Source organism: Dyadobacter sp. HNCC25DJ183 (assembly GCF_056895175.1).
The window spans coordinates 461,371-576,713 of record NZ_JBXHAP010000002.1 but is presented as its reverse complement, the minus strand read 5'-3'; the positions used below and the strand labels follow the sequence as shown (position 1 = coordinate 576,713).

Sequence of the window (115,343 nt, the reverse complement as noted above, 5' to 3'; positions counted from 1 at the left end):
TCAGAAACCCGCCTGCCAACACAGCGCCTTCTACCTTGGCGATAGCAGGTTTGAGCAGCTCTTCAAATGCATCGCCCAGGCGCGCCTCGCCGCGGATCTTAGGTAATGTGTCATTTTTCAGATCGGCTGAGGGGTCGTGAAATGCATTCAGATCTGCGCCGGCGCAAAAAACCTTTCCTACTGCCTGAACAACCACGCATCTTACTTCCGGCTCATAATGCGCATAAGCAAGCGCATAAATGATCTCCTCCGCCATTGTCGGCGTGAAAGCGTTTCTCTTCTCAGGCCTGTTTAGCGTAATGGTAAAAATATGTCCGGTCAATGTAGCTGTGATGTACATAAACCGGACATTCTGGAAAGACCGTGTATCTTCTTCGGAGTAGAATTGCATTGCCGGACGTATTAGGTTAACCCCGGCAATTATAGCGATTTATTGGATCAGAACGCCTTCAAGCATTTTTATATACTGCGTGATACCCTCTCCGATCTCATGAATGTAAATGAACTCGTCGGCGCTGTGCGACCTGGCAGAGTGACCGGGGCCCATTTTAAGCGACGGACAGTCCAACAGAGCCTGGTCGGAAGTAGTAGGCGAACCATAGGTTTCCCGCCCTAGCTTCAAGCCTTCAAATACAATCGGATGATCAATAGGAATACTGGATGGACGCAACCGGATAGAACGCGGCACTACCTCAGACTGGATGTTTTGCTGGATTTCATCAATTATTTCCTCCAAAGTGTACTGATCTGTTACCCGCACATCCACTGTAAATACACAGGTATCAGGTACCACATTATGCTGCGTGCCTGCATTTATAATTGTCACTGACATTTTAATCGGACCGAGTGTTGGAGAAACCTTTGGGAATTGGTATCTGGTAATCCACTCTATATCCTTCAATGCTTTATAAATCGCATTATCACCCTCCTCCCGCGCTGCGTGACCTGACTTACCTTTTGCAGTGCAATCGAGAACCAGCAATCCTTTCTCTGCAACAGCCAGATGCATTTCAGTAGGTTCACCCACAATTGCAAACGAAATTTCCGGCAGCAGCGGCACTACAATCTCCAATCCTTCCTTCCCTGAAATTTCCTCCTCGGCAGTAGCAGCGATTATGATGTTATAAGCAAGGTTCTCACGATTATAAAAATAGCAAAACGACGCAATCAGGGAGACCAGACAACCACCGGCATCATTACTCCCCAACCCGAAAAGCTTATCGTCTTCCTCTATTGCCTGGAAAGGATCAAGTGTCCACGATTTGTTTGGCTTAACTGTATCGTGATGTGAGTTTAAGAGGATAGTAGGTTTATTCTGGTCAAAATGAAGGTTTTTTGCCCAGATATTATTTTTCAGCCTTTCAAATGGAATTCCCTTTTTATGAAAAAACTCTTCCAGCAAAAGTGCGGTACCCGCTTCCTCCCTGCTGAAAGAAGGTGTTTCAATCAAGCTTTTCAGAAGCGCGATTGCCTCGCTGGTCAATACCTGTATTCGTTCCGCCGTTTTTACCATCTTACCTGTCCATCCCCTTTAACAATCCATTTTTCTGTTACCAGCTTCTCCAATGCAAAGGGCCCCCGCGCGTGCAACTTCTGAGTGGATATACCAATCTCCGCGCCTAGCGCAAACACGCCCCCATCAGTGAAACGCGTGGACGCATTCGCATATACAGCCGCTGCGTCTACTTCTCTTAAAAACCTGTTTATAGCGTTTTCATCTTTCGAGATGATCGCTTCTGAGTGGCGCGACGAATGTGCACGAATATGATCCAATGCGGCATCCAGTCCATTTACCACCTTTACAGAACATTTATAATCCAGAAACTCGCGTCCAAAATCATCTTCTTTCGCCTTTTGCAAATAAGGATAATTGATTTCATCAAAAATTGAAAACGAAGTTTCGTCTGCAAATACCTCTACATTCCATTTGATAAACTCTTCCCTGAGTTTCGGCAGGAAGGCCTGAGCTACTTCCTGATCTACCAGAATAGTATCCAGCGAGTTGCAAACCGATGGGCGTGAAACCTTCGCATTGACTACAATGCTGGCAGCTTTATCCAGATCACCTGTTTTTTCAACATAAGTATGACAAACTCCGGCACCAGTCTCAATCGTAGGTACCAAAGAATTTTCTCTCACAAACTTGATCAGGCTTTCTGAGCCGCGCGGGATAATGATATCTACAAAACGTGTTGCAGTAAGCAGCTCGCTGACAAACTTCCGGTCAGTCGGCAGCAACAATACAGCCGCAGGATCAATGCCGAATTCAGCCAAGCTTTCGTGGATCAATCCTACCAGGAACAAATTCGAATAATGCGCCTCTTTACCACCTTTTAAAACACAGGCATTTCCGGAACGCAGACAAAGCGCCGCTACATCCAGCGTAACATTGGGGCGTGACTCGTAAATTACCCCGACCACACCCAGCGGAACTGCAATTTTCTGTAATAATAACCCCTGCTCAATGGTACGTTCCAGCAAAACAGCTCCGGCCGGATCAGGCAACACTGCTACATCACGCATACTTTGTGCCAGATCCTGAATGCGCTTTTCGGTCAGGAGCAATCTGTCCTTTTTCGGGTCAGCATCGTCCATAACTGCAAGATCCTTCTGGTTTTCAGCAATAATCTGCGGCGCATTTTCAACAACTCTTGCTGCAAGATCAAGCAGCATTTCTGACTTGCGCGCTGCATCCAGGTTACGCACCTGCGCTGATGCTTTTTGTGTTTCCTGTAATAGGGGTAAAATCGATTCCATTAAAGCAGTACGATATCATTGGCGTGAGCCACTTCAAAATTCATTGTTTTTAAATTATCCCTGATGGCGGCGGATGTTTCTCTCGCACGCGCCACCGCGATCATTTCTCCGGAAGGTGAGTAAATCTCAATGATCTCGCCGGATTCAAAATCTCCACTAACCTCCACTACGCCCACCGCAAGCAGACTTTTTCTTCTTAATAGTGCTTTTGAAGCTCCATCATCGATCTGCAGCCTGCCCGAAACAAGCCCGCCGCTGCCTAGCCACCGGTTTCTGGCCGAAAGGGTACTTTTGCCCGGCGTGATCAGGGTACCTGCATTTCCCTTTAATGCTTCCAGCAACTCGTCTTTTTTGTTCATTCCAAATATAACCACCCTGATCGCCATGCGTGCAGCGAGCTTGGCAAAGGTCAGCTTGGAGGCCATTCCGCCCAGACCAAGGAATGATTTATCTGTTTTTACAAACTTGAATACCTCATTTACATTGGCTACATCACGAATAATCTTCCCCTCCTCATCGAGCAAACCGCCAACAGACGTACAAAACATGAGTGACTGAGCTCCGAAACCGACTGCCAGCAAAGTGGCCAGCTCGTCATTGTCAGAAAATTTGAGTTCGCGGTCACTTACCACGTCATTTTCATTAACAATGGGGATGATATTGTTTTCCCAGAGCTCCTCGAACGTTTCTTTCAGCTGCAAAAACTTGTCGCGGTTTGCAAAATGCTGACGCTCACACAAGCTTTGAGCTATAAATATCTGATTTGGGGCAAAATAGCTTGCATACAAACCGACAAGCAGCGGATTACCGACAGAGGCGGCCGCTTTGCGCTGCGTCATCGTGCCTTTGTAGTTCTGAATATAGGCTTTCCCCGCTCCTACTGCTCCCGAAGAAACAATGATAATGCGGTACGCTGAATGGATCTCGGAAACCTGCCGTGCTATTTCAGAAATTTTGCCTGTATCCGGCTCTCCTGACGCAAGCGTGATCGACGCGGTTCCAAATTTGATAACAAGTATTGGTTTCGACACTTCTGGATTCAAAAAACAGCATCAATCCAATGTGAATGATGCCAGGTAAAGGATTTTGACCAAAATTAAATTATTTCTGAGGAAATGGCGCATTTAGTTTAGCTGCACTCCCGGCGTGAACGGGACACCATTGAACCGGACTTTCACTTTCAACGCTTTATGCAGCAGATCGAGGTATTCCTCTCGCGGGATCTCAATCGCCCCGTAACGAAGCACATTATCGTTGATGAACTGCGTGTCAAGCAACACGAATTTGTTGTGTTTCAAAATCTGGATCAGGTAGTGAAATGCCACTTTGGATGCATTGCTCTCTACCGTAAACATCGATTCTCCGAAAAATACACCATTGATCGAGACGCCATAAAGTCCCCCTACAAGCCTGTTTTCACGATAAGCTTCCACACTATGCGCGTAGCCGAAACGGTGCAGTTCGGTATAGCTGGCGATGATATCCTCTGAGATCCAGGTACCCGGTTCCTTTACCCTGGGTGCAGAGCATCCCCGCATTACTCCTTCGAAGTCTGTATTTACCCTGATCTCAAAATAATTCCTGTTCAATACAGGTCGGAGAGACCGGGAAGGTTTGTAGGTGTCGATCGGGATAATGGCCCTGGGGTTGGGCGAATACCAATAAATTGTCCCATCAGCTTCGGCCATTGGAAATATTCCGTTGATGTAACCGTTTAGAATATCGTCCGGGTTTAGAGCTGACATGAAGAGGTACTTGGGCTACTGTAATTGAAAACTTTCATTGAAACCGAACCATAAAAATATATCTTCTGTTTCTTTGGTGTGATAATTTTTTTTTCAAAATTTGCACCTTCTTAGACTCGCTTGAAAGTCAATGAATAACAACGGCACATATACTGTCCTTCATACTACGCCTTTCCGATTCAGGTCCCCGCGGACCGCATAATTATCTTTTACCTACGTGGTAAAATCTTTTACCCCCATTTTTCTTACAAGTTCTAAACGTCCCATCGTTTTAATCTGGGTGTAGTAATTATTGTTTTCGAATTTTTGTCAGAATCGCCATCAATGAAAAATACCGAAGTAGTGGGCAGTAAGTTCATCGTTCAGACTGCCAATGAAAATCACCTCAGTTTCGCCGAAGTAATTTGTGCTGAAATGGAGGAAAGCGCTAAAAAGCGTGGTACCGGTATAGCCAAACGTTCTCCGGTGTACATCATGGAAAAGATGGTGGAAGGTAAAGCGATTATCGCTACTACTGATACGGGCGAATGGGTTGGATTTTGTTATATAGAAACCTGGGAGCACGGAAAGTTTGTAGCTAACTCGGGATTGATCGTACACCCTGATTTCCGCAACAGCGGTATGGCAAAAGCGATCAAGATGAAAGCTTTCGAGCTGTCCCGTAAGAAGTATCCCGACGCCAAAATCATTGGTATAACGACCAGTTTGCCTGTAATGAAAATCAACTCGGACCTGGGTTACGAACCGGTTACATTCAGCGAGCTGCCTGCCGATGATGCATTCTGGAAAGGATGTGCGAGCTGCGTGAACTACGATGTACTTACGCGTACCGGCAGAAAACACTGCCTCTGCACCGGAATGATGTACGATCCGGTTGAAAAAGAGCCTGCTGCTCCCGTGAACAATGGCGTAGTGGTTGAAGAAAAGCATTCCTGGGATTTTCTGAAAGAGTCGAGTCTCTACGAGCGCTGGATGCGCATTAAGCAGCGCATTTTGCTGCGAAGGGAAGAACGTGCTAAAAAGAAAAACGCCGGGGCTGTGCTCGTACATTAGAGTAGCACATTCATTTACAGATTTTATATATCTTTTAAATACCTCGCCCGGCAGCTTTAACAAGCCCGATGCGAGGTATTTTTTTGTTTACTTTGTACCTCTATTCAAGAATCCAGTCAGATTAAGTTCAATATAATGTCACAACCGAAAGTAGTATTAGCATTCAGCGGAGGATTAGATACCTCTTTTTGTGTAAAGTATTTAGCCGAAGACAAAGGCTACGAGGTCCATTCAGTATTGGTGGATACCGGTGGTTTTTCGGACGAAGAACTCAAAACCATTGAGGCAAATGCCTATTCCCTGGGTGTGAAAAAGCACGCGACCATTTCGAAAACCAGTGAGTATTATAATGATTGCATTAAGTACCTCATTTACGGTAACGTTCTGAAAAACAATACCTATCCGCTTTCTGTAAGTGCAGAGCGTGTATTTCAGGCGGTAGCAGTAGCGGAATATGCCAAGGAAATCGGTGCCAATGCGATTGCACACGGAAGTACAGGCGCAGGAAATGATCAGGTTCGTTTCGATATGGCTTTCAGGATTATTATTCCTGACGCAGAAATCATCACGCCGATCCGCGATCTGAAACTTTCGCGTGAAGCTGAAATTGAATATCTGACTAATAAAGGAGTGGGCCGCGAGTGGGCAAAAGCTGCTTATAGTATTAATAAAGGACTTTGGGGAACTTCGGTAGGCGGAAAAGAAACGCTTACTTCTGAAAAATACCTCCCAGAGTCCGCCTGGCCAACCCAAATTTCAAAAACAGAACCTGAGAGCATTACGCTTGAATTTGTAAAGGGAGAATTAAAGGGGGTCGCCGGCGAAAGTTTTGAAAATCCGGTGGAGGCGATTCAGAAGCTTGCAGCAATTGCGCAGTCTTTTGGCATTGGTCGTGATATTCACGTAGGTGACACGATTATCGGTATCAAAGGCCGCGTTGGCTTTGAAGCTGCGGCGCCATTGATCATTATCAAAGCCCACCATACTTTGGAAAAACACGTGCTGAGCGAGCAGCAGCTGTACTGGAAAGAACAATTGTCTAACTGGTACGGAAGCTTGCTGCATAAAGGACAGTTTGTAGAGCCGGTTATGCGGAATATCGAGACTTTCCTGACAGATACGCAATCTCACGTTACCGGCAAAGTGCACGTTTACCTGGCACCTTACCGCTTCCATGTGGAAGGTATTGAATCTCCATTCGACTTAATGTCATCAAAATTCGGCAGCTATGGTGAAATGAACAATGCATGGACCGGCGACGACGTACGCGGCTTCTCGAAAGTAGCCTCGAACCAGGTGATGATTTATCAGAAGGTTAGTGAGTCGACTGAGTAGCTGTTTTGAGTTCCTAAGTTTAGAGTTCATGAGTTTAGAGTTCATGAGTTTAGAGTTTATGAGTCAAGAATCTATGAGTTTGGTTTTTTAAAATTCGTGATTGATACACATGCAGAACTATCAGGAGCTTAAAGTTTGGCAGAAGGCACATAAAATGGTCTTGGATATTTATAAGATCACTGATGGGTTTCCTAAAACTGAAACCTTCGGGCTCGTCTCACAAATTAGAAGATCAGGAATTTCTGTAGCAGCGAATTTGGCTGAGGGTTGTGGTAAGAATAAGACACCTGACATTGCCAACTATTTTCAGATGTCACTTGGATCGTTGCACGAGACAGAATATTACATGCTTTTATCCAAAGATTTGCAATACATAACTTTTCAAACTTTCGAAGAAAAGAACAGTGATTTAAAAGAAATTAAAGCAATGATAGTCTCTTTGATCAAAACGGTCAGATCAGCTAGAAACACAATATCATGAATTCAGATACTCATAAACTCATAAACTCCGAACTTGTAAACTCCATCAATATCGGAATAATAGGCGCGGCGGGCTACACAGGCGGGGAACTGATTCGAATTTTAGTCAACCACCCGAATGTGAATATCGCCTTCGCGCATAGTAAAAGCCAGGCAGGAAAACCGGTACATGCTACGCATACGGATTTGCTGGGAGATACAGACCTGGTATTTTCAGGTGAGGATACGCAGGAACTTTTGAATCAGCCGGAGCTGAATGCCATTTTTCTTTGTTCGGGCCACGGTGAATCGAAGAAATTCCTGGATGCACATGCTCTGTCAGAAACACTGAAAGTGATCGACCTGAGCACCGATTTCCGAAACGAGTCAGAAGGGTTTGTCTACGGTCTACCGGAACTTCAGAGAGGCGCTATAATTGGTGCAAACAGAATTGCAAACCCCGGTTGTTTTGCCACCAGCATTGAACTGGCTATTTTACCACTGGCCAGTGCAGGCTTGATAAAAGATGCAGTGCATGTGAGCGCAATAACCGGCAGCACCGGTGCAGGCCAGGCTTTGAGCGCGACTACGCATTTTACGTGGAGAAACAACAATATGTCTATCTACAAAGCTTTTACGCACCAGCATTTGACCGAAATAAAAATGAGTATCGGCAAGTTGCAGGCGGGCTTTTCGGAAGCTGTCAACTTTGTTCCTTACCGCGGTGATTTTACAAGAGGTATCATGGCAAATGTATATACGCCTTTTGACGGGAGTCTCGAAGAAGCAAATGCGATTTACAAAAGCTATTACGAATCACATCCGTTTACGCACGTCAGCGATGTACCGATAGATTTGAAACAGGTTGTTAATACAAACAAATGCCTTGTCCACCTGGAAGTACACGACGGACAATTGCTGATTTCGAGCATCATTGATAACCTGACCAAAGGTGCGTCCGGACAAGCAGTCCAGAATATGAACATTGCTTTCGGCTTACCTGAAAAAGCGGGATTGAAATTGAAAGCGCCGGCATTTTAGCGCATTTTCTTATTTTTGTAATGGATCAGACGCTTTTATAAGAGCTAGCCTTATGAACGATTTACTTCAAACATTTGATCAGTTGAATGAGCCGCATCGAAGGCTGTTACTCGCTTATGCGGACATACTTTTGATTCAGCAGAAAGTGCGTAAACACGACAGTGACCTATCTGAATGGAAGAAGAAAATCAAGAGTGTGTCTACGTGGAGCGACGATGACATTGCTGTGATTACAGAAAACTCTAAAAGTGTCAACAATTGGAAAATTCCGGAATGGTAATCGACACTTTCATATTCATCGAATTTCTCAGGAAATCTGATAAGTCAAAGACCATTTTGGCGTCGTTACCAAACGACGCTTCTTTATTTGTATCTGCTGTAACTGTTTACGAGTTGATGATGGGAGCTACAAACGATGACAAGAAAAATGACGTCAGAATTCTCCTTGACGGAATTCCCGTTTTACCGTTTAATGAAGAAGTTTCTGTAAATGCCGCCGAAATCTATCACAACCTTCGAAGGCGAAACTTAATGATAGAATTCCGGGATATATTTATAGCAGCTTCTGCCATTACCTTTCATTTGCCTGTTAAAACGTTAAACCAAGGGCATTTTCAGCGAATTGAAAACCTGATACTTGCCTGATCATACTAATCCAGAATGTCACATTTATTTGATGTTTACCCTATTTACGATATAGAGCCTGTAAAGGCGGCGGGGAGTTATTTATGGGATTCGAACGGTACAAAGTACCTGGATCTTTACGGCGGACACGCGGTGATTTCAGTCGGTCACTGCCACCCCGAATATGTTGAAAAGCTTACTACGCAACTGGGTGCAATCAGTTTCTATTCCAATTCTGTAAAAATCTCATTGCAGGAAGAGCTGGCAGAGAAGCTGGGTGAATTGTCCGGCTATCCCGACTACAAACTCTTTCTCTGCAACTCAGGCGCCGAGGCCAATGAGAATGCATTGAAACTTGCGTCTTTTCACAATGGAAGGACGAAAGTGATCTCTTTTACCAAATCATTCCACGGCCGCACAGCCGGAGCAGTGGCCGCTACCGACAACCCTTCGATCGTAGCACCGATCAACTACAAAGAACACGTTACCTTTCTGCCTTTCAACGATGTTCAGGCAGCGAGTGAGGGAATCACGGAAGAAGTTTGCGCCGTAATCGTGGAAGGGATCCAGGGGGTCGGGGGTATCAACGTATGTACTGACGAATTCCTCCAGACACTCAGACGCAAATGCGACGAAACCGGTGCAGTGCTGATTGTCGACAGCGTACAATGCGGGTACGGAAGAACCGGCAAGTTCTTTTCACACCAATTCAGCGGCATTGATCCCGATATCATTTCGATGGCCAAAGGAATGGGCAACGGATTTCCAATCGGAGGTATTCTGATCTCTCCAAAGTTCAAGGCGAGCTATGGACTGCTGGGTACCACATTCGGCGGAAACCACCTGGCGTGCGCAGCCGGGGTTGCTGTGCTCGATATAATGAAAAAAGAAAACCTGATCGAAAACGCAGCTGAAATCGGAGCGTACCTTTTTGAAGGAATCAAGGAAATCGGAGGTTATAAAGAATTAAGAGGACGTGGATTAATGATCGGAATAGAATATGATTTCCCTGTAAAAGACCTGCGCAACAAGCTGCTCTTTGAACATAAGATGTTTACCGGAGTGGCAGGCGCAAATACAATCCGCCTGCTACCTTCGCTTGCATTGGGCAAAGAGGAAGCAGATCTTTTCCTTGAAGCTTTAAAGAAAGAAGTCGCTGTTACAAGCATTTAATATAATCTATCCAAAACCGGCCTTGCCGCAGTATCTAATTTTGTCAGAATACTAAACTGAATGAACCACTTCCTTTCCATTAACGACGTCACAGATCTCAGCCAGCTGATTAGCAGCGGCATTTCCGCCAAACGGAATCCATTCGGGGATATTGAATTGGGGAAAAACAAAACAATCGGATTGTTGTTTTTCAATTCCAGTCTCAGGACAAGGATAAGTACCCAGAAAGCGGCTCAAAATCTTGGCCTGAACGTGATTACCATGAATGTGGGACAAGATGGATGGGGCCTCGAAATGGAGGAGGGTGTGATCATGAATGGAGACAAAGCCGAGCACGTGAAAGAAGCGGCTGCCGTTATCGGAAGTTATTGCGACATTATCGGGATCCGCTCATTCGCAGGTTTGCAGGATCGGGAAAAGGATTACTCGGAGCAGGTGTTCCAGCAGTTTAAGAAATATGCAGAGGTTCCGATCGTGAATCTGGAATCAGCGACACGCCACCCTTTGCAGTCGCTCGCAGATTGCATTACAATCGAAGAATTTAAGATCAAGCAGCGCCCGAAAGTAGTGCTAACCTGGCTTCCCCATTTCAAGGCATTGCCGCAGGCTGTGGCCAATTCTTTTTGTGAATGGATGAATCCGATGGATGTAGAGCTCGTAATCACACACCCGGAAGGTTATGATCTGGCACCCGAATTTGTTGGAAAAGGTCAGGTGATCTACGACCAGAATAAGGCACTGGAAGGTGCAGATTTCGTTTACGGAAAAAACTGGTCGTCTTACCAGCACTACGGACAGGTACTTACCGACGATCCTTCGTGGATGATCACCGAAGCAAAAATGGCGCTGACAGATAATGGTAAGTTCATGCATTGCCTTCCATTGCGCAGGAATATGAAGGTAGCCGATGAGGTACTCGACGGGCCAAGATCTCTCGTAATCGAAGAAGCTGCAAACCGTGAATGGTCGGCGCAGGCTGTACTACGGGAGATTTTACTCGGGATGCAGTGATTAAAACAGAAAACACGAACTTTTAAAACTCCGGAATCATTTTAAACAGATAGTCCGGACTTTGATAAAAACAATAATGCATACTGACACTTTGGCCCAGCCAATTCCTTCTAGTAATAATAAGACCATTGGCAAAACTGGTGTTTTGATCGTCAATCTCGGCACGCCAGACAGCCCGTCGGTGCCGGATGTACGCAAGTACCTCCGCGAATTCCTGATGGATGAGCGGGTCATTGATATTCCTTATATAAACAGGTGGTTTCTGATCAACCTGATCATCGCGCCATTCAGAGCACCTAAATCAGCCAAAGTTTATAAACAACTGTGGCGGCCCGATGGATCTCCATTGAAAATATACGGTTATTCCGTTAAAGAGAAGTTGCAAACTGCATTGGGCAGCGATTACGTGGTGGAGCTGGCAATGCGCTATCAAAGCCCGAGCATTGAAGGTGCATTGAAAAACCTGCGTGAACAGTGCCTTTCTGAAATTATAGTAGTTCCATTTTTCCCACAATACGCTTCTGCGTCGACTGGCTCGGTTTATAAAGAAGTAATGCGTGTAGTGCAGGATTGGGAGGTTTTGCCGGAAATACGTTTTATTAACCGTTTCCTGGATCATCCCAAGTTCATTCAGGCATTTGCCGATTTAGGTAAAAAATACATGGCACAGCGAAACTATGATCATTTCGTATTCAGCTACCACGGTTTACCTGAGCGCCAGATTACCAAAGGCGATGTAACCAACAGCTTTTGCCAGTTTGGCAGCTGCTGCGATAAGCTTGACCATAGAAATCAGCATTGCTACCGGGCGCAGAGTTTTGAAACAACCAGGCTACTTGTAAAAGCAATGGGAATACCGGAAGGAAAATATACGACCTGCTTCCAGTCCCGACTTGGCAAAACGCCCTGGATCAAGCCTTACACAGATGAAGTGATCCCGGAACTAACCAAAAAAGGGGTAAAGAACGTACTTGCATTCTCTCCTTCTTTCGTGGCCGATTGTTTGGAAACAACCATTGAGGTAGGCGAAGAGTACAAAGAGTTGTTTGAGAAAGAAGGCGGACAGCATTGGCAATTGGTTGAAAGTCTCAACGACAGCGATAGCTGGATTGAGACGCTCGAAGACTTAATTACCAATAAAAGAAGTTAATCAGAGGCTTACAGCCTCTTTTTTGTATAGATCCGCCAGTGTATTGACCGCATAATCGATTTCCGCTTCGGTGTTGTATTTGCCGAATGAAAAACGAACATTGGCGCGATCGGGATCGATCTGAAGTTCATTCAATACATGTGAACCAATGTCTGTCCCGCTTGAACATGCGCTGCCGCCTGAAACTGCAATCCCGGCAATATCCAGATTAAACAGCAACATATCGCTGATATCGGAGGGTGGCAAGCTTACACTCAGTACAGTGTACAAGCTGTTACCAAGATCAGCAGAGTTTCCATTGAACGATACGCCATCGATTTTACTTCTCAGGTTCTCGATCATTCTTGATTTCAAACCTTCAATATGCTGACGGTGCGCGTCCATATCGCGATAAGCAATTTCCAATGCTTTCGCCAGACCTACAATACCGTAAATGTTCTCGGTACCGCCGCGCATATTACGCTCCTGTGCGCCTCCGTGGACAAACGGTGCGATTTTAATGCCCGGACGTACATACAAAAACCCTACTCCTTTCGGACCATTGAATTTATGCGCCGCACCGACAATGAAGTTGGCTTTTAATTTTTGTAGATCATGCGGGAAGTGACCCATTGTTTGTACGGTGTCACTGTGGAAAACTGCATTGTATTTCTCGCAGATATCTCCTGTTGCTTCCAGATCCAGTAAGTTCCCGATCTCATTGTTGCCGTGCATTAATGAAACAAGCGAACGGCTGTTGGTAGCGAGCAGCGTTTCCAGATGTTCCAGATCCACTTCGCCTTTTTCATTCAGATTGACATAGCTCAGCTTGATCGTGCCAGCTTTGCTCAGGTGTTCGAGGGTATGTAAAACAGCATGGTGCTCGATCCGGGAAGTAACCGCGTGTTTCAGGCCCAGTGTTTCTATGCTGCCGCGGATCGCTGTATTATCCGCTTCTGTTCCGCCGGAAGTAAAAAATATTTCAGCCGGAGCTGCATTCAGGATACCCGCTATGCTTTTTCGTGCACGCTCTATTGATGAGCGAACAGCTCTTCCGTATGAATGAATGGAAGAGGGGTTACCAAACTGCTCCGTCATTAATGGAAGCATCACTTCCAATACTTCCGGGTCAAGCTGGGTAGTAGCGGCGTTATCCAGATAAGCTTTCATATTACTCTTGTTATTACTTCTGACTCATTGTTTCGGCTCGGAAATAATTTCCTTGATATCCGAAATGATCTTGTTTGCCAGGTTAATCGCCGTAGTCTGCGTTTCCGACTCGGAATAGATCCTGATTATGGGTTCGGTGTTTGACTTTCTTAAATGAACCCATTCTTTATTGAATTCGATCCGTACGCCGTCAATTGTGTTAAGCGGCTGCTTGGAATAGCGGTTCTGAATGCGGCTTAGAATATTATCAACATCAATGTCCGCCGTCAACTCAATCTTATTTTTTGAAATATAGTAATTCGGGTAAGACCTGCGCAGCACTGATGCAGTTTTGCCGAATTTGGCCAAATGCGTCAGGAACAGGGCGATACCAACCAGCGCGTCGCGACCGTAGTGGCTCTCCGGATAAATCACCCCTCCATTTCCTTCCCCACCGATGATCGCATGGTTGGCTTTCATCATATTGACCACATTCACTTCTCCTACTGCAGAAGCAAAATATTCGCCGCCAGCTTTGACAGTCACGTCGCGCAATGCAGCTGTGGAGGATAAATTGGAAACGGTGTTACCGGGTGTATTTTTCAACACATAATCAGCGACAGCTACCAGGGTATATTCTTCGCCGAACGGAGTGCCGTCTTCGCACATGAGCGCCAGCCTGTCCACATCCGGGTCAACTACTATTCCCAGGTTGTATGCACCATCGTTGAGCTCTTTGCTGATTTCACGCAAATGTTCCGGCAGCGGCTCGGGATTATGGGCAAAGTTGCCCGTCGGCTCGCAGTTGAGTTTTTTGATGTTCTTGGGATCAACTCCCAGCGCTTCCAAAAGCATCGGAACAACGATCCCGCCGGTAGAGTTAACCGCATCCACCACGATCTTGAAATTCGCATTCCTGATCGCTTCCACATCTACCAATGACAATGCAAGTACCTGATCAATATGCTTTTGCAGATAAGTATCGTCTGACTCGTAGCTGCCCAGCTTTTTCACATCGACAAATGCAAAATCTTCCTGCTCGGCAATGCGCAAAACCTCTGCTCCTTCCGCTTCGGATATAAATTCTCCGTCGTGGTTCAACAGCTTCAATGCATTCCATTGAATGGGATTATGGCTGGCTGTCAGAATGATTCCACCTGCCGCATTTTCATTGGTAACAGCAATCTCGACAGTTGGCGTAGTAGAAAGGCCCAGGTCCACAACATGAAGACCTACTCCCTGCAATGTACCTGCCACAAGCCGACTAACCATTTCACCGGAAAGTCGCGCATCCCTGCCAATAATAACTTTTGAATTCTGTGGATCCGATCGCCTCAGCCAGGTTCCGTATGCAGCTGCAAATTTCACTACATCAATCGGAGTCAGTGCCTCCCCGGATTTTCCACCCACAATACCTCTGATTCCGGAGATAGATTTAATTAACGTCACGTTCTGGTGTATCTCTTTTGTTTGCTGTAAAAATACTAAATTTCCCTCTCAGCCCTTAGATTTTTCTACAACTAATAGCGTGTCTGAGTTTCCGGATGCTGACGTATACCCGTAAAAATCGCTTCCATTTGCGTCAGTTCTTTGCCACTTCTCCCATTTTTGTAAAGACCGGATCCATCCATTGCAGCGGCAGCTTTTGTACCGAATTGCTTAGCAATGCACTCCATTGTTTGCCCACATAATCCAGATCGTCCTTCTCAAAACGATGCTCAACAATCTCAAAAGAGTCTTTTGTATACATTACCACATCAATGGGATAATCCACGTCATTGGAGCTGACCCGCGTTGAATCAAAAGATAGGAACCCGATTTTTAATGCATCGTGCATGCTCGAATCGAATTTCAGGCTACGGTACAACAGTGGCTTTCCATAACCCGAATTTCCGATAATAATAAAAGGAGAACCGTCGCCCACTTCCACCCAATTGCCTTCGGGATACAGGAGAAAAAGTTTATGCTCGGAGTCATTTTCGAGCTGGCCGCCGATAATGGCGAAGAGATTAAAAGATAACCCGGCCGCATTCAGAGCCGACCGGTCCTCGTCCGCAACGCGCCTGACCTGCTCCCCCAATGCATTTACCGCCTTGTAGAGCTTGTTGAACGAAGAGTCACGTTCTTCCAGCACTTCCTTGAAATAGGTGATCGCTTTGTCACGGACAGACCGAAGGCCCGATGTCATCACGAATATCGAATGCTTGCTGGATTGGTAAACGGAAACTTTCTTGTTGGTGGAAACCTCCGTTCCGGATGTAAGGCGCGTATCAGCAATGGCGACCAGGCCGGATGCTACTTTGATACCAAGGCAATATGTCATGTCTTTGCGGCTCTCTCTGATAAAAAGTGGGTCGCTAAGTTATGAAAGTTTTGCACTCAGTTCATCCACTGGGTTTTAAATTGACCGAAGCTCTGGCCCATCGTTTGGCTTTGTGACTGACTTTGTGACTGCCCCTTATCCAGTCCGAAATACATATCAAAAATAGCGCTGTCGATCTCGTTATTTTTGGTCTGAAATGTATCCAGGTACTCGTGCAGGCCGGTTTTGAAAATCTCCTCCACATCTGTGAATTCCAGCTCTGCGCGGATTTTACTTAATGCACGCTCAGCGGGATTGGTGTGGCCTCTTTCCGGAATGGAGCCCGCAATCGCATAAAGCGAAAGCTCCGCCTGGCGCACGCAGTAGGCGATAGACCGGGGAAATAGCTTATCAAGGATCAGAAAAGCTACAATGTTCATGGAAGTAAGCGCACGGTGCGTCTGACGGTACATATTGTAAGCACTTACCGATTTCAGCACCGCAGTCCAGAGCATCAGGTCGAGTGTGGAACCCGAAGTTCCGGAGTCCTGCTGCAGGGTAAAGTACTTCACATCAAGAAACCGCGAGCATTTGTCGCCGCGCTCAATGTGACGACCAAGGCGCCCAAAATGCCAGGCCTCATTCCGCGTAATGGAAGTATCCACCACGCCGTGGAACAGCTGGCAGCTTTTGCGGATATCCGTGAAATAGGATTGCATATGGTCCATATTCCGAAAATGGTCCGGCGATGTTTCACGAATAGACAGGTAAAATGTATTGATACTCTCCCACATTTCCTTTGATATCGTCTCGCGGATCGTACGTGCATTCTCGCGGGCTTCGTACAGACAGCTGATAATGGAGTTGGGATTGCGCTTGTCGAAAGTCATGAAGTGGATTACATCCTCTTTCGTAGGCTTATCGTAGTATTTATAAAAAAGGTAATGGTCGGCAGTTGCGATCAGGAGCGGCTCCCATTGTTCATCTACATCGGGCGGCAAATCCAGGGCGAGATTGAAGTTAACTCCTACAAAGCGTGCATAATTTTCAACCCGCTCCATATAACGGTTCATCCAGTAAATTGAATTCGCAACTCGGCTTAGCATAAATGGTAAGTATTGTCTCTAAAATTGATAATCAGAATATTCGTTAAGCAGTTCTACCAAAATACCTAATAAAATTTTGCATATACAAGATTATGCGAAAAGTAATAAAGTATCACGAAAGATTCTCATTTTGTAAAAATGCAAGCACTGACTTGGAATATTCCCGAAACATTTAAATTTTGTAAAATATCATATCATAACCTAAAACCGGAGTAAACGTGTCGAAAAAAGAACAGTTAACTGCTGCAATCCAGAAATCATACCAGACTGACAAACCTGTTATCCACCTGGGCTCTGCCATTCTGGACGGTGAGATCATCAGTGAGGCCAAGGTAAGTCTCCCGCTGCGTATGATGAACCGCCACGGGCTGGTCGCAGGAGCTACCGGATCCGGTAAAACACGCACATTACAGGTCTTCGCCGAACAGCTCTCAGCAGCAGGCGTACCCGTTTTTATGTCAGATATCAAAGGTGATCTTTCAGGAATAGCCCAGCCGGGAAAGTCCAATGCAGCACTTGAAGAACGTTCGCAAGTCCTTGGCAATGTGTTTACACCAAAAGGTTATCCGGTTGAACTATATTCCCTGAGCGGTAAAAAAGGCGCACAAATGCGAGCTACCATTCTCGAATTCGGGCCAATTTTATTATCCAAAATATTCGAACTGAACGATACGCAATCCGGCGTGCTGGCTATCCTTTTCAAATATGCCGACGACAAGGATCTCCCAATGGTCGATCTGAATGATTTAAAGAAAGTCCTCAATTATTTATCGGAAGGGCCGGGTGCCGCGGAGATCAAAGGTGACTATGGAAGCATTTCCAGCTCTACTGCCGGCACTATTCTCCGTAAGATCGTTGCACTGGAGCAGCAGGGCGTTGGCAGTATTTTTGGTGAAAGATCATTCGATATCAGCGACCTCATTGATCGCGTAGACGGACAGGGAATTATCAGCCTGCTTAATATCTCCGACGTGCAGGATAAGCCGGCATTGTTCTCCACATTCATGCTGAGCCTTTTGGCTGAACTTTACCAGAAGCTGCCCGAAGCAGGAGACCTCGACAAACCGAAGCTCGTGTTTTTCCTCGATGAAGCGCATTTACTGTTCAAAGATGCACCAAAGGCATTTCTCGACCAGATAGAGCAGGTGATCAGGCTGATACGCTCCAAAGGCGTGGGTGTATTCTTTTGTACGCAAATGGCGCAGGATGTTCCGGTTTCGGTATTATCTCAGCTTGGTAATCGTGTTCAGCACGTGTTGCGAGCATTCACGCCGCAGGATGCAGATGCATTGAAACAAACCGTAAAAACATATCCCAAGTCAAGCTTTTACGAGATTGACCAGGTACTTACAACGCTTGGGATCGGACAGGCATTGATCACGGTTTTGAATGAAAAAGGTATCCCGACCGAGGTAGCTGCAACGCACCTGCTTCCGCCCACTTCGGTAATGGGACCAATGGTACAGGCGGATTACGACCAGCACGTGCAGCAATCCAGTCTTTACCAGAAATACAAAGATCCTTTGGATCCGGAAAGTGCTTATGAAATGCTGACAAAGCGGATGGAAGCACACGCCAAAGCAGAAGAAGAGACCAAACAGGAAGTAACCGAGGTCAAAAAACAGAAGGAGGAAAAAGGAATGCTTTCCGAAGCACTGAATTCTCCTTTGGCAAAGCAAATCGGCCGGGAGGTTGTCAGAGGCGTTTTTGGAATGTTATTTGGTAAAACGACTCGGTCACGTACCACGAAGAAAAGCGGCGGATTTTTCGGGTTCTAAATTACTTTTTGACTTTCCAGCCCACCACGCAACGATGCCCGGCTAGTTGATCCATATTATTCTGGACATCTAGCCGGGTTTTTGCATTATCCAATGCATCCCGGTAAATCCCGCGAAGCTCTTTACGCTTGATTGCTTCCAGAAAGCGCCGTGCATCTTCTTCATTTTCCAAAAGCAGCTCGGGAACGGGAGTTGGTTTATCATCCTCCCCTTTGGCCACCATCGTCACATACGAGGTATTGGTGTGCCTGACCGTACGGTTCCTCACATTCTCAGCAATGACGCGTATACCGATCACCAGCGAAGTCCGTCCCACGTAATTGACAGATGCGTGCAGCGACACAAGATCGCCAACTTCGACGGGCTGCAAAAAGTCAACTCCGTCCACGGACACTGTCACACAATAGGTACCTGCATGCCGGGATGCGCACGCGTACGCCACTTTGTCGATGAGCGATAATAGGATCCCGCCGTGGATCTTACCACCAAAGTTGGCATAAGCCGGGATCATCAATTCTGTCAGAGTGGTTTGTGAAAATCTCACCGAGCGCGGTTCCATATATAATCTGCTTATTTCAAAAATATCGTTTTTCCAGTCTTAGCAGCTTCTTCGGCTGTTTCAAGAATCTCAACCACTGTCACATTCACTGGCAATCCGTACATATCATTTTGTTCCAATGTAAGTTTACCGGTTACTACATCTGCCAGCACAGAAAACGGGTCTGTAAAAGGAGCTGGGCGCGGATCGAGCTTGATTGTTTCTTCCGGCGTCTTTTCCTGTAAACGCTGCCGCACTACCGTCGGATTTACAGCCACTGCATAGCCTTTATTTCCAAAAACTTCCATGTCTTTGCGCGCAAACGACCAGTTCCACGAACCCTGAATAATGCATTGCGCCTTGGGATATTGCAGAATAATGGAGGCTTCATCGTCAACATTCTTGTAAATCTCGGGCTTGTTCTGGTGAGTTACGGCGGTAACCGAAACAGGTCGCTGGCCTTTCAGGAGCCAGGTCATCAGATTGGCGCCATAGCAGCCGAAGTCCACCAATGCCCCCGCGCCGTTTTTCGCAGGATCGGTAAGTATCTCTAAAAACTCTTTGCTTACACCGATTTCTTTCGGCCCCTGGTGCCCGTCGTTAACCATTACTTTCCTGATCTCGCCCAGCTTGCCTTGTTCCACCAGCTCTTTCACATATTGATTGCTTGCATACCAGGAAGTTTCAAAATTGGTCAGCACCTGAATGTTGTTCTTCTCTGCGAGCCGCTGGATTTCTTTGGCGTCGGCAAATGTAGTAGCCAGGGGTTTTTCAACCATCACGTGGATCTTCCTCGGCGCACAGGCTTTGACAACCATAATATGCTCACTGATTGCCCCGAATGCAGATACTGCCTGTGGCTTTGTTTCATCCAGCATTTTGTTGAGGTCGGAGTAGAAGAGCTTCTTATCGAGTTTATATCGCTCAGAAAACTCCTTCACCAGCTCCGGATTTGTTTCATAAATGCCGACCAGCTCAATATCGGTTTTATTAGCTCTGTTGAAAACCCAGCCCACGTGTCCGTGTGTAAGTCCGGCTACCGCCAGCTTCACCGGCGATTGTGCAATTGTTTGTACGCTGATCATACCTAAAATCAACAGGAGAAATGCTTTCATAGTCAAGGTGTTTAAGACATTTTATCAATAATATCTTTAATTACTTCCTGCAAATAGGCTCCATTGTATGGACCGTACCAGCTCATTGTTTTGGTTTCATACAAATCCCTATCGAAGTACTTATCGTGGGTAATATAGCCAATATAACCGCCATTAAAGCTGGTAACAAGCAGGTTAAGCCCCTTTGACTTCGCATATGCATCCAATTCCGCGACCAGCTCACCCGAAAAATCGCAGGGCATTCCCACCATCAGCATATTGCCGACGCGCAGTGCTTTTACAAAAACCGGATACTCACCAAATGCTTTCTTAAAAGCCCAGGATCTTAAAACCAAACCCATTGTTAACCGCGGACTAGGATCACGGAGTGGCAAAGGGAGGGTTAACGAGCGGATCACATTTTCTTTGCTGGGTTCCTTCGAAGTAGCTGGTGATAACAATGCATTCTGTACACCAAACGCCTGATTTTTAACCTCATCAAAATCATCGGTTCCTTTCTCGATCGGAGCCATACTGCCTACTGCGCCTGCCATATACATGGCGAAGTTATATCTTCCGTTTTCCAGCGAGTCAACCAACATACCGGGATAGTCGCGGGAAAGGATGATCGTTTTGGAATTTAAAACCGTGGAATGCGCGCCAAAAGAGCTCAGAATAGCTTTTTTGCCTGTTTTGGTCACAAACGCCGCTGAGCGGATTTCAGGATCCACCCCGCCTTCCTCCCCTACCAGGCGATTTCTGATATCCAGTGTGTCCACAGATTCGAGGTAAGTCAGTGCAACGGGTTCCACATTGGCTTTTGCTTGCGTAATGGCGGTATAAAATGCGTCTGCAAGCCGGTCCACAATAGCGGGATCGTATTTTCCGGAGAAAAACAAGGAAGAAACGCCGGTACCCCAGCCGCCTACACTGTTATGAGTATGCGTAGCCCCGAAGTAAACCTGATCAAATGGAATCTCTTTTTCTGTCAGCCTGGCTTGCAGGATTTTAGTGACCGTCGGCGGAATGATAAGCAGGTCAGCGGAGACGATCGCCGCTTTTGTTTTTCCATTATCAATTACAATGGCGCGTACATATACGGAGTCGTGAACAGCAGTGTATAAACGGCCTTTTCTGTTACCATAGCCGGCAGTCGGTGTGGGAGAAGCGGGCGTAATATTGACTTTCGCCCAGCCTGCCTTCAATTCGCCGGGAGAATCCGGTTTGATGGGTTCAACCTTCCCTATTATTTCCTTCCATTGCCTGTAATAAGGCATTTCCTTGTAGGGCGTTTTGTCCATTGTCGTGACAAGCACCGCCAGGATCAATATCAAAATCAAAACGATTGAACCGATGATCCGCAGCAGAATCCTAAGAAATCTCATGGAAGGGCATTTTTGAAGATTTAAACCGACCAAATATAAAAGGAAAACACCCCTCTGATATCCTCATACAACAAAAAACCCGTCAGCTGAGCCGGCGGGATGTATGCTGTAACTGCGAATTAGATCAGGATTGCTTAACCAGCTGAATATTCGCGATGAGTTTTACGTCTTCACCAATCACAAGTCCGCCGGAATCGGTCAGCTGCATGTAATTCAGACCAAATTCCTGTCTGCTCAACCTGCCTTCGACTTCGAACCCGATTCTAATATTTCCATCGGCATCTCTTTCGGAGCCGCCGTATTCTGCGTCCAGCTCAATGGGTTTGGTGATACCTTTTAGGGTAAGCAGACCGGAAAGCTTGTAGTTGTCACCTTTGACTTTATGAAAATAATTGGATTGAAAAGTAATGTGCGGGAATTGCTCAGCGTCAAAGAAATCTGCTGACCTTAAATGCTTGTCGCGGGCTTCTATATTGGTATCAATACTGCTTACATCGAGAGAGAAGTGGATTTCTGCATCTTCGAAATTGCTAAGGTCGGAAGTAGCGCCGCCTTCGAAGTTATTGAATGAGCCTGTAATCGTTGAAATAACGAGGTGTTTGATTTTGAACTGAACCTCAGAATGTGCGGGGTCTACGATCCATTTTGTAACTGCCATAGGTAATGAAAATTTAAATACTACATACTGCGACGAACACCAAAAATAGCATTCCAGCTAAGAAACGTGTATTAACATGTTTTAATTCAGAACGCATATAGAGTTTACAAGAAGATAAACGGCACGTGATTTATACATCATACCTTATCATTATATTTACTAAACATAAATCCGCGCCACATGAAAATGCAGGGAAGAAGCGTATTCACGTACGATGTATACGCTCCCACTACCGTGACCACGATGCTCCGGCCTCGTCGTCAGGAAGGTCAATCTATTATCCAGGAAGGCTTTAATATCGAACCCGCGGTACCTTTTTCAGAATACATTGATATTTACGGCAATCCTTGCCAAAGAACCATTCTGCCTGTCGGCCGCGTAGTAATCACTACCGAAGTACAGGCTCAGGTAAATGCCACGAAACCAATCCCCAGTCCGCCTCCCGGCTACGTGCTTGTAGGCGACCTGCCTGATGATGTGATGCATTATATCCTGCCAAGCAGGTATTGTCAGTCGGACTTACATGAAATCAACATGCTGGCGATGGAAATTGCCGGCAACCGGACACCGGGATATGAGCAGGTAGAGGCGATCCGGACGTGGATTCATAATAACATTACTTACCAGTACGGTGTGACAGATGCGAGTACAACAGCGCTGGATCTGGCCCGCAATCGTATAGGGGTGTGCCGTGACTTTACGCACCTGGCCATCGCCCTTTGCAGAAACCTTTGCATTCCTACAAGAATGACAGTAGGGTATCTCGACAGGCTCAAAGTAATGGACCTGCATGCGTGGTTTGAGGTATTTATAGGGGGAGAATGGTATACGTTTGACGCTGTTCAGGAGAAAACCGAAGGCTATCGCATTGAAATTGCCCACGGTCGCGACGCCGCGGATGTAGCGATGGTTACCCAGTACGGCAATGCGACATTACAGTCACTGCACGTAGAAGCACATTTGATAGAATAGAAGGAGGAAAGGGAGGAACGGGAAGAAAGGGAGGAAGATTTTTCCCTTCCTCCATCCTCCCCTTCCTCCTTCCTCCCTTTTTAAATAACTCCCAAGTCGACCCCTACCTTTGTGAAAGCTGCTACGGCTTTTTCTAGGTGTTCCTGCTCGTGACCGGCGGATATTTGTACGCGGATCCTTGCTTTCCCTTGCGGAACAACGGGGTAGAAAAAGCCGATCACGTAAATTCCTTCTTCTAATAACCTGGCAGCAAATTCCTGCGCAAGCTTGGCGTCGTAAAGCATGATAGGAACAATCGGATGCTCGCCGGGTAGAATATCGAAGCCCGCTTCCGTCATCGCCTTGCGGAAATAAGCGGTGTTTTTTTCCAGTTTATCACGCAGCGCAGTTGAAGACGAGAGTAGGTCAAGTACCTTAATGGACGCGCCGACAATAGATGGCGCAAGCGTATTTGAAAAAAGATAGGGTCTTGAACGCTGGCGCAGGATTTCAACGATTTCCTTTTTGGCCGCCGTAAAACCGCCCGAGGCGCCGCCCAATGCTTTGCCGTAAGTGCCCGTAATGATATCAATGCGCCCCATTACATTCCTGAACTCGTGAGAGCCGCGGCCTGTTTTTCCCATGAATCCGGTAGCGTGACATTCGTCTATCATGACCATTGCGCCATATTGTTCTGCCAGGTCACAGATCTTATCAAGCTGCGCGATGGTTCCGTCCATTGAAAACACTCCGTCAGTTACGATCAGGATTCTTCTGCTTCCTGCCGCATCCTTTAACTGTGCTTCCAGGTCTGAAATGTCGTTGTGTTTGTAGCGGAAGCGTTTTGCCTTGCACAAACGGATACCGTCGATCAGTGAGGCGTGATTAAGTTCATCGGAAATAATCGCGTCCTGCTCGTTCAGCAAAGGTTCAAACAAACCACCATTTGCATCGAATGCAGCTGCGTACAATATGCAATCTTCCGTCCCCAGGAATTCGGCTGTTTTTCTTTCCAGTTCCTTATGAATGTCCTGGGTACCGCAGATAAAACGTACCGACGACATTCCAAAACCGTGCGTTTTGATCGCCTCTATCCCCGCCTGAATCACCTCCGGATGTGACGATAGTCCGAGATAGTTATTTGCACAAAAGTTAAGCACATCTTTCCCGTCGGTAGTGGCAATATTTGCTGCCTGCGGCGTAGTGATAACTCTCTCCTTTTTATATAAGCCCGCATCTTTGATAGCGTCAAGCTCTTTTTCCAGTTCTGCCTGAATTGATCCGTACATGGTTTAATTTTGAATGAGTGAATGAGTGAATGTGTGAATGTGTGAGTTAGTGAATGATCTGTTTGACCCAATGACCAGACAACTCACCTGATCATCAATTTACTTACCTAGTGCTTTACCGGCTTGTATTTGATAGTCAATTCTTTGATCATCTCCTCTGTCATCTTGTCGAGGTTGTAAGATGCGCGCCAGCCCCAGTCTTTTCTGGCCTGGGTATCGTCAATTTCCTGTGGCCACGATTCTGCGATTTGCTGGCGGAAGTCGGGCTTATAAGTAATCCTGAAATCGGGAATGAACTTGCTGATACTGGCTGCGATCTCTCTTGGAGAAAAGCTGGTTCCCGCCAGGTTATATCCTGTTCTGACAGTGATTTTCTCAGCCGGCGCTTCCATCAGCCGCACTGTTGCGTCCATTGCATCGGTGATATAGATCATCGGGAGTGTTGTATCTTCCCTCAAAAAGCATTCAAACAACTCTCCCTTTACTGCTTTGTGGTAAATGTCGACCGCATAATCCGTGGTACCTCCGCCTGGCATGGATTGGTAGCCGATAATGCCCGGATAACGGATTGAGCGGATATCCAGCCCGTATCTTTTAAAATAGTAATTCGACCAGTTTTCCCCAGCGGCCTTGCTGATCCCGTAAACGGTGCCCGGATCCAGGTAAGACCATTGTTCTGCCCGCACATCAACCTGGTCGCCGAAGACCGCGATCGAGCTCGGATAGAATATTTTCTGAACGTCATTTTCTCTTGCAACTTCCAGCACATTGAAGTAAGTCTGCATGTTAATGTGCCAGGTTTTCAAAGGTTCCTGCTCGCCTTTCGCAGAGAGGATCGCGGCCAGATGATAAATCTGGGTAACCTTATGTTTTTTCACAATCGCCGCAAGCGCATTTGCGTCTGTCGCGTCGAGCAGCTCAAAAATGCCTTTTTCCAATTCCGGTTTGCGAAGGTCGGAGGCTACAACGTGATTGATCCCATAGATCTCCCGCAGGTACTCCACCAAAACAGAACCGATCTGACCATTTGCCCCGATTACCAAAACATTTTCTGACTTCATAGGGATTCTTGTTTAAAGCATAAATCACTTGCAATTTGCCGTTTAAGAAATTTATTTTCAACAAACAGCACATTCAGCAGGAAACTTTACCGTACAATGATTATTTTTTGGTAAAAATCACTTTTTAGCTGCCACAGCTTACCTTGCAGCAGCAAATATTATTGCACCATGGAACAGTTGGACAAAATCGATACCAAAATCCTCCGCATTCTTCAAAAAGATGCAAAAAAAACGACCAAGGAAATCGCTACGATGCTAAATCTGACGATATCCCCGGTCTACGAGCGGATCAGGCGGCTGGAAAGTCTTGGCTACATCAAACACTATGTGGCTATCCTCGACAAAAAGCTGATCAACCGCCACGTTACCACCATTTGTCAGGTGTCAATGCGGTACCATAATGAAGCTTTTATCGAGAAGTTTGAGCAGGAAATCCAGAACCTGGATGAAGTACAGGAATGTTACCACATGGCGGGGCAAGTGGATTTTTTACTTAAAATCAATGTATCCAGTCTCGACGAATACCACGATTTCGTCAAATACAAGCTATCCAAAATCGACAATATCGGCGTGCTGAACAGCACTTTCGTACTGAAAGAGATCAAGCATACCTCTGAATTTTATATCTGACCTGATCAGAAATTTCTTTTGTTGACCTCGAAAGAAAACTGCTTGCTACCTGCCACGCCAGCTGGTGTAATTCCTTGGATCACAACCTGGTACTTACCTGTTTGGTCGGAGGTGTAAAATTCAAGCGCCGCTTTTCCGCTTTTGTCGGTCACTACATTCGGTGCCCAGTGGAGCAGGTTGCGAAAATCGGGAATGCGGCTGTTTGCGCTGGCTGCATCGTATTTGGGAGCATAAAACTCGCGTTGCGCCTGCACGCCTTCGTAAGGCAGAACTAGCACTTTCGGATCCAGCTCAAACCCGCCCAGATCATTCCCGTAAGTCGTAAAGGTTACAATTCCGGTAAATGTCAGCGGCCCCAGGAAGTACCGTGAGTTCAGTACTTCTATTTTTTTCACCTTCAATGGGTCAAATTCAATGATCTTGTCCGCGTCAAACACGGGAATTCCGTCCACCAGGATCAGGGGATCGGTATCATAGTAAGTGTTTGGCAAAAGCTTGTCTATCATCCTGAAATGATACTCTTTCTGTCTTCTTCTCACCAATACTCCTTTTACATATTCCCGCAAAACCTCTTCCATTGTTGGAAAGCGGGTGAAATCATCGAGGAAATACTTCTCATCGGGAACACCAAAGAATGCGACCGAATCAGTTAATGTAGCTTTCTTCTGCGTATAAACCCGGGGCAGATAGGAGTTGCCGGTTTGCATATTGATCGTGCGTGTCAGTAACTGGTTTTCCAGGGTTTTGTCAAAAAAGAAACCGGGCAGCGCATTACCGGAAAACTGCTTGGAAAACGGACTCGCGATCTCGAACTTATAAGTTGAATCCATTGCGAGATTGGTTTGTACCGTGATCTCCTTCGGTCCTTCAAAGCGGCGCACTTCAAAGGTTACCTTTCCATTCTGATCACTTTGCGCAACATATAACCTCGCCGGAACGTCGAGCGCGGCCAGGAATGCATCTTTTCCTTTGGCCGGAGTTCCGTCTTCCCTGCTCACAATGCGACCCGTAATGAAGTGGCCGTCGTATTCAGGCACATTTTCATATTTGGGCGGCTGGTTACCGAATACATTCTCCCACTTCAACCTGCGCCAGCCGTGCGTAAGCATTAAATTATCGAGCTGCTGATCGGTATCCCTGTTAACATTGCTGAAATAATAACCGGGTGATTCAATAGTTCCTTTTAAATCGGAATTGAGCCAGAGGTAACTTGCGATATCCTGCTGAGGATCGGCGTGAATGGAATCTTCGAGGTAAATAGCCACTGACAGGTTTGTCATCTGATCAGCCGCCGCAGCTACATTCGCGGTAAGGTTCAGCGCGACTTTTTCGCGGGTGATAAATGTTTTAGCCAAATTTGCTTCCAGGTCGAGCTTACTCTGGGGCCGCTTGAAATACAGCCGCTCACAAACCGGCTTCACTTTCTCATTGAAAATCGTGATATGCGAAATCCCTTCGCCCAACTTGGTTTTATCAACCAGGAAAAACGTCCTGTTTCTTATCAGCGGCTTTTTCTCGATCACCGGATTTACCTGCCGGGTGTGCGCAAGCATGTAAACGTATACGGGCTCGTCGGTGTTCAGCTTTGCAGTTACGGACACTTTGAGCCACTGGTCCGTCGAATCCTTTACCTGCATTACAAAGCCCTGTCCCTCAACTGCGGGAAGGGCATACTCTGCTCGGGTGCCTTTTGAATCGGTAACGTAAGCCTTGTAAGTCTCGCTTTCCCTGGGGGTAAATGTAAAACTGCCTATTCCATTAATTGACGGCGTAAATTTCTGAATGGTATCATTCTGCGCATTGACAATAGCTCCATTAAACCGGATTCCCTTTCCATCGGCCGCGACTGCACGGAATGCGATTTTACTTTCCAGCCCCTGAACCAGCCGTCCGCCTTCCGGGAAGAATTGTACATCGTACTTGCTTTCACCTTTCACGGTACGGTCGGGCTCGAACCTGACAAATGGATTGACAATGGACACTGTACTTTCAAAAAACTGATCTGCACCAAAATTCTTCATCCAGTTGGTATAGCAGCGCACTTTGTAATTTCCGCTGATAATCGCAGCGGGCAGTATCACTGCTCCATTCCCCTTCCCTTCCCGCATGGAGAATTTGGTTTGCACGACCGGGTTGTTATCCAGATCCAAAATTTCCAGATAACCTACTTTGCTCAGATCAAGGAACCGGTGTGTGGCGCCATTGAGCAGGTACGCTTTGAACCAGAGGGTCTCTCCTACCAGATAAAAAGGCCTGTCCAAATGCACATACAGCTTTTCCTGCACAGCGCGCCCTGTATATAAATCAAAGCGCTGCTTCATAGAAGTAACCATGGGATCTTCCTGCGCGCTGGCAACGAGCGGAAATGCGATCAGCAAAAAGATATGAATAAAGAACCTCGCGAGTTTACACATGAGTTGCGCTGTATTAATAGCTACCAAAAAGTTGGTTTTGTAGTTGTTCCGCCTTGTGTCCTGCAATCAATGCAGCTGGCCGGCGCGCCCAGTATGTACTCTGCCCGTTCTCCTCCGAAAGACATTAACAGCGCGGCTGTCTCCAGCGCACATTGCCTGTCACTGTTTGGTCGGCAGACAATATCAAAGGTATCGGGAGGCATACAACGCGGAAAATTGCCCAGGTGAGGCGCAATGGTAAGCCGCTTTGTTTGTTCCGTAGCTGCGCTGAAATAGCCAAATACCAGGTCTTTGGAATCTTTTACATTATGGATGTTACCGGTAACCTGTGAAGGTTGAGGATCAAACAGGCTTCCTGTCCCCTGGGTTGTTTTGGAAAGACTTGTCCAATACTCAAATGCTTCCCGGGAAAGCGCATACTGCCGCACCAGCACACTGTATCTGATGTAAAGCTTGTTGGTTGATACCGGGACTTTGAACAGCGGAAGATCCTTGATTATATCACTGCTCAGCTTGATCGTAGATCCCAGGAGGATACTTCCCGATCGCATACTTCCCCAGCATTGATTAATATCCTTACTCCGGGTCACAATCTTTTTATCAACAACTTCAAGATAGGAATAGTAAGCAGACCTGTATTCCCAGGTTTCTTCAAACTTCCATCTGTAGAAATGCGTGTTGTTATTGGGATCGTGGGTATTTACGTAAAAAATCATAGCATCCTGTCCCGCATCAAAGCGGCTGGCCAGGCTGTCAATCGGGGGTGTCTTGGTGACCTCCACGTATTCGGACAAATACTCTTTTCCAAATAAGTTGATCCGCAGCCTGTATTTCGTATTCTCATTGTATTGCTGAGGCGGAAGAAGGTACAATCCCCTGCCGGCTTCTGTGAAGTTGTAGCTCTCACCCGTCTCCGATTCCGCGGTAATAATGGCGCCTTCAACGCTCAGATTGACTGTTGGCTCACTTACATTCTGCGTCTGCCGCAGCTCAATCCGGCTTGTATCCTGTCCTACATTCAGGAAACCGTCTACTACGAGGTACTTTTCAACAGAGTTGACTTCGGGCGGTGAAAAAGGCTCAACGCAACTGTCCAGAATAAGCAGCAGCGCAAAAAAGCCAAGTTTAAATAACCAGTATCGCATATATGTTGTTTTCTTAAAATCTGAAATTGTATGTAACCGTGGGAATTGGCTGGCCAAATATGGAAAGCTGGTATCCATTTACCCTTCCGCCAACTGTCTGAAAATACACCGAGGTCGGGTTCTTCCTGCCCAGCAAGTTGTAAACCGCCAGTGTCCAGGAACTGTGCGCCAGCTTTTTGATCCTGTGATTTCCTTCAATATTCATTGACACGTCGGTTCGGTAGTAATCCGGAATGCGGAACTGGTTGCGGTCTGCATAGTAAACCCGCTGTGCGCCGTCGATCAGGTACTTGCCGATTGGCGGGGTATAAGGCCGGCCGGTGCTGTAAGTAAAGTTGAATGAAACACTGAACCTGTGTGAGAAGCGGTAATTGGAGATTAGCGTAAAATCGTGCGGCTTATCGTAATTGCTCGGGTAGAAGTTACCGTCATTCGGCGCATCCGGCGACTCGCGGTCAATTGCCCGCAACAATGTCCGGGCATAAGTGTAGCCCAGCCAGCCATTCAGCTTACCTGTCATTTTCTTGATCATGAATTCGACACCATAAGCTTTTGCTTTCGTATTGAGCACGGCGGCTTCGATATTATGGTTCATGATCAGCGAATCGCCGCCTTTGTAATCCAGGAAATTCTGGATGTTTTTGTAATAACCTTCCAGGGATACCTCTATTTTGTTGCCCCTGAAATTGCGGTAAAGTCCGACTGAGATCTGGTCCCCGATCTGCGGCTTGATATAGGGGTCGCTCAGCTTCCAGATATCCGTTGGCGAAACGGTCATTGTATTGGTAAGCAAATGAATGTACTGCCGCAGCGTGTTGTAGCTTACTTTGAGGGACAGGTTGTCAAAAACGCTGTAGCGGACGGAAGCACGGTACTCAGGTCCGCAGTAAGTCTTGATATTTTCACCCGACTTATACTGTCTTACACCATTCTGATAAATGTATTCGATCGGAAGGCCGGCCACATAGGTGTTTACATTTCTTGGGCCCAGGTATTGAAAAAGTGAAAAACGGATACCTGCCGAAATGGAAAGGCGCGGACTAACCTCGAATTTGTCTTCCAGGTACAATGCACTTTCAACAGCCTGCTCGGCTTCCAGCTCATCAGGCACGATCAGCGACTCGGCAGTAGCGGGCTTGAACGAGCCCGGATGCAACTTATAATAAATGCTGCTGAGCCCGAATTCAAGGGTATGCCGTGGATTAAGATTATAGCTGAAGTCCGCCTTAAAGTTGGATTGATTAATGTCAAATTTCAGATCAAATGCATTCAGCGGCAATCCTTTTGCATTCATTGCGTACTGGTACTTGCTGTGCGAAGCTGTAAATACACTATATAGCTTCGAATTGAATGTGTGCTTCCATTTCAACGAAGCCAGCTGGTTTTGATAAGTATACAAGGTATCCCCAAACAACCTGAACCGGTCATCGCTTGTGTAGCCCGTCAGGAACAAGCTGTTTTTCTCATTGATCTCGTGACTGACGTGCAGGTTGATATCGTAAAATGACGCCGAGCTTTTGTTATAATTCTCATTATCCAGCGCCTTGATCACCCAATTGGAGTAAGTAGAGCGCCCGCCCAGTAAAAACGACGTTTTGTCTTTTACGATCGGCCCTTCCAATGTAAGCCGGCCGGTTACCAGCCCGATCCCGCCTGAGGCTACGAATTTCTTTTTGTTACCATCACGACTATTGATATCCAGAACAGATGACAACCGCCCGCCGAACCTGGCCGGAATGGTACTTTTATACAGTTCTACATCTTTCAGTACATCCGGATTGAATGCAGAGAAAAAGCCGAAAAGGTGGGACGGATTATAGATAACGGCATCGTTATACTGGATCAGGTTCTGGTCTGTGGAGCCACCGCGTACATTCAACCCCGTACTATTCTCCCCTACCGACTTAATGCCCGGTAATGTGAGTATCGTGCGGAGTAAATCTGTTTCCCCGAAAACCGTCGGTACCTGTTTGAGGTTTTTAATAGTGAGCTTCACAGTCCCCATTTGCGTACCTACCACGTTCCTGTCCATTCCGGCTTTTACCGAAACTTCTTTCAGTGCTACCACACTTTCACGCATTTCGATATCCAGCTTACCATCTGAATAAAGCATTACCTGGCGCCGCGTTTCCCGCATTCCGGTGCTTCTGATCCTGACTACCTGCTTGCCGCGCGGGATAGTTAATGCATAAAAGCCGAGCGCGTCGGTTGTAACGCCAATGGAAGGGGAAGCAATAAAAACAGCCGCGCCGATGACAGGCTCGCCCGTTACTGCATTTCTTACATACCCCGTAATGGTGGAATTGCCTGGCGTAATGCGATGTTTTCGGATACCAATTTCGTGCAGCTTGCTTTCAGCGGTAGAAAGCAGCTTTTCCTTCGCATCGTCGCCCGGACCGGCGTAGGAAATGGAATCATTATCGCTGCCTTTATCAGGTTCAAATAATCCGGGTGTAAGCTGGGTAATGATCCGCGGCCCCTGGGTAATGTATATCCGTCTTTGCGCGTCAATCGCATATTCGAATTCCGATCCCCTGAAAACCTGATCAAGCACTTCACGGATTGTGAGGTTATTTACATTCAGGTCGAGCGTAAGGCTGTCGAACTTGCTGGGATCGTAATAAAAGTAGTATCCCGTTTGCGCTTCGACGACCTGCACGAATTCACCAAACCGGGCGGAGTCCAGCTTAACGGTGATTTTCTTATCGGCTACACTTTGCGCCCGGGTAACACTTGGAAAGAACGATAGACTGATGAGGAAAATAAGTGGTAAAAGTTTCTTCATGGCTTGGCTAATTCATCGTGAACGGCGACCATCTTGGCAATGGCCAGATCTTTTTGCTTCCGGAACTTGATATGCCCGTCCCTCAGCACCTTGCGTAATTCCTTTTTGTGCTCAGGGAACAGGTTCAATACCGATTTCTTTGTCTGCGTACTGTGGTACTTTCCATCTTTCAGAACAAAAAAGAAGTTCTTCTGCGGGTATAGGGATATTACTTTTTTGTCCACGATTTTTTCCTGCCGCTGTTTCGCCCGTCGAGCGATCGTGCGGGACTTACCATCGTAAATCACGTCATAAAAACCGGTACGCATTTGCGGTCCGATATCCTTCCCTGCTTCGAGGCGAACAAAACTGTGATCGTTCAGCAAAAAGAAGTCAACTTTTTCGGATTGCAGCAACAGGTGATCTCCATTGAAATGCTTGATGACCAGCTCGTCTTTGAAAATGTCGTAAAGCATCGGAATGCTGTCAAACTGCTGATTATCATAGCGAATAACACCTTTCATCCATTTTCTCGTATCAAAAAACTGGTGTTCCTCATTCCTCGGATCGTAGAGGTAATACTGTCGGCCGTTATACAGGTTTTGCGTGAAGGCGGTGGCTTCTTTATAAACAGATATGGGATGGGATGCGGGATCTGTCGCAGTGTTTACTTGGGCGATCTGGCCAAAGGAATTACCGGCAATGCACAGGAAGAAGAGAAAGGAATAGGTAAAGTTCGACATGCACGAAATTTTTTATAATAATACTATAAAAACCTGTGTAATTGCTGCGGTTCGAAAGGTATCTACTTCAAAGATGTTATCGGAAGTTACATACTTCACTGAAGCAGAATTTATTTATTCTCCGGCGTTTAGCTACTTACCAGGCCTATTTCCATAGAAAACTAAGTCAGCTTGCTAACCGTTTTTCGGGAATGTCCTAACTTTGGTCTTATCTGAATCCACACATTCTTCCAATTTAAAAACACTTTATGAAAATCTTAATTACCGGAGGAGCAGGCTTTGTCGGATCGTCGCTGGCCATTTCTTTGAAAATGAATTATCCGCATTACGAGGTATTTGCGCTCGATAACCTGAAACGCCGGGGATCAGAACTGAATATCAGCCGCTTGAAAAAGCATGGAGTAGAATTCGTCCATGGGGATATACGTAATAAGGAAGACTTCGACGCCATTCCGGCAGTGGATACGGTGATAGAAGCCTCTGCCGAACCTTCGGTACTGGCGGGACTCGACGGAACACCCGATTACCTGATCAACACCAATCTGGTGGGCACTGTGAATTGCCTCAACTATGCATTGAAGCACAAAGCGGGTTTTATTTTCCTTTCTACCAGCCGGGTATATCCGATTAAAACCATTGAAACACTGAATTTCGTTGAGGAAGAAACGAGATTTGCATTGTCTGACGAGCAGCCGGTTCCCGGGGTATCATCAAAAGGTATTGCCGAAGATTTCCCGCTAAATGGCGCGCGTTCTTTGTACGGGACCACAAAGCTGGCTTCCGAGCTGATTATTCAGGAATACAACGAGTTTTATAACCTCAAAACGGTGATCAATCGCTGTGGTGTAATTACTGGTCCGTGGCAAATGGGCAAAGTTGATCAGGGCGTAATGGTGTTGTGGATTGCCAAACATTATTTTGACCAGCAGCTGGGTTACTTCGGCTACGGCGGCACAGGCAAGCAGATCCGCGATATGCTGCACGTGGCTGATTTGTACAGGCTGATCGACTGGCAATTACACAATCTGGATAAGGTAAACGGAGAAATCCTGAATGCAGGCGGCGGCCTGGAGAGCAGCGCCTCGTTACAGGAACTGACGAAAGTTTGCCAGGAAGTGACCGGCAAAACGATCCCGATCAAAGTAGTACCTGAAAACCGCACTGCCGATATCCGGTTGTATGTTACCGACAACACAAAAGTAACCGCATTAACCGGCTGGAAACCGGAAATCGGTATCCGCCAGATCGTAGAGGAAATTGCTACCTGGCTAAAAGAAAACGAAGCCGATTTAGCTCCGATTTTAAAATAAGGAGAAAAGGGAAGATGGAGGAAAGGGAGGAAGTCGTTTCTTCCCTCCTCCGTCCTCGCCTTTCTCCATCCTCCCACTATTCACTCATTCAATCATTGAAACTAATTGAATGTCCCCGCGATGCCTGGCAAGGGTATCATCCATTCATTCCGACGCAGCAAAAGGTTGAGTACCTCAATCAGTTGTTGAAAGTAGGATTCGATACGATTGATTTTGGCAGCTTTGTTTCCGCGAAAGCTATGCCGCAGGTAAGCGATACTGCGCTTCTGCTAGATCAGCTTGATACCGCTTCTTCCAGGTCAAAACTGCTTGCGATCGTTGCAAATGAAAGGGGCGCGGCGGAAGCCTGCGGTTTCAAACAGATCGGCTACCTCGGTTTTCCATTCTCCATTTCCGAAACTTTCCAGCGTCGCAATACCAATGCGACCATTGCCGATTCTGTAGAAAGGGTCCGCAACATCTGCGAGCTCGCATCCAGAAATGAGAAAGAAGTGGTGATATATATTTCAATGGGCTTCGGAAATCCGTACGGAGATCCCTGGGAGCCCGGAATTGTTATGGAATGGATCAGTAAGCTGTCAAATCTTGGGGTAAGTATCTTTTCATTATCAGATACGGTAGGAGTTGCCAGTAGCGAAGCAATAACGTCGCTTTTCTCGGAGCTCATCTCGCATTACCCCAACCTTGAATTCGGGGCTCATTTTCATACCAAGCCTGCGGAATGGCGCGAGAAAATAGAAGCTGCATTCGCTGCCGGATGCACCCGCTTTGATGGTGCGCTGCTCGGATATGGCGGCTGCCCGATGGCGCAGGACGAGCTGGTCGGCAACATGCCCACCGAGAAGCTTGTCGAATTCGCTATTGAAAAGCAAAGCCCGCTAAACCTTGACCTTGCAGCATTAGAGACAGCCAGAGCTTTATTTTTGGATTTGGTAAAAAGCTAAAAAGCTCCCGCAGCTAAGCAACGGGAGCTTTTCTATATTTTGCAACACTAAGCTATCAGGCAAATTTTCTCTTAACAATCGCCAGCAGCGCAGTTACTGCCTCGCCATTTACATCCCATGCATATTTGGAAGCATACCGGTGCCAGATCAGGTTTTCAGCCTCTTCAAAGCTTTTAACTGCATCGAGCTCGTAAATCGCTTTATCGAAATGCTCGCTGTTTTTATTGAAAAGCTGGTTTACAAACATAAATCTTTGCCCCAGCGGAATAGCACTGGCAATGCTCTCGACACGGAAAGGAACGCTTCCGTAGGATTTATCTTCCTTGGGTTGCGGGATATCTACCTTAAAGCGGTTGTTCAATGAATCTTTTTCCACTGTCTGTGACTTCGCAACGATATCTCCCAAAACAACAGAAACAGGCTCGGCACGTGGCGGGCCTGGTCTGGCACCTGCCGGTTCCAGTTCGCTGAATGCTGAATCAAAGAAGGATTTGGGCTCCTGCTTGGTACTGACAGGTTTACTAACCTCCTGAATACGCAGCTCATTGATGTTAATCGGGAATATATCTGAAAACAGCTGCAGATGTTCATCGGTGTCGTCCAGCAGATCTCCGTTGTCTTTCAATTCGTACAACCAGCTCACAGCCTGTGTTTGGTACACCGAATCGGAGCCGCTATCTGTAAGTCTTCCTAACATCGCTTCTGCAATACCGCGGTGAATGTGCGTGTATTTGAGCATTTGCTCAGCCTTTTCGTGTGTAAATTCGGCGTCAGCAGTTGAGCGGATTTTACCCTCAAAATAATCGGCAGGTGCAAGCAACAGCCGCAATGCATCTTTTACAGATTCGGAAAGCAGCGGTTCGAGATCCACCCGTTTTACCGCGATATGCTGGGAAGCGGTGTTCATAAAATCTTCCAGCGCTCGTTTTACATCTTCGTGGGCAAAATCAAAGTACGGGCTGCGAAAAGATTCTGCATTGCTTTTCCATGCTTCAAACAACCGGTTGAGAATTCCGAGATTGATCTGCCTTACCGGAGTGAGCTTCAATAAACCTGCCCCATTGATTACATCCTGAGCCCTGTAAACATCATTCAGAACTGTTGTAGTAAACCGGGCGGCATATTGGTTGAGTGCATTTGAATTCAAATTATCCGGCATAACGAATATGAGCTTTTGATAACGATCGTGTTTAAAAAAAATATGTTTGCTTTGTAAATATAATCAAAATTGACTCTTAAAAAGGTCAATCCGACACCAAAGATGTTTGTAGAACCGTCCCCTAAAAGAGCAGATCAACACCCCAAAACGGGCTGGATCGAGGTAATCTGCGGCTCGATGTTCTCCGGGAAAACGGAAGAGTTGATCCGGAGACTGAACAGAGCAAAAATAGCGCGCCAGCGCGTACAGATTTTCAAACCAGCACTGGATAAACGTTACCACGAAGAGAACATTGTTTCGCATAATGATAATTCGATCCGCTCTATTCCGGTCCAGTTCTCCATTGAAATAATGGATCTGGCGCAGAATTGTGAGGTTGTCGGGCTCGATGAGGCGCAATTCTTCGATGAGGCCATTGTGCAGGTTTGCAACGATCTCGCTGACTCCGGCAAAAGGGTAATTGTGGCCGGCCTGGATATGGATTATATGGGAAAACCATTTGGTTGTATGCCGCAACTGATGGCGACTGCGGAATATGTCACCAAAGTGCACGCAATTTGTATGGTATGCGGCGAGGTTGCATCCCATTCTTACCGCCTCACTGCCTCGGATGCGCGGGTGCTGCTGGGCGAAACCGATCACTACGAAGCACGTTGCAGAAGGTGTTTCAATCTCGGCGAGCACGCCTATTAGCTTTTTCCCGAAAGGCGCATGAAAACTAAAAAGCTGCTGACTGCTTCGCTCCTACTCAATTTCATCTTAATCACATTGATTACAGCCTTTGCAATTATTTACAGGGATAAAATCCTGCAAAGGTTTGTAAGTATCAAAGGAAACCCGACCATTGTCATGTATGGTAACTCGCTTACTGCACAGGGGAAATGGGTGGAATTGCTTGGCCGGACCGATGTAATGAACAATGGACTTCCGGGACTTTGTACTTACCATTTCCTGCAATTGATAGAGTCGCACGTTATAGACCTGAAACCTGAGATCTGTTTTTTGGAAGGTGGAATTAATGATATTACCGTCGGCGTTTCGCAGGAGAAAATACAGGCTAATTTCCAGTCGCTCCTTGAAATCATGATCAGGAACAACATCAAACCTGTTGTTACACTTACGCCTTTCGAGCAGAACGATCCGGTAAGCAGGGCCGAAGTAATTGCATTGAACCGCTTCCTGGTTGATTATTGTCAAAAACACAGCATTACCTACATTGACCTCAATGCGCGGATTTCAGATCCTACCGGTTTGCGGCCCGAGTTTGCAGTGGATAAAACACATTTGAACGAACGGGCGTATCAGATTTGGGGAGAGGAGATCAGTCGGGTATTGAGAGAAAGCAAACTTTAATACAATAAAAAAGGCTGCCCGAAATCCGGACAGCCTTCATCTAATATTATTATCGTAACTAGGCACTCACCTGGTTCATTACTTCCGTTTGCTTGCGGATAGATTCCATGTGTACCAGCTTGAACAATTCATCCACCAAATTAGGATAAAGGTTCATGCTCTTGCCCCAGCCTGCACGCGTTTCCAATACTTCACGGAAACGGTCCACCTGGTAAGCAGCTACGTTATTATCACGTTTGTATTCTGCCAGTTTTTCAACAAGCGCCATACGCTGTGCCAAAGTTTCCAGCATTTCACGATCCAAATGATCGATTTTGCCGCGGATAATTTCCAATTGTGATGCATAATCGCTGCCGTAAGATTCTTTACGAACATGCAGATCGTGCAACATCTGACCCAGAGCCGCAGGAGTTAACTGCTGAGATGCATCAGACCAAGCCTTATCCGGATCGCGGTGTGACTCGATGATCAGACCATCGTAATGCAGGTCAAGCGCACGTTGTGCCAATTCATACAAGTAGGCACGTTTTCCTGCCATGTGGCTAGGGTCACCGATTACCGGCAGCTCAGGGAAAATCGTTTTCAGCTCGATCGCAATGTTCCACATTGGTGAATTACGGAACTTGGTCTCCTGCGCATTGGAGAAACCTCTGTGGATTGCACCAAGTTTCTTCACTCCTGCCTGATTCAAACGCTCAAGAGCACCTACCCAAAGTTGCAGGTCCGGGTTAACCGGGTTCTTAACAAGTACAGGTACATCGATACCCTTCAATGCGTCGGCTAATTCCTGAACATTAAACGGGTTTACAGTAGTACGAGCGCCTATCCAAAGGATATCAACGCCATATTTCAATGCAAGTTCGATATGCTGCGGAGTAGCAACTTCGACAGCAACAGGCAAACCTGTTTCTTTTTTCACCGCCTGTAACCAGGGCAATGCTGCCTCTCCCATTCCTTCAAAGCTGCCAGGGCGGGTTCTGGGTTTCCAGATCCCCGCACGGATCACATGTGCAAAGCCTTCCTCTTTAATCTGGCTTGCGGTTTCTAACATTTGGTCTTCAGTCTCTGCACTGCAAGGCCCTGCGATTACCAAAGGTTTTCCCTCGGTATTGATCCAACTGCTCAGCGGAAGGATATCTAAAGAAGCATTCATATTCAAAAACTTGTCCTTAGTAAAATAGATAATTGCAATATTTTGACCCGGTAGTTCATGCGTATTTCCGGGATTGACGTACATTTGATGCCATAAAAGTCAAATAACTTCTTAATGAACACAACTTTCTTAGTCTGATTTACTTATACATTCAGTAGAGAAAACGTGTACTTAAAATGGCAGATTCTTCACCAATAAACCAAATACCTGTATTTTTTGAAGATACTTCCGTCGCTTTTGCCTCCAAATCTGACGCTGAACTGCGGAAAACATACTGGTTATTTAGCCTCATGAATCAGGCTCGAGTGGTAAATTTAGGCACTTTTTTTATAAAGCTTGCACTAAAACTAAACTTACCTATAAAAAATCTCATCCGGGTTACCATTTTTGAACAATTCTGTGGAGGCGAGACAATTAACGATTGCGACCGCACTATAGCAATGCTCGGAAAATCGGGAATCGGCACTATCCTCGACTATTCTGTTGAAGGCGAAGACAAGGAATCCAGCTTCGATGCAACTGCTACCGAAATCCTCCGGACGATTGATAAAGCAGCAACCTCCCAAACTATTCCATTCTCCGTTTTTAAAATCACAGGAGTTGCCTCGGCAGAGCTTCTCGAAAAAATACAGCGCAAAGATCAGCTGACTGACGATGAGGAAGCCGCCTATGAGCGTGTAATTGCCCGCGTTGAAAGTCTATGTTCGCGCGCACATGAAAAGAATGTAAGGATCTTTGTTGATGCCGAAGAAAGCTGGATTCAGGGCGTGATAGATGATCTGACTTACCAGATGATGCAAAAATTCAATCGCGAGCGGACCATTGTCTACAATACTTACCAGCTTTATCGGCACGAAACGCTGGATGCCCTTAAAACAGCTTACCTTACTGCCAGACAAAAAGGCTACCTGCTCGGCGGGAAGCTTGTGCGGGGCGCGTATATGGAAAAGGAAAGGTTGCGTGCAAGGGAAAATGAATATTTCAATCCGATCCACGTTTCAAAACAAGCTACGGATACAGACTATAACCTGGCAATAGATTTTTGTTTGGAACATGTAGAGCATATCTCTATTTGCCTGGGTACCCACAATGAGTACAGTTCACAATACTGTGCTGCCAAAATGCAGAAACTCGGGATCGAGAGAAACGACAACAGGATCTGGTTTGCTCAGCTGCTTGGTATGAGTGACAATATTTCATACAACCTTTCGAATGCTGGCTATAACGTAGCCAAGTATGTTCCCTATGGCCCGATCAATGCAGTATTGCCCTATTTAATCCGCCGCGCGGAAGAAAATACCTCCATTGCGGGCCAGAGCAGCAGGGAGTTTTTGTTAGTAAAAAGTGAATTGAAAAGAAGAGGAATCAGTTCTTTATAACTAACTTATTACTTTCGCATTCCTGAAATTCCCAATTGTTTCAAAAAAAAGAATGAATCAATCCAAAAATCCAGCTCCGTATTTACTGTTCAGTTTGCTGCTCATCATTATCGACCAGGCCTCCAAACTGCTTGTACATAAATACATGGATCCCGGCTTTTCAGGTCAGATTGCGCTCATTGGTAACTGGCTAAAACTGCATTATGTACTAAACCCGGGAATGGCGTTTGGAATGCAGCTGGGCCACGAATACGGCAAGTTGTTCCTTACACTCTTCCGTCTTGTTGCTATGGTTGCGATTGGCGGGTATATGATCCACCTGGCCCGTGCAGGCGCTTCAAAAGGGTTACTCTGGGCATTGGCGATGATCCTGGCTGGTGCTGTGGGCAATGTGATCGACAGCACATTTTACGGTGTATTCCTCGAAAATGCGCCATACGGTTCGCCAACTCCCTGGTTTCACGGACAGGTAATCGATATGATCTTTGTTGATTTCTGGGAAGGATTTATTCCTGACTGGGTGCCTGTTTGGGGCGGACAATATTACTCTACACCTATTTTCAATATTGCAGACTCTTGTATCTTTATCGGTGTATGCAGCATTCTCATTTTCCAGGGCAGCTTCCATTCATCAGGTGCACAAGAGGAAGAACAGGAAGAGAAAATTGAGGACAACGGGTACACTTCTAATTACGAGGAAGCAACGCAATCACATCCTTTACCACCCACTCCTGCGGAGAACGCGGCTACGGATATTTCTACCACAGAAAATACAGAGCGAGAAGACGATATCAACAAAAAAGAGAGCATTTAGCTCTCTTTTTTACTTTCAGTTCTCGTCCTTCGTAAGAGGCACAAAATCTTTAAATGTCTTCTTCAAAGCGACGTCTGTTGCCTCTTTCTTATTTTCCCAATTGGCGTCCAATTCCAGTGCAACCAGCCCGCTCAGGTTCATCAGTGATTTAAATTCGTCCAGTTTACGGATAAAGTCCGGGTGCCTGCGTGCTGATTTCTGACCATACTCTCTTGCAAAAACGTCTCCTTTGTTTTGCAGCTCATTCTTCTTCTGCATTACGTAATTGAACCTGTCGAGCAAGCCATTTACCGATTTACCTATTACCTCCGTCGCTTCCAGGGTTCCCACAGTTGCCACAGTAGTTCCTCCGATTGTTGTAATATAACCTCTTGTATCCGGGTTAGTTTTTGCTATTACAGGCGCCAGACCAGTAGTAGCACCAAGAGATGCATTCAATAGTGACCGGCTGCGTTTTCCTTTTTTGGCGCGTGAATATGCCCTTTTAAGCTGCCCCTCCTTCTCCGTCATTTGTTCCAGCAAGCCCCATGCATTCACAAGCGCGCCGCGGTACAGGTTGTATACGTAATTATCACGAAGACTTTCGTCCACCGTATTCTTGATTACAAACCGTACACTCCGCTCCTTCTTATTCTGAGCTTTGTCCAACACATAGAATGTGATGTTAAAAGCCACTGTATCTAATGGGTCCTTTACAAAATCATAGCCCGGCTCCCAGATGAACTCGTAGCTGGTCGGCGTATTTTTAACCAAAGCCTCGGAGGGCACTTTCTTGTTTTCCGATATAAAATTGAATGCAGTAATATCTTCCTCACCGTTTGGATCGGATAAGGTAAACCGTAGGTTAATACGGTTGTTCTCTGCACTTCTTATAATGGAATTCTGAGGTATGATCGTAAAATCGGGTGCAAGGTCCATTTGGGTAACGTCCAGCTTAAGACGTCCCTTGGTGCGCGCCTTTGACGGCTGATCTTCTACATAGAAGTCCATGTACCTGGGTCCCTTCTTCAATATGGCGAACTGTGCGGTTGAAGGCTCCCAGGTAATTTCTCCTGCGGCAGTCAACTTCATTCCTTCCGGCATTTGTTCCAGGATCGGAACAAAGACGATCGGATCGGCATCCGGATCACGCACCGAGCCCATGTCGATCTTATAAACATTCTGGGTCTTATACTGTACGTAAAATGGCTGGAGTTCGTCGATTTGAGGTGGTCGGTTCACGTGGTTGACCTTGAACACAACTTCCCTGGAAACACTTTCTCCGGCTGTACTTTGGGCTTCAAACACGACAGGAAAAGACTTGGTAGTGTTAATCCTGTCCGCAATATCATAGCTGGGGATCCAAACGAAGTGGCCGAGCGAATCAAACTTCATTTCCTTGGCCAGCCCGCTGGTAATCGTATATCTCACAGAATCACTTTTGCCGCCTTTTGTCTGCAAATGGAAATTGATTTCTTTGCCTTCATACAAAACATTCCATTCCGATTCCGAGGGGAATACAATCTGGAGCGGACCGCCTGAAGTACTCTTCATATTATCCTGCCCCTGCGCCTTTGAAAACAGTAAAATAGCTGTCAGAAGTATCAGTATTTTATGAATATCTTTTATGAGCATAACGTCAAAAATATAATTTATTCTTTGCCTGGAAGAACACTGAGTCTAAACGCAAAACTAGCAAATCCCGTATAGAAAGCCCTGTGAAACCTTACAAAAATGAAATGCCCCGATTTCTAAGTACAGGTTTGTTTCCAGTTTGTACTTTTTAAATACGGGTGCAAAATGATGGATTATAATAAAAGCAGGCACATTGCCTGAAAATCCTGATGCGAGTGCACAAAAAACCGGAGAGCAGCCTTTTCAAAGACTGCTCTCCGGTTTTTAAAGTTCAATAACTATCCTATTATTTTTTCTTAGGAGTTGCCGCTGGTGTAGTAGCAGGCGCAGTTGTAGCTGGTTTGGCAGGCGTAGCGGCAGCAGGTGCGGCGTCAGCTTTGTCAGGATCTACTCCCAGTTTTCTCAGGATCAAAGGCGTTGCATTGTTCTCTTCGGTAGCTGTGAACAAGATGATAGGAGTTGATCCGGGACCTGCGTCCATGTTCAGGATGTAAAGAAATCCATTTTCTTTACCTACTTCCTGAATTGCATTGTTGATTTTAGTCAGGATCGGTTCCAGCAATTGTTGTTGCTTGGTTTGCAGAGAAGTTTGTGCATTGTTCTGCATTTCCTGAATACGTGTCTGCAGATTTTGCAATTCTTTCTCTTTGTCTGCACGAATCACGTCAGTCATGTTGGCTCCATTTTTCTGATAAGCCTCATACTTGTCCTGCGCCTCTTTATATGTTTCTCCAAGCGCTTTGTCAAGCTGCGCTTTGGTAACTTCAAGCTGGTTCTGCATTACTTTACTTTCTGGCAGTTTACCGAGGATATAATCAACATTGGTATAGCCTATTTTGGAAAGTCCGCTTGCAGGGGTTGTTTGAGCTAACAGAGGGGTGGTGATTAAGGTCATTACGACCAGAAAAGCCATCAATTTTTGTTTCATTGCTTGTTACTTATTTAAGTTTACTGGTTGTACTCTTTTGTTTCGGTGAGCTATTCGCAGGCTGATTGGCTGGTTGTTCAGGTTTATCGCTGCCTGTCGTTTTGTTCGCTTTCGGATCAATCCCTAATTCCTCCATTACGTAGTCGGAATAATCGTGCTTCGGATTGGTATAAAGCATTCCAACATCGCTGGATTTATCAAACATAAAGTCAAGACGACGCTGGCTGCAAACTTTGGTCACTGCACGCTGTACCTTTTCAAGTACAGGCTTCATGAGTTCTTTTTTCTTCTGGAACATTAATCCGTCCATTCCGAAAATCTTGCTGTTGTACTCGCCTGCTTCGAGTTCTTTTTCCTTGATCTCGTTTTGTCTCTTTCTTTTCAGCTCCTCAGTCAACAAAATCTCTTCGGCCATGTAGGCGCGCTGCATTCTGTCAATCTCGCCAAATTTGTCCTGAATTTCCTTAGCCCATTTTTCGGAGAACTTTTTCATCTCCGTCTGTGCAGCCTGATACTCGGGCATCTTACTTGTAATGAACTCCATGTCCGTGTACCCAATCTTTTGAGCATTAGCCACTGACGTGTATAGAATTGACAAAACTAGTAAAATAAAAAACTTCTTCATGCCAAGCTGCTAATAATTTGCAAACTTCTTAACGAAACTCCTGAGAGAATATTATCTGATTTGTTGGCCAATTGTAAAATGGAACTGAGGGCCGCTACGTGTTGAACTACCTTGTATTTTATCAAAGCCGTAACCCCAGTCAATACCTAGCAATCCGAATGCAGGCATAAAGATCCTGGCACCCACACCAGCCGAACGTTTCAGGTCAAACGGGTTGAACTCTTTGTAAGTACCCCAGTTGTTTCCACCTTCCGCAAAACCGAGAATGAAAATTGTCGCCTGAGGGTTAAGTGACACCGGATACCGAAGCTCCATGACGTATTTGTTATACACTACCCCACCGCCGGAAGCCGGACGGCCAGTATCTGAAATTGGTCCCACTTTCTGATCCTGGTAACCACGCAGACCAATGATATCCTGATCCGCAAGTGAGAATGTACCTTGTCCTGCCAAACCGGATCCCCCAACTATAAAGCGACCAAACGGGCTATAAACATTGGAACCGTCATAGTTACCCAGGAAACCCATGTGCGCGCGGGTGCTTAAAACCAGCTTGCCAACAATGGTCGCGTAATAGCTTGCATCGAACATCCATTTGTGGTATTCAACCCAGCGATAAGAATCGTTTTTGTCTGTAAACTCCTTTTTCCTGAATGCTGAATAAGGCGGTGTAGCAGTCGCACTCAGCGAGATATTGCTTCCACTTCTCGGGAATTGGAAATCACTTAATGTGTTTCTTGAAATGGTAGTGTTAAAAGAGATGTTATTTGAATTCCCCTTTGTATAACCATTTCCAAAAATATCCAGATCATCCAGACGGTATCTCTGGAATGAAAGCGCGTGTGTCATCACCAGGTTCCTGTCCGGTTCTTTCAAACGACGGCCTAATGAGACAGTAACCCCGTTGTTATAATATCCGCCACGGTAGTTAATAGTTCTCGAACCTCCGTTCAGACCGCCGATACCATACATTGAGTTCAGGTCGGTAAGGCGGTAAACTGTGCGCTGGAACGAAACTCCGAAGTTGATCGGCTTTTTACCTCCGAGCCACGGCTCACTGAACGACATAGAGTAAGTCTGGTATTGACGTCCGTTCGCCTGGAAGCGAAGCGAGAGTTTCTGACCGTCACCCGAAGGTAGCGGGCGCCAGGTTTCGCGGTTAGGAATGTTTTTGATAGAAAAGTTATTAAACACCAGACCCAGCGTTCCCACAAAACCTATGTATCCTCCCCAACCACCGGACAATTCAATCTGGTCAGAAGGTTTCTCTTCAACTGTATACTCGATATCCACAGTACCGTCCGACTGATTCGGTATTGGATTGATCTGAATCTTCTCCGGATCAAAATACCCCATCTGTGAAAGCTGACGCTGGGTATTGATAATTTCTGTTTTACTGAATTTCTGTCCAGGCAATGTAAACAGCTCGCGCAAAACCACGCGGTCACTTGTCTTCGTATTTCCGTTAAGCAAAATTCTGTTGATCGTCGCTTGCTTACCTTCGAACATACGCAATTCAACATCGATGGAATCACCATCTACTGCTTTTTCAGTGGGTTCAATGCGGAAATACAGGTAACCGTCGTCCATGTAAATGGAGCTTACGTCGCCGCCCGGGATACCATTGATTTTCTTGTCCAGTTCCTCAGGATTGTAAACATCACCTTTCTTCACACCCAAACGTTCGCTCAGGTATTTCGAGGTATATAAATAGTTACCCGACCAGGTAATATCACGATAATAGTACTTCGTGCCCTCATCGATTTTCAGATCGATGCTGATCGTTTCGTCACCATTTTTGATGGTATCAAACTCGATCGTGGCATCGCGGTAACCATTTTTGCGGTAATAGGCAATGAGCTTTTCCTTGTCTTCGTCGTATTTTTTAGGAATATATTTGGATGGATTGAAAAGCCTGCCAATGCGTTTTTGCTTGGTACCTTTCATTTTCCTTTTGAGAATCTTATCGCTTACTGCGGTATTTCCCTGGATATCGATTTTCTCGATTTTGACCTTTTTGCCTTTTGTGATCGTAAAGTTCAATGTGGCTTGGCCGCGTGTGGAATCAGGAATTTGCAACACCTTTACTTTAGTGTAATAAAATCCTTTGTCCATATAATATTTTTTGATAACAAGCTGTGTGTTCTTGATAACAGTTGGCGTAATAACACGCCCTTTTATCAGCTTAACCTTGTCATTCAATGTCTCTCTCTCCCCTTTCCGGATACCTGAAAACGAAACCTTGTAGAGTCTCGGGCGTTCTTTAATATGGATATTCAGCCAAACCTTGTCATCCTGAATTTTTGTATAAAGAATTTCCACATCGTCCAGCGTACCAAAATCCATCATCTTTTTAATGGAGGATGGGATAGCTGGTCCGGGAAGCCTGATCTTGTCGCCAGGTTTCAAACCTGAAATAGAAACCATTGAATTTGGATCCAGGAATTGAGTACCAGATACGGTAACCTCGGCAATGGTGTATTCTTTGGGATTAGCCGGATCCATTGCACTGTTCGCTGCCGGTGTAGCGGGGCGGCCGCTTGCACCGATACCTACGCGTTGTGCATTTACCGAAAAGCAGGAACAGATCAGCAATAATGCTGTCAGACCTTTCAGATGTGCTAGTGATTTATTCAAATTGGTAAGAAGGTTCATATTGTTCTACTTAGCACTATTCGCTTTTATTTGTTCGCCTGTTTTTCCAAATCGCCTTTCCCTGTTCTGATAGGAAAGTACCGCCTCATATAAATGCTCCCGACGGAAATCAGGCCAAAAAAGATCTTCATAAAAATACAACTCGGAATATGCGAGCTGCCATAAAAGGAAGTTACTGATACGATGGTCGCCTCCGGTACGCAGCATCAGGTCAACTTCCGGACGGGCTCCCGTGGCAAGCCTTGCGGAAAGCATTTCTTCATTGATTTCACCTGGCGTCAAACTGCCGTTTTGAACATCTTCCGCCAGTTTTTTTGCAGCCTGGGTAATATCCCATTTGCCGCTATAACCCAATGCAAGTATCAGATTTAAACCGGTATTTGCCTGTGTGGCTTCAATGGCTTCCGCAAGCTGTCGCTGGCAACTTCCCGGCAAACTTTTTGTATCCCCGATTGTGTCTAGCCGAACATTGTTTTTGAGCATAGTTGGCAGCTCGTTCCTGATTGACTGGACAAGCAACTCCATCAATGCTCTGACCTCAAACTCGGGACGCGCCCAGTTTTCAGTAGAAAATGCATAGAGAGTAAGGTATGAAACACCTATTTCCGCACAACCTTCTGTCACTTCTCGTACCGCCTTTATCGCATTGCGGTGGCCAAAAACCCGGGCTGCACCCTGGTTTTGAGCCCACCTTCCGTTACCGTCCATGATAACGGCGATGTGCTTCGGCAGATTGCCCGCATCAATGAGCTCCTTCATTACTCCTGACTCCCTTTAACCTTTTTTAACAAAACAATTGAACAATACTAAAAGGATCTTATCAATTCCGGACAAAATCTAATCTCCTCGGCTGTTCGGGAATCACTTATATACCGACCTGTACGCTGAGCAAGTTAATTATGTGCCGAAATCCAGAAAAAATTTGTATTTCAAATTACAAGAAACACAACAAACCTACTGACGAACAGGAGATTATCTTCCTAAAATTCTAATGGAATTGTAAACAGGGGCGCAATTTAGGAATAAGTATTGCCTCTACAAAATCAATCGTTCACAAGGAGTTAAGCTAACCGAGCCGGTTAATTATCAAGAAGATGACGTATAGCGTCGTTGTAAGTACTGCCGCTTGTAACCTGTGAGGATTTGCGGTCGCGCATGTTCATCACATACTTTCCATTGAAATGCTTCTGGATTTCCTTGATGTGGTGGGTATTAACAATGGCGGCGCGGCTGACGCGCAGATAATGTTTCGGTAATTTTTCTTCCAGTGAAGTGAGTGTGTAATTCAGAAGATACTTCTGTCCGTCGAGTGTATTCAGGAAAACATATTTTTCCTCGGCCTCAAAATGCGTGATATCTGTAAGCGGTACCAGCAGGATCCGGTCACCGGATTTGACCGATAAGGAGAAGATTTCCTTTTTAGGCTTCATTTCTTCAAGCAAGCGGAGCAGGTTTTCAGAGTAGGGATTTGCGGCTCCTGCGTCGGCGGCTTTTGTGATATTGCGGATCTTATCGATCGTTTTAAGTAAACGCTCATTCTCAACCGGCTTCAACAGATAATCAACTGAATTCTCCTCGAACGCACGGATCGCGTATTGATCATAGGCTGTTGAAAAAACCACCAGCGGCATTTTTGACAGTTTGGAAAGCATTTCAAACCCATTCAAAAGGGGCATTTCAATGTCCAGAAAAATTACGTCAGGTTCGTGTTTGTTGATTTCGATCAAACCTTCCGCACCGTTTTTTGCTTCTGCTACGATTTGGAAATTGTCCTGGTGCTTTTCCAGCAACCGTTTCAGCCGGCTTAGCGCGAGCGGTTCATCGTCTATCAATATGGTTTTAAGAGGGAATCGCATGTTTGAAGTTTTGAAATTATCCGATTGCTGATCTTTGAATGCCGATATTCACCGTCTTTACGGGTTCGTTGTGGAGCTCGATCCTGGCAAGATCACCGTAGAGCAGTTTAAGTTTATCTTGAATACTTTTTATCCCGTAACCGGCCCCCATTGTTTCCGGAAATGCGGGCCCGTTATCATGTACACAGAGATGCAGCCAGTTATTCTCCTCATAAATCTTCACAACAATGTTCCCGGCTTCGGCCATCCTTGATACCCCATGTTTGATCGCATTTTCAACAATAGGCTGTAAGATAAACTTGGGAATTAGCAGCTGGCTTAATCCTGTCTCCTGTACTTCCACACTGAACTGCAGCCTGCTGCCAAACCGTACCTTTTCAATCTGCAGGTAAGTTTCCACCATTTCAAGTTCATTTTCAATGGTGTCAAAATAATCACTTGTTTTTCGGCCGGTCGTGTACCGGAAGAGTTTTGACAGCAAGAGCGTCATTTCTTCGGCTTTATCGGGGTCTTCATGCACCAGACTCGCAATGCTATTGAGGGAATTATATAAGAAATGAGGATTGATCCGCGCCTGCAATGCATCGAGTTCAGCCCGGGTTTTGAGTTTTTCAAGATTCAGAAGCTGGTATTCCTGATCAGATATCTTCCGTGAAAGCTGCTGGCCAGCCCTTCTTATATAATAAAAAGCGTTGGCCACTGAAATCGGGCCCCACATATACCAGTACAAAGGTGCATTCTGCGCTGCTTCATCGGGATAGCGGTTACCGTAGGCAATGAAAATCTCAGTTCCGAAGTAGTTAAAGAAAATAAGCCCGAAAAGGATGTTGGAAACAGCTACGACAACCGTAAGAATCAGATGTTTCAGCCACAGCCTCCTTATGAAAACATCCATCAACTGCGTCAAACCTTGTGTAAGCAGGATTGTTACGATGCCGGAAAGCACTCCATTCAAGACCAGGTATTGATATAATGTTACCCTGACAGGCTCCTCTTCGTAGAAAATTGCAGCAGAAAAAAAGAGGATTGCATTCATTCCGTACAGGAACAATGCACCCAGGATAATGGCGACGGCAGTACCTACCCAACCCTGATTTTGAAGCATGCCAATCAGGTTGAGATCCTGCCAGCGGAAAGAACGCTCGTTGGAAGTATAGCTAAAATTAGCGCCTTCCACCTTCGCATCTGTCAGGTCCACATTCAGGAGACTGCTGAAACTCAGGTCTGCATTGGTAAGATCTGAGTTACGGAAAGTAGTCTGATCCAGTGCGGAGAAGCGCATTTTGGCATTGCGCAGGTTAGCTCCGTCGAAGTTGGTACCTTTTAAACTGGAAAAGCTGAAATCCGCATTTTCCAGGTTCATGTTACTAAAATCCCGTCCATCCAGAGAGGAGGCTTGCATTTGGAGCGGTTTCACTTTACGATCATCCATTTCGACGCGAAAAAGCAAAAGTGAGAATAGGGACTGGCAATAAAGAAAAAAGCTTCATGGCTAATAGATTGCGTTGTAATTGACACAAATCTATTTTCCATGAAGCTTTCTCTCTAAAACTTTCCGACGAACTACCACCTCAGCAGTATGAATTCCACGGACGGGGGAATGGAAACTATAGTTCTTCCAGCATGATGTTTTTCCAGCGTACCTTGATACCGCCTCCATCATGGATCTGCAATGCGATTGATCCGTCGCCGGCACCGATTTTCGCATCCTCAAAATTCACCATTTCGTTTCCATTCAGCCAGGTTTGCACTTTATCTCCATTGGCACGAATGCGAAGCGTATTCCATTCGCCCATTTTCAGAAAACCTTCTTTCTCCTCGGGAATCTGCACAAGCCAGTTACGACCGTATGATTCATAGATTCCACCTGTATCGTGATTTGGCGGAGCAACTTCTACCTGCCAGCCTGATACCTTTGTTCCGGTCACTGTTGAGCGAAAGAAAACGCCGCTGTTACCGTTAGCCTCTTGTTTGAATTGCAGCGACAGGTCAAAATTCTTGTAAAACTTGTCGGTAGTCAGGTAACCATATTGCTTATCCGGTCCGCTTTCGCAAACAAGCTCGCCCTTTTCAACGTACCACTTCTCGGTACCATTTATTTTCCAGCCTGTTAGATCCTTACCATTGAAAAGTTTGACAGGTTTTTTAACAAACTCTCCGCCAGTTTCTGTAGACACTAAGAATGCTGAGTTAACAAACAAAATGGCACAGCAAATGAGAAGTAATTGTCTTGTTTTTAACATATTGATCTTGGGATTAGGATTAAAAAATTTGTGAGTGAAATACTGTTAAAATACATTTTCCATTAGTTTTACGGAAAATAACTATTTGGAAAGCTATGAAAAAAAACCGTTTTGTAGGGCGTTGGGCGACATTTTTTTTGATTGCAATATCAATTTCCGCAACTTTTCTCTCGTGTAAAGAAGATAGCAAAGACCTGGTAAAACCGAAAACCATCACGGACGTGATTCTTGAAAATGAGCAGTTCAGTATACTGAGAGACCTCATGATTCGCGCGGGAATGAGCGATGCGCTGAGAACAGAAAACCTGACCGTTTTTGCACCTGATAACAATGCATTTGGCAAGGCTAATATTAGTGCAAGTCTAATTACTCAGCTTCCGAAAGATTCTGCCAAGCTTTTCCTTCAGACTCATATTTTAAAAAATAAGACTGCATTATCTGACCTGAAAGTGGGCGAACAGCTTACCTTAAACAGGGTAAAGGTGAATATCGCCAGGGTTGACAGCATTGTTTCGATCAACAAAGCCGACGTAGTGATCCCGAATGTGAATGCAGACAATGGTGTGATCCACGTGATAGATAGCGTTGTAGTTAGAAAGTTTTTGTAAAAAATTTCATAAAAAAGCCGCCGCTACAAATGTAGCGGCGGCTTTTTTATGGTCTAACCAATATCAGAACTGTTCGGTATATGCAAAAAAGAAGCTGCCTTCAATCTGCGCATTCTCATCCGAGTCTGACCCGTGGATCGCATTGGCTTCCATTGATTTTGCATACAATTTCCGGATAGTACCTTCCTCTGCATTCGCCGGATTGGTTGCCCCGATCAATGTGCGGAAATCTGCAACTGCATTTTCCTTTTCCAGGATCATCGGAATGATCGTGCCGGAAGACATGTACTTGCAAAGATCATTATAAAACGGGCGCTCCTTGTGAACAGCGTAGAACTCGCCAGCGCGCTCTGAGGTAAGCTTTGTTTTTTTCAAGGCTACAATACGAAATCCCGCCTCCTCAATCATTTTGATAATTGATCCCGAGTGACCGTCTTGTACGGCATCCGGCTTGATCATTGTGAAAGTTCTGTTTGTTGGCATACGAAAGCTTAATTGATTTTGGTGCAAAACTACTATTTTTCATTGTATATCCTTGATAGTTCGGGAAGTATGCATTTAAACGCGCAAGAGCAGGCTGATACTTAGGCTTTCGGGATGAAGATTGAGCAAATCCCAACAGTTTTGTTAATTTTGTGGGCTTATTACGCTCTCAAAACTCCTTTTTTGAAATAAATAACTGTGAATCAAACCGTTAAAGAGTTAAGCTCTTTTTTATCCCTTCCCCAAAAAATCATCATAACGATGCACCGCGACCCGGACGCTGACGCGCTGGGATCTTCGCTTGGGTGGGCTAGTTATTTATCCAAAAAAGGACACGAAGTAACTGTTATCAGCCCTACCGAATATGCGGCCAACCTGCGCTGGATGGTTAATCCCGATCTGGTGCTCGTTTACGAAAAAGCCTCTGAGCAAGCTAAATGCAGAAAAAAAATCCAGGAAGCTACATTGATTTGCTGCCTTGACTTTTCTGTATTATCCCGTTTAAAAGATCTCGGAAAGGTAGTTCAGGAAGCGCCTGCTCCCAAAATGATGATAGACCACCATCTGGAACCCGAGTATTTTGCCAAATGGATGATCTGGGATACCAATGCAGCAGCAACGGCGCAGCTTGTATATCAATTGGTTAAAGAGCTGGAAGATTACGCGCCGGCAACGGAGATTTTTGATGTTCCAATGGCTGAGTACCTCTATGCCGGTATCATGACCGACACAGGCTCTTTCAGGCATGCAAACGTGACTGCGGATGTGCACCTCGCTGTTGCAGATTTAATGCGGACAGGATTTGATTCCAGCCGCGTTCACCGGCTTATCTACGATAACGCTCCCCTTTCCCGCCTCCAGTTTCTGGGATATGTACTTTCGCAAAAGCTTGTGGTGTTGCCCAAATACAGAACTGCTTATATGGTACTCACAGAGGCTGAGCTGCAAAGGTTCAATTCGAGTACCGGCGAAACAGAGGGTATCGTTAACTATGGACTGCAGGTCGAAAACGTGGTGATGTCTGCTATGTTCATTGAACGTAAAGGAGAGATCAAGATTTCTTTCAGGTCAGTCGGTACGTTTTCGGTAAGAGATCTTGCAAGTACACATTTCAATGGCGGCGGCCATAAGAATGCGAGTGGAGGAAGATCGGAACAATCAGTAAATGAAACCGTTGACTACTTCTTAAGTATCCTCCCAACATACGAACAGGCGCTTTTGAGCGTTGACTAAGCTTAAAATTGATCTATCAAAATTCACCCAAATATTCCAAATTAAAACAATCAAATGAATCTTAAAACAATCAGTTATGCGATGGGCATAACGATCCTTGCGGCCTCTTGTAATCAGTATAAGACGCAGGTTACGGAGAACGGGCTTAAATATCAGATCTTCGAACACGAAGATGATGCCAGAAAAGCAAAGCTTGGAGATATTATGTCTTTCCATCTGGTTCTAAAAAACGGTAGCGATTCCACACTTCGCGACACTTATAAAGAAGGTAATCCAGTTAAAATGGTACTTCAGGCGCCTCCGTTCAAAGGAAGCTTTGAAGAAGGACTTGCTATGCTGGCAACTGGTGACAGTGCGAAATTCATGATCAATGCAGATACTTTGTTTGCTAAAATGATGCAGCCAATGCCGCCGATGATCAAAAAAGGTTCTGAGATCAGCTTTACAGTAAAGGTTTTGAGCGTTTTAACATCAGAAGAATTCCAGAAGCAGCAATCGGAAGCAGGTGTTAAGCAGAAAGCAGTTGACGCGAAGGTGATCGATGCTTTTCTTGCGAAAAACAATCTGCAGGGAAAAGCGCGCAAAACGGCTTCGGGATTGGTATATGTTCCTCAGGTTGAAGGCTCAGGCGCAAGTCCGGTCGCAGGCGATAATGTAAAAGTGAATTACACAGGCAAATTCCTTGACGGTAAGGAGTTTGACAGCTCTAAAAACCAGGGCAAACCATTGGATTTGCAAGTTGGTCAGGGAATGGTGATCCCGGGCTGGGAAGAAGGCATTATGCTCATGAAAAAAGGCGAAAAAGGCTTGTTGATCATTCCTTCCGGTCTGGCATACGGACCAGAAGCTTATGGACCAATCCCAGGCAACTCGGTACTTCAGTTTGAAATGGAACTGATTGATTTCTCCAAAGGAACCGGTGCACCAGCTGCTCCGCCGGTTGCACCGCCTACACGCTAACAGAAAAAGACAAATCAAACGGCCGCTTCACAAGAGTGGCCGTTTTTTTATGTAAAATGCGCAGCTATTATCAACATCAATACTATGAAACTTTGCTTTGCAACCAACAATGTCAATAAGCTTATTGAGGTCCAGGCTTTACTGGGAAATCATTTTGAATTGGTCACACTAGCCGAAATAGGCTGCGAAGCTGACATTCCCGAGCCTTACGAAACCATAGCTGAAAATTCGCGTGGTAAAGCTGAATATGTGTATCAGAACTTCAATGTCAACTGCTTCGCCGACGATACTGGTCTTGAAGTTACCGCATTGAATGGCGAACCGGGTGTAAGATCCGCCCGCTATGCAGGCCCGCAGCGGGAGCCAGCTGATAACATTGCTTTACTACTGCAGAATCTTGCTCCATTTGCAAACAAGCAGGCGCGGTTTTTAACTGTAATTACACTGGTGATCGACGGCGTTTACCATCAGTTTGAAGGTACAGTGGAAGGCACCATAATTCCGGATAAAAGAGGAAGTAACGGCTTCGGTTATGACCCGATCTTTGTTCCGGATGGTTATGATAGAACCTTTGCTGAAATGACGCTGGCGGAGAAGTCGAAGCTAAGTCACCGTGCACGTGCTTTCACGAAGCTGGTGGACTTTCTTCAATCCATTTAAGATAGTATCAACTGTAAAATCTGTGTTATGCAAGATTTTGATCCGGCGGACTACCGTGTAGACGGCTCCAAGAAATTTGACATTGAGAAGGCAAAAACGAAGGTTAAGGACTTTTACGAGGATAAGGAACATTACGAAGTTTTGCAAGCTGAGGCTGCCCAGGAACTAGATGAACTGCAAAGTATGATGTATGCGCATAATCGCTACGGATTGCTGGTGATTTTTCAGGCAATGGATGCGGCAGGTAAAGATGGTACGATCAAGCATGTGATTTCAGGTGTCAATCCGGTTGGGATTAAGATACACTCTTTCAAGCGGCCGACGGAAACTGAGCTAAGCCACGATTTCCTCTGGCGCACAAGCCAGGTGCTGCCGCAAAGAGGCACAATCACGATTTTCAACAGAAGCTACTATGAAGAAGTGCTTGTAGTGAAAGTAGAACCAGAGATCCTGACCAAGTCACAGAGGCTGCCCAAGGAATTGACAGAGGATCTTGACAAGCTCTTCAAACACCGTTATTCGGATATTTCAAATCTTGAAAAGTATCTATACCGGAATGGGATTCGGGTCGTCAAGATTTTCCTGAATGTATCAAAAGAGGAACAGGCAGAGCGGCTGATTGAACGCATCGAGGATCCTTCGAAGAACTGGAAGTTTGACGAGCAGGATATTAAAGTGCGTGCGCAATGGGATGAATACATGAAAGCTTACGAAGATTGCATTAATGCTACTGCTTCAAAGAAAGCGCCCTGGTACATTATCCCCGCAGACGACAAGCGGAACATGCGGCTCGCAGTGGGGAAAATTATCGTGGAGGAGTTGAAGAGAATGGATATGTCTTATCCTGAATCAGACCCCTCGCAAACCGAAGTGTTAAAGCAATATATTGATGTGATTAAGGCGCAAAATCATGAGTGACAAAAAAAGGCAGCCGATGTAAATCGGCCGCCTTTCATAGCTATGCATGGTGTGAAGTTATGTCTTACTTGATGGTGAAGTCTCCGCCACCAATCTTGTATCCCTCTGCATACAATTCTACATTGTATTTTCCAGGACGGAACTGAGAGGTATTATCATATAGCAATTCAACTTTCTGGTTGTTGTTTTGGAACGCTACTGATTCACGTGCTGTGAATTTAGATGGCGCGCCATTCACTTCAAATTCTCCTGAACCAGTTGCATCGTCAGCGATTACTGCGCCTTCAGGATCAAGAACTCTCACGTAAATGTCTTTTGGCTCCTGAGCAGTAAGCTCGTTTTCTGGCAGGTTGAAAACCAGTTTCAGTTTGTCAACTCTCTTCGCTTTGTACTCATCTTTATCTTTTACCTTACCTCTTGAATTAACGGTCAGGATTTTAAGATTCTGAGCTCTCAAAGCAGCAGCTTTACTTACTTTCTCGCTTAGCTCTTTATTAGCAGCTGTGAAAGTAGTTACCGAGTCAGTCAATTCCGTCTGGCGTTGAACCAGTCTTTCTCTTTCGCTTGTCAAGGTACCAACGTGAGTACTCAGGGAATCGTTTGAAGCTACCAGATGCTCGTTTTCAGCTTTAAGCTGCGCAATCATTTCATCTTTTTCGGTCAGGAATCTTTCATACTCCTTGATCTTTCCAAGATACTTGTTAGTCTCAACTCTTCTGCTTTTGCTGAAAGCCAACTTATCCGCTTCCAACTTCTCTTTCATTTTGGTAAGTTCTGTAACATCTCCACCTAGCCTTTCGATTTCAGCAATCTTTGAATCCAGAACGGTGGAAATAGAGTCCAGTTTAGTTTTGGTTACAGCCAGTTCTCTTGCTTTCTCAACTACCATTGATTCCTGTTGAGTCAACTCTTGTTTTTGAGTTGTAAACAAGTAGCCAAACATGGCCGTCGCTAGTCCCAGGACAACTACCATTGCCCAAGCTATGCTTTGCTTATTTTTCTGTTCTTGTTGCATTGAGTTTTAAGTTTATTTTATGATTTAGTTTACATGTTGACGGATTAGTCCGGGTCTACATGGTTTCGATAGATAAGCAACCAATTTTGTGCCCTCTTTCCTGAAACACCATTGAGCCGGCTATATACGCTGAATCACCTTCCACGAATAATACCAGTAAAAAAGCCTCAAATTCTACATCTGAGGCCAATTTTCAACAACTAAAATTTTGAGAGGAAATATTTGTTAAATGGCCGTTAGCGCGCATTCGTTGTAAGGAAATTGGGTAATCTTTACCCAATTTATGGTGTAAGAGTACAGGAAAAGGAAATTAAAAAACCCGCTATAATCCTATTTTGGCCGATATTTCGAACCGCTTCGGTTCCATGAAGATCAGTTTCTGATACCCTTTTACGGAATAAGCAGAAATCTGCAATAGATTGTCCTTCTTTTGGCAAGTAAACTCAATCTGCTTTTCAGATTCGTAAATACGATTGCGAGACAGCAGCGTGGCCATTACTTTGGTGGGAGATTTAACTGTAGTATCAGTAACGATTTTCAGGTAGCGGACCGGCAGATCATTGTTCTCTTTAAGTCTGTACTCGTAAGTAGACGAATCCTTCCTCGTCACATCATAACTCTGGGCATAGGAGGGTTTATTGATATCAGCCTGAATGAACAACTCAAGTTCCTTTTTCCAGTCAATAGCATTTGATTTAACGGTTTCAAGTTCCCCGTCAAGCTTCGCTGACTTCGCTACAAAAAGCTTCTTTTCATTCAGATAAACGATCTGATTTTCTACAAATCCTTTCAGATCAAAATACCTTTTCACCTCATTTTCATCGGCACGCTGCTGATCGCAGGAAGCCAGCATTGCGGTCAAAAGAAATGCAACAAAATATACAACAGGAGTTTTAATAAAGGAATTTGCGTGGTTGGTCTGCTGAGGCATTTGTAAGAAATCAGAGTGGAATTTTAAAAGAACAGAGAGCCTTGTGGGCTCTCTGTGGTTAACATCTTTTACAACTGTTAAGTTTTAGAGCAAACTGGTTCCAGTCATTTCCTCCGGCTTAGCAATTCCCATCAGATCCAGGATAGTCGGGGCAATATCTGCCAACTTTCCATTCTTGATAGGAGCTTTGTATTCGTTATCGACCAGAATGCATGGTACCAGGTTCAATGAATGCGCGGTGTTGGGTGATCCGTCATCGTTCATCATATAATCAGAATTTCCATGATCAGCTATGATAATCGAAGAGTAACCATGGTTTAAACCTGTCGTAACAACCGCCTGTACGCATTGGTCAACCGTTTCGCAAGCTTTTACAGCCGCTTCGAAAACGCCGGTGTGCCCCACCATATCCGGATTGGCGAAGTTAAGGCAGACAAAATCAACCTCTTCTTTTTCCAACTCAGGTACGATTGAATCTCTGATACCAAATGCGGACATTTCTGGCTGTAAGTCGTAAGTAGCCACTTTGGGCGAAGCGCAAAGTAAGCGACTCTCTCCTTCAAAAGGCTTTTCCCTACCTCCGGAGAAAAAGAAGGTAACGTGCGGGTATTTTTCAGTTTCAGCGATCCTGATCTGCTTTTTACCTGCTGATTCGAGCACTTCTCCCAGCGTATTATTGAGATTATCTTTATCGAAAATGACATCAACTCCTTTATAAGTCTCGTCATAATTCGTCATTGTAACATATTTCAGATTAAGCTTGTGCATGTTCTGCTCATGGAAGTCCTGCTGGGTAAGAACCTCCGTTATCTCACGTCCGCGATCTGTGCGGAAGTTGAAGCACAAAACCACATCTCCGTCGCTGATCACGGTGATAGGAATTCCCGCTGCATCTGTCGCAATGATAGGCGTGATGAATTCATCGGTCACACCTTCCTCATAGGAAGCTTGTACTGCCTGCAAAACGTCTGTTTCCGGAACATGCTTTCCTTCTCCATGTACCATGGCATCGTAGGCCAGCTTTACACGTTCCCAGCGTTTGTCTCGGTCCATTGCATAATAGCGACCGGTAATGCTGGCAAGTCGACCAGTAGTCATCGCCATTGCTTCTTTAAGCTCCGTTAAAAAGCCTAAACCGCTTTTTGGATCACAATCGCGGCCGTCTGTAAAAGCGTGAACGAAAACGTTTTCAAGCTGGCGGTCAGCAGCTATTTTGCAAAGCCCTTTTAAATGGTCAATGTGCGAGTGGACACCTCCGTCGGATACCAGACCAATGAAATGTACTTTTTTATTGTTGACCTTGGCGTAATCGAAAGCTTCGGTCAAAGCTTTTTCGTGGGCTAATGTACCTTCCGATACGGCAAGGTTGATCTTAACCAAATCCTGGTAAACAACACGGCCTGCTCCAAGATTGGTATGCCCTACTTCCGAGTTACCCATTTGACCATCAGGCAACCCAACTGCCAAACCACTGGCTTCCAATCTGCTGTTTGAATAGTTTTGCAGGATACTGTCGTAAAAAGGAGTGTCGGCAGCTATAACAGCTGAACGGTTTTCCTCACCAATCTTGGCGACTCCCCAACCGTCCATAATGATAAGAATGACTTTTCTGCTCAATTTGGTGGAATGTTAAAATGTTATTTAGCGAGCCACTGGGGTTATTCTTCGCTCTTACTTTCAATAGGTTGATTATTCTCGTCTACGATCACGTAAACCTCCTCGCCTGGTTTCCTCATCAGAAACTTTTCCCTGGCCCATTTCTCAACCATTTGCGGATTCCCAAAAACCTCATTCCGCTCTTTCTTTACCTGAGAAATTTTTTCAAGTAGTTTGGACTTTTCTACTTCCAGCTCTTTCATTTTCATCCGGTTAGAAAAAACCACCCGAATGTTATTGTTGTCCAAAAACAAAATCCAGAACAACCATGCAACCAAAGTAGCTACATAGAAGTTTTTCAATGTTTTAAATGACCAGAATGAATTGCTTTTCATAGGAATACCCAAAAATGAAAACCGGAGCGCTTGGCTCCGGTTTATTATATCAGAATTTCAATCCCGGGAAGTATGCGCTTTCGCCTAATTCTTCCTCAATGCGAAGTAGCTGATTGTATTTTGCCATACGGTCAGAACGTGAAGCAGAACCGGTTTTAATTTGTCCCGTGTTCAATGCAACAGCAAGGTCAGCGATTGTTGCATCCTCAGTTTCACCTGAACGGTGCGACATAATGCTCTTATAGCTGTTACGTTTTGCCAGGTTTACAGTATCGATAGTTTCTGTAAGAGAACCAATCTGGTTTACTTTTACCAAAACTGCATTTGCGATCTGAGATTCAATTCCTTGTTGCAGGCGGGTTACATTCGTTACGAACAAATCATCCCCTACAAGCTGGCATTTGCTGCCGATTGACTCTGTCAAAGTTTTCCAGCCAGCCCAATCGTCTTCGTCCATACCATCTTCAATAGAGATAATAGGATATTTAGCAACCCATTGAGTCCAGTAATCCGCCATTTCAGCTGAACTAAGTTTACGGCCATCTGATTTTTTGAAGTGGTATAGACCATCTTCGTAGAATTCAGAAACAGCTGCATCCATAGCAATGAAAATTTCTTCGCCAGGTTTGTACCCTGCTTTTTCAATCGCCTGAATTACGATCTCGATCGCCTCTTCATTCGATTTGATATTTGGAGCGAAACCACCTTCGTCACCTACGTTGGTCGAATAGCCTTTGCTTTTCAAAACAGTTTTTAGGGTATGGAAAACCTCAACACCCATACGAAGCGCCTGAGAGAACGTATCTGCTTTTGCAGGCATGATCATGAACTCCTGAAAATCGATCGAGTTATCCGCGTGACTTCCTCCGTTCAGGATATTCATCATAGGAACAGGAAGTGTATTTGCATTTGTGCCGCCAACATAGCGATACAATGGCAGGTTTGCTTCCTGCGCTGCTGCTTTCGCTGCTGCCAGGGAAACTCCCAGGATTGCATTGGCACCCAACTTTCCTTTATTAGGAGTTCCGTCAAGCTCAAGCATGATCTTGTCGATCAGATTTTGCTCAAATACTGAACATCCGATGAGTTCAGGAAAAATAATATCGTTGACATTTTCAACTGCTTGCAAAACACCTTTTCCAACATAAACGCTTTTGTCGTTATCACGAAGTTCAACGGCCTCATGCTTTCCGGTAGAAGCACCAGATGGAACAGCAGCACGTCCCAGGTAACCATTTTCGGTACGAATATCTACTTCTATTGTCGGGTTTCCTCTTGAATCCAGAATTTGTCTTGCATGTACTGACTGAATCGTACTCATTTGCAGCTTATGTTTTAATTATAAATTTGAATATTTTAACGCCTACAAAATAACACAAAAAAAATCGTCATCCATAAGCGGCAAATCACTTTAAGGTAAATTTACAATTCGGTAACACGGTCAATTTCATATGTATTGAGCAAACTAGTTACGGGTTGTATACCTCTATAAAAGAAAAACCTCCGTTAAGGAGGTTTTCTGATCAGCTTACGCTTAGCAATTTTATAAACTCGTCAAACAGGTACCTTGAATCATGCGGGCCTGGTGAAGCTTCGGGGTGATACTGCACCGAGAATGCAGGATAATCCTTTCTTCTGATCCCTTCTATTGTGTTATCATTCAAGTTAATATGTGTGATCTCAATGTCCGGGTGGCTCTGGATCTCATCAGGGTTCACAGCAAATCCGTGATTCTGAGAAGTGATTTCACACAATCCCGTAATCAAGTTTTTGACAGGGTGATTTAAGCCTCTGTGACCATGATGCATTTTATAAGTAGTTATCCCACTTGATAGCGCTAATAACTGGTGACCGAGGCAAATTCCAAAAAGTGGTTTCGCAGTCTTGATCATCTGGTTCACGCTCTCTACTGCGTAAAGCATAGCAGCCGGATCGCCCGGTCCATTAGATATAAAGAACCCGTCGGGGTTCCATTCCATTACTTCTTCAAACGGCGTCTTTGCTGGAAATACTTTGCAATAGCAACCTCTGGAAGTAAGATTTGACAAAATGCTTTTTTTGATTCCATAATCAATCACCGCTATCCGCCATTTGCTTCCCTCTTCTTCGCCAACAAAGTACGGTTCAGTAGTTGTTACTTCTGACGACAACTCGAGTCCGTCCATGGAAGGTATTCTTCTTAATTCCTCCATGAGCAACTTCTCATCAAGAATTTCAGAAGAAATAATTGCATTCATTACGCCTTTTTCGCGCACATGCCTTACCAAATGCCTGGTATCTACATTACTGATACCAACAATCTTGGCCCTCTCGAAATATTCCTGCAGTGAGAAATCCGCGGTATCTCTGGAATAAATGGCCGAAAACGTGTTACAAACCATTCCCCGGATTTTGACAGAGCTTGACTCCTCTTCATCATTTAGCTGTACACCATAGTTGCCGATATGCGAGTTGGTGTTGACGATAATCTGTCCATAGTACGAGGGATCCGTATAGATCTCCTGATAGCCCGTCATGCCGGTATTAAAGCAGATTTCCCCGCCAGTCGTTCCACGTATTCCCAAAGCTAGACCTTTGTATGCTGTTCCGTCTTCAAGCAACAACAGAGCTTCCTGTTTTTGATTCATATATGGTTTTTATCGATTTTCTTCTGATTAATGAGAATGAATTGTAAGGTTATTCTCAAAAGCGGTGCAAAAATACAGTTTTTTGCGCATAAAAAAGGGTTAAACTAAAACGTTTAACCCTCTCAATATTTCTACTACCTTCCAAAACTACTCTTTGTCAGTACCTTCAGATGAATCTTCCGTCTTCGGAGCTTCCTCAGCAGCTGGTGCTGACTCTTCTACCACCGGGTGATCTTCTTTCTTAACAGGTGCAGCAACATCGGCTTCAGCGGAGGTTTCTTTCTTTCCACCACCTCTTCTGCTACGACGAGTTTTAGCTGGCTTATCTGCATTAGCAAGCAGCAGTGCATCATTGAAATCAACAAGTTCGATCAATGCCGTTTCAGCAGCATCACCTAGTCTGTTACCTAACTTAATAATACGGGTATAACCACCTGGGCGAGATGCAATTTTGTCAGATACTGCGCCGAAAAGCTCTTTCGTAGAAGCCTTATCGTTAAGATAGGAGAATACAATCCTTCTGTTGTGGGTTGAATCTTCTTTCGCACGAGTCAGCAAAGGCTCAACGTACTTACGAAGTTCTTTCGCTTTCGCCAGAGTAGTTTCAATTCTTTTGTGGAGAATCAAAGAGGAAGCCATATTTGAAAGCATAGCCTTGCGGTGAGATGCTGTTCTTCCTAAGTGATTATCCTTTTTACCGTGTCTCATTTTTTTGTTGTTTAGTTGCTTCGAGCTGCGACTGGCGCGCTACAGAATACATACTTATGAATGGAATAATTATCAATCCTCTTCCAGGCGATACTTGGCTACGTCCATTCCGAAAGTCAGTTGTTTATCAGCTACAAGCTGCTCCAACTCCGTAAGGGATTTCTTTCCAAAATTACGAAACTTCATCATATCTGAAATTTCAAGCCTTACTAAATCACCCAATGATTTAACATCGGCAGATTTCAGACAGTTATATGCACGAACAGAAAGATCCAGCTCAGACAACGAAGTTTTCAAAAGCTTTCTCATGCGCAACATTTCCTCGTCAACCTGATTATCTTCTTCCGCTTTCTGCTTCTCGAAAGTCATTGTCTGATCCGAGAACAACATGAAGTGTTGAATAAGAATGTTCGCAGCACCTTTCAGAGCATCCTCAGGGTGAATTGAACCATCAGTTTGAATATCTATTAAAAGACGCTCGTAGTCAGTACGCTGTTCAACACGTGTATTTTCAACACTGTATTTTACATTCTTTATCGGTGTGTAAATAGAATCAACAGCGATGTAACCAAATGGCAATTCATTTGCACGTGGCTCATCTGCTGGAACATATCCTCTTCCTTTATCTAACAACAGTTCCATCTCAAATTCCTTCTGATCGTCAATATGACAAATCACCTGGTCTGGATTAAGAACCTCGAATGCATTTGTAAACTTACCAATGTCACCTGCTGTAATGGCAGACACATTCTTTAGATTTACTACTATCCTACTCTCACTTAGATCAGAAACTTTTTTAAAGCGAACCATTTTAAGGTTCAGGATGATTTCTGTAACATCCTCAACAATACCTTCAATAGAAGAGAATTCGTGAAGCACGCCCGGGAACTTCACACTTGTAATGGCGTAACCTTCCAAAGATGAAAGAAGTATTCTACGCAACGCATTACCGATGGTCACGCCGTATCCTTTCTCTAAAGGCTTAAACTCAAACAACCCGTGAAAGTCGTCTGCTTTTTCCATGACGACCTTATCAGGCATTTGGAAAGCTAATATTGACATAGTCTTTGCTCCTTTTATAGTAGTAAATGATAGTTGATCACGCTACCGTTACCTTTGCGATCGCAAAATTGCCGTTAACGGCTAAAAAGTACTTCCCCCGCGCAACGGAGAAAGTACTGAAATAATGAAGATTGTTATTTAGAGTACAACTCAACGATGAGCTGCTCATTGATATTTTCAGGGATCTGCTCACGCTCTGGGAACGTTACGAATTTGCCTGATAGTTGCTGTCCGTCCCATTCAAGCCAGTTGAATCCACGTGAACTGTGGCCAGCAAGGCTGTCAGTTACTGCTTCAAGTGATTTAGACTTTTCGCGAACAGTCACTACCTGTCCTGGACGAAGAGAATATGAAGGAATATTTACGATCTCACCATCAACAAGAATGTGTTTGTGAGATACAAGTTGCCGGGCTGCTCTTCTTGTTGGAGCGATCCCAAGGCGGTAAACTGTATTGTCAAGACGTGCCTCGCAATACTTCAAAAGGTTTTCACCAGTGATACCTTCTTTTACAGAAGCTTTCTCAAACAAATTACGGAATTGTCTTTCAAGAATACCGTAAATGAATTTTACCTTTTGCTTTTCCATTAACTGTAAAGCATACTCCGACTTCTTGGAGCGGCGACCCTTACCATGGATTCCAGGAGGGTAATTTTTCTTAGCAAGTGCTTTACTTGGACCTAAAATTGGTTCTCCGTAACGTCTTGCAATCTTCGATTTGGGACCTGTATAACGTGCCATTAAAAACTTTTTTGTTTAACTATTAATTAAGACCATTCAGTAACCCCAGTGTCCAAATTACGAATGGATATTTTACTATACTCTACGACGCTTTGGAGGACGGCAGCCATTGTGTGGCAGCGGAGTAATGTCACGGATTGTTGTTACTTCAATCCCCGCATTCTGGATTGTACGGATAGCTGATTCGCGCCCCGATCCAGGTCCTTTAACAAAAACCTCTGCTTTACGCATCCCCAGATCAAAGGCAACCTGCGCTGCACTTTGAGCTGCTGTTTGTGCAGCATAAGGAGTGTTCTTCTTTGATCCACGGAATCCCATTTTACCAGCGGAACCCCACGATATAACCTGACCATTGTTGTTTGTAATGGAGATGATTATATTATTGAAAGAGGCCTTAATGTGAACCTGACCAACAGACTCAACAACAACAACTCTCTTTTTTGCTTTATCTTTTCTTTTATTTTGTGCCATTGCTCAAGGGGAATAAGTGTGGCGAAGCCACCGCTCATTGTTTATTTAGTAGCCTTTTTCTTATTAGCGATTGTCTTACGCTTACCCTTACGAGTACGAGAATTGTTCTTCGTTCTTTGTCCGCGAAGTGGCAATCCCTTACGATGGCGAAGACCTCGGTAACAAGCGATGTCCATCAAGCGTTTGATGCTCAATTGAACCTCAGACTTAAGTGCACCCTCTACTTTATATTCACCAGCGATCACTGCACGAATCGCGCCTGACTCGTCATCTGTCCAGTCAATAACTTTCTTATTCAAATCTACTCCCGCCTTGTCCAGAATCTTCTTCGCAGAACTGCGACCAATTCCAAAAATATACGTCAATGAGATTTCGCCTCTTTTACGGTCGGGAATATCAACTCCTGAAATACGTGCCATATGATTAACCTTGTCTTTGTTTATACCGTGGGTTCTTCTTATTAATTACATATACCTTACCCTTACGGCGTATAACCTTGCAGTCCTCACTGCGCTTCTTAACTGATGCTTTGACTTTCATCTGAGTATACTTAAGTGTTAATTTGAGGTGATCGACTCCTTATTTGTACCGGTAGGTAATTCTTGCCTTCGATAGGTCATAAGGAGACATTTCTAATTTTACACGGTCTCCCGGTAATATCTTGATATAGTGCATTCTCATTTTACCTGAAATATGAGCAATCACTTCATGCTTGTTTTCTAATACAACACGAAACATTGCGTTTGACAATGCTTCGAGAATTACTCCGTCTTGTTCGATTGATGCTTGTTTTGCCATTCGTAGCTTTATTACTTTACTTCTACCATTAGGCTGGTGTTGGCCGTCACTTTCTCTATATAATCGAATGTCGTGAGAATCTCCGCTTTGCCCTTTCGTACAACGACAGTATGTTCAAAATGAGCCGAATATTTACGGTCAGTAGTTCGAATAGTCCAACCATCACGTTCCTGCAATACCGCTTTTGTACCAAGATTAATCATAGGTTCAATAGCTAGCACCATCCCCTCACGTAGTCTTACGCCTTTTCCTCTCTTACCATAATTAGGTACCTCAGGACTTTCGTGAAGTTCTCTACCTACTCCGTGTCCAACCAACTCTCTTACAACTGAATATCCTCGCTCTTCAACGTATGACTGAATTGCATAACCGATGTCACCCATTCTCAATCCATCAACAGCGTGGTCTATGCCTTTATAAAGAGACCGTTTTGTAGCAGTCAGAAGATCCATAACTTCTTTGGAAACTTCTCCGACAGGATAGGTATAAGCACTATCGCTATGGTATCCCTTCAATTTGACCCCACAGTCGATTGAAATAATATCCCCTTCTTTCAATATGTACCCACTAGGGAAACCATGGACAACAACTTCATTCACAGAAATACAAAGCGACGCAGGGAAATTGTTAAAACCTTTGAAGGAAGGAATACCACCAAAATCTTTAATGTATTCCTCAGCAATCGAATCAAGTCTTTTTGTAGCGACCCCCGGTTTCACCCACATTGCCACTTCGGCATGAGCTTTCCCCAGAACCTGGGCACTTTCCTTGATAAGATCTATTTCGTCCTCCGTTTTAAGATAAATCATCTTCTATTAGATAGCCACGCTCTCCGTTCTACCCGTTACTCTACCAGACTTCATTAAACCTTCATATCGGCGCATCAACAAATAACTCTCAACCTGCTGCAACGTATCTAAAACTACACCCACCATGATAAGAAGTGATGTACCGCCGAAGAAATGCGCAAAGTCTGTCGACACACCAAGCAAACTTGCGAATGCTGGTAAAGTCGCAACGATTGCTAACATAATCGAACCTGGAAATGTAATTCTATCTAAAACTGAGCTAATATATTCCGAAGTCTGCTGACCAGGCTTAACACCAGGAATAAAGCCGCCTCCTCTTTTCATATCATCCGCGATCTGCTGCGGATTAACTGATATCGCAGTGTAAAAAAAGGTAAAAACTATAATCAGAAAAGCAAACAGCAAATTGTACTGCCAAGTCGTGTAATTCGCAAAAATAGTAGCAACGTTGCTTGCAAAGTCACTCTTCTCCGCGAAGTACGAAGCACCAAGTGATGGTATAAACATCAACGCTTGCGCAAAAATGATAGGCATAACACCTGCAGCATTCAGCTTCAAAGGTAGATACTGACGTTGCCCACCCATTACTCTGTTACCTACAACCTGCTTTGCATATTGAATAGGTATCCTGCGTACAGCCTGCGTTAACATAACAGCACCCATAATTACAAAGTATAGCGCAACTATCTCGAGAACAAAAAGCAAGATCTGACCACTGCCCCTAGACACAAACTCTTTATAAATTGCCCCAGGAAATCTGGATACAATACCTATCATGATAAGCATTGATATACCATTGCCAATACCCTTGTCCGTAATTCTCTCTCCCAGCCACATACAAAACATAGTACCGGCAGTTAGAACAAAAACAGACGAAATCGAAAATAGACTACGGCTCACTAGCAGAGCTTCGTCGGGTACAGTAGTATTAAGGTATGCAGTGCCCTGAACGAGGGTAACGACAATTGTTAAAACACGGGTAATTTGATTTAGCTTCTTCCTGCCAGATTCACCCTCTTTCTGCATCTTTTGAAAATAAGGCAAAGCCATAGTCAAAAGCTGAATAGCAATAGAGGCAGAAATATAAGGCATGATACCCAATGCAAAAATGGAAGCCTTGCTAAAAGCTCCACCTAGAAAAGTATCCAAAAGGCCCAATAAACCCTGTGACGATACATTCATTTGATCAGGCTCAACACCTGGCAATGCGACGTAAGACCCCAGACGGAAAATTGTTATAAACAAAAGAGTGTTGAGAATACGTGTTCTCAACTCCTCAATTGCAAATATATGCTTAATAGTCTCTAAAAATCGTTTCATTTTGTGGGTCTACATTAGCTATCCTGATCAACTATCAAATCACCGAACAGCGTAATTACAACTTGATAGCCTTACCGCCTGCTTTCTCAATCGCTTCAAGTGCGGTTGCAGAAAACCCATGAGCATGAATCTCAACAGCAGCTGACAACTCACCTCTACTCAGAATCTTAACGAGATCCTTTTTAGCGCACAAACCATTTTCAATAATCACCTCAGGGGTAATAACACTAACACCAATTTTGTCCACCAATGCTTGAATTGCATCCAAGTTAAGTGCCTTGTACTCGGTTCTGTTAACATTATTAAAGCCAAACTTCGGCAAACGTCTCTGAAGTGGCATCTGTCCACCTTCAAAGCCCAATTTACGGCTATATCCTGATCTAGATTGAGCCCCTTTATGCCCACGTGCAGATGTTCCGCCTTTACCGGAGCCCTGACCACGTCCAACACGCTTTCCAACTTTAACAGATCCAGCAGCTGGTTTTAACGAACTAAGATTCATACAATTCGTATATATTAAATTTCTTCGACTTTAACCAAGTGGCTTACTTTGCGAATCATTCCCGCAATAGCATCGCTATTTTCCTTTTCAACCGACCTGTTTAACTTGCCTAGACCCAGTGCCTTTATAGTAAGCTTCTGACGTTCCGGACGATCGATTGTGCTTTTAACTTGTGTAATACGTACTTTCGACATGATTACTCTCAGATATAGGAAATCCTAAGATTATCCGTTAAATACTTTATCTAACTTCACACTACGCTGAAAAGCAACCTGATGAGGAGCTCTCATTTTCAGAAGAGCGTCAATCGTCGCCTTAATAACGTTGTGAGGGTTTGAAGAACCTTTGGACTTAGCCAATACGTCCTTAATTCCCGCACTCTCAAGAACAGCCCTCATTGGACCACCCGCCAATACACCTGTTCCGGGAGCAGCTGGCTTAATCAAAACGAAACCACCACTAAACTTACCTTCCATTTCGTGAGGTACTGTGTGTTTCAGCATTGGAACTTGAATGAGGTTTTTCTTGGCGTCATCAATTCCCTTAGCAATAGCGTCGGTAACTTCATTGGCCTTGCCCAATCCATATCCAACTACGCCATTACCATCTCCAACTACAACAATGGCTGAAAAACTAAAGCGACGACCGCCTTTCACTACTTTTGCTACCCGATTGATGGCAACAACGCGCTCTTTCAAATCGGACTCGTTAACCTTCGAAGGTCTTGTATTTATAGACATAGTCTTTGTTATACTTAGAATTTCAGGCCACCCTCACGGGCTCCTTCGGCCAATGCTTTAACTTTTCCATGGTACAAGTACCCATTACGGTCAAAAACTACCGCCTGAATACCTGCTTCCTGAGCCTTCTCAGCAATTTTCTTTCCAACTTGAAGTGCAACTTCCACATTAGAATTCTCTTTTCTTCCACCAAGATCTACTGACGAAGCGCTTGCCAATGTAACTCCATTGATGTCGTCGATAATCTGCGCGTAAATACTGGTATTAGAACGGAAAACCGATAACCTTGGACGTTCCGTGCTACCCTTAACTCTCTTACGAATATGAAGTTTGAGACGTTGTCTTCTATCTGTTTTTGCGTTAGCCATTGTAATCTTATCTAACTTTGTTTATAACATTATTTTGTGGCAACGAATTACTTCTTAGAAGCAGACTTACCAGCCTTGCGACGTACAACCTCACCAACAAAACGAATACCTTTACCTTTGTAAGGCTCAACTTTTCTAAGTGACTTAATCTTAGCAGCTACTGAACCGATCAATTCTTTATCAATACCTTCTAAAATAACCTTAGGGTTCTGCCCTTTTTCAGAGGTAGTTGTAAGCTTGATCTCGCTTGGTATAGCCATAAAAATATTATGGGAGTATCCTAGTTGCAATTCCAAAACATTGTTCGCTGAACTCGCTTTGTAACCAACACCGATAATTTCTAGCTCTTTCTTGTAACCTTCACCAACACCAATTACCATGTTGTTGATCAAAGAGCGGTATAACCCGTGTAACGCTTTGTGACGCTTTTGCTCGGTAGGGCGCTTTACAGTAAGCTCATTACCTTCAACTGCAACAGTAATATCACTGTCAACTGTTTGAAAAAGCGTTCCTTTTGGTCCTTTAACCGACACGACATTATCTTCACCAACCGCAACTGAAATTCCAGCTGGTAAAACGATAACTTTATTTCCTATTCGTGACATTTCCTGAATATCTTTAAAATATTAATACACGAAACACAATACTTCTCCACCTACATTGAGAGTTTTCGCCTCTTTGTCAGTCATTACACCTTTAGATGTTGAAATTATTACAGTTCCTAATCCACCCAAAACGCGCGGCAATGTTGATGAACCTGAGTATTTTCGCAAACCAGGTTTACTTACCCTCTCCAATTTTACAATTGCAGATTGCTTTGTGACAGGATTATATTTCAAAGCGATTTTAATCGTTCCCTGAGGTCCAACCTCGTCAAACTTATAGCTTTGTATGTACCCTTTATCAAAAAGTACTTTTGTAATCTCTTTTTTTATGTTGGATGCAGGTATCTCAACAACCCGGTGCTTCGCTTTGATAGCGTTTCTGAGTCTCGTCAGATAGTCTGCTATGGGATCCGTTAACATTTTTATGCCAAGTTTAAACACCCCTTTTTGAACGGGAGTGCAAAGTTAAGTAATTGAAATCAGAATTGAAAGTATTCTTACCAACTTGATTTAGTAACTCCCGGAATTTTTCCATCAGAAGCCATATCTCGGAATAGAACTCTTGAAATCCCGAATTTACGCATATATCCCCTCGGTCTTCCAGTGATTTTGCATCGGTTATGTAGACGAACCGGAGAAGAGTTACGTGGCAGCTTATCCAAACCAACCCAGTCGCCAGCTGCTTTGAGCTTTGTACGCTTCTCAGCATATCTCTCTACCAGCGCCTGTCTCTTTCTTTCTCTCGCTTTTACTGATTCTTTTGCCATTGTCGGTAAATAAATCTTGTATTAAATTTTATATTATTTGCTAGCGTTAGTAAAGGGCATTCCCAACGCTTTCAGCAATTCATAACTCTCTTCGTCAGAGTTGGTGGAAGTCACAAAAGTAATGTCCATACCCGTGATCTTATTCACCTTCTCAATGCTGATCTCAGGGAAGATAATCTGCTCCTTCACACCAAACGTATAATTTCCTCTTCCGTCAAAACCTTTATCGCTGATCCCCTTGAAATCGCGAACCCGTGGCATTGCAATAGTAGTCAACCGATCCAAAAACTCGTACATACGATCACCACGAAGAGTAACCTTCGCGCCAATCGGCATGTTCTCTCTCAATTTAAAGTTTGAAACCGCTTTCTTAGATATAGTTGCGATTGCTTTTTGCCCGGTTATAAGGCTTAGCTCCTCTACTCCTGTATCAACCAGTTTCTTATCTGCAACCGCAGCTCCGATACCTTTGTTGATTACGATTTTTGTAAGCCGAGGTACTTGCATACTCGATTTGTACTGAAACTTCTCTTTCAACTGCGAAACAACTTCGCTCGCGTACTTCTCTTTTAATCTTGGCTGTGCCATTTTTACATTAGTTACGTGGATTACCGACCCACTTGCTTTGTTACTAAACTAGCGATACTGATAACAGTTACAACAAATTACCAGTCTTTTTCGAAAAGCGCTGCAATTTACCGCCATCATTGATCTTGCGACCGGTTCTTGTTGCTTCTCCTGTTTTAGGATCCACAACCATAAGATTGCTGATGTGAATAGCACCTTCTTTCTTCTCGATACTACCCTGTGGGTTTTGAGCATTAGGTTTAACATGCTTTGTGATCATGTTTACACCTTCCACTGTAGCTCTTTGCTTCTCAACCAGCACTTTTTTAATCACACCTGTTTCTCCCTTGGCGTTACCTGAAATCACTTTCACAGTATCGCCTTTACGGATATGCAATTTTGCTGGTGCCTTTTTACCTTTAATTTCCATTGACGTATTCTCTTAATAGTTTAAAGAAATACCTTATTTCTTACAGCACTTCTGGTGCAAGTGACACAATCTTCATGAATTGTTTCTCGCGCAATTCACGTGCAACTGGACCAAATATGCGGCTACCGCGAGGCTCGTCATTGTTATTCAATAAAACTGCTGCGTTATCCTCAAAGCGGATATAAGTTCCATCCTTGCGACGTACCTCTTTCTTGGTACGAACAACCACGGCTTTTGAAACCGTTCCTTTTTTCATATTGCTCGAAGATAGAGCCGACTTAACCGTAACTACGATCTTATCCCCTACCGAAGCATAGCGCTTTCCAGTTCCTCCAAGTACACGAATTACGAGTACCTCCTTAGCGCCACTGTTATCTGCTACCGACAGTCTTGATTCTTGCTGTACCATTATTACTTAGCTTTTTCAAGGATTTCTACTAATCTCCAACGCTTGTTCTTGCTGAGCGGACGAGTTTCCATTACACGAATCGTGTCGCCTATTCCAACCTCATTGGTCTCGTCATGAACCATCAACTTAGTAGTTTTGGTCATGAACTTACCATACTTGGCGTGCTTAACCTTACGTTCAACAGTGATCACACAGGATTTCTCCATTTTGTTACTCACTACTTTACCTATTCTTTCTTTACGTAAATTTCTTTCTGTTGCCTCCATAATTTCAATCTGATTTACTGCTGGTTAGATTTAGCCGACAGCTCTGTCAAGAGTCTTGCAATTTCCTTACGTGAGGCGCGAATACGCAAAGGGTTCTCGATAGGTGAAATTGCATGAGCAAATTTCAATCGAAGTAAGCGCTCTCTCTCTTGGGCGATCTGCTCTTTAAGCTGATCTTGCGACAGATCCTTTATTTCTTTACTAGTCATTGCTTTAAATAATTAACGTTCTGATTCCGCTCGGGACCCTATTCCTATTCTTGGTAATCCCGACGTACCACGAACTTGGTTTTAATTGGCAACTTTTGTGCAGCCAAACGCAATGCTTCGTTGGCAGTATCCAGCGCAACGCCAGTTGCCTCGAATATGATTGTTCCTGGTTTAACAGGAGCTACCCAATACTCAGGAGCACCTTTACCCTTACCCATACGAACCTCAGCAGGCTTCTTTGTAATAGGTTTATCAGGGAAAATACGAATCCAAACCTGGCCTTCACGTTTCATTGCACGTGTAACTGAAATACGAGCAGCTTCTATCTGACGTGCAGTCAACCAACCTGGTTCAAGAGCCTTAATAGCAAACGAACCAAAAGCGATTTCATGTCCACGTGTCGCTAAACCGTTGTATGAACCTTTTCCTTTCTGTTGCTTGCGAAATTTTGTCCTTTTCGGCTGTAACATGATTAATCTATTTGAACCGGCTTCACCGGAAATGCCTGATTACTTCTTCTTGTTCTTATTATTGTTGTTATTGCTTCTCTTCCTACGATCAGCATCACTACCACCACCACCTTCGCCGCGGGAAGCGCCATCATTTCCTCTGCCTCCTCTTCTGTCACCACGTCCACCACGGTCATTACCGCCACGATCGTTGCCGCCAGATGCACTCCGGTCAGCCCTGTCAGAAGCTGCTGTTGCAGCACTTGGAGTCAAATCACGCTTGCCGTACAATTCACCTTTGAAAATCCAAACCTTGATCCCGATCTTCCCGTAAATAGTCTGCGCTTCAGAGATCGCGTAATCAATATCTGCTCTCAACGTATGCAGCGGAATGCGTCCTTCTTTGTATTCCTCAGTACGAGCCATTTCAGCACCGCCCAGACGACCAGCAAGACGAATCTTAATTCCCTGAGTTCCTACCCGCATTGCAGAAGCGATTGACTGCTTCATGGCCCGACGATAAGAGATACGAGCTTGAAGCTGTTGAGCAATTGCCTCTCCTACCAGCTTAGCATCGATTTCAGGACGTTTAATTTCGTAGATGTTAATTTGAACATCTTTCCCTGTAATCTTTTTAAGCTCTTCTTTTATTTTATCAACTTCGCTACCACCTTTACCAATAACAATACCCGGACGGGCAGTGTGAATGGTAAGCGTAATACGTTTTAAAGTACGTTCAATAACTACCTTAGATATCGATCCCTTCGGAATACGTGCCTTGATGTAGTTACGGATTTTCTCATCCTCAACTAATTTATCAGAGAAGTCTTTTCCTCCATACCAGCTTGACTCCCATCCTCTAACAATTCCTAGTCTCAGACCTATAGGATTAACCTTTTGTCCCATTCGATATAGATCGTTTACTTATGATTCGGTGATTACTTCTTCTTTATCTGCACCTGATGCCGAAACCGAAGCGTCGTCAATCACGATGGTAATATGGTTCGAACGCTTGCGAATTCTATGCGCTCTGCCTTGGGGAGCAGGGCGTAAGCGCTTCAACATACGTCCACCGTCGATAAATACGGTTTTAACAATAAGATCAGCATCTTCAAGTTTTGAACCTTCGTTCAACTGCTGCCAGTTTGCAACTGCCGATAATAAAACTTTGTGCAAAACGGGAGAAGATGCCCTAGGTTGAAACTTTAATAGTGCCAACGCTTTGCTGACCTTTTGTCCGCGAATCATGTCGGCCACTAGTCTCATCTTGCGAGGAGAGGTAGGCACGTCTCTTAATATAGCTCTTGCTTCCATGTTCTTTAGATATAGGCTCGTCCGCTAAGGACCAGCTATCGTCGACTATTTATTTTCTTCCTTTATCTTTTTTCGCTGTGTGACCGCGGAAATTACGAGTGGGTGAAAATTCTCCCAGCTTGTGTCCCACCATATTCTCAGTTACATAAACAGGGATAAACTTGTTTCCATTATGTACTGCAAAGGTATGTCCGATAAAATCGGGCGAAATCATTGAGCGTCGTGACCAGGTCTTGATTACTGACTTACGTGACGAACTGTTCATAACCTGAACTTTGTTCTCGAGACGGAAGTCGATATACGGTCCTTTTTTTAATGAGCGTGCCATGTTATTCTATTATTTTTTACGACGGCTGATAATCAATTTCTCAGAGTGCTTGTTGCGATCACGTGTCTTAAGACCTTTCGCAAACTGACCGTTTCTAGAACGAGGCTGACCTCCTGACGAACGGCCCTCACCACCACCCATTGGGTGATCAACTGGGTTCATTGCAACCCCTCTCACACGTGGACGGCGACCTAACCATCTGCGGCGACCTGCTTTACCCAGAGCCACGTTCATGTGACTAGCGTTGGATACTGTTCCCACAGTTGCAATACAGGTAGAAAGGATCATTCTCATTTCGCCAGAAGGCATTTTTAGAACGGCGTATTTACCTTCTCTTGCAACTAGCTGCGCGTAAGCACCCGCACTTCTTGCAAATTGTCCACCTTTACCAGGAGTAAGCTCGATATTGTGCACAATGGTACCAATTGGCATTGCACTTAAAGGAAGAGCATTTCCAACCTCCGGAGCAACTGAATTACCAGAAACAAGTACCTGCCCTACTTTCAATCCGTTTGGAGCGATAATGTATCTTTTTTCCTGATCTTCAAACTGAATCAGAGCAATGCGCGCTGAACGGTTTGGATCGTATTCTATTGTAAGTACGGTAGCCGGCGCATCGAAACGGTTTCTCTTGAAATCGATAACACGATACTTCCTTTTGTGACCACCACCTATATATCGCATGGTCATGTGTCCCTGACTGTTACGACCACCTGTTCTTTTGATCGTTTCCAGAAGACTCTTCTCAGGTTTCGCTGTTGTGATCTCCTCAAAAGTAGGAGCTGAGCGAAAACGCTGACCAGCACTTGTCGGTTTTAATTTTTTAACTGCCATTTGATATTACTCGTCAAGATTTAAGTCGTTCAACCAGGCTTATGCCTCACCGTATATATCGATGATCTCTCCTTCAGCTACTGTTATGATAGCTTTCTTGATAGTCGACGTTTTTCCACTTACAAATTTTCCTCCCGATGTGCGGGACTTACTTTTACCAATGCTACGCATGGTGTGAACGCTTTCTACGGTAACCCCGAACAGCTTCTCAATAGCTTTTTTAATCTCTACCTTATTAGAAGTAAGAGACACTTCAAAAGCATATTTTCCTTGACCACCCTGAGCCGTTACCTTTTCGGTTATAATCGGACGTTTCAGTACACTCATTGTTATTTGTTCAATTGGGTTTCCAAAATAGACAGAGCAGATTCACTTATCAAAAGACGGTCTGCATACATCAGGTCATAAGTATTGACCGCGTCCACAGTTGTAACTTTCGCTTTTGGAATGTTACGGCTTGACAGATAAACATTGCTGTCAATTGATGGAAGAATCAATAAAGTTTTTGTATTCACTAATGAAAGCGATGTCAAAACATTCAGATATGATTTCGTTTTAGGCGCATCAAATGTGAATGCTTCCAGAACAGATATCGCATCAGACTGTGCTTTGGCAGAAAACGCCGACTTGCGAGCTAATACTTTAACCTTTTTATTCAACTTAAAACCGTAGTCACGAGGTCTTGGACCGAAAATCCGGCCACCGCCTACGAAAACAGGAGACTTAATGCTACCTGCACGTGCACCACCTGTTCCTTTTTGACGTTTGATCTTGCGTGTAGAATGATTTACTTCTGCACGTTCCTTTGACTTATGCGTTCCCTGACGCTGATTTGCCAGGTAAAGCTTTACATCGAGATAGATCGCGTGCGTATTAGGTTCAATGCCGAAAATCTCTTCTGACACACTTACCTTCTTGCCGGTATCTTCTCCTTTTATATTTAATACGGACAGTTCCATTGGTGCTATTTCTCAATGATTAGAAATGAATTCTTTGAACCCGGTACTGAGCCACTAACAACTAAAATGTTCTGCTCAGGTATCACTTTCAGAATTCTCAAATTCTGAATCTTTACACGATTGTTACCCATACGTCCACCCATGCGAATACCTTTAAATACGCGCGAAGGGAAAGAGCAGGCACCAATCGAACCTGGGTGACGCGCTCTGTTATGCTGACCGTGAGTTTGACCACCCACACCACCAAAACCGTGACGTTTTACAACACCCTGAAAGCCGCGTCCTTTGGCTGAGCCAACAACGTCAACGAACTCACCTTCTTCGAAAATATCCTGTACAGATAACGAAGTTCCTAATTCATGCTCCACTTCAAATTCCTTAAACTCAACCAACTTTTGTTTGGGAGTTGTATTGGCTTTTTTGAAGTGGCCAATCATAGGTCTGGAAGAATTCTTTTCTTTCTTCTCTCCAAAACCTAATTGAATGGCTTTATAACCATCCTTTTCTTCGGACCTAACTTGTGTAACAACACAAGGACCAGCTTGGATCACAGTACATGCCAGAGCCTGCCCGTCAGCATTGTACAAACTGGTCATCCCGATTTTCTTACCAATTAAACCAGACATGTTTGAAATTTAAATTTAGCAGGTAATACCCCTTATTCTTTAAAACGGACTGCAAAGGTAGAAAATCAATTCTTAGTATCCAATGCAGTTAAAAAATATTTCTCGCTGATAATCAGCAAAAAAGGTCAGATGAATTACCATCTGACCTCATTTTTTAGAATGCCGGTGATTGTTGCGTATAATGCATCCAATTAAGTGGCATCCTCGAGCTCAGATGTGGTTTCCGAAAGCGGACCTTCACCCAATTTATGTCTTTGACTTACCTTAAATAAGTCGGCTTTTACTAAACTTTAATTTCAACATCAACACCACTTGGCAATTCAAGCTTCATCAATGCATCAACAGTTTTTGCGCTAGTAGAGAAAATATCAACCAGACGTTTGTAAGTACAAAGCTGGAACTGCTCTCTCGATTTCTTATTAACGTGTGGTGAGCGCAACACAGTAAACTTCTCGGTTTTGGTCGGCAAAGGAATTGGACCACTAACAATAGCACCAGTCGCCTTTACAGCCTTCACAATTTTCTCAGCTGACTTATCAACCAAGTTGTGGTCAAATGACCGAAGCTTAATACGAATTTTTTGATTCATTTCTTTTGTTTGTTTCCGGTTCAGAAAATCTTGTCAAATGAGTTTTGACAATCCATCAGCAAAAGAACCATTTACTTTACTGATTTATATCTATATAAAATGAAGTGCTACCAAGCAAGCTGGTAGCACTTCACATTTAAGCTCTAACTAAGCCTTTTGCCTTTTCAATTACCCCCTCAGCGATGTTGTTAGGAACGATCTCGTAGTAAGCGAAAGTAAGAGACGCAGTTGCACGGCCCGATGACATTGTACGAAGGTCAGTTACATAGCCGAACAATTCAGAAAGAGGAACGTCAGCTTTGATAACCTGTGCACCATTACGTGAATCCATACCGCGCATGATACCACGACGACGGTTTAAGTCACCTGTAATAGGACCGGTGTATTCGTCAGGAGTAAGTACTTCAACGTGCATAATAGGCTCCATCAACTTCGAACCAGCGTGACGTGCTGCTTCTTTGAAACCTATCTTAGCTGCCAATTCGAAAGAAAGTGAATCTGAATCGACATCGTGGAATGAACCGTGGAACAGACGAACTTTCATAGAATCCAAAGGATAGCCTGCCAACGCACCGTTGATCATAGCAGCCTCAAATCCTTTTTGAACCGGAGCAATGAATTCACGAGGAATAGCACCACCTACCACTTCGTTTACAAACTGCAAACCAGTTTTTGGCTCTTTGCCCTCTTCATTGTCATCACGTGGCCCGATTTCAAATACGATATCGGCAAACTTACCACGACCACCAGTTTGTTTCTTGTACACTTCACGGTGCTCGTAGTTCTTAGTCAAGATCTCTTTGTAAGCAACCTGTGGAGCACCTTGGTTTACCTCTACTTTGAATTCACGACGCATACGGTCGATGATAATTTCCAAGTGAAGCTCTCCCATTCCTTTAATGATCGTTTGACCAGTCTCCTCGTTACTTTCAACCTGGAGTGTTGGATCTTCTTCGATCAGCTTAGTGATTGCTTTTGAGAAGTTATCGCTATCAGCAGCTTTCTTAGGCTCGATTGCGTAACCAATTACAGGCTCAGGGAATACCATTGATTCCAATACAATCGGAGATTTTTCATCCGAAAGCGTATCTCCTGTCTTAATATCTTTGAAACCTACTACCGCACCAATATCCCCTGCTTCAAGCTTGTCAATCTGATTTTGCTTATTAGCGTGCATCTGGAATATACGTGAGATACGCTCTTTATTACCTGAACGGTTGTTCAATACATAAGAACCCGAGTCAAGTACACCAGAATAAGATCTGATAAAGCAAAGGCGCCCAACATAAGGGTCAGTTGCAATTTTAAATGCAAGTGCGCAGAAAGGATCCGTCTCAGAAGGCTTACGGCTAACTTCGTTGCCTGTACGTGGATCTGTTCCTATAATACTCTCACGATCCATTGGTGAAGGCAAAATCGCCATCACGTAATCGAGCATTGTTTGAACACCTTTGTTTTTGAAAGAAGAACCGCAAACCATAGGAACGATCTTCATGCTGATAGTTGCAGCACGCAACGCAGCTAAAATTTCGTCTTCCGAGATCGAGTTAGGATCTTCGAAATATTTCTCCATCAAAGTATCATCGAATTCAGCAACTGCTTCAAGCAATTTCTCTCTCCACTCAGTTGCTTCTTCCAACATATCGTCAGGAATAGGAACCTCAGTGAAAGTCATTCCTTTATCTGCCTCATTCCACTCAATACCACGGAAGTTAACCAGGTCAACAACACCTTTGAAAGAATCTTCAGCTCCGATCGGCAATTGAAGAGGCACTGCGTAGCTGCCCAACATTTCTTTAACCTGAGCACAAACTTTCAGGAAGTCTGCTCCGGAACGGTCCATTTTATTTACGAACCCAATACGTGCTACATTATAGTTGTTAGCAAGGCGCCAGTTCGTTTCAGATTGTGGCTCAACACCATCAACCGCGCTGAAAAGGAAAACCAAACCATCCAAAACACGTAGAGAACGGTTTACCTCAACGGTAAAGTCTACGTGTCCAGGAGTATCGATAATGTTGATATGATATTTCTCGTTACGGTAGTTCCAGTTAACTGTTGTAGCCGCAGATGTAATGGTAATACCACGCTCTTGCTCCTGCTCCATCCAGTCCATTGTAGCAGCACCATCATGTACTTCTCCAATTTTGTGACTTACCCCTGCATAGTACAGAATACGCTCAGTTGTAGTTGTTTTACCGGCATCAATGTGCGCAGCAATACCAATGTTTCTTGTTAATCTTAGATCACGTGCCATGACAGATGGTGATGTGTTATATTTTATTCGATGTGCAACTCAATTCGGAGAATTTGAACTTTTCAGAGAATGACAAATCCATTACTTCCAAAAATTCAGAGCGCAAAAGTATAAATTGTTGATTATAAATCCAATTGAGGGAAAGTTATTTTTCAAAAATTTATACAAAAAAATCGGGAGCCTGATAACCAGACTCCCGATTGCATTATATTTTATTTGCTTAGAAACGGAAGTGAGAGAACGCTTTGTTCGCATCCGCCATACGGTGCGTATCGTCTTTCTTCTTCACAGCAGCACCTTCACCTTTTGCAGCCGCGATAATTTCGCCGGCTAGACGGTCAACCATTGTTTTTTCTCCACGTTTGCGGGAATAGTTGATCAACCATTTCATGCCAAGAGATTGCTTACGCTCAGGACGAACTTCTGTTGGAACCTGAAACGTTGCTCCACCTACGCGGCGGCTTTTTACCTCTACTGAAGGCGTAACATTGTTCAATGCTTTTCTCCAGGTTTCCAAACCATTTTCGCTGGTTTTTTTCTCAACCAACTCCAATGCGTCGTAAAAAATGGTAAATGCAATGCTCTTCTTTCCTTCGTACATCAGGTTGTTCACAAACTTAGTTACCTGAACATCCCTGAACTTAGGATCAGGAAGGATATATCTTTTCTTTGGTTTCGACTTTCTCATTTTGTCTTAATGTTTTTACACGAGGTTTCGTTTTGCAACTTATTCACCCACGCTAAGGCGCAGATTACTTCCCTTTTATCAACTTAATTATTTAATAAAAGCAGAGAGAGTTACTTTTTATTTTTTCTTACCTTTTGTTGGTGCTGCTGCAACCTGTCCTGGTTTTGGACGCTTAGCACCGTATTTAGAACGACGTTGTTTACGTCCGTTCACACCAGCAGTATCCAATGCACCACGGATAATGTGGTAACGAACACCTGGCAAATCCTTCACACGACCACCACGGATCAATACGATCGAGTGCTCCTGCAAGTTGTGGCCTTCACCTGGGATGTAGGCATTCACCTCTTTGTTGTTGGAAAGACGAACACGAGCTACTTTACGAAGTGCGGAGTTCGGTTTTTTGGGCGTTGTAGTGTACACTCTGGTGCACACACCCCTACGCTGAGGGCATGAATCCAAAGCCGGTGACTTTGATTTCCATGTAATGGTCTCTCTACCTTTACGGACTAATTGTGAAATAGTTGGCATTTAACAAATTGATTTTGATCTGATTAACAATCCGACCTATTGTTATGTAAACAGTTTTCCCGAAAAATCGGACTGCAAAAGTAATATTCCGCAACTGATTAGCAAAGCGTTACTGATCTTTTTTCCAAAAACAGGTTGTAAATCAACCATTTTTCTGCCGAAAACTCTCCTCTATTGATCACCGATAAAAATCTTTTCCACTTGTATCCAGAATTTTATTTCCAAACGTTCTTTATTAGTATTGTTTTTCAGAAACCCAGTGTGCGCGTCGAATCGTTTGATTTTATACTTTACATTATGAAACTTTTGCGGAGTGTCTTTACCCTCGTAATATTTGGTGCTCTTTTATCCGGCTGCAATTCGGCGATGCAAGCCTACAAAGACGGTCAAAAGAAATTTGCTAACGGAGAATACGACCTGGCGATAAAAGGTTTTCAAAAAGCTGCTCAGGAAAATTACGAACCTGTTCAAACAAGCTACTATATCGCCGAGTCTTACCGCCTTTCAAATCGATTTAAAGAAGCTATTCCCTTTTATAAGCAGGCCTTGGATGCTGGGCTGGCAAGCAACGATGCCCGCTTTCAGTATGCTTACGCATTGAAAACAGCTGGTCAGTACAGCGAAGCTTCTGCACAATTTGCCTCATTTGCCAAAGATACTGTTGGCTCGCAAGCCTTAAAGGACAGAGCATTGCGGGAGGTTGAAATTCTCCGCATTGCGGACAGGCTTAAAACGGAGAAAATGGAAGTGGAGGTTAAGAATATACCACTAAATACCGCGGGCTCTGAATTCTCCCCTACCATTCTTGGCAAAGAACTTGTTTTCTCTTCTTCCAAAAAAGAGAAAATCTATAAAAACAATGGGCAGGCAATGTTAGGACTATATAAGGTCTCTATCACCGAAGATCCGGGAGCGATTCAAGGCAATCCCGTTTTACTTAGCCCGGAAATTAATGCCGAAGAGGCAAATGAAGGTTCTCCTGCATTTTCACCCGATGGAAAAACGCTGGTTTTTGCAAGAGGAAACACGGGCAAGAAGAACAGCAGCAAGGATGTAGACCTTTACATGAGCCGCAATGTGGAAGGTAAATGGACTGCTCCCGCCATTCTCCCGATCAATGATTCACTTGCGTGGGATGGATCACCCGCTTTTTCGCGCGACGGGAAAACACTTTACTTCGCTTCAAACAGACCTGGTGGTGCCGGCGGAATTGACATATACCGTACCAATATGGATGCATCCGGCCGTTTCAGCAAGCCGGTGAACATGGGAAGGGATATTAACACTGCCGGAGATGATATGTTCCCGTATGTAGCCGAAGGTGGAAAACTTTACTTTGCGTCGGACGGACATCCCGGATTGGGCAAGCTGGACTTATTCTCAGCGACGCGCACTCAGGGAGTAATTACCATTGAAAATATGGGATTGCCCTTTAATAGCCCGCAAGATGATTTTGGACTAGTCTTTTACGAAGGTCTGACAAAAGGCTTCTTCTCTTCTAACCGGGAAGGTGGCAAAGGCGACGATGATATTTACTATTTCGCTGCGCCGGAAGAGCCAGACAGCACAACCATTGCTAAAAACAACGACCCTAACGATCCTCTAAACCCTAACAACCCGAACTTCATCAATGGAAAGCCGAAGGTAGTCCGGTATTTCCTTGGGGGAAATGTGATTACTGCGGGCCAGGGATCCACGCCGCTAGATTCGGCAATTGTGCACATTTATCCTGATACTTCCAATGTACAAATCGCGCAGCTGCCTACTACCAGCGATGGTAAGTTCGGGAAGCAGTCCGTTGAAGAAGGCAGGTCTTATGTATTACTGGCTGAACGGAAAGGCTATATCAGCAGACGCGAACCATTTTCAATGACAGGTCGCTCCATTCCACCGATATTCCTGACAAAAGAACTGACGGATACAACCTTCAATGTAACGATCAAGCTGGACAAGCTGGAATTGAACAAAACATTTGTCCTGGAAAACATATACTACGATTTGAACAAATACAACATTCGTCCCGATGCTGCTATCGAGCTGGATAAGCTTGTTCAAATCCTGAAAGATAATCCAAGTATGAACATCGAGCTGAGCTCCCATACGGATGCGCGCGCTACGGATGCATACAACATGACTTTATCTCAGAACAGAGCTGAGTCTGCAGTGGCTTACCTGAATTCTAAGGGAATTGATGCGGACAGAATGGTCGCAAAAGGATACGGCGAGCGGGAGCTGATTGTTCCGAATGCGAAAACAGAAGAAGAACACCAGCGTAACCGACGAACTGAGTTTACGATCCTGAGTTACTAAGCACAAAGAATCGACAAGAGATCCCGCTTCGGACAAGATTGTTCCGGAGCGGGATTTTGTTTTTAGCGTCCCTATCTTTGCCGATTATTTCCAATCACATTTTCATCACATTAATTAAGTTTAGGTAAATGGCGCAGCGCATTGTTTACTGGTTTAGAAATGACCTTCGATTGTTGGATAATGAAGCGTTATTGACAGCCTGCAACTCCTCAGAAGAAATACTCCCTGTTTTCGTTTTTGATCCAAGACAATATGAAAAAACCCGGCTGGGCTTTCGCCGGACAAGTGCTTTAAGAGCTCAGCAGCTGATAGAATGTATTGTTGATTTACAGAATAAGCTCAGGGAGAAAGGCGGTGACCTTTTACTTAGAATTGGAGAGCCCGAAAAGATCATCGCTCAGATCGCAGAAGATTTTGAAGCCAGCTATGTGTATTCCACCAAAGAAATTGCTCCGGAAGAAACAAGGATCGAGTCTTCTTTAAGCAAAAACCTCAAACTGCTCAATATCGATATCAAGCTATTCTGGACCGACACTTTGGTGCACGCCGCCGAACTACCTTTCCCTATCTCCAAGCTTCCATCCTCTTTCGCTGAGTTCGCCGGGAAAATGCAGGGTAACCTATCGATCAAAAATGCATTGCCTGAACCTGAGCAAATCAAATTACCCGCGGAGTACGAGGCAGGAGAATTGCCGTCGCTGAAAGATCTGCAAATTGATCCCGAAGAGATAGCATTCGTAAATGAAACTGTACCAGATTCTCAGGTGATGCCGTCAAATGCTGTGGATGTACTGTCAAAGTACCTGGAAACAGCAAGCGATCCTGCCGGTTTCCATGCATTGATTGATTCCGGTATTTCTCAGTTACTGTCTTTGGGTTACCTTTCTCCTAGGTACGTTTACCATGCCGTCCTTTCAATGCCCGAATCTGAAAAGCGGCAGAACCTGCTCCGTGACTTGCTGGAAAGAGATTATTTCCACTGGACATTGCTCCGTTTTGGTCCGAGAATTTTTAAGCCAAGTGGTGTAAAGCACCTGTTTGAGAAAAGATGGTCTAATGATAATACAGTCTTCGAGAAATGGATTAATGGAGAAACCGAAGATAATGCTGTGAATGCAATTATGAAGAAGTTGAAGACAGAAGGTAACCTCCCTGCATCTGAACGGCAGCAAAGTGCTGAATATCTGGCCAATACACTCGATATCAACTGGACCTGGGGAGCAATGTATTTTGAGAGCAATCTCAAAGATTACGAACCATCTGTGACCTGGGGCAAATGGAATAAAGTGGCGGGAGTTGGTCAGGATTAGGAAAACAGGATCAATCTGACCAATATCGAAACCCGCTATCCGGCCAAAAATCCGTCAAAATTGGCGGTGAGCCCGGTTATGTAGTTTTTAGTGCGGATTTTGCTAGATTTGGACAACTTTGATTGTTCATTAACTATTAACCGAATACTAAAATGTCAAAAGGATTAATCGCAGTTATAGTCGTGGTTCTTATACTCGGATTCGTCGGCTGTGGAAAATATAACGGACTTGTCGGAAAAGATGAAGTGGTAAAAGAATCCTGGGCGAAGGTGGAAAGCCAGTACCAGCGCCGCGCCGACCTGATCCCAAACCTCGTAAGCACAGTTAAAGGTGCCGCTGAGTTTGAAAAAGGTACATTGACCGCCGTAATTGAAGCACGTAGCAAAGCAACTCAAACAACCATACAGGCTGACGAGCTTACACCTGAAAACATATCCAAGTTTCAGGCTGCACAGGATCAGTTAAGCGGCTCACTTTCCAGGTTACTTGTTTCAGTTGAACAATATCCGCAACTGAAAGCCAACCAGAACTTCCTGGAATTACAGGCACAGCTGGAAGGCACGGAGAACCGGATTGGCGTCGCAAGAAATGACTTCAACACAGTTGTTAAAGATTATAACCAGGAAGTAAGGACTTTCCCTACCAACTTGTTTGCAGGCGTTTTCGGCTTCTCGCAAAAAGGTTACTTTACAGCAGCGGCCGGATCTGAAAAAGCTCCTTCCGTACAGTTCTAAACTGACGTGAAATGGTTTCCGGGTAACAAAGCCGGAAACCATTTTCTTTTCTTAGCAGCACTTCGCAGATACCTACATCAATTTTCCCATGGAAGCGCAATCCCTTTTTTTTACGGAAGAGCAGCAGCAACTTATCATCAATGCGATAATGGCAGCTGAAAAACAGACTTCGGGCGAAGTGAAGGTACATATTGAGAAGAAGTGCCCTAACCCGGATGTAATGGAAAGAGCTAAAGAGGTTTTCCTGGCTCTTAACCTGCATCAGACTGCCCAGCGAAACGGAGTTTTGTTTTACCTCGCCTACGAAGACCGGAAGTTTGCGGTACTAGGCGACAAGGGGATCAACGAAAAAGTACCCGCCGATTTCTGGGAAACAACAAAGAGTCTTTTGCGCAGCCATTTTTCACAAGGCTTGTTCCTGGAAGGACTTTGTAAAGGTATTGACGAGGCTGGATTTCAGCTGAAATCGCACTTTCCATACAACTCCGACGACATCAACGAACTTCCAGACGACATTTCGTTCGGACACTGAACCCATGAAGAAAATACTCTTAATACCCATTCTGCTGATCATTTCCCTTTGTAGCAGCTGGGCACAGGATATCCCTGCCAAACCAAATCCGCCTAAACTGGTCAATGACTTTGCAAATCAGCTCAGCGCTGACGAAAAGGCCAGTCTCGAACGGAAGCTGGTTGCTTACAACGATTCCACTTCCTCGCAGATCGTTATCGTAATTGTTCCCACAACCGGTGACTATCCCATCGCAGACTACGCGTTCAAAATTGGTCGGGAATGGGGAGTGGGGCAAAAAGACAAAGACAATGGTATCGTGCTATTGTGGGCGTCTACTGACCGGAAGGTTTTTATCAGTACCGGCTACGGAATGGAGGGTGCTATCCCTGATGCAATTGCCAAACGGATCATTTCTCAGGTAATTACGCCGCGTTTTAAGCAAAATCAGTTTTATCAGGGGTTGGATGAAGGTGTAGATATGATCTTCAAATACGCAACTGGTGAATACAAAGCTGAAAAGCAGGATAATAACGATGACAATGGAGGCTCCCCGCCGGTACTTATCATCGTTGCTTTTATTATGATCATCGCATTCATCATCATACGGAACCGGAACAATCGGGGGGGCCGTGGAGGTGGAGGAATTGGTGGCTTTGGCGGACCGATATTCTGGCCTTATACCACACACTCCGGCGGAGGCAGCTTTTCAGGAAACTGGGGTGGCGGCGGATTCGGAGGAGGTAGCGGTGGCTTCGGAGGATTTGGAGGAGGCAGCTTTGGAGGAGGAGGCGCAGGCGGTGACTACTAAATGAATGTCAATCAGTATAGATCTTATTTAAAGGCTCGGAAATGCATGTTTCCGGGCCTTTTCATTTAGTACCAGGTAAAGAGCTGCTTTTATTTCTACGTATAGTGATGGCATGGTTTTTGAACATACTCCATAAAAGATATAACTTTTAACCTAAACAATGTTTTATGGAACGGAAAAACAATACCGGCCTCTTAGTCGGATTGATCTTGATGACAATTATCGCTGCGGTTTTTGGATATCTTTATTATAATGAAAGAACCCTTTCTACCAAGCAATCGGCCGACCTCGAAACGCGCGTCAGCGAGCTGGCTGCTTCCGAGATAAAGCTAGACTCGATATCCAAACAGCTCGACGCGCGCATTCAGGAAGTACAAGGTTTGGGCGGTGATGTTGAAGAGCTTCAAAAAGTAAAAGCTTCACTTGAAAATGATCGTATTGCACTTCGGAAAGGCAATGCCAACATGGGCAGGAAGATCAAAGAGTATGAAAGTTTCCTCACGAAAAAAGATGAAGAGATCGCGCAACTCCGGGAAGAAAACCAGCAGCTGATCAGTCAGAACGAAACGCTGGCTCAAGAGAAGACGGAACTTCAAACCAGTAAACAAGCCGTAGCAGATTCACTTTCGACTGTAACAGCCAAAAACTCTGAACTTGAATCCAAGGTAACAATGGCAGCTGCATTGCGGGCACGGAATGTAAAAGTGTATGCGGTTTCCTCAAAAGGCAAGGTAAGAGAAGGCGAGAATGTGAAGGCAAAACGAATAGATAAAGTCCGTGTAGACTTCATGCTGGAAAAAAACCCATTAACGCAAACTGACAACAAGACTGTTTACCTCCGTATCATCGATCCAAGCGGCGCGACGATCTCCGATACGAAAACCGGTTCAGGTGTGTTCGATTACAATGGACAAGAGCAGGGTTTTACAATCAGCAAGGATGTAGCTTATACCAACAGCAACCAGGACGTAAGTATTATGTATGATCGCGACGCTGCATTTCCGTCGGGTAAATACACCATTGAATTATATTCGGAAGGCTTCTCCATTGGGGAAGGTTCATTTTCAGTAAAGTAATCAGGTAAACCGCAGTGTTTGTTCGCGGCGATGGTGTAAAGCACCACCGCCGCTTTTTTATGCATTTCTATATTTACCCATAATTCCTATCTTGCACCATAAAAACAATTGAGAATAACCCCAAAAACCAAATAAATAGCCTTCCTTATATGTCATCACAACTATCCCAAAAACACCCGAGAGGCCTCTATGTTTTGTTTTTTGCAGAGATGTGGGAGCGTTTCAGTTATTATGGCATGCGTGCTATCCTGCTGCTCTTTCTGCTTGATAATATAAGAGGAGGAATGGGAATGAGTGCAGCGGAGGGGACGGCCATTTACGGGCTTTATACCGCCTCCGTATATCTGCTTACACTGCCAGGCGGCTGGCTGGCAGACAATATTCTTGGTCAGAAAAAGGCTATCTGGTATGGAGGGATTGTCATCATGCTCGGGCACATTATCCTGGCAGTACCAGCCGGATCCGTGCTCTTCTTTATTGGGCTGAGCACCGTGGCCATTGGTACCGGGCTTTTAAAACCGAATATCAGCTCTATCGTAGGCGAGTTATACCCGGAGGGAGGTGCGCGGCGCGATGCAGCATTTTCCATTTTTTACATGGGCATCAACCTGGGTTCGTTCCTTGGAATCGCTATTGTAGGATACCTGGGTGAAAAAGTGAACTGGCACATGGGTTTTGGCGCTGCGGCGATCGGGATGTTGTTGGGGCTGGTTGTATTTCGTTACGGAAGTGCCACTTACCTGAAAGGACTTGGTGAAGTTCCGGCGGCCAAAGAAAAAGACCCGCTGAATGAGGCTCCGCAATCAGGCAACAACAAGTTACTGGGTTACGGACTGATCGCATTGCTCGTTGTGTTCCTGATCGTACTGCAATCTTCGGGTACCATTGACATGACCACCGCACAGGGCCTTGCGCAAGGTGCGGGTGTGATCATCGTATCCATTTCCGCCGCGTATTTCCTTTTCATTCTTATTGCAGGCGGACTTACACGCGTCGAGAAATACCGCGTTGGCGTATTGATTATCCTCTTTCTGGCCATTGCATTGTTCTGGGCAGGATATGAGCAGGCGGGCACATCCCTGCAAATCTTTGCTGAACGTCACACACAACGAATGATCGGCGGCTGGGAAGTACCTTCGAGCTGGTTCCAAAACTTCCAGCCCACCTTTGTACTGATCTTTGCACCTATTCTGGCCAGCTTGTGGATTTCTCTTTCATCAAAAAACCGCAACCCTTCCATTCCGGTCAAATTTGCAATGGGCCTAATCCTACTCGGTCTTAGCTTTTTTGTAATGGTAGCAGCATCCAACATTGCTGTCACGGGTGAGCTGGCTTCCCCTCTTTTCCTCACATTTACTTACCTGCTTCAAACCGTCGGTGAGCTGTGCGTAAGCCCGGTTGGACTTAGCTCTTATACCAAACTCGCTCCGAAACGCTATGTCAGCCAGTTAATGGGTATCTGGTTTGTAGGTGCTTCGCTGGGTAACCTTATTGCCGGGATTTTTGCGGGAGGGTTCGACGAGGGTAACATCATGCAAATGCCTGCATTATTTAATCAGGTGGCTATTATTACCACGATCTCCGGATTATTGCTGCTCGTTTTCTGGAAGCCGATCAAAGGCTGGATGGGCGGCATACACTGATTTACACATTTCAATAAATACTTCAACAACATTTCACAAAGATGAAATTAGCCAGTTTCGGTTATCATGCACTCGCCTTGTCGCTGTTGCTAGCGGGTTGCAAAAAGGAAAACGAACAGTCGGATACACAAAAAGTACCTGGCTTCGATATCAGCTCCCTTGATTCCACCGCCAAAGCCTGCGATGATTTTGACAGCTATGCCAACGGAGGCTGGAAAAAGAAAAACCCGATCCCCGGAACAGAAAGCCGATGGGGCGCATTCGGGATTTTGGATAAGGAAAACAAAGAGGTGCGGCTGAAAAGCATTATCGCCGAAATCGCGAGCAACAAAGACCGTAAAAAGGGAAGTGAAGAGCAGCAGATCGCCGATTACTATCAATCTTTCCTCGACACAGCTACAATTGAAAAGCGAGGCCTCTCGCCATTGAAACCATATCTTGACAAAATCAATGCGGTTACTTCCTTAAAGGAGCTTGTACCCGTAGCAGGTGAATTACAGAAATTGGGAGTGCCCAGTGTGGTCGGCTTTGGTGTAGATGCAGATTTGCGGAATAGTAAAATCAATATCCTGTATGAAGGCCAGGGTGGTCTGAGTTTAGGTGAAAAAAGTTATTACGAACGTACCGACTCAAGCACTGTTAAAGTCAGAAAAGAGTTTGTCGGACACGTAGATAAGATGTTCTCCCTAGCCGGGTTTACAGATCCAAAGCCTGGTCAGACCTTGCTTGACTTCGAAACAAAGCTGGCGAAACTGCAGCTAAGCAATGTGGAATTACGTGATCCTGTGAAGACCTATAACAAAATGGCCTTTGCCGATCTGGAAAAGCTGTTGCCTGCATTTGAAATGAAAACTTTTGCGGATAAGCAGGATATCAAAACTGACACGGTCATTGTTCAGAACAAAGCGTACCTGCAAAATCTGAACACTTTATTGAAAGCGACTCCGATCAGTACTTTGAAAATGTATACCAGATGGCAGCTGCTTTCACGCTTTGCCGGGTACCTTCCTAAGAGCTTCGATCAGGAAGATTTCCGCTTTTTTAGTACAGTAATGAGAGGTACAAAACAACAGAGGGTTCGTCAGGAAAGAGCGATAAGGTCAACGGATGGACTGTTGGGAATGCCGCTCGGCAAGCTGTTCTCGAAAAAATACTTCCCCGAAGAAGACAAGAAGAAGGTAGCTGAAATGATCGAGAATGTACGTACCGTGTACGGCGAGCGCATTGATAAATTAACCTGGATGAGCGACTCTACTAAGGCAAAGGCGCACAAGAAGCTCAAAGCATTTACTTACAAAATCGGCTATCCTGATAAATGGAAGGACTACTCAAGCATTGAGATCGCTCCAGATAAGTTATTCGAAAACGTAGTGTCCGCTGCGCTCTTCGGGCATAAGGAAGCTATTGACAAGATCGGTAAAGAAGTGGATAAGAAAGAATGGGGAATGACGCCGCAAACAGTAAATGCTTACTACAACCCATTGAACAATGAAGTAGTGTTCCCGGCCGGCATTTTGCAGCCGCCATTCTATAATCGTGACGCCGATGATGCGATTAACTACGGCGGGATAATTGCCGTAATCGGTCATGAATTCACGCACGGCTTCGACGATCAGGGTTCGCAGTTCGATGACGAAGGAAACCTGAAAAACTGGTGGACCGCTGCCGACAGAGCCAATTTCGATAAACTTACTAAAAGGTACATTGACTATTTCAGCGGCATTGAAGCTTTGCCTGGATTTAATATCAATGGCGCATTGACAATCGGGGAAAACGTAGCTGACCTCGGAGGCCTGACACTTGCCTACTACGCTTTGCAAAAATCATTTGAAGGTAAAAAAGAGCCTGAGCCGATAGACGGATTCAACTGGAAGCAGCGGTTTTTCCTCGGCTGGGCGCAGGTTTGGCACATGAACACGACCGACGAAGCATTACGGAACCAGGTTCAGACCGACCCGCACGCACCTGCCAAAGACAGGATCAATGGTCCGCTTCCACATTTAAAGGAGTTTGAGACTGCATTCGGCTGTACGCCGGGCAGCAAAATGATCCTGCCAGACTCAGCGAGGATTGTGATCTGGTGATGGAGTTCAGGAGTTTATGAGTTCATGAGTTCATTAGTTTATGAGTTCAGAAGTTGGAAGTATTGATCTATAAACTCTAAACTCATAAACTTCAAACTCCAAACCTCACTTCCCTGCAACATATTTGTTCCGATAAGCACTTGGACTGCATCCCTTAGCCTGCCTGAATTGGCGGGCTATATTTTTGCTGTCTGTTAAGCCCATATCCAATGCAATTTCAAATACTGACATATCTGTATCCAGCAGTTTCTGGGTGAATTTCTCGATGCGGAGATTGAAGATGTATTTGTAGATAGGGTAACCGGTAATTTCAAGAAAGCGCTTTTCCAATGCACGCCGCGACAGCGGGACCTGCTTTACTACCTCATCAACATGAAGATTCTTCTCGATATTCTGGTGAATGTATTTTAAAGAAGAGGCGATGTGATCGTCGTTGGTAGCATAAATATCAGTGGAATGCCGCGTAATTACCTGCATTGGCTTCACTATGATATCATCGTATTTGCCGGTGCCGTGCTGGATCATGTGGTCAAGCAACTTCGCAGCATCATAACCGCCTTTTTCCACGTCCAATGCGATACTTGAAAGCGGCGGGTCTGACAGATCGCAGATCATTTCGTCATTATCAACGCCGAGCACTGCTACTTCTTCCGGAATGCGGATGCCCACGTGCCGGCAGGCCTCGGTGATATGCTGGCCCTGATTGTCATCGCAGGTCATCAAACCGATCGGCTTTGGTAGCGATTTCAGCCAGCGGCTCAATGAACTGGGCTTGTAGTACCAGAGCTCCGTCGATCGCGCTTTTTTATGTTCAAAGTAATGAACCTGGTGCCCTTTTGATTTAAGTCTTTCTTCAAAACCTTCTGCCCGCTCCCTTGACCAGACAATGTCATTAAAACCGTAAAACGCAAAATTGGTAAACCCCTTTTTCAGGAAGTAATCTGCACCCAGCTGGCCTGCTTCGTGGTAGGCACCGGTAATATTGGGAATCTCGGTAAAACGTTCCTTGAAATCCTGGGCAATAACGGGAATGCCCGCCTTGACGATCTTGTCAATCTCCTTATTATAAAGCTGTCCCACAATTCCATCCGCCCCCCATTCCAGCGCCCATTGCAGGATACCGTCGATCCCGATCGTTTCCCGGTGAAACAGCGGCATCCGGCAGAAGATCCACGGACCAAACTCCTTTGAATACGCATTGATACCCTTCATCAGGCTCTTACTGTATTCCTCCGCAAAGTCAAGAAGCAGAATGATCTTGTACATGGCTGTTAGCTGTTAGCTGTTAGCTGTTAGCTGTTAGCTGTTAGCTGTTAGCTGTTAGCTGTTAGCTGTTAGCTGTTAGAAAAATGGGAGTCCAAATTGTCTACTCATGAAAAAATAAAAGCTAATCGCTAATAGCTCTTCAAAACAAATCTTTGACGCTGCTGACAGTCGCATTATTAACCAAAGGCCTGGCCCAAATTCCGATGCTGAGTATGTATGCCAATGGGATGAGAAGAAACAGCATGGCGGACTGCAAACCAAAAAACTGGCCCAGACCACCAACGATCAAAGGAACCACCGCACCGCCCGCAATGCCGGCGCACAATATTCCGGAGAATGTACCATGATGTCGCGGCACCGAATTTAATGCGAGTGAAAAGATCACCGAATACATCACAGATGCAAAAAAGCCGGTGAGCGGAAAACCGTAGAGCGCCATTTCTTTTGAACCAAACAATGCAGCCAGCAATGCGATTACTGCGCCTGTGGTAAAGAAGATCAGCACTTTCCGGCTGTCGATCAATTTGAGCAAGAGTAAACCAAGAAAACAGCCGACCGTCAGCAAACCCCAGAAGTAAGAGATCACAGACGCGCCGGTCGTAGCCGGATCGACACCGTGGTAAGTCTGCAGGAACTGTGAAATCCAGTTGGCAATACCCTGCTCGGTACCTACGTAAGCAAAAATACCCAGGAAGAACAGCCAGACCTTCCGTGAGGCGGCAAGCTCCCTGAACGAATTACCTACATCAATCCGCTCCTCTTCCAGGAGTTCGACTTTTGGGAATTTCACAAACGAAATCAACAAAACCATGATCAGCGCGATCACTGAGAAAACCCAGTAAAGTGAAACCCACCGCAGGTTTTCAGGAACAAGATCATTTAAAATATCAATAACAAAACCCGATTCTCCCGAATGCACGTGGAGCACCAGATAAGTATATAACAGCGGGCTCAGAAAAGAAGCAGCACCGAAAAACAGCTGGGCCAAAACAGAAAAAAAAGCAAAGCGCTCTTCACCCCCTGCCACCCGCAGAAGCGGATTGATCACGACTTGCAGCATCGCCATTCCGATACCGATCAGAAAAAGCGAAAACAATGCAATTGCGAATCCCGGCAAAACGGCAAACAGCAGCGCACCCATAAACGCAAGTAGAAATGCCGCGATCAGAATACGCTTTTCACCGTATTTTTCAACCATTAACCCCGCAGGAATGGACATTACCCCATAAGCTACAAAAAACGCAAAAGGCAGGAAACCCGCCAGCCCAAGGCTCAGACTGAAACTTCTCACAATATCAGGGATGATCGGTCCCAGGATGTTTGTAAGAAATGAAATGACGAAAAATATCAGCAGGATCAGAACTACAATGAAGCTGTTTCTTTGCATGAGGGTTTGTATGGAATCAAGCTTCGGATTAAGGTACGCTGACCACGCTTGTGCGGCCCGATCTGCCTGCAATGTCAAAGCATTTCAGCTTCACAGTGCCTGTAACTTTCACAGGGGCTTCATACAAGTCAGACTTGGCTGTTGGCTCCGACCCGTCGGTTGTATACCTGATCACTAGTCCAGGGAGCTCCGAGTTGGCTTTCAGCATACCGCTTTCTATGACAGCGCCCGGCATTGGCATCCTGTAATTGTATCCTCCATTGATATACGCCCATTTCGGAAGTGCTTTCTGCGCCATGGTATTGGCAAAAAGATTCCAGCCTTCCTGCATCATTTTCTTTCTGGCAGCATCGTCAGCAACAAACTCCCATTTCCTTTCGGCAGCCCAGGCACTTTCTGAAAAACCAAGCAGCTTGGGCAGGATCATATATTCCATCATATCGCGGCCCTTGATCGTTTCGCACCAAAGCTGCGCTTCTATACCCAGGATGTTCTTTCTTGCGGCAGGTTTCAGCTGTTCCTTACCGACAAACTCCTCTTTCATAGGCTTGCCCATTGCCGTCTCCTCGGTAGTCTTGAACATATTGAATGGCGCAAAAGCCCAGTTATCCCAGGTATCGACAAACCCACCCCAGTACAAGCCAGGCTCCTTGGGATCGTTATTGTAGGACATATCAAAATAGAAATTGGTCACGTTGCAAAGTACCACCTGATAGCCCGCATTCGCCATTCTATAACCCAGATCAACATCGAACACATTGTTCCAGATATAAGGCACTACCGGACGGTTAACAAACTCCGGGTTAGCCAGGTAAGCGCCGGTAGCTGTTTTTGTCAATGCAACTTCTTCCCAGCCATGTACTTTCAGGTTCCGCTTTTCAAGTCTTGGCAGCAGGTTCCTGACAAAGTAAGTCTGCAAATTGCGGTACTCCTTGATCTCCGGATGCTCTTTCATGAGCTTCGCAATGTTAGGTGACTTCGTCCATACACCTTCTGCAACCTCGTCTCCGCCGGTATGGAATGTGTCAAGTGTCAACCCGGCCTGCTTATACAGCTTTGCTATTTCATCTACCACTTTCTCGTAAAAATGGTAAGTCGACTCACGTGAAATGTCAACCACATTATTCTTATATGCTTGCGCCGACAGGTAAACCGACTTATCCGCAGGATCAATCAACCTGTACTCATTTGCTTCCTTTTCCTTGCCTTCTTTCATTAAACGCTCATACCGCGCCTCCATTGATTTGATGGCCGCCAATGCGTGTCCCGGAAAATTAACTTCCGGAATAACCTTAATGTGGCGCTCGGCAGCATATTTAAGTATCTCGACAAAATCCGCTTTCGTATAGAAACCACTTCCATATTTGCCTTTATCATTGGCTTTTGGACCGGAACCGTATGCAGGATGTAATGCAGAAGCTTCCATTCCCGACGTGTGCTGCCGATGCGCGCCAACCTCGGTCAGCTCAGGCAGGCCGTCAATTTCCAGCCGCCAGCCTTCGTCTTCCGTGATGTAAAAAAGAAAGTGATTGATCTTATAGGAAGCCAGCAGGTCCAGTACGCGCTTGATCGATTCTTTGGTCTGGAAATTACGTCCAACATCCAAATGCATGCTCCTGAACTGAAAGCGGGGTGCATCCTCTACCTGCACATAATTGAAAACGACAGGCGTGCCTTGCTTTTGATAAACTTCAACGGGCGCAAGTTGTACCAGGCTTTGCACTGCATAAAAAACACCCGCAGCATTGCTTCCCGTAATGGAGATTCCCGTCTCTCCTATCGCCAGCTTATAAGCCTCCCGCGAAATCCCATTCACATTAACCGGCCCAGTTCTCAAAACAATGGCCGGTGCTTCCGCAGAGTCACCAGTAGGCACCCCTGCACGTATAGGCAGGTCCGTGCCTGTCATTTCACGAAGTTTCTGAATCAGGAACTTTGCCTCGTTTTCTAAACCATCCTGGTAAAATACCTGCGTTTGGCTGCTGAGCGTGAATGTACCCTGTCCTGCGGTAAGCTTCACCGGACTTGGGATGATTTTCAACAGCTGATCTGCGGCTACTTTGGTAAAAGGTAAGTTGTGTTTATATCTTGTTTCTGCCGTAGGAATTGGCATCAAGTCTCTTTTTCCTCTCAGGATCTGTTCTTTGGCAACAAAAGGCTCCACAGCATACTCGGTGACCTGCACGATCTCCTTCTCTTTGCCTTCATCATCATAAAAAACAAAATACAAGCCCATTGGCGCATCCGTTTCTTTGATAATTGACTCGGTGCCTGTATAATTGACTATCACCGAATCGCCCGGAGCGAGTTTAAAATCCTTTGCAGCTACCATTCTGTACCAATCGCCATTGATATGCTCTACTGTGGCAGGTTGCGGCGTTTTGTTAGTTTGGATTGGTCGTGGCGACATGTTAAAGAACAACTTCCAATTCGTACCGTCCAAAGTGATATCACTACCGTTTTTGATCACGAACCTGGCCTCGAAACTACCGTCAGGCTCACCAAAGTTGTTCACCAGCTTCCAGGAAACACGGATTTTCTCGGCTTGCTCCTTGCTGATCTGGCCCGATTTGCCACAGCCCGAAAGGAAGAGGATCGCGATAACGAGAAACTGATAGTTGAATAATTTTTTCATAAGGTTTGAATACGGATTTGCCGGTGCCAGTGACTTTTAGGGTAAGAGAGTAAGTATTTGACGATTGTAATACTGATAAGTCGGCAAAATATACTAGCGCGGGTGATTTACCAGCAGTAATATTCATTTAATTATGCGCCTGATAGTCTTTCCAAAACATTCACCTGTAATACAGCTTAAAAATGGTGGATTAATGCAAAAACTAACGGGAACAACTTCCAGGCTTTCGTCGCTTGATGCAATGCGCGGATTCACGATCGCGGCTATGATTATGGTTAACTTTCCCGGGGACGAAGACCATGTTTTTCCCACACTTAGCCATTCAAAATGGAATGGACTTACATTCACAGACCTTATCGCACCTGTTTTTCTGTTCATCGTGGGTGTGTCCATTGCACTCGCCTATTCAAAAAATCAGACCGGAAACGGGGATAACTCCGCCTTGCACCGAAAAATCCTGATCCGGTCTGTCAAGATCTTCGCTGTGGGAATGTTCCTGAATATGCTACCCCATTTCAACTTCTCCGACCTGCGGTATACAGGTACGCTGCATCGCATTGCGATCGTATTTCTGGTATGCGCACTGCTCTTTCTGAATACAAGCTGGAAACAGCAGGCTATCGTAGCAGCTGCAATATTGGTCGGCTACTGGCTGGCTATGACACTGATCCCGACTCCGACAGCAGGAATCGTAGTGCTCGAACCCGGCCTGAACCTCGCCGCGTGGGTAGACCAGCAATACCTGCCCGGCAAAATGTGGCAGGGCAACTGGGATCCGGAAGGAATACTGAGCACCTTCCCGGCGATCGCCACCGGGATCACGGGAATGCTCGCTGGCAGGGTACTTCTGCTGCCAGCAACAGCAAATGAAAAAAGCAACTATCTGGTTTCCGGCGGCTTCTTAGCTGCTTGTGCAGGATACTTCTGGGGACTTACCTTTCCCGTAAATGAGAATCTGTGGACGAGCTCCTTTGTATTGGTTACCTCAGGATTTGCCTCCATGCTCCTGGGTGTACTGTACTTTGTTATTGATATTAAAAACAAAAAAGCAGCAATTACACCGGGCGTCATATTCGGCGCCAATGCGATTGCTGCCTATGTACTGGCTGATATCCTTTCCATTCCGTTTTATCAATGGGAAATTTCAGGAAGAACACTGAACGAGATTGGCGTCAGCATATTCGTCTCAGCAGGGATAAGCATGAAACTGGCGAGCATGCTTTATGCGCTGTTCTTTGTTGGTATCAATTTCATCCCCGTCTATCTGCTGTTCAGAAGAAGGATTTTCATCAAACTATGAAATGGGAGATTATTTATCTTTTGCCCTGCCACATCATCAATCCTTCAATCACTGCTACCAGTTGCTCCGCCGGCATGTTAGGAACTAAATACGCATGCGGCCCCATTGGATCATCCCGCCATTTATTGCTTCCGCCTTCCACAATGATCTTGCCGCGCTTTAAACTGAAATAAGGCTGCACGCCCCGCGCAGCAACGAGCACAGCAGTTTGGTCCCAGCTCATTCTGCCGCCTGCGTCTTCCTTGCTCAGCGGCATTGCCATTGCAAATACTTCCTTAACCGGGCTCTTCAATCCTTCGTTAGCAACCAGTTTCAATCCTGTTTTGATATCCCTCCCTATTTCGAAACCGCTGAATAATATCTCCGTGGGCCACTCGGCAAATACCTCCGCTGAGGCAACCGAGTCTGCATAAACATTGTATTCGCGTCCCTCCGGAAATGCACCTGCCATGGATACAAGTTGTTTGACCTTCTTTCGGATCAATGCAGGTCCGGACAAGGGAGAAATTTTGTCTGGCTGTGATTTCAGCAAATCGGCCAGATTGGTCAGAAAACCAATGGTAACGATCGTTACACTACCATCCGGCTCTTTGGCCAGGGCCTGGCGGTAGGTTTGTACTGCATCCGGCGCATCAGAGGTTTTAGCAATGTGTGGAGGGTATTTGCTGACCAGCATTTCGGGCCATTTCTGAGAAGCCCCAAAGCTTACGCCCCTGCCTTTGGGTGCGCCAACTGGTAGCTCCGGGCGACCAAAGTAAGTGTTCAAAATATCGATTACCGGAACAACAAGCTCATTTTTATTAGAGGAAACCACAGCCAGCGGGCGGATTTCACCCTTATCCGCAAGCGCGTGAAAAACCGCCATTGCACCCACATCGTCGTAGTCAGGACCGATGTCGGTATCCAGAATAACAGCCCTGCCGGATGCACCTCTGTTTTGCGCTTGAAGATTGGATAATGTGAGAAAAAACAGGATAACAGATAAAAACTTGTTCATAGTACTCGGAATATAACTTTCAGTTGTAACACCAAATCTATATTCGTTTGATCCCGGAGCTTTGCTGCATTTGCCGGATAGTTAAAATAAATTCGAATGTTAACAGCCTGGAATCACTCTTTCAAAAGCTTAAATACCTGCTTGTCTTTCCCATTAGCTACTTCAAGCAGGTAAATTCCCCGCGGGAAAGCCGTAGTTGACAAATCGATCATCTCCTTTTGAGGAAAACCATTAGCCTCTGTACTTGCCTTCCTGAACAGCCGCCCGGTCAGGTCATACAAATTGAATGTAACCTCCTTGCCGGGATCTGCCTGGTACATGACCTGGAATACGCCCGATGAAGGATTTGGATAGATACCCCACTCTATTTTCTCGTCAAATACCACCGGTCGCACGCTGGAATATTTAAATGAGCTGTCGCTATCGATCATTTTTAATCGATAGTACCGTACGCCGGTTTTTATTATAGTCTGATCATTGAAAGAATACCTGGTGCCGCCTGCCCCATTTCCGCGCCCGGTTATTTCGCCAATCCTGGCAAACATTCCCTTTCTGTAAGCCTCATTGCCGGGAGCAACTTCAATTTCAAAACGGTCAAAATCTTCCTCGGAGGCAGTCTCCCATTCCACAACCACATCATTACTCCGCTCCACCCCACCCTTTTTCCTGGCATTAAAGCTGATCAGATCCACCGGCAATGAAGATGAGCTGCCGATAAAACCTTTCGCAAGCCAGAACTCAGAGAAGTTCTTTACCTTAAATTCTGCATAATAACCCTTATCAAAAGGCACAATCCGGACTTCCGCACCGTCATGAAAAGTCCAGCCACCATCTGAGTTATTGGCCAGGGTTCCATCTTCTTTGGCGGTGTCTGCATTCCTGTACTTCGAGAGCACAAGTTGATATGCATGTTCAGGCTTGTCGCAGGACTCACACCCGCTCGCCGCAATCAGGGTTTTAACTTCGTCATCGGAAAAATATATCCTTACCCCGACTGAATCCTGCAACGTTCCATTGGCCGGTTTGATGCTAAGATTGCGGTCGAGATAGTAGTTCAAATTGGCACTTCGCACTGCGCCGGCACTCAGATAACTTTGCACCTGCGTGTTCCCCAGGTTCTGGCCGTTCGGGTAAACCGACGCTATCAGCTTCCCATTTTGTGTGAAGTGGACCCAAGCATTCCCGCCTGCTACATTCTGTTCTGTGGCAGAGGCCATTGTACCTTCATCGTAGATACCATTCGGTTTATCATAAATGTGGATATCATCCAAAGCAATCCCCTCGCGGCTTGTAAATCCGTCGGATATCATCACAAAACGAATTTTCAGATCTGTAAAGCCGGTGGGCAATGCAATGCTGGCAGCACGCCAGCGCAGGTCGCTTTCTTTGCTCCATGCACCTTTTCCTGAATACGTCCGGTCGTACCAATTGGTACCCTGCCCCGCAGCGCCCAGCCGCGTCCACGCACCTCCGTTTCCTGAATATTCGAGATAAACAATGTCACAGGGTGTCGGGTCACAGTATTCAAGATCCAGTGCCACGCTGAAACTCAATGTGGGCGCTGCCATTCCATCCACTTTGAAACAGGGTGAATAGAGGTACGATTCCTCTTTGTCATTGTGCCAGCCAGTCAGGTTGGTTTTCCAGATTTTACTCCCGCTTGCTGCGGTATTAACCAACGGCGAAAGCGGCGTACCATGCTGCCATGAGCTGTTTATCCCTTTTGCAAACCAGTATCCGCTGTTGCTTTCAAAGGTTTCCAAATATGGAAACGCAGTGATAACCGGTGCATTGAAGAGCGACAACAGCAGCGTATCGTTATCACGGAAACTGTCAGTCGCCAGCGCCGACCACACCTTTACGGTTTGTGAACCGAGCGCAGACAAATTGGCTTTCGCTTGAAAGGTGTAGTCCACCGTCGTTCTTTTCGCCAGGGACGGAATGGTTTCAGAAACAATGGTACCATCACTCAATTGATAAGAAACAGGTACATCAATCAGCGCCTGGGACGAGCTGTTGCGGATTTTAACAGTAACAGACTCCTGCGCACCCAGGCCGCAGCTTTCAGCCGCCGGACTTGCAAGCCCTAACACCTGAATATCGTCTGCCACAGCATATAGCTCAATGTCATCGAAGGAATATCCTGCTCCGCTCACTTCGTCTGCTGCAATCATGCGGCCCCATTGCCCCCACCTTACCTGGAAACTGGAAGAGAAGTTTTTCCCATTGGCAGCCAGTAACTTGCTTACTTCTATGCCTGGCGAAGTCTTATATCCTTCCAGCGCCGGGTTCTGATTGGCGTACAGATCATAAGCTTCGATCCACGGATCGGTATCTTTTCCTCTTATCCACACTTTATTGTTGGCGTGCGTCTTTTGCCCGTGGTTTTTGTAGCTGAAAGTGAGCCGCACGTCAGCGGTTTCAATGTCGTAGTCTGATAAGTTAAATGTACCTTCAAGATAGTTGGTGTTCCCGCCGGAGAAATACCGGTTTGCGTCCAGTGTTAAAGCGCGCTGGCCTGAATTGGCCAAACCTGAATTAACAAAAGTCCTGACGCGGCCCGCATCCGTTGAAGAAAAGGAGAAATCGTACCGCCCATCCCCTTTCAAGCCGATCTGATTTGCAACGACCGTTTGAACAGGCAGGCTTTCCATATCATCCACAAAAGGCAGGGTAAGCGGGTAATTGGGCAGCTGTCTGAAAATTTTGGTCAATGTATCGTTTCCAATCACCGGATCAGATGCTGCGTGAATGTACACTTTAAGCGTATAATCGCCCGGACTCGCCAGGTTGGCACCAGCTGAAAAGGTGTGATCGTACGTCTTTCCCTTTTCAATAAATGGCGTGATCGTTTCAAGAGGAACAGCAACGCCATTCAGCATATAACCCACTTCAAATGGTGCATTAGAGTCCACATCATCCAGGTTTTTGATCCTTACTTTAACAAAAACCGAGCTGCTCAACTCTGTGGAAGTGTTCTGCCTGCCCGAGCTTGCCGGAGTCAGGATAGATTCAATCTTAAGGTCTTTATCGGAAATTGTACCTGCGCAGGTACCTGAATCCGGGCGGCGGCTGATCGCCACCGCAGCCCGCCCCGGCTGGCCATTTAGTCGCGCACGCACGCTCAGTACGTGTGTCGAATCCTTCGAAAGTCCGGCCAGTACAAATTTGTTTGAGTTCGTCACGCCGGTTGAAACCATCTCTGATCCTTTCAGGATCATTACTTCATAGTCGGTAGCACCCGTTATCGCAGTCCATTCCAGTGAGATATACCCCTCGCATTGCAGACTCGAAAGAGTAAGTGTCGGTACCCCGAGGATAGTAAAAGGCTCACTGATACTTTCGGCGCCAGTGCTGTTCTGCACTACCCGTATCCTTGCTTTATCGCTTTTCACGCCCGCAGGGATTGTCCAGGAAAACTGCCTTACAGAAGCCGCTAAATTGTTGCCAATCGGTGTCCACGATGATCCATCGTTAAGGCTGTAACTTACTGTAAACGTACTCGCATTGTTCCCGAACGCATCCCAGTGAATGTAAAACGCGTCTCCGTCTTTCAGGCGCTCTCCGCCAACAGGGTTTGTCAGCGTAATCGAATTGGGTATCATGTCATAAACGACCACATACTCCTGCAAAGGATTTTGCGCCACTGATGTTCCATTCACCGTAATGGTATAGCTGCCTTCCGTGGGATTGTTGATGGTAACCTGCTCCATATTGTTGGTATGGTCGGTGCCGGTAACCGCAATGGCGTTCACCTTTGCGGGAGTTGGATCCAGCAGCCTTGGGAGCGTGGCAGTACCTTCTTTTACTACTTTTAAATCAAGGTCATTAATAAGGTTCTGCGCAGAAAGTACATTGGCGGCAGGATCGTTCCAGTAAAGCATCACTTTGAGCTGCGCCGTGTTGGCAGGTACCTGGATAGTGAAATCCTTCACCGCATTGTGCTCCAGAGAATCGTTCCGGTAACTTTCTGATTCGAGCATTTTCAGGGAGCGCAACAGGTTGAGCCAGCCGAAACCATATCTGTAATCCGGACCTTCATTCCCTTTGTCGACAGCTCCATTACAAACCAATGCTTTCAAAAGTGCATTCTTCGGATTCTGATCGCCGTGTAGCTGACGATAGCGCTCAGTCAATAGTACCAGACCACCTGCAACAGCCGGCGACGACATACTGGTGCCGCTTCCATTCCCGTATAAGTTCACCGGGATCGTGGACATTACAGATGCACCCTGCGCCATGATTTCAGGCTTGATACGACCGTCGCGTACAGGTCCGCGGCTAGAACCATTGGAAATAACACTGGTTTCAGAAGTATTACCTACGCTGATCACATTCTTGGCAGTTTGGTAACCGCCCAGAACATTGGCAAAACCTGCGGGATACGGGCTGCAGCTAGTGGCACCATTATTCCCTGCCGCGAATACGTGCTGCAAATACGGCATTTGAAATGCCTGACGGTCGAGGATATATGAATAGAGATCGTAAACCCCGAATGTTTCACAATTATTAATATCTCCACCATAAGAGTTGTTCGTCACAACCATTCCATAATCCTTCACGTACTGAGGAGAATAAGCCAGAATGTTCGACAGATACTGGACTACAATGGTCGATTTGGGCGCATAACCCGTATACCGCTCATTGACAATACCAGCTCCGCCGAGAATCCCCATTGTATGAACCCCGTGAACACCTGCCTCAGCCGGGTTACGGCTGATAAGCCGACTGTTAAAATCGAGGTGTTGTGACGGATTCGCATCGTCGCCAATACCCACTACTACCCCTTTTCCACTCATATTGCGCCCGATAGGCAGACTGGAACGCAGCACGTTTGCACGGGAATTGGTGATTGATTTATCATTAAAAGACTTGTCGGGCTGTGGCCGCGCCTGTACGTACTGTACAAAAGGAAGAGCCGCCAGCTCCTTCAACCTGCCGGCAGGAACACGCAGTTCGAGAATCTGGTAAGCTGCAAACTGCTCTGAAACAAGCGTTGCGTCAACTGTTTTCAGACCATCCTTTACCTCTTCCGCGGAGAATGTGCGGGGATAATTGATCCATACATCCACTGTACCCGGCTCCCTGACAGCATATGCGGGAAACCGCCCGTTTGCCAGTGCAGCCTGCATTTTTTGTTCCGGCAAAAGCTCAATAATGGCCCGGCCTTTCGTCCGCGCCAATGCACGCTGACTGTTGCTGCCGGTCACCGTTGCGGTATAAGCATAATTCGGAATGTACTCCAGCAGCTCGATCCCCTCTGCCCGGAGCTGATTGCGCTCCTGTGCGGTTGGAATGTCTTCAAACTGAATAATTACAAAAGATTTTTGCCCACCTTCCCCGGACAGGCGAAGCGAGGCACTTTTTTCACTGACGTTCTTTTCGGGTGTAAATGATCCACTTCTGAGCTGAATGGTATAGTCCCGCTTTTGCTGAGAAAAAACAGGTACCGAGATAAAACTGATTAAAACAATTTGGAGGTAGAGCTTACGCCATTTCATACATTTAGATACTAATAAGATTAGGTAATTCTACTCATTAAATAGCATTTTACAAATTAATTCGGCTTGGCTTTTATACTAGTTGAGTAGAACATTCCTGATGGTTGTTGCACGCTCAACTGAGCTTTCCCTTTAGACGTCAGAAGGTGCCGGAGGTAACAAGAAATTTTGCAAATAGCTGGGTACTGGTTTAACTTCGCGATTTCACAGCTGGCCTTTAGCAGTACCTATGGATTTATACGGACTAATCGGTTACCCACTTACACATTCATTTTCCAAGCGCTATTTCACAGACAAATTCGTTAGGGAGAAGATCAAGGAGAGCAGTTACGAGCTTTTCGAAATGAAATCTCTGGAAGAATTACCTGCTTTGTTGAAGAGAAAAACGGATTTGCGTGGACTTAATGTGACCATTCCGTACAAAAAGGACGTGATTGCTTACGTTGATGACCTTGATGATACATCGGCGGAGCGCATTGGTGCTGTGAATACAATCAAGATTTATGCAGACGGAAGTACAAAGGGTTTTAATACAGACTACTATGGCTTTCGTCAGTCGCTTGTAGAGTGGCTTGACCGGCGCGGGGAAAACTGCAGTAACTTCAAAGCACTTGTGCTGGGAAATGGCGGTGCGGCCAAAGCAGTTATGGTGGCTTTACAAGATCTGCACGTTGAATTTCAGCTTGTTTCAAGACAGAAAGACAATGACACCATTCTTTACCAGGAACTGACAGAAGAAATCCTGAGTACGCATTTGCTGATTATCAACACGACGCCGCTGGGTACTTTCCCAAATACAGAAGAATGCCCGGACCTTCCATATCAATGGATTACGAAGAAGCATTTCATGTATGATCTTGTATACAATCCAGCTGAAACATTGTTCCTGAAAAAAGGAATGGAAAAGGGCGCGGTAACCCAGAATGGATTGAAAATGCTGCAGTTACAAGCTGAAAAATCCTGGGAGATCTGGACGACTGAGGAAAACCTCTGGAGCGTTTAGCGGTTCAGGTAAAAGCTCCACAGATCGGATTCCACCTTTTCGCTTTTTATCAAAACACCCTTTGCCAGCGGAGCAGCCACTCCCTCGCCTATTTCAATCGCCCCCTGGCACCTTCTTATCTCGTCCCAGAAGCCGGATTGCAGAAATGCATTGATCACGGTCGTGCCGCCTTCTACAAAAACGGAATGGACCTTTCTTTTAAATAAGCCTTGCAGCAGCTGGCCGATTTGCTCCTGCTCAGCGTCAACTTTGAGGTAACCAACCTGGTGAATGTCTGAATATCTTTCGGGATCGGCAGGGACAACGGTTTCTTCCAAAAAGTTGACCACAATCGTAGTTTGGGTACCGTCAAACAAATGGTGTGTCTCCGGCAGCTGTAAATAGCGGTCCAGCACTATCCTGACGGGATTTCTGCCTTCCCAATGCCTGACATTCAGCTTCGGATTATCGGCCAGTGCGGTTTTGAAACCAACCAGGATTGCGTCTTCTTCCGACCGCCATTTGTGAACACGCATATTGGACAATGCACCACTGATCGGAACAGGCTGCCCGCCTTTTTTACCAATAAAACCATCTGCTGTTTCCGCCCATTTAAGGATCACGTAGGGCCTCTGCTGCTTCATAGCGGTGAAAAAGCGGCGGTTCAGCTGCAATCCTTCTTCTTCCAGTATACCTGTTTCAACCTCAATGCCTGCTGCAAGCAACTTGGCTATCCCTCTTCCGGAAACCAGTGGATTGGGATCGAGATTGCAAACCACAACATTTCTCAGTTTTCTGGCGATCAGCAGATCTGCGCAGGGTGGCGTTTTGCCCGTGTGGGAGCAGGGTTCCAGGGTTACATAAGCTGTTGATTCAGCCAGTAAATCCGCATTTCCCTTCCTATCTGCGTCTTCAATGGCGCGCACTTCGGCGTGCGGACCGCCGTACTGCCGGTGCCAGCCTTCGCCGATAATCAGGTTATCATGTACAATCACACAGCCTACCATCGGGTTAGGACTTACATTCCCCCGTCCGTATTCTGCGAGCTGCAATGCCCGCTGCATCCATTTGATATCCGTATTCATCAGGCAAAAATACAAAGGTGAGTGTAAACACAGTTTTCGCGAGTTCCTATTATTTGCTAACTTTCCGACATTGCTATTAAAACCATCTGAAATGACTTCGGCACGCCAGCTATATCTATATATCGTAAAAAAGATCACAGTATATCCTGAAAAAGAAGCCCAGGCAATCACATTCATGCTGCTTGAGCATTATATGCGCCTTCGCAACATTGATGTACTGGTGGATCGTCCGATTCCGCAAAATGCCGCACAGCCGGACTGGGAGGATATCATTACCCGTTTGAACAATAATGAGCCTGTGCAGCATATCATCGGGTCTACCGAGTTCTGCGGCCTGGAATTTCGTGTTTCCTCGTCCGTGCTGATCCCCCGGCCGGAGACTGAAGAGCTGGTAAGAATGGTAACGCGCGACTACGCGGAGCCAGATAAAGACATTTCTATCCTGGATATCGGCACGGGCAGCGGCTGTATCGCCATTGTGCTCGCGCGCTTCCTGCCGCACGTATCCGTTCACGCCTGGGATGTTTCTGACGAGGCGCTTGAAGTGGCAAAGGAAAATGCACGGCAGCTGATTGCGGATGTAAAATTTGCCAAGCAGGATATGCTCAACATGACACTTCCATTGTCAGGAGATATCCCTCAGTTTGATTGCATTGTAAGTAACCCACCCTACGTGACCTACTCCGAGCAGGAGCACATGCGGCCGAATGTACTTCGCTTTGAACCCCACGAAGCATTGTTTGTAGAGGACAGCGATCCCTTGCTGTTTTACAAGGCAATTGCCGATTTTGGAACACATTACCTGAAACCAGCCGGAAAATGCTACGTAGAAATCAATGAGCATTTCGGGACGGAAACAAAAGAGGTATTTGAAGAAAGAAACTACCGGAACGTTGAAATCCTGCGCGATATCAATGGAAAAGACCGGTTTGTACGTGCGATCTGGGGTTAAGCCTGCCGTAAAAGACTCTGATAGATGTATATAGAAAAAATTAAGGAAGTACTTGACGAGATGGGAAAGGTAGTGGTTGGGCAGGATAAGCTGCTGAACCGGCTGCTGATCGGGCTCTTCACGGGAGGACATATTTTGCTGGAAGGCGTTCCGGGTCTTGCCAAAACATTGACCATCAATGTTATGGCGAAAGTACTTCACCTTGAATTCAAGCGGATCCAGTTTACACCGGACCTGCTTCCCGCCGACTTGATCGGTACAATGATTTACAAACCCAAAATTGGTGACTACGAGGTAAAAAAAGGACCTATCTTCTCCAACCTGATCCTCGCCGATGAAGTAAACCGGTCCCCGGCCAAAGTGCAGTCGGCATTGCTCGAAGCAATGCAGGAAAAGCAGGTGACGATCGGAGATGAAACTTACCTGCTTGACCGCCCGTTCGTCGTGCTTGCTACGCAAAACCCCGTTGAACAGGAAGGAACCTACCCGTTGCCCGAAGCCCAGATCGACCGGTTTATGATGAAGGTCTACGTCGATTACCTGGATAAAGCCAAAGAGCTGGAAGTAATGCGGCGGATGTCGGATATCAACTATGACTACCAGATCCGGCCGATCCTGAATAAAGAGGATATCTTCGCAATCCGTGACAATGTGAATAAGGTGAACATTTCCGACACGCTGGAACGGTACATTATCGAGCTGGTGTTTGCAACGCGCCGCCCGCTGGACTACGGCCTGCGGGATGAAGCCAGGTATATTCAGTTCGGAGTGTCGCCCAGAGCTACGATTTACCTCAACCGCGCAGCCAAGGCGCTGGCCTATCTGGAAGGGCGGGACTATGTTTTGCCGGAAGATATCAAGGAACTTGCTCCCGATATTATGAACCACCGGATATTGCTCAACTACGAAGCTGAGGCCGATGGTGTGAAGACCATGACCATCATTGATTCCATTCTAAGGAAAGTAGCGATCGGCTGATCAAGGTACGGGATCGTGGCCGTGGCCGCCCCAGGGGTGACACCTGGAAAGGCGTTTCAGACCCAGCCAGCCGCCTTTTATAGCGCCGTGTTTCTGCACAGCCTCAATCATATACTGCGAGCAGGTGGGCGTATACCGGCACGAATTCGGGAGATATGGGGACAGTACTCCCTGGTAAATCCGGACCAATCCTATGAGTAAAAATTTCATTTATCTTCTTGTCTCAAAATAGTATCTTTGACAAATAACACCCTTTAGCATGATTTCGTACATTCTTTGGGATGCAAGTCCCGAAATATTTACCATACCCGAAATCTTCGGGCTCGGCCCCTTCCCTGTTCGCTGGTACGGATTGCTTTTCGCGCTTGGTTTCCTGATAGGCCAGCAAATTGTCATTTACATTTTCAAAAAAGAAGGACGGTCGCTCGAAGATATCGATTCGCTCACGCTGATCATGGTGCTGTCGATTGTGATAGGCGCGCGTGTCGGGCATTTCCTCTTTTATGAACCGGAAACACTTTTCAGAAATCCGCTCGAAGTCATTATACCTCCTTACTCCGGGCTGGCAAGCCACGGTGCGGCTATTGGTGTGATTATCGGATTGTGGTTGTATGCACGATCCCGCAAAGGAACCGGGCAAACCTTCTTTTATGTCATAGACCGCATTATTATCACCGTCGCGCTTGGTGGTGCATTCATTCGCTTTGGTAACCTGATGAACTCCGAGATCGTTGGCAAGCCGACCGATCTTCCATGGGGTTTTGTTTTTTTACATAACACCGAATTCCGCCAGATACCACGCCATCCGGCTCAGTTATACGAATCCATTTCCTGCTTCATACTTGTGTTTGTGCTTTGCTGGATCTGGAACAAATACAAAGCTGCCACGCCGAGAGGTTTGATGGTAGGCGTGTTCCTGGTGTGGGTATTCACGCTGCGTTTCCTGTATGAGTTTTTGAAAGAAAACCAGGAAGCCTTCGAGAACAATTATGCACTGAATATGGGCCAGATACTGAGTATTCCTGCGGTGTTGCTGGGTATTTATTTCATTGTCCAGTCACGCAAGAACCCTCTTCAACAGGCAGAAGGCAGTCAGCATATTCCGGTAAGGCACAACCGATAAGGCGGAATGAAAACTCAACCGATCTTCGCGCTGCTTCTTTCTGCTTCCCTGATTTTGGGTGGATGTAACGGAAAAGACAATGCTGCAGATGAAGCCGACAGTACTGAAACCGCTTCGGGCGCATTACAGGCGCTCACTGACAAAGCGAAAGCAATGGGAAACGGCGAAACGGTGGATCCTGTTGATTTCAGAAAGCTCAAAGATTTACTTCCAGGCAAACTGATCGGGCTCAAACGCGTCGAATCCAGTGGTGAAAAGTCAGGTGCAATGGGCTTTACCGTATCTACTGCGCAGGCCACTTACAAGAACGGCGATACAAACCTTGAAATAGAAATTGTGGATACCGGCGGCATTGCCGGCGTATCTACCATGGCGCTTGCAACCTGGTCTATGGCAGATATTGACAAAGAAACAGCCACCGGCTACGAAAAAACAACCACGCTCGAAGGTTACAAGGCATTTGAAAAGTACGATACCCAAAGTAAATCGGGAGAAATCAACATCCTTGTTGCCGATCGCTACGTAGTAAACGTCGAGGGAAACAACTTAACGATCGACCAACTTAAAGAGGCTTTAAGCTCAATCGGACTTGCTGAACTGGGTGAGTTGAAATAACATACTCTTAACAAAACAAAAAACCAGAAACCTGCACAGTTTCTGGTTTTTTGTTGGATTTAGGAATGTAGTATGGTTTAAACCGTCGCAAAATCAACCTTATCGCGCAAAATCTGCTTCGCTTTAACCAGTTGATTCTTAACAGTATTTTTTGATATCCTGAGAAATTCGGCGATCTCCTGATAGGATTTCCCTTCTTCAATGTTGAGTTTCAGTATCTGCTTTCTTTTCACAGAAAGTGAGTCAACAGCCGCCTGTACGAGGTTCAGCCTTCTTTCGTTTTCCTCTTTTTCTTCTTCACCTGCTGCCCTGATCGCCTCCATATAATTCCTGCGCAGCTGCTCGCTTTTCTCCACTTTTTTGAAATGGTCAAAAGCCATATTGCGCAGACAGGTAAAGAGGTAGGAGTTGAAATTATAGTCAGGCTTGATGTGCGCGCGCTTGACCCAAATCTTGATAAATACATCCTGAACCATGTTTTCAGCTTCCTCTTCATCTTTGAGCAAAGAGGCTGTAAATCTCAGCGCGGGAGATTTGAAATGGTTGTACAATTCGGCAAAAGCAGCTTCATCGCCTTCTGTTACTTTGCGCAGGGTGTTTTCGTCAGGGTAGGCCACGGTAGTTCAGGGTTATTGTATATAGAAAAAGGGTAAATCCGAATATTCAATCTTTACAAAATCATAATTATTCAATTGATAAGCCTATTTAGCTTACACGGGTCTTTTTAATTGTATCAATACTGTTTTGTAAAATTTTGTTGGTCGAAATGCGTACTGTTCAGCCGATTGTTTTGCCGCTATAAAGCTCAGTAACGTTTTCTTTTGAGTGGTGTTCTGTAAATGTTTGATAAAACTACATCACTGTATTGAATTGCAAATCGCAAACTGCGTAAAAATATCTTCATTTTGCGCAAAGCCATTTTATTTAACAGTTTGATTATAAATACATAGTACTGGGTTTACATTTTTCCCGATTTTCCTTTTCCCGGGCATGTATGCGACTATTTAGACGCACATTCCGCGATTTGGTCACAAGATTTTTTAACAATTATTTAAAGGCCCGGACAAATGAGCACAACCCGGGATAGCCCGCGATCAATTATGAAGAGTATAATAGCCGACAACAGAAACCGATTTCAAACCGCATCAGCTTACACCGCATGAACGAGAATCGCATTGCAACCATCCTTGACAAAATAAAAGGAGTGAAAATCGCTGTTTACGGCGACTTCTGCCTGGATTCGTATTGGGTTATGGATAAAGCCGGCTCGGAAATTTCCATTGAAACCGGATTATGGACCGAGGCAGTTGCAACGCATTATTATACACCCGGCGGAGCGGGCAATGTAGTGGCCAATCTTTCCGCTTTGAACCCGGCCGAAATCCGGGTAATTGGCGCAGTTGGGCACGATATGCAGGGAAGAGAGCTAACTGCCCAGTTGCAGCAGCTTGGCGCAGATACCGGCTCGCTGTTTGTCCAGGAGGAAAAATTCACGACCTACTGCTACCTGAAACGCATTGTCGAGGGAAAAGAGCAGCCGCGGATTGACTTCGGGGTATTCAACCAAAGAAGTGCGGAGACAGATCAGAAGATCCTTGCGGCGCTTGAAACTGCATTACAGGAGTGCGATGCATTGATTTTCAACCAGCAGGTAACCGGCAGCATTAACAATGAAGCCTTTATAACTGCTGCAAACGCGCTTTTTGCAAAATATAATAACAAGATTGTGATGCTCGATTCGCGGCATTTCAATGACCGGTTTTCAAATACCTACCTGAAAGCCAACGACCGTGAAATTGCTTCACTCGCAGGTTTGCAGCCAGGACCAGACGAACACATCCCCGTCAGTGACGTGCTTAAATACGGAACACAAATATTTGAACGTTCCCAAAAGCCTGTTTTTGTGACCTGCGGCGAGCGGGGGATTATTGCATTTGACCAAAATGGTTATCACGAAGTACTCGGGTTGCAACTCAAAAACAAGCTGGATACTGTTGGTGCAGGCGACACGGCGATCAGTGCGATTACACTTTGCGTAGCCGCAGGTATCGCTCCCGAAGAAGCTGCGCATTTCGGGAACTTCGCGGCTGCAGTGACTGTGCAGAAGCTGTTCACAACAGGAACTGCGAGTCCGCAAGAAATCCTGCTGATCAGCAAAGATCCCGATTACATATACAATGCAGACCTGGCAGAAAACGGGCGCATTGCTGCTTACGTGCCTGAAACCGACTTTGAGCTGTGCGTTCCCGGTGTGCTGGAAAAAATGGGACACATACGTTATGCAGTGTTTGATCATGACGGCACGATCAGCTCGCTGCGGCAGGGTTGGGAAGAGATTATGGAGCCGGTAATGATGAAAGCGATCCTCGGAGATCATTTCGATACCATTGATGCGGGTACTTTCCAGAAAGTTACCGGCGAGGTCAAACAGTTTATCCATAAAACCACAGGTATCCAAACCATTTACCAAATGGAAGGTTTGGTCAAGCTGGTGCGCGAGTTCGGTTATGTTCCGGAGAATGAGATCCTCGATAAGTTTCAGTATAAGGAACTTTACAATAATGGATTGATGGAAATGGTGAGCAAGCGAATGGACAAGCTTGTGAAAGGTGAGCTCGGTACTGACGACTATACAATGAAAGGTGCGGTTGCATTCCTGCAGGAGCTTAAAGCGCGAAGAGTAACACTATATCTCGCCAGCGGAACCGATGCAGAGGATGTAAAACATGAAGCCGAGATGCTGGGCTATGCGCATTTATTTGATGGCGGCATTTACGGCGCATTGAGGGATTACACCAAGTTTTCCAAAAAGATGATCATTGAAAAAATCATCCAGAAGAATGGATTGCGGGGCAATGAACTGGCCGTTTTTGGCGACGGTCCCGACGAGATCAGGGAGGGCCGGCGAGCAGGAGGAATTGCGGTAGGCATCACCAGTAATGAATTACAACGTTTTGGACACAATCCGGGAAAGCGTCCCAGACTGGTCAAAGCGGGCGCACAGTTGCTGATACCGGATTTTTCTCAATACAAAAAACTGATCGGGCTGCTGTTCCAGGAAAGTGTCAACTACGTCGAGGCATGAACCTGAGCGTTTTCAAAGCCTGTCTGGCGCCATTCATTTTCCTGGTTCTACAATGCTGTTTCTCGTGTAAAAAGCAGGCTGATCCGGTACAGGCAAATGCAATGTATCAAGACCGGCCTTTCTGGCAGGAGCGTCACGAGGCTTTCGTGATCGGAGCAAATCCATCTGCCAATGAAGTAAGGCGCATTTTTGTAGATCGGAATTCGAATATCTGGGCTGCGACTGGTGACGGGATTTACTTAAAACCAAATGGGATACCTGAATGGTCAAAGGTAATATCCGGTGAAAACGACGGACCGGCTTACGCAATTGCAGAAGATAGCGCGTCCACTATCTGGCTTGGAACCTGGAATGGGCTTTACAGATATGAAGACGGGGTAGCTTCGAAAGTCGAGGGACCGAAAGGACCCATTTCCGCGATCTGTACCACAACTCATGGTATATATGTACTCGGGCCAAATGGTTTTTGGATAAATAAGGGAACCGGGTTTGTAAGTGAGAAAAGCAGGCTTGCCAGATCTGTCAGGGATGTGATCTCAGATAGAGAAAACGGGCTCTGGATTGCCACTGATGTGGGTTTATACCATTGGAATAAAAAAGAGCTTCTACATTTTTATCAAACCACTGACCTCATCAGCGGCTATGCGAAAGGTTTGGCTTTTGATAAAGACAAAAAACTCTGGGTAGCTGGTCTGGGCGGTGTTACTATCCAGAATGAGAACAAAAAACAGTCGCAGCTGACCGTTGAAGACGGACTTCCCTCAACTTATGTAACTACTGTGCGACTCGCTCCCGACAGCTCCATGTGGGTTGGTACCC

At 45.4% G+C, this 115,343-nt stretch carries 116 protein-coding genes (2 of these 116 only partly in view); 39 read left to right on the top strand and 77 right to left on the bottom strand.

The features are described 5' to 3' along the window. The 5 genes from AC1XTG_RS06485 to aat form a co-directional block, all read right to left on the bottom strand. Window positions 1–391: the 5' portion of an enoyl-CoA hydratase/isomerase family protein gene (locus AC1XTG_RS06485; protein WP_056280239.1), read on the bottom strand. 437 nt of this gene lie to the left of the window's left edge; the window shows 391 of its 828 coding nt (coding positions 1–391); the start codon lies at window positions 389–391; its stop codon lies off the left edge, out of view. A 39-nt stretch (window positions 392–430) separates the two neighbouring features. Continuing rightward, window positions 431–1,513, bottom strand: coding sequence for a M20 family metallo-hydrolase (locus AC1XTG_RS06480; protein ID WP_056280236.1), 1,083 nt, complete (start codon window positions 1,511–1,513; stop codon window positions 431–433). Further along, a complete protein-coding gene (locus AC1XTG_RS06475) occupies window positions 1,507–2,757 on the bottom strand; it encodes a glutamate-5-semialdehyde dehydrogenase (protein ID WP_056280234.1) in 1,251 nt (416 codons plus the stop codon). The genes AC1XTG_RS06480 and AC1XTG_RS06475 overlap by 7 nt, the downstream gene beginning before the upstream one ends. Further along, the gene (gene proB, locus AC1XTG_RS06470) at window positions 2,757–3,788 is read right to left on the bottom strand and encodes a glutamate 5-kinase (RefSeq protein ID WP_484841390.1); all 1,032 of its coding nucleotides are present in this window, start codon (window positions 3,786–3,788) and stop codon (window positions 2,757–2,759) included. The genes AC1XTG_RS06475 and proB overlap by 1 nt, the downstream gene beginning before the upstream one ends. Before the next feature lie 93 nt (window positions 3,789–3,881). Further along, a complete protein-coding gene (aat, locus tag AC1XTG_RS06465) occupies window positions 3,882–4,502 on the bottom strand; it encodes a leucyl/phenylalanyl-tRNA--protein transferase (protein WP_056280229.1) in 621 nt (206 codons plus the stop codon). Between the two features lie 324 nt (window positions 4,503–4,826). Here aat and AC1XTG_RS06460 point away from each other — a divergent pair, with 324 nt between their 5' ends. The 9 genes from AC1XTG_RS06460 (at window position 4,827) to hemH (ending at window position 12,348) form a co-directional block, all read left to right on the top strand. After that, a complete protein-coding gene (locus tag AC1XTG_RS06460; protein ID WP_056280227.1) occupies window positions 4,827–5,555 on the top strand; it encodes a GNAT family N-acetyltransferase in 729 nt (242 codons plus the stop codon). A gap of 135 nt (window positions 5,556–5,690) precedes the next feature. After that, complete coding sequence (gene argG / locus AC1XTG_RS06455; protein ID WP_484841389.1) at window positions 5,691–6,890, top strand: argininosuccinate synthase; 1,200 nt, start codon at window positions 5,691–5,693, stop codon at window positions 6,888–6,890. 109 nt (window positions 6,891–6,999) lie between these two features. Next, complete coding sequence (locus AC1XTG_RS06450; protein WP_484841388.1) at window positions 7,000–7,371, top strand: four helix bundle protein; 372 nt, start codon at window positions 7,000–7,002, stop codon at window positions 7,369–7,371. Further along, window positions 7,368–8,390, top strand: coding sequence for an N-acetyl-gamma-glutamyl-phosphate reductase (gene argC / locus AC1XTG_RS06445; RefSeq protein ID WP_484841387.1), 1,023 nt, complete (start codon window positions 7,368–7,370; stop codon window positions 8,388–8,390). Before AC1XTG_RS06450 ends, argC begins: the two co-directional genes overlap by 4 nt. Before the next feature lie 52 nt (window positions 8,391–8,442). Continuing rightward, the gene (locus AC1XTG_RS06440) at window positions 8,443–8,670 is read left to right on the top strand and encodes a hypothetical protein (RefSeq protein WP_056280215.1); all 228 of its coding nucleotides are present in this window, start codon (window positions 8,443–8,445) and stop codon (window positions 8,668–8,670) included. Beyond that, a complete protein-coding gene (locus tag AC1XTG_RS06435; protein WP_484841386.1) occupies window positions 8,649–9,035 on the top strand; it encodes a type II toxin-antitoxin system VapC family toxin in 387 nt (128 codons plus the stop codon). The genes AC1XTG_RS06440 and AC1XTG_RS06435 overlap by 22 nt, the downstream gene beginning before the upstream one ends. Before the next feature lie 15 nt (window positions 9,036–9,050). Further along, a complete protein-coding gene (locus AC1XTG_RS06430) occupies window positions 9,051–10,187 on the top strand; it encodes an aspartate aminotransferase family protein (RefSeq protein ID WP_056280213.1) in 1,137 nt (378 codons plus the stop codon). Window positions 10,188–10,247: 60 nt separating this feature from the next. After that, window positions 10,248–11,198, top strand: coding sequence for an N-acetylornithine carbamoyltransferase (locus AC1XTG_RS06425; protein WP_056280210.1), 951 nt, complete (start codon window positions 10,248–10,250; stop codon window positions 11,196–11,198). 76 nt (window positions 11,199–11,274) lie between these two features. Beyond that, a complete protein-coding gene (gene hemH, locus AC1XTG_RS06420) occupies window positions 11,275–12,348 on the top strand; it encodes a ferrochelatase (protein WP_056280207.1) in 1,074 nt (357 codons plus the stop codon). Here the strand turns inward: hemH and AC1XTG_RS06415 are convergent, their stop codons facing one another. The 4 genes from AC1XTG_RS06415 to AC1XTG_RS06400 form a co-directional block, all read right to left on the bottom strand. Further along, complete coding sequence (locus AC1XTG_RS06415) at window positions 12,349–13,497, bottom strand: cysteine desulfurase family protein (protein WP_056280203.1); 1,149 nt, start codon at window positions 13,495–13,497, stop codon at window positions 12,349–12,351. 24 nt (window positions 13,498–13,521) lie between these two features. Next, window positions 13,522–14,925: a phosphoglucosamine mutase gene (gene glmM, locus AC1XTG_RS06410; RefSeq protein WP_484841385.1), complete on the bottom strand. Its 1,404-nt coding sequence runs from the start codon at window positions 14,923–14,925 to the stop codon at window positions 13,522–13,524. A 133-nt stretch (window positions 14,926–15,058) separates the two neighbouring features. Further along, the gene (locus AC1XTG_RS06405) at window positions 15,059–15,799 is read right to left on the bottom strand and encodes a proteasome-type protease (RefSeq protein WP_056280197.1); all 741 of its coding nucleotides are present in this window, start codon (window positions 15,797–15,799) and stop codon (window positions 15,059–15,061) included. A gap of 56 nt (window positions 15,800–15,855) precedes the next feature. Then, window positions 15,856–16,884: an alpha-E domain-containing protein gene (locus tag AC1XTG_RS06400; RefSeq protein WP_056280193.1), complete on the bottom strand. Its 1,029-nt coding sequence runs from the start codon at window positions 16,882–16,884 to the stop codon at window positions 15,856–15,858. Between the two features lie 218 nt (window positions 16,885–17,102). On the opposite strand from AC1XTG_RS06400, the gene AC1XTG_RS06395 reads away from it, so the two are divergent. Then, the gene (locus AC1XTG_RS06395; RefSeq protein WP_484841384.1) at window positions 17,103–18,662 is read left to right on the top strand and encodes a helicase HerA-like domain-containing protein; all 1,560 of its coding nucleotides are present in this window, start codon (window positions 17,103–17,105) and stop codon (window positions 18,660–18,662) included. Between the two features lies 1 nt (window position 18,663). Here AC1XTG_RS06395 and AC1XTG_RS06390 read toward each other — a convergent pair whose 3' ends face one another. The 4 genes from AC1XTG_RS06390 to AC1XTG_RS06375 all read right to left on the bottom strand — a co-directional run bounded on the left by AC1XTG_RS06390 (window position 18,664) and on the right by AC1XTG_RS06375 (window position 22,337). Next, window positions 18,664–19,221 carry an acyl-CoA thioesterase gene (locus AC1XTG_RS06390; RefSeq protein ID WP_484841383.1) on the bottom strand — a complete coding sequence of 186 codons (558 nt, stop codon included), beginning with the start codon at window positions 19,219–19,221 and terminating at the stop codon, window positions 18,664–18,666. An 11-nt stretch (window positions 19,222–19,232) separates the two neighbouring features. After that, complete coding sequence (locus AC1XTG_RS06385; RefSeq protein ID WP_484841382.1) at window positions 19,233–20,315, bottom strand: Gfo/Idh/MocA family protein; 1,083 nt, start codon at window positions 20,313–20,315, stop codon at window positions 19,233–19,235. Window positions 20,316–20,326: 11 nt separating this feature from the next. Continuing rightward, window positions 20,327–21,679: a neutral/alkaline non-lysosomal ceramidase N-terminal domain-containing protein gene (locus AC1XTG_RS06380; RefSeq protein WP_056280182.1), complete on the bottom strand. Its 1,353-nt coding sequence runs from the start codon at window positions 21,677–21,679 to the stop codon at window positions 20,327–20,329. A gap of 124 nt (window positions 21,680–21,803) precedes the next feature. After that, complete coding sequence (locus AC1XTG_RS06375) at window positions 21,804–22,337, bottom strand: YceI family protein (protein WP_056280179.1); 534 nt, start codon at window positions 22,335–22,337, stop codon at window positions 21,804–21,806. A 180-nt stretch (window positions 22,338–22,517) separates the two neighbouring features. Here AC1XTG_RS06375 and AC1XTG_RS06370 point away from each other — a divergent pair, with 180 nt between their 5' ends. Next, window positions 22,518–23,309, top strand: a complete 792-nt coding sequence (locus AC1XTG_RS06370) for a transglutaminase-like domain-containing protein (RefSeq protein WP_056280177.1) — start codon at window positions 22,518–22,520, stop codon at window positions 23,307–23,309. Between the two features lie 80 nt (window positions 23,310–23,389). Here the strand turns inward: AC1XTG_RS06370 and kbl are convergent, their stop codons facing one another. Both kbl and AC1XTG_RS06360 read right to left on the bottom strand, forming a co-directional pair. Further along, entirely contained in the window at window positions 23,390–24,577 is a 1,188-nt protein-coding gene (gene kbl, locus AC1XTG_RS06365; protein ID WP_484841381.1) for a glycine C-acetyltransferase, read from the bottom strand. A gap of 107 nt (window positions 24,578–24,684) precedes the next feature. After that, entirely contained in the window at window positions 24,685–25,638 is a 954-nt protein-coding gene (locus AC1XTG_RS06360; protein WP_056280171.1) for an NAD-dependent epimerase/dehydratase family protein, read from the bottom strand. A 168-nt stretch (window positions 25,639–25,806) separates the two neighbouring features. On the opposite strand from AC1XTG_RS06360, the gene AC1XTG_RS06355 reads away from it, so the two are divergent. Further along, a complete protein-coding gene (locus AC1XTG_RS06355) occupies window positions 25,807–26,268 on the top strand; it encodes an Lrp/AsnC family transcriptional regulator (RefSeq protein ID WP_056280169.1) in 462 nt (153 codons plus the stop codon). A 5-nt stretch (window positions 26,269–26,273) separates the two neighbouring features. Here AC1XTG_RS06355 and AC1XTG_RS06350 read toward each other — a convergent pair whose 3' ends face one another. The 4 genes from AC1XTG_RS06350 to AC1XTG_RS06335 are packed head-to-tail and all read right to left on the bottom strand — an operon-like array spanning window position 26,274 to window position 33,334. Then, window positions 26,274–28,682: a hypothetical protein gene (locus tag AC1XTG_RS06350; RefSeq protein ID WP_484841380.1), complete on the bottom strand. Its 2,409-nt coding sequence runs from the start codon at window positions 28,680–28,682 to the stop codon at window positions 26,274–26,276. A gap of 20 nt (window positions 28,683–28,702) precedes the next feature. Then, on the bottom strand, window positions 28,703–29,827 hold the full coding sequence (locus tag AC1XTG_RS06345) for a DUF4249 domain-containing protein (RefSeq protein ID WP_056280163.1): 1,125 nt from the start codon (window positions 29,825–29,827) through the stop codon (window positions 28,703–28,705). Window positions 29,828–29,840: 13 nt separating this feature from the next. Further along, window positions 29,841–32,612: a carboxypeptidase-like regulatory domain-containing protein gene (locus AC1XTG_RS06340; RefSeq protein ID WP_484841379.1), complete on the bottom strand. Its 2,772-nt coding sequence runs from the start codon at window positions 32,610–32,612 to the stop codon at window positions 29,841–29,843. After that, window positions 32,609–33,334, bottom strand: a complete 726-nt coding sequence (locus AC1XTG_RS06335; RefSeq protein ID WP_056280158.1) for a hypothetical protein — start codon at window positions 33,332–33,334, stop codon at window positions 32,609–32,611. Before AC1XTG_RS06335 ends, AC1XTG_RS06340 begins: the two co-directional genes overlap by 4 nt. Before the next feature lie 248 nt (window positions 33,335–33,582). On the opposite strand from AC1XTG_RS06335, the gene AC1XTG_RS06330 reads away from it, so the two are divergent. Both AC1XTG_RS06330 and AC1XTG_RS06325 read left to right on the top strand, forming a co-directional pair. Beyond that, window positions 33,583–34,644: an NAD-dependent epimerase/dehydratase family protein gene (locus AC1XTG_RS06330; RefSeq protein ID WP_484841378.1), complete on the top strand. Its 1,062-nt coding sequence runs from the start codon at window positions 33,583–33,585 to the stop codon at window positions 34,642–34,644. 95 nt (window positions 34,645–34,739) lie between these two features. After that, the gene (locus AC1XTG_RS06325; protein WP_484841377.1) at window positions 34,740–35,588 is read left to right on the top strand and encodes a beta/alpha barrel domain-containing protein; all 849 of its coding nucleotides are present in this window, start codon (window positions 34,740–34,742) and stop codon (window positions 35,586–35,588) included. Window positions 35,589–35,643: 55 nt separating this feature from the next. On the opposite strand, the gene AC1XTG_RS06320 is transcribed toward AC1XTG_RS06325, so the two are convergent. Continuing rightward, complete coding sequence (locus AC1XTG_RS06320; protein WP_484841376.1) at window positions 35,644–36,747, bottom strand: hypothetical protein; 1,104 nt, start codon at window positions 36,745–36,747, stop codon at window positions 35,644–35,646. A gap of 102 nt (window positions 36,748–36,849) precedes the next feature. Here AC1XTG_RS06320 and AC1XTG_RS06315 point away from each other — a divergent pair, with 102 nt between their 5' ends. Both AC1XTG_RS06315 and AC1XTG_RS06310 read left to right on the top strand, forming a co-directional pair. Further along, a complete protein-coding gene (locus tag AC1XTG_RS06315; RefSeq protein ID WP_056280150.1) occupies window positions 36,850–37,440 on the top strand; it encodes a thymidine kinase in 591 nt (196 codons plus the stop codon). Window positions 37,441–37,458: 18 nt separating this feature from the next. Continuing rightward, a complete protein-coding gene (locus tag AC1XTG_RS06310) occupies window positions 37,459–38,100 on the top strand; it encodes an SGNH/GDSL hydrolase family protein (protein ID WP_484841375.1) in 642 nt (213 codons plus the stop codon). Window positions 38,101–38,158: 58 nt separating this feature from the next. On the opposite strand, the gene AC1XTG_RS06305 is transcribed toward AC1XTG_RS06310, so the two are convergent. Next, window positions 38,159–39,253 carry a chorismate mutase gene (locus AC1XTG_RS06305; protein WP_056283190.1) on the bottom strand — a complete coding sequence of 365 codons (1,095 nt, stop codon included), beginning with the start codon at window positions 39,251–39,253 and terminating at the stop codon, window positions 38,159–38,161. Window positions 39,254–39,429: 176 nt separating this feature from the next. Between AC1XTG_RS06305 and AC1XTG_RS06300 the strand changes: the two genes are divergently transcribed. Both AC1XTG_RS06300 and AC1XTG_RS06295 read left to right on the top strand, forming a co-directional pair. After that, complete coding sequence (locus AC1XTG_RS06300; RefSeq protein ID WP_056280144.1) at window positions 39,430–40,632, top strand: proline dehydrogenase family protein; 1,203 nt, start codon at window positions 39,430–39,432, stop codon at window positions 40,630–40,632. Between the two features lie 52 nt (window positions 40,633–40,684). Beyond that, window positions 40,685–41,446, top strand: coding sequence for a lipoprotein signal peptidase (locus AC1XTG_RS06295; RefSeq protein ID WP_484841374.1), 762 nt, complete (start codon window positions 40,685–40,687; stop codon window positions 41,444–41,446). 15 nt (window positions 41,447–41,461) lie between these two features. Here AC1XTG_RS06295 and AC1XTG_RS06290 read toward each other — a convergent pair whose 3' ends face one another. From AC1XTG_RS06290 to AC1XTG_RS06255, 8 genes are all read right to left on the bottom strand, one after another. Beyond that, a complete protein-coding gene (locus tag AC1XTG_RS06290) occupies window positions 41,462–43,060 on the bottom strand; it encodes a hypothetical protein (protein WP_056280139.1) in 1,599 nt (532 codons plus the stop codon). Window positions 43,061–43,346: 286 nt separating this feature from the next. Beyond that, entirely contained in the window at window positions 43,347–43,988 is a 642-nt protein-coding gene (locus AC1XTG_RS06285; RefSeq protein WP_056280137.1) for an OmpH/Skp family outer membrane protein, read from the bottom strand. A 10-nt stretch (window positions 43,989–43,998) separates the two neighbouring features. Continuing rightward, entirely contained in the window at window positions 43,999–44,613 is a 615-nt protein-coding gene (locus AC1XTG_RS06280; protein ID WP_056280133.1) for an OmpH/Skp family outer membrane protein, read from the bottom strand. Window positions 44,614–44,664: 51 nt separating this feature from the next. Beyond that, window positions 44,665–47,268 (bottom strand): outer membrane protein assembly factor BamA, encoded by a 2,604-nt coding sequence (gene bamA / locus AC1XTG_RS06275; protein WP_484841373.1) that lies wholly within the window; start codon window positions 47,266–47,268, stop codon window positions 44,665–44,667. Window positions 47,269–47,274: 6 nt separating this feature from the next. Then, a complete protein-coding gene (uppS, locus tag AC1XTG_RS06270) occupies window positions 47,275–48,027 on the bottom strand; it encodes an undecaprenyl pyrophosphate synthase (RefSeq protein ID WP_056280125.1) in 753 nt (250 codons plus the stop codon). Between the two features lie 320 nt (window positions 48,028–48,347). Beyond that, window positions 48,348–49,124 (bottom strand): LytR/AlgR family response regulator transcription factor, encoded by a 777-nt coding sequence (locus AC1XTG_RS06265; RefSeq protein WP_056280122.1) that lies wholly within the window; start codon window positions 49,122–49,124, stop codon window positions 48,348–48,350. A 16-nt stretch (window positions 49,125–49,140) separates the two neighbouring features. Next, window positions 49,141–50,526, bottom strand: a complete 1,386-nt coding sequence (locus AC1XTG_RS06260) for a histidine kinase (protein WP_484841372.1) — start codon at window positions 50,524–50,526, stop codon at window positions 49,141–49,143. A gap of 205 nt (window positions 50,527–50,731) precedes the next feature. Continuing rightward, window positions 50,732–51,367 carry a 3-keto-disaccharide hydrolase gene (locus AC1XTG_RS06255; RefSeq protein ID WP_056280116.1) on the bottom strand — a complete coding sequence of 212 codons (636 nt, stop codon included), beginning with the start codon at window positions 51,365–51,367 and terminating at the stop codon, window positions 50,732–50,734. 95 nt (window positions 51,368–51,462) lie between these two features. Here AC1XTG_RS06255 and AC1XTG_RS06250 point away from each other — a divergent pair, with 95 nt between their 5' ends. Beyond that, window positions 51,463–51,975: a fasciclin domain-containing protein gene (locus tag AC1XTG_RS06250; RefSeq protein ID WP_484841371.1), complete on the top strand. Its 513-nt coding sequence runs from the start codon at window positions 51,463–51,465 to the stop codon at window positions 51,973–51,975. Window positions 51,976–52,038: 63 nt separating this feature from the next. Here AC1XTG_RS06250 and AC1XTG_RS06245 read toward each other — a convergent pair whose 3' ends face one another. Further along, the gene (locus AC1XTG_RS06245; RefSeq protein ID WP_484841370.1) at window positions 52,039–52,458 is read right to left on the bottom strand and encodes a nucleoside-diphosphate kinase; all 420 of its coding nucleotides are present in this window, start codon (window positions 52,456–52,458) and stop codon (window positions 52,039–52,041) included. A 198-nt stretch (window positions 52,459–52,656) separates the two neighbouring features. Here AC1XTG_RS06245 and AC1XTG_RS06240 point away from each other — a divergent pair, with 198 nt between their 5' ends. The 4 genes from AC1XTG_RS06240 to AC1XTG_RS06225 all read left to right on the top strand — a co-directional run bounded on the left by AC1XTG_RS06240 (window position 52,657) and on the right by AC1XTG_RS06225 (window position 56,229). Continuing rightward, the gene (locus AC1XTG_RS06240) at window positions 52,657–53,691 is read left to right on the top strand and encodes a DHH family phosphoesterase (protein ID WP_484841369.1); all 1,035 of its coding nucleotides are present in this window, start codon (window positions 52,657–52,659) and stop codon (window positions 53,689–53,691) included. A 54-nt stretch (window positions 53,692–53,745) separates the two neighbouring features. Beyond that, window positions 53,746–54,651, top strand: a complete 906-nt coding sequence (locus AC1XTG_RS06235) for an FKBP-type peptidyl-prolyl cis-trans isomerase (RefSeq protein WP_056280102.1) — start codon at window positions 53,746–53,748, stop codon at window positions 54,649–54,651. 84 nt (window positions 54,652–54,735) lie between these two features. After that, window positions 54,736–55,311, top strand: coding sequence for an RdgB/HAM1 family non-canonical purine NTP pyrophosphatase (gene rdgB / locus AC1XTG_RS06230; protein ID WP_056280099.1), 576 nt, complete (start codon window positions 54,736–54,738; stop codon window positions 55,309–55,311). Between the two features lie 27 nt (window positions 55,312–55,338). Next, window positions 55,339–56,229: a polyphosphate kinase 2 family protein gene (locus AC1XTG_RS06225; RefSeq protein WP_484841368.1), complete on the top strand. Its 891-nt coding sequence runs from the start codon at window positions 55,339–55,341 to the stop codon at window positions 56,227–56,229. Between the two features lie 64 nt (window positions 56,230–56,293). Here AC1XTG_RS06225 and AC1XTG_RS06220 read toward each other — a convergent pair whose 3' ends face one another. The 39 genes from AC1XTG_RS06220 to rpsL form a co-directional block, all read right to left on the bottom strand. Beyond that, a complete protein-coding gene (locus tag AC1XTG_RS06220; RefSeq protein WP_056280092.1) occupies window positions 56,294–57,244 on the bottom strand; it encodes a synaptonemal complex protein 1 in 951 nt (316 codons plus the stop codon). A 322-nt stretch (window positions 57,245–57,566) separates the two neighbouring features. Then, complete coding sequence (locus tag AC1XTG_RS06215) at window positions 57,567–58,175, bottom strand: hypothetical protein (RefSeq protein WP_484841367.1); 609 nt, start codon at window positions 58,173–58,175, stop codon at window positions 57,567–57,569. Between the two features lie 84 nt (window positions 58,176–58,259). Beyond that, window positions 58,260–59,792, bottom strand: coding sequence for a 2,3-bisphosphoglycerate-independent phosphoglycerate mutase (gene gpmI, locus AC1XTG_RS06210; protein ID WP_484841366.1), 1,533 nt, complete (start codon window positions 59,790–59,792; stop codon window positions 58,260–58,262). A gap of 41 nt (window positions 59,793–59,833) precedes the next feature. Next, a complete protein-coding gene (locus tag AC1XTG_RS06205) occupies window positions 59,834–60,166 on the bottom strand; it encodes an FtsB family cell division protein (protein ID WP_056280086.1) in 333 nt (110 codons plus the stop codon). Between the two features lie 49 nt (window positions 60,167–60,215). Further along, entirely contained in the window at window positions 60,216–61,487 is a 1,272-nt protein-coding gene (gene eno, locus AC1XTG_RS06200) for a phosphopyruvate hydratase (RefSeq protein WP_056280084.1), read from the bottom strand. Window positions 61,488–61,689: 202 nt separating this feature from the next. Continuing rightward, window positions 61,690–62,793, bottom strand: coding sequence for a glutamine-hydrolyzing carbamoyl-phosphate synthase small subunit (gene carA / locus AC1XTG_RS06195; RefSeq protein ID WP_484841365.1), 1,104 nt, complete (start codon window positions 62,791–62,793; stop codon window positions 61,690–61,692). 147 nt (window positions 62,794–62,940) lie between these two features. After that, a complete protein-coding gene (gene rplQ, locus AC1XTG_RS06190) occupies window positions 62,941–63,501 on the bottom strand; it encodes a 50S ribosomal protein L17 (RefSeq protein ID WP_056280078.1) in 561 nt (186 codons plus the stop codon). A gap of 72 nt (window positions 63,502–63,573) precedes the next feature. Continuing rightward, window positions 63,574–64,563 carry a DNA-directed RNA polymerase subunit alpha gene (locus tag AC1XTG_RS06185; RefSeq protein ID WP_056280075.1) on the bottom strand — a complete coding sequence of 330 codons (990 nt, stop codon included), beginning with the start codon at window positions 64,561–64,563 and terminating at the stop codon, window positions 63,574–63,576. 134 nt (window positions 64,564–64,697) lie between these two features. After that, window positions 64,698–65,303, bottom strand: a complete 606-nt coding sequence (gene rpsD, locus AC1XTG_RS06180; RefSeq protein ID WP_031528730.1) for a 30S ribosomal protein S4 — start codon at window positions 65,301–65,303, stop codon at window positions 64,698–64,700. A gap of 75 nt (window positions 65,304–65,378) precedes the next feature. Next, the gene (gene rpsK / locus AC1XTG_RS06175) at window positions 65,379–65,774 is read right to left on the bottom strand and encodes a 30S ribosomal protein S11 (protein WP_056280072.1); all 396 of its coding nucleotides are present in this window, start codon (window positions 65,772–65,774) and stop codon (window positions 65,379–65,381) included. Between the two features lie 41 nt (window positions 65,775–65,815). Next, window positions 65,816–66,193 carry a 30S ribosomal protein S13 gene (rpsM, locus tag AC1XTG_RS06170; protein WP_031528732.1) on the bottom strand — a complete coding sequence of 126 codons (378 nt, stop codon included), beginning with the start codon at window positions 66,191–66,193 and terminating at the stop codon, window positions 65,816–65,818. Window positions 66,194–66,197: 4 nt separating this feature from the next. Then, entirely contained in the window at window positions 66,198–66,314 is a 117-nt protein-coding gene (ykgO, locus tag AC1XTG_RS06165) for a type B 50S ribosomal protein L36 (protein WP_015813811.1), read from the bottom strand. A gap of 39 nt (window positions 66,315–66,353) precedes the next feature. Next, window positions 66,354–66,572: a translation initiation factor IF-1 gene (gene infA / locus AC1XTG_RS06160; protein ID WP_015813810.1), complete on the bottom strand. Its 219-nt coding sequence runs from the start codon at window positions 66,570–66,572 to the stop codon at window positions 66,354–66,356. Window positions 66,573–66,583: 11 nt separating this feature from the next. Next, window positions 66,584–67,381 carry a type I methionyl aminopeptidase gene (gene map / locus AC1XTG_RS06155; RefSeq protein WP_056280069.1) on the bottom strand — a complete coding sequence of 266 codons (798 nt, stop codon included), beginning with the start codon at window positions 67,379–67,381 and terminating at the stop codon, window positions 66,584–66,586. Between the two features lie 6 nt (window positions 67,382–67,387). Next, the gene (gene secY / locus AC1XTG_RS06150; RefSeq protein WP_056280067.1) at window positions 67,388–68,701 is read right to left on the bottom strand and encodes a preprotein translocase subunit SecY; all 1,314 of its coding nucleotides are present in this window, start codon (window positions 68,699–68,701) and stop codon (window positions 67,388–67,390) included. 55 nt (window positions 68,702–68,756) lie between these two features. After that, complete coding sequence (gene rplO / locus AC1XTG_RS06145) at window positions 68,757–69,203, bottom strand: 50S ribosomal protein L15 (RefSeq protein WP_056280065.1); 447 nt, start codon at window positions 69,201–69,203, stop codon at window positions 68,757–68,759. Window positions 69,204–69,217: 14 nt separating this feature from the next. Continuing rightward, complete coding sequence (gene rpmD, locus AC1XTG_RS06140) at window positions 69,218–69,397, bottom strand: 50S ribosomal protein L30 (RefSeq protein ID WP_031528736.1); 180 nt, start codon at window positions 69,395–69,397, stop codon at window positions 69,218–69,220. Between the two features lie 30 nt (window positions 69,398–69,427). After that, window positions 69,428–69,943, bottom strand: a complete 516-nt coding sequence (rpsE, locus tag AC1XTG_RS06135; protein WP_056280062.1) for a 30S ribosomal protein S5 — start codon at window positions 69,941–69,943, stop codon at window positions 69,428–69,430. Window positions 69,944–69,957: 14 nt separating this feature from the next. Then, a complete protein-coding gene (gene rplR / locus AC1XTG_RS06130; protein WP_056280059.1) occupies window positions 69,958–70,311 on the bottom strand; it encodes a 50S ribosomal protein L18 in 354 nt (117 codons plus the stop codon). 47 nt (window positions 70,312–70,358) lie between these two features. Continuing rightward, complete coding sequence (gene rplF, locus AC1XTG_RS06125; protein WP_056280057.1) at window positions 70,359–70,916, bottom strand: 50S ribosomal protein L6; 558 nt, start codon at window positions 70,914–70,916, stop codon at window positions 70,359–70,361. A gap of 21 nt (window positions 70,917–70,937) precedes the next feature. Then, window positions 70,938–71,336 carry a 30S ribosomal protein S8 gene (rpsH, locus tag AC1XTG_RS06120; RefSeq protein ID WP_031528740.1) on the bottom strand — a complete coding sequence of 133 codons (399 nt, stop codon included), beginning with the start codon at window positions 71,334–71,336 and terminating at the stop codon, window positions 70,938–70,940. A 77-nt stretch (window positions 71,337–71,413) separates the two neighbouring features. After that, entirely contained in the window at window positions 71,414–71,683 is a 270-nt protein-coding gene (gene rpsN / locus AC1XTG_RS06115; protein WP_031528741.1) for a 30S ribosomal protein S14, read from the bottom strand. Between the two features lie 33 nt (window positions 71,684–71,716). Further along, the gene (gene rplE / locus AC1XTG_RS06110; RefSeq protein WP_056280055.1) at window positions 71,717–72,271 is read right to left on the bottom strand and encodes a 50S ribosomal protein L5; all 555 of its coding nucleotides are present in this window, start codon (window positions 72,269–72,271) and stop codon (window positions 71,717–71,719) included. A 67-nt stretch (window positions 72,272–72,338) separates the two neighbouring features. Beyond that, window positions 72,339–72,680, bottom strand: a complete 342-nt coding sequence (gene rplX / locus AC1XTG_RS06105; RefSeq protein WP_056280052.1) for a 50S ribosomal protein L24 — start codon at window positions 72,678–72,680, stop codon at window positions 72,339–72,341. Window positions 72,681–72,720: 40 nt separating this feature from the next. Further along, window positions 72,721–73,089 carry a 50S ribosomal protein L14 gene (gene rplN, locus AC1XTG_RS06100; protein WP_015813798.1) on the bottom strand — a complete coding sequence of 123 codons (369 nt, stop codon included), beginning with the start codon at window positions 73,087–73,089 and terminating at the stop codon, window positions 72,721–72,723. 2 nt (window positions 73,090–73,091) lie between these two features. Continuing rightward, on the bottom strand, window positions 73,092–73,355 hold the full coding sequence (gene rpsQ / locus AC1XTG_RS06095; protein ID WP_031528744.1) for a 30S ribosomal protein S17: 264 nt from the start codon (window positions 73,353–73,355) through the stop codon (window positions 73,092–73,094). A gap of 14 nt (window positions 73,356–73,369) precedes the next feature. After that, a complete protein-coding gene (gene rpmC / locus AC1XTG_RS06090) occupies window positions 73,370–73,564 on the bottom strand; it encodes a 50S ribosomal protein L29 (RefSeq protein ID WP_031528745.1) in 195 nt (64 codons plus the stop codon). A 44-nt stretch (window positions 73,565–73,608) separates the two neighbouring features. Further along, window positions 73,609–74,034, bottom strand: coding sequence for a 50S ribosomal protein L16 (rplP, locus tag AC1XTG_RS06085; protein WP_031528746.1), 426 nt, complete (start codon window positions 74,032–74,034; stop codon window positions 73,609–73,611). A 39-nt stretch (window positions 74,035–74,073) separates the two neighbouring features. After that, window positions 74,074–74,919 (bottom strand): 30S ribosomal protein S3, encoded by an 846-nt coding sequence (gene rpsC / locus AC1XTG_RS06080; protein ID WP_056280050.1) that lies wholly within the window; start codon window positions 74,917–74,919, stop codon window positions 74,074–74,076. An 18-nt stretch (window positions 74,920–74,937) separates the two neighbouring features. Continuing rightward, a complete protein-coding gene (gene rplV / locus AC1XTG_RS06075) occupies window positions 74,938–75,327 on the bottom strand; it encodes a 50S ribosomal protein L22 (RefSeq protein ID WP_056280048.1) in 390 nt (129 codons plus the stop codon). A 49-nt stretch (window positions 75,328–75,376) separates the two neighbouring features. Then, window positions 75,377–75,655, bottom strand: a complete 279-nt coding sequence (gene rpsS, locus AC1XTG_RS06070) for a 30S ribosomal protein S19 (protein ID WP_056280046.1) — start codon at window positions 75,653–75,655, stop codon at window positions 75,377–75,379. Between the two features lie 9 nt (window positions 75,656–75,664). After that, entirely contained in the window at window positions 75,665–76,489 is an 825-nt protein-coding gene (rplB, locus tag AC1XTG_RS06065; RefSeq protein WP_056280044.1) for a 50S ribosomal protein L2, read from the bottom strand. A gap of 39 nt (window positions 76,490–76,528) precedes the next feature. After that, window positions 76,529–76,816, bottom strand: coding sequence for a 50S ribosomal protein L23 (gene rplW / locus AC1XTG_RS06060; protein WP_056280041.1), 288 nt, complete (start codon window positions 76,814–76,816; stop codon window positions 76,529–76,531). A 2-nt stretch (window positions 76,817–76,818) separates the two neighbouring features. After that, window positions 76,819–77,448, bottom strand: a complete 630-nt coding sequence (gene rplD / locus AC1XTG_RS06055) for a 50S ribosomal protein L4 (protein WP_056280039.1) — start codon at window positions 77,446–77,448, stop codon at window positions 76,819–76,821. Between the two features lie 5 nt (window positions 77,449–77,453). Continuing rightward, window positions 77,454–78,074, bottom strand: coding sequence for a 50S ribosomal protein L3 (gene rplC / locus AC1XTG_RS06050; RefSeq protein WP_056280037.1), 621 nt, complete (start codon window positions 78,072–78,074; stop codon window positions 77,454–77,456). A gap of 283 nt (window positions 78,075–78,357) precedes the next feature. Next, on the bottom strand, window positions 78,358–78,663 hold the full coding sequence (gene rpsJ / locus AC1XTG_RS06045) for a 30S ribosomal protein S10 (protein WP_026631228.1): 306 nt from the start codon (window positions 78,661–78,663) through the stop codon (window positions 78,358–78,360). A gap of 136 nt (window positions 78,664–78,799) precedes the next feature. After that, on the bottom strand, window positions 78,800–80,920 hold the full coding sequence (gene fusA, locus AC1XTG_RS06040) for an elongation factor G (RefSeq protein ID WP_056280035.1): 2,121 nt from the start codon (window positions 80,918–80,920) through the stop codon (window positions 78,800–78,802). A gap of 220 nt (window positions 80,921–81,140) precedes the next feature. After that, window positions 81,141–81,608, bottom strand: coding sequence for a 30S ribosomal protein S7 (gene rpsG, locus AC1XTG_RS06035; RefSeq protein WP_015813785.1), 468 nt, complete (start codon window positions 81,606–81,608; stop codon window positions 81,141–81,143). Window positions 81,609–81,725: 117 nt separating this feature from the next. After that, a complete protein-coding gene (gene rpsL, locus AC1XTG_RS06030; protein WP_026631225.1) occupies window positions 81,726–82,139 on the bottom strand; it encodes a 30S ribosomal protein S12 in 414 nt (137 codons plus the stop codon). Between the two features lie 297 nt (window positions 82,140–82,436). On the opposite strand from rpsL, the gene AC1XTG_RS06025 reads away from it, so the two are divergent. The 8 genes from AC1XTG_RS06025 to AC1XTG_RS05990 all read left to right on the top strand — a co-directional run bounded on the left by AC1XTG_RS06025 (window position 82,437) and on the right by AC1XTG_RS05990 (window position 92,618). Continuing rightward, window positions 82,437–84,449: a CHU_0125 family OmpA-like outer membrane integrity protein gene (locus AC1XTG_RS06025; RefSeq protein ID WP_484841364.1), complete on the top strand. Its 2,013-nt coding sequence runs from the start codon at window positions 82,437–82,439 to the stop codon at window positions 84,447–84,449. Window positions 84,450–84,577: 128 nt separating this feature from the next. Further along, window positions 84,578–85,759 carry a deoxyribodipyrimidine photo-lyase gene (locus AC1XTG_RS06020; RefSeq protein ID WP_484841363.1) on the top strand — a complete coding sequence of 394 codons (1,182 nt, stop codon included), beginning with the start codon at window positions 84,578–84,580 and terminating at the stop codon, window positions 85,757–85,759. 152 nt (window positions 85,760–85,911) lie between these two features. Further along, window positions 85,912–86,493: a LemA family protein gene (locus tag AC1XTG_RS06015; RefSeq protein WP_056280028.1), complete on the top strand. Its 582-nt coding sequence runs from the start codon at window positions 85,912–85,914 to the stop codon at window positions 86,491–86,493. Window positions 86,494–86,581: 88 nt separating this feature from the next. Continuing rightward, window positions 86,582–87,025: a TPM domain-containing protein gene (locus AC1XTG_RS06010; protein ID WP_056280026.1), complete on the top strand. Its 444-nt coding sequence runs from the start codon at window positions 86,582–86,584 to the stop codon at window positions 87,023–87,025. 4 nt (window positions 87,026–87,029) lie between these two features. After that, window positions 87,030–87,815 carry a TPM domain-containing protein gene (locus AC1XTG_RS06005; protein ID WP_484841362.1) on the top strand — a complete coding sequence of 262 codons (786 nt, stop codon included), beginning with the start codon at window positions 87,030–87,032 and terminating at the stop codon, window positions 87,813–87,815. 167 nt (window positions 87,816–87,982) lie between these two features. Continuing rightward, on the top strand, window positions 87,983–88,891 hold the full coding sequence (locus AC1XTG_RS06000) for a hypothetical protein (RefSeq protein ID WP_056280021.1): 909 nt from the start codon (window positions 87,983–87,985) through the stop codon (window positions 88,889–88,891). Between the two features lie 149 nt (window positions 88,892–89,040). After that, a complete protein-coding gene (locus AC1XTG_RS05995) occupies window positions 89,041–90,534 on the top strand; it encodes a peptide MFS transporter (RefSeq protein ID WP_056280019.1) in 1,494 nt (497 codons plus the stop codon). Window positions 90,535–90,575: 41 nt separating this feature from the next. After that, window positions 90,576–92,618: a M13 family metallopeptidase gene (locus AC1XTG_RS05990; RefSeq protein ID WP_056280017.1), complete on the top strand. Its 2,043-nt coding sequence runs from the start codon at window positions 90,576–90,578 to the stop codon at window positions 92,616–92,618. 105 nt (window positions 92,619–92,723) lie between these two features. On the opposite strand, the gene AC1XTG_RS05985 is transcribed toward AC1XTG_RS05990, so the two are convergent. From AC1XTG_RS05985 to AC1XTG_RS05975, 3 genes are all read right to left on the bottom strand, one after another. Continuing rightward, window positions 92,724–93,884 carry a XylR family transcriptional regulator gene (locus tag AC1XTG_RS05985; protein WP_484841361.1) on the bottom strand — a complete coding sequence of 387 codons (1,161 nt, stop codon included), beginning with the start codon at window positions 93,882–93,884 and terminating at the stop codon, window positions 92,724–92,726. A 139-nt stretch (window positions 93,885–94,023) separates the two neighbouring features. After that, window positions 94,024–95,271 carry an MFS transporter gene (locus AC1XTG_RS05980; RefSeq protein ID WP_484841360.1) on the bottom strand — a complete coding sequence of 416 codons (1,248 nt, stop codon included), beginning with the start codon at window positions 95,269–95,271 and terminating at the stop codon, window positions 94,024–94,026. A 28-nt stretch (window positions 95,272–95,299) separates the two neighbouring features. Next, the gene (locus AC1XTG_RS05975; RefSeq protein WP_484841359.1) at window positions 95,300–97,906 is read right to left on the bottom strand and encodes a family 20 glycosylhydrolase; all 2,607 of its coding nucleotides are present in this window, start codon (window positions 97,904–97,906) and stop codon (window positions 95,300–95,302) included. A gap of 193 nt (window positions 97,907–98,099) precedes the next feature. Here AC1XTG_RS05975 and AC1XTG_RS05970 point away from each other — a divergent pair, with 193 nt between their 5' ends. Beyond that, window positions 98,100–99,206, top strand: coding sequence for an acyltransferase family protein (locus AC1XTG_RS05970; protein WP_056280010.1), 1,107 nt, complete (start codon window positions 98,100–98,102; stop codon window positions 99,204–99,206). Window positions 99,207–99,219: 13 nt separating this feature from the next. Here the strand turns inward: AC1XTG_RS05970 and AC1XTG_RS05965 are convergent, their stop codons facing one another. Next, window positions 99,220–100,203 carry a nucleoside hydrolase gene (locus AC1XTG_RS05965; RefSeq protein ID WP_056280007.1) on the bottom strand — a complete coding sequence of 328 codons (984 nt, stop codon included), beginning with the start codon at window positions 100,201–100,203 and terminating at the stop codon, window positions 99,220–99,222. A gap of 113 nt (window positions 100,204–100,316) precedes the next feature. Further along, window positions 100,317–105,704: a S8 family serine peptidase gene (locus tag AC1XTG_RS05960; RefSeq protein ID WP_484841358.1), complete on the bottom strand. Its 5,388-nt coding sequence runs from the start codon at window positions 105,702–105,704 to the stop codon at window positions 100,317–100,319. Window positions 105,705–105,933: 229 nt separating this feature from the next. Between AC1XTG_RS05960 and AC1XTG_RS05955 the strand changes: the two genes are divergently transcribed. Then, a complete protein-coding gene (locus AC1XTG_RS05955) occupies window positions 105,934–106,707 on the top strand; it encodes a shikimate dehydrogenase family protein (protein ID WP_484841357.1) in 774 nt (257 codons plus the stop codon). Here the strand turns inward: AC1XTG_RS05955 and ribD are convergent. After that, window positions 106,704–107,771 carry a bifunctional diaminohydroxyphosphoribosylaminopyrimidine deaminase/5-amino-6-(5-phosphoribosylamino)uracil reductase RibD gene (gene ribD, locus AC1XTG_RS05950; protein WP_484841356.1) on the bottom strand — a complete coding sequence of 356 codons (1,068 nt, stop codon included), beginning with the start codon at window positions 107,769–107,771 and terminating at the stop codon, window positions 106,704–106,706. The genes AC1XTG_RS05955 and ribD overlap by 4 nt on opposite strands. Before the next feature lie 91 nt (window positions 107,772–107,862). On the opposite strand from ribD, the gene prmC reads away from it, so the two are divergent. Together prmC and AC1XTG_RS05940 are read left to right on the top strand one after the other, a co-directional pair. Beyond that, the gene (gene prmC / locus AC1XTG_RS05945) at window positions 107,863–108,723 is read left to right on the top strand and encodes a peptide chain release factor N(5)-glutamine methyltransferase (RefSeq protein WP_056280000.1); all 861 of its coding nucleotides are present in this window, start codon (window positions 107,863–107,865) and stop codon (window positions 108,721–108,723) included. Between the two features lie 24 nt (window positions 108,724–108,747). After that, a complete protein-coding gene (locus tag AC1XTG_RS05940; protein ID WP_031528773.1) occupies window positions 108,748–109,701 on the top strand; it encodes an AAA family ATPase in 954 nt (317 codons plus the stop codon). Here AC1XTG_RS05940 and yidD read toward each other — a convergent pair whose 3' ends face one another. Next, complete coding sequence (gene yidD, locus AC1XTG_RS05935) at window positions 109,702–109,911, bottom strand: membrane protein insertion efficiency factor YidD (RefSeq protein WP_056279999.1); 210 nt, start codon at window positions 109,909–109,911, stop codon at window positions 109,702–109,704. Between the two features lie 49 nt (window positions 109,912–109,960). On the opposite strand from yidD, the gene lgt reads away from it, so the two are divergent. Together lgt and AC1XTG_RS05925 are read left to right on the top strand one after the other, a co-directional pair. Next, a complete protein-coding gene (gene lgt, locus AC1XTG_RS05930; protein ID WP_056279998.1) occupies window positions 109,961–110,824 on the top strand; it encodes a prolipoprotein diacylglyceryl transferase in 864 nt (287 codons plus the stop codon). A gap of 6 nt (window positions 110,825–110,830) precedes the next feature. Beyond that, complete coding sequence (locus AC1XTG_RS05925; RefSeq protein WP_056279996.1) at window positions 110,831–111,439, top strand: hypothetical protein; 609 nt, start codon at window positions 110,831–110,833, stop codon at window positions 111,437–111,439. A gap of 77 nt (window positions 111,440–111,516) precedes the next feature. On the opposite strand, the gene AC1XTG_RS05920 is transcribed toward AC1XTG_RS05925, so the two are convergent. After that, window positions 111,517–112,056: an RNA polymerase sigma factor gene (locus AC1XTG_RS05920; RefSeq protein WP_056279994.1), complete on the bottom strand. Its 540-nt coding sequence runs from the start codon at window positions 112,054–112,056 to the stop codon at window positions 111,517–111,519. A gap of 542 nt (window positions 112,057–112,598) precedes the next feature. Between AC1XTG_RS05920 and AC1XTG_RS05915 the strand changes: the two genes are divergently transcribed. Continuing rightward, window positions 112,599–114,524 (top strand): PfkB family carbohydrate kinase, encoded by a 1,926-nt coding sequence (locus tag AC1XTG_RS05915; RefSeq protein WP_484841355.1) that lies wholly within the window; start codon window positions 112,599–112,601, stop codon window positions 114,522–114,524. Then, window positions 114,521–115,343 carry the start of a ligand-binding sensor domain-containing protein gene (locus tag AC1XTG_RS05910; protein WP_484841354.1) on the top strand. Its footprint extends 1,388 nt past the window's final position, so 823 of the gene's 2,211 nt are visible here — the first part of the coding sequence; it begins with the start codon at window positions 114,521–114,523; the stop codon falls past the right edge of the window. Before AC1XTG_RS05915 ends, AC1XTG_RS05910 begins: the two co-directional genes overlap by 4 nt.

Bases quoted from the DNA above. Each gene is read 5' to 3' on its own strand.
- AC1XTG_RS06480 (WP_056280236.1), bottom strand. From the start codon at position 1,513: ATGGTAAAAACGGCGGAACGAATACAGGTATTGACCAGCGAGGCAATC.
- AC1XTG_RS06475 (WP_056280234.1), bottom strand. From the start codon at position 2,757: ATGGAATCGATTTTACCCCTATTACAGGAAACACAAAAAGCATCAGCG.
- aat (WP_056280229.1), bottom strand. From the start codon at position 4,502: ATGTCAGCTCTAAACCCGGACGATATTCTAAACGGTTACATCAACGGA.
- AC1XTG_RS06460 (WP_056280227.1), top strand. From the start codon at position 4,827: ATGAAAAATACCGAAGTAGTGGGCAGTAAGTTCATCGTTCAGACTGCC.
- argG (WP_484841389.1), top strand. From the start codon at position 5,691: ATGTCACAACCGAAAGTAGTATTAGCATTCAGCGGAGGATTAGATACC.
- AC1XTG_RS06450 (WP_484841388.1), top strand. From the start codon at position 7,000: ATGCAGAACTATCAGGAGCTTAAAGTTTGGCAGAAGGCACATAAAATG.
- argC (WP_484841387.1), top strand. From the start codon at position 7,368: ATGAATTCAGATACTCATAAACTCATAAACTCCGAACTTGTAAACTCC.
- AC1XTG_RS06440 (WP_056280215.1), top strand. From the start codon at position 8,443: ATGAACGATTTACTTCAAACATTTGATCAGTTGAATGAGCCGCATCGA.
- AC1XTG_RS06430 (WP_056280213.1), top strand. From the start codon at position 9,051: ATGTCACATTTATTTGATGTTTACCCTATTTACGATATAGAGCCTGTA.
- AC1XTG_RS06425 (WP_056280210.1), top strand. From the start codon at position 10,248: ATGAACCACTTCCTTTCCATTAACGACGTCACAGATCTCAGCCAGCTG.
- hemH (WP_056280207.1), top strand. From the start codon at position 11,275: ATGCATACTGACACTTTGGCCCAGCCAATTCCTTCTAGTAATAATAAG.
- AC1XTG_RS06415 (WP_056280203.1), bottom strand. From the start codon at position 13,497: ATGAAAGCTTATCTGGATAACGCCGCTACTACCCAGCTTGACCCGGAA.
- AC1XTG_RS06405 (WP_056280197.1), bottom strand. From the start codon at position 15,799: ATGACATATTGCCTTGGTATCAAAGTAGCATCCGGCCTGGTCGCCATT.
- AC1XTG_RS06400 (WP_056280193.1), bottom strand. From the start codon at position 16,884: ATGCTAAGCCGAGTTGCGAATTCAATTTACTGGATGAACCGTTATATG.
- AC1XTG_RS06390 (WP_484841383.1), bottom strand. From the start codon at position 19,221: ATGGAACCGCGCTCGGTGAGATTTTCACAAACCACTCTGACAGAATTG.
- AC1XTG_RS06385 (WP_484841382.1), bottom strand. From the start codon at position 20,315: ATGAAAGCATTTCTCCTGTTGATTTTAGGTATGATCAGCGTACAAACA.
- AC1XTG_RS06380 (WP_056280182.1), bottom strand. From the start codon at position 21,679: ATGAGATTTCTTAGGATTCTGCTGCGGATCATCGGTTCAATCGTTTTG.
- AC1XTG_RS06375 (WP_056280179.1), bottom strand. From the start codon at position 22,337: ATGGCAGTTACAAAATGGATCGTAGACCCCGCACATTCTGAGGTTCAG.
- AC1XTG_RS06370 (WP_056280177.1), top strand. From the start codon at position 22,518: ATGAAAATGCAGGGAAGAAGCGTATTCACGTACGATGTATACGCTCCC.
- kbl (WP_484841381.1), bottom strand. From the start codon at position 24,577: ATGTACGGATCAATTCAGGCAGAACTGGAAAAAGAGCTTGACGCTATC.
- AC1XTG_RS06360 (WP_056280171.1), bottom strand. From the start codon at position 25,638: ATGAAGTCAGAAAATGTTTTGGTAATCGGGGCAAATGGTCAGATCGGT.
- AC1XTG_RS06355 (WP_056280169.1), top strand. From the start codon at position 25,807: ATGGAACAGTTGGACAAAATCGATACCAAAATCCTCCGCATTCTTCAA.
- AC1XTG_RS06350 (WP_484841380.1), bottom strand. From the start codon at position 28,682: ATGTGTAAACTCGCGAGGTTCTTTATTCATATCTTTTTGCTGATCGCA.
- AC1XTG_RS06345 (WP_056280163.1), bottom strand. From the start codon at position 29,827: ATGCGATACTGGTTATTTAAACTTGGCTTTTTTGCGCTGCTGCTTATT.
- AC1XTG_RS06340 (WP_484841379.1), bottom strand. From the start codon at position 32,612: ATGAAGAAACTTTTACCACTTATTTTCCTCATCAGTCTATCGTTCTTT.
- AC1XTG_RS06335 (WP_056280158.1), bottom strand. From the start codon at position 33,334: ATGTCGAACTTTACCTATTCCTTTCTCTTCTTCCTGTGCATTGCCGGT.
- AC1XTG_RS06330 (WP_484841378.1), top strand. From the start codon at position 33,583: ATGAAAATCTTAATTACCGGAGGAGCAGGCTTTGTCGGATCGTCGCTG.
- AC1XTG_RS06320 (WP_484841376.1), bottom strand. From the start codon at position 36,747: ATGCCGGATAATTTGAATTCAAATGCACTCAACCAATATGCCGCCCGG.
- AC1XTG_RS06315 (WP_056280150.1), top strand. From the start codon at position 36,850: ATGTTTGTAGAACCGTCCCCTAAAAGAGCAGATCAACACCCCAAAACG.
- AC1XTG_RS06310 (WP_484841375.1), top strand. From the start codon at position 37,459: ATGAAAACTAAAAAGCTGCTGACTGCTTCGCTCCTACTCAATTTCATC.
- AC1XTG_RS06305 (WP_056283190.1), bottom strand. From the start codon at position 39,253: ATGAATGCTTCTTTAGATATCCTTCCGCTGAGCAGTTGGATCAATACC.
- AC1XTG_RS06300 (WP_056280144.1), top strand. From the start codon at position 39,430: ATGGCAGATTCTTCACCAATAAACCAAATACCTGTATTTTTTGAAGAT.
- AC1XTG_RS06295 (WP_484841374.1), top strand. From the start codon at position 40,685: ATGAATCAATCCAAAAATCCAGCTCCGTATTTACTGTTCAGTTTGCTG.
- AC1XTG_RS06290 (WP_056280139.1), bottom strand. From the start codon at position 43,060: ATGCTCATAAAAGATATTCATAAAATACTGATACTTCTGACAGCTATT.
- AC1XTG_RS06285 (WP_056280137.1), bottom strand. From the start codon at position 43,988: ATGAAACAAAAATTGATGGCTTTTCTGGTCGTAATGACCTTAATCACC.
- AC1XTG_RS06280 (WP_056280133.1), bottom strand. From the start codon at position 44,613: ATGAAGAAGTTTTTTATTTTACTAGTTTTGTCAATTCTATACACGTCA.
- bamA (WP_484841373.1), bottom strand. From the start codon at position 47,268: ATGAACCTTCTTACCAATTTGAATAAATCACTAGCACATCTGAAAGGT.
- uppS (WP_056280125.1), bottom strand. From the start codon at position 48,027: ATGAAGGAGCTCATTGATGCGGGCAATCTGCCGAAGCACATCGCCGTT.
- AC1XTG_RS06265 (WP_056280122.1), bottom strand. From the start codon at position 49,124: ATGCGATTCCCTCTTAAAACCATATTGATAGACGATGAACCGCTCGCG.
- AC1XTG_RS06260 (WP_484841372.1), bottom strand. From the start codon at position 50,526: ATGCAAGCCTCCTCTCTGGATGGACGGGATTTTAGTAACATGAACCTG.
- AC1XTG_RS06255 (WP_056280116.1), bottom strand. From the start codon at position 51,367: ATGTTAAAAACAAGACAATTACTTCTCATTTGCTGTGCCATTTTGTTT.
- AC1XTG_RS06250 (WP_484841371.1), top strand. From the start codon at position 51,463: ATGAAAAAAAACCGTTTTGTAGGGCGTTGGGCGACATTTTTTTTGATT.
- AC1XTG_RS06245 (WP_484841370.1), bottom strand. From the start codon at position 52,458: ATGCCAACAAACAGAACTTTCACAATGATCAAGCCGGATGCCGTACAA.
- AC1XTG_RS06235 (WP_056280102.1), top strand. From the start codon at position 53,746: ATGAATCTTAAAACAATCAGTTATGCGATGGGCATAACGATCCTTGCG.
- rdgB (WP_056280099.1), top strand. From the start codon at position 54,736: ATGAAACTTTGCTTTGCAACCAACAATGTCAATAAGCTTATTGAGGTC.
- AC1XTG_RS06225 (WP_484841368.1), top strand. From the start codon at position 55,339: ATGCAAGATTTTGATCCGGCGGACTACCGTGTAGACGGCTCCAAGAAA.
- AC1XTG_RS06220 (WP_056280092.1), bottom strand. From the start codon at position 57,244: ATGCAACAAGAACAGAAAAATAAGCAAAGCATAGCTTGGGCAATGGTA.
- AC1XTG_RS06215 (WP_484841367.1), bottom strand. From the start codon at position 58,175: ATGCCTCAGCAGACCAACCACGCAAATTCCTTTATTAAAACTCCTGTT.
- AC1XTG_RS06205 (WP_056280086.1), bottom strand. From the start codon at position 60,166: ATGAAAAGCAATTCATTCTGGTCATTTAAAACATTGAAAAACTTCTAT.
- eno (WP_056280084.1), bottom strand. From the start codon at position 61,487: ATGAGTACGATTCAGTCAGTACATGCAAGACAAATTCTGGATTCAAGA.
- carA (WP_484841365.1), bottom strand. From the start codon at position 62,793: ATGAATCAAAAACAGGAAGCTCTGTTGTTGCTTGAAGACGGAACAGCA.
- rplQ (WP_056280078.1), bottom strand. From the start codon at position 63,501: ATGAGACACGGTAAAAAGGATAATCACTTAGGAAGAACAGCATCTCAC.
- AC1XTG_RS06185 (WP_056280075.1), bottom strand. From the start codon at position 64,563: ATGTCAATATTAGCTTTCCAAATGCCTGATAAGGTCGTCATGGAAAAA.
- rpsD (WP_031528730.1), bottom strand. From the start codon at position 65,303: ATGGCACGTTATACAGGTCCCAAATCGAAGATTGCAAGACGTTACGGA.
- rpsK (WP_056280072.1), bottom strand. From the start codon at position 65,774: ATGGCACAAAATAAAAGAAAAGATAAAGCAAAAAAGAGAGTTGTTGTT.
- rpsM (WP_031528732.1), bottom strand. From the start codon at position 66,193: ATGGCACGTATTTCAGGAGTTGATATTCCCGACCGTAAAAGAGGCGAA.
- ykgO (WP_015813811.1), bottom strand. From the start codon at position 66,314: ATGAAAGTCAAAGCATCAGTTAAGAAGCGCAGTGAGGACTGCAAGGTT.
- infA (WP_015813810.1), bottom strand. From the start codon at position 66,572: ATGGCAAAACAAGCATCAATCGAACAAGACGGAGTAATTCTCGAAGCA.
- map (WP_056280069.1), bottom strand. From the start codon at position 67,381: ATGATTTATCTTAAAACGGAGGACGAAATAGATCTTATCAAGGAAAGT.
- secY (WP_056280067.1), bottom strand. From the start codon at position 68,701: ATGAAACGATTTTTAGAGACTATTAAGCATATATTTGCAATTGAGGAG.
- rplO (WP_056280065.1), bottom strand. From the start codon at position 69,203: ATGAATCTTAGTTCGTTAAAACCAGCTGCTGGATCTGTTAAAGTTGGA.
- rpmD (WP_031528736.1), bottom strand. From the start codon at position 69,397: ATGTCGAAAGTACGTATTACACAAGTTAAAAGCACAATCGATCGTCCG.
- rpsE (WP_056280062.1), bottom strand. From the start codon at position 69,943: ATGTCTATAAATACAAGACCTTCGAAGGTTAACGAGTCCGATTTGAAA.
- rplR (WP_056280059.1), bottom strand. From the start codon at position 70,311: ATGGCTAACGCAAAAACAGATAGAAGACAACGTCTCAAACTTCATATT.
- rplF (WP_056280057.1), bottom strand. From the start codon at position 70,916: ATGTCACGAATAGGAAATAAAGTTATCGTTTTACCAGCTGGAATTTCA.
- rpsH (WP_031528740.1), bottom strand. From the start codon at position 71,336: ATGTTAACGGATCCCATAGCAGACTATCTGACGAGACTCAGAAACGCT.
- rpsN (WP_031528741.1), bottom strand. From the start codon at position 71,683: ATGGCAAAAGAATCAGTAAAAGCGAGAGAAAGAAAGAGACAGGCGCTG.
- rplE (WP_056280055.1), bottom strand. From the start codon at position 72,271: ATGGCACAGCCAAGATTAAAAGAGAAGTACGCGAGCGAAGTTGTTTCG.
- rplX (WP_056280052.1), bottom strand. From the start codon at position 72,680: ATGGAAATTAAAGGTAAAAAGGCACCAGCAAAATTGCATATCCGTAAA.
- rplN (WP_015813798.1), bottom strand. From the start codon at position 73,089: ATGGTACAGCAAGAATCAAGACTGTCGGTAGCAGATAACAGTGGCGCT.
- rpsQ (WP_031528744.1), bottom strand. From the start codon at position 73,355: ATGGAGGCAACAGAAAGAAATTTACGTAAAGAAAGAATAGGTAAAGTA.
- rpmC (WP_031528745.1), bottom strand. From the start codon at position 73,564: ATGACTAGTAAAGAAATAAAGGATCTGTCGCAAGATCAGCTTAAAGAG.
- rplP (WP_031528746.1), bottom strand. From the start codon at position 74,034: ATGTTACAGCCGAAAAGGACAAAATTTCGCAAGCAACAGAAAGGAAAA.
- rpsC (WP_056280050.1), bottom strand. From the start codon at position 74,919: ATGGGACAAAAGGTTAATCCTATAGGTCTGAGACTAGGAATTGTTAGA.
- rplV (WP_056280048.1), bottom strand. From the start codon at position 75,327: ATGGAAGCAAGAGCTATATTAAGAGACGTGCCTACCTCTCCTCGCAAG.
- rpsS (WP_056280046.1), bottom strand. From the start codon at position 75,655: ATGGCACGCTCATTAAAAAAAGGACCGTATATCGACTTCCGTCTCGAG.
- rplB (WP_056280044.1), bottom strand. From the start codon at position 76,489: ATGGCAGTTAAAAAATTAAAACCGACAAGTGCTGGTCAGCGTTTTCGC.
- rplW (WP_056280041.1), bottom strand. From the start codon at position 76,816: ATGAGTGTACTGAAACGTCCGATTATAACCGAAAAGGTAACGGCTCAG.
- rplD (WP_056280039.1), bottom strand. From the start codon at position 77,448: ATGGAACTGTCCGTATTAAATATAAAAGGAGAAGATACCGGCAAGAAG.
- rplC (WP_056280037.1), bottom strand. From the start codon at position 78,074: ATGTCTGGTTTAATTGGTAAGAAAATCGGGATGACCAGTTTGTACAAT.
- rpsJ (WP_026631228.1), bottom strand. From the start codon at position 78,663: ATGAATCAAAAAATTCGTATTAAGCTTCGGTCATTTGACCACAACTTG.
- fusA (WP_056280035.1), bottom strand. From the start codon at position 80,920: ATGGCACGTGATCTAAGATTAACAAGAAACATTGGTATTGCTGCGCAC.
- rpsG (WP_015813785.1), bottom strand. From the start codon at position 81,608: ATGAGAAAGTCGAAACCAAAGAAAAGATATATCCTTCCTGATCCTAAG.
- rpsL (WP_026631225.1), bottom strand. From the start codon at position 82,139: ATGCCAACTATTTCACAATTAGTCCGTAAAGGTAGAGAGACCATTACA.
- AC1XTG_RS06025 (WP_484841364.1), top strand. From the start codon at position 82,437: ATGAAACTTTTGCGGAGTGTCTTTACCCTCGTAATATTTGGTGCTCTT.
- AC1XTG_RS06020 (WP_484841363.1), top strand. From the start codon at position 84,578: ATGGCGCAGCGCATTGTTTACTGGTTTAGAAATGACCTTCGATTGTTG.
- AC1XTG_RS06015 (WP_056280028.1), top strand. From the start codon at position 85,912: ATGTCAAAAGGATTAATCGCAGTTATAGTCGTGGTTCTTATACTCGGA.
- AC1XTG_RS06010 (WP_056280026.1), top strand. From the start codon at position 86,582: ATGGAAGCGCAATCCCTTTTTTTTACGGAAGAGCAGCAGCAACTTATC.
- AC1XTG_RS06005 (WP_484841362.1), top strand. From the start codon at position 87,030: ATGAAGAAAATACTCTTAATACCCATTCTGCTGATCATTTCCCTTTGT.
- AC1XTG_RS06000 (WP_056280021.1), top strand. From the start codon at position 87,983: ATGGAACGGAAAAACAATACCGGCCTCTTAGTCGGATTGATCTTGATG.
- AC1XTG_RS05995 (WP_056280019.1), top strand. From the start codon at position 89,041: ATGTCATCACAACTATCCCAAAAACACCCGAGAGGCCTCTATGTTTTG.
- AC1XTG_RS05990 (WP_056280017.1), top strand. From the start codon at position 90,576: ATGAAATTAGCCAGTTTCGGTTATCATGCACTCGCCTTGTCGCTGTTG.
- AC1XTG_RS05985 (WP_484841361.1), bottom strand. From the start codon at position 93,884: ATGTACAAGATCATTCTGCTTCTTGACTTTGCGGAGGAATACAGTAAG.
- AC1XTG_RS05980 (WP_484841360.1), bottom strand. From the start codon at position 95,271: ATGCAAAGAAACAGCTTCATTGTAGTTCTGATCCTGCTGATATTTTTC.
- AC1XTG_RS05975 (WP_484841359.1), bottom strand. From the start codon at position 97,906: ATGAAAAAATTATTCAACTATCAGTTTCTCGTTATCGCGATCCTCTTC.
- AC1XTG_RS05970 (WP_056280010.1), top strand. From the start codon at position 98,100: ATGCAAAAACTAACGGGAACAACTTCCAGGCTTTCGTCGCTTGATGCA.
- AC1XTG_RS05965 (WP_056280007.1), bottom strand. From the start codon at position 100,203: ATGAACAAGTTTTTATCTGTTATCCTGTTTTTTCTCACATTATCCAAT.
- AC1XTG_RS05960 (WP_484841358.1), bottom strand. From the start codon at position 105,704: ATGAAATGGCGTAAGCTCTACCTCCAAATTGTTTTAATCAGTTTTATC.
- AC1XTG_RS05955 (WP_484841357.1), top strand. From the start codon at position 105,934: ATGGATTTATACGGACTAATCGGTTACCCACTTACACATTCATTTTCC.
- ribD (WP_484841356.1), bottom strand. From the start codon at position 107,771: ATGAATACGGATATCAAATGGATGCAGCGGGCATTGCAGCTCGCAGAA.
- prmC (WP_056280000.1), top strand. From the start codon at position 107,863: ATGACTTCGGCACGCCAGCTATATCTATATATCGTAAAAAAGATCACA.
- AC1XTG_RS05940 (WP_031528773.1), top strand. From the start codon at position 108,748: ATGTATATAGAAAAAATTAAGGAAGTACTTGACGAGATGGGAAAGGTA.
- yidD (WP_056279999.1), bottom strand. From the start codon at position 109,911: ATGAAATTTTTACTCATAGGATTGGTCCGGATTTACCAGGGAGTACTG.
- lgt (WP_056279998.1), top strand. From the start codon at position 109,961: ATGATTTCGTACATTCTTTGGGATGCAAGTCCCGAAATATTTACCATA.
- AC1XTG_RS05925 (WP_056279996.1), top strand. From the start codon at position 110,831: ATGAAAACTCAACCGATCTTCGCGCTGCTTCTTTCTGCTTCCCTGATT.
- AC1XTG_RS05915 (WP_484841355.1), top strand. From the start codon at position 112,599: ATGAACGAGAATCGCATTGCAACCATCCTTGACAAAATAAAAGGAGTG.